A 115343-nucleotide genomic window follows, 5' to 3' on the forward strand; every position below is an offset into this window, starting at 1 on the left:
GCTCCCAGCTACGTAACGGCTCTTCTGAATCATCTATGAACATCGTTATCTGGAGAGGGCTATCATCCAAAGGCATTACAGCGAGGGAAATCTGAGACTCCTCGTGAAAAGAACGGGTTTTGCTGTCGATGTCCTGATTGACAGACAGCTCGATTTTATCCGGAGTACCCGATAATTGTGCCTGAAAACGCACCTCTCCCTCGTCGATCCATGCCCACGCCTCCTCTACGAATATCTCCCGTTCATTTGCCCAGCCCTGTTCCACTGTATTTCCCAAGCATAAAGCGAATAGGAGAAGTGCACATAGCAAGCGCCGCGTGATTAATCCCACAAAAATCCCCCTCATCCTTTTTCTAGCTTTACAGTAGAAAAAGACAGAGAGGGGGTGCAAATATTTTTACTGTGTCGTATGGTTGCGGATTCCTTGTCGTTCCCATGCATTTGCAATGATACGGAAAGGTAGTTGATAATCTTTTAGCTCATGCCCTTGCCCAGAAGCTTTATTTTGATAGGAGAAGCCCTTGTTCACGTCAAAACGAAAGGAAACAGAGTAATAGACAGCGTAGCTCGCATCCTTTTGGAAGCCATACTGTTTATCCCCCATCAAAGGCGCATCTACTCCCACTTCACGAGTTCCTAGCTTGGAAGCGGAATAAGAAGGTCCTCTCCAGAGCTGGGGAGTCGCTTGTTGCAAGGCTAACAACGACTGTAACGACGTTTGGCGTAAGCCAGTTTCTGAAATCCACGCCCGAGCAGATGTCACGACAGGAAACTGGTTGCTCACGGGATGGCGGTGTCGATCCTGCAGCTCCACTTGTGTCAAGATTCGCTCCCCCGCATAGTAATCGTTTGGCTGGCTGTTTGGATACCGGTCCCTGGCATGATACGCTGCCCATTCGGCTGTATGGCGAATCGAGCCTGTTGCATTCGGCTCAAATACTTCAAAGGAACGCTCTCCCCCTTTTACCGTTATGGTATAGCGTCCTGTCATTGTTTTGGATATGTTCTGTGGTTCACAAACCTCTTCATCTTCGTCGTTCATCGCGCAGCTCTCGTAGGACAATTCAAAATCGACCTGATAATCCATTACGATGACAAAGCCGTTGATTTCTGCTTTGTACTTTTGCGATTGGAGTACTTGGCGCCAAGTCGTCTGCGTGGGGACAGTGGTTCCTGTATACACGACCTCTGTACCTGTAGATGCACTGCTTACCTGCCATTGCATCGGCGCACCGGGGCCTGTCAGCTTCAGATCAAGCTGCGATGGTGTATACACCGCCATGCTCTTTGCATCTGAAATCCACCCGGGATTCGCAGTGACGGTTACGTTTTTGATATTGTCCCCGCTGACTGAACTCTCCAATTGTGCTTTAAATTGTGTAATTTTCTGATTGATCTCCTGCTCTGTTTTTTGGAAGCCTTCATTTATTTTCGTCTGATCAATGACCACGCGAATCGTAGCAGGCTCACGTTCCCACACGCCATCTGCATGTAGCGGCAGTTTTTGTAGCTGTCGACCATCACTGTCATAAATCTCTAATCCAATTTCACCGCCATCAAAATCGTCTCCACCACCAGGCGGCTCGAGAACTCCCCCACCAACTATCTTCACGGGCCAAACCGCACGATTGTCCGTCCAGATCGTCTCATTTTCCGGCATGGATTTCGCAGGGTTGATATGGGCGATGAAATCCTCCGATTTTTGCGGATACTTCGTCGGAACCGTGATCTTACGAACCTCACCCGGCTTGAATTCCTTCACATCCAAGCTGGTTTCCTTCTCTGAGCTAGCCCACCGAACAGCCAATTTCGTATCATGCGTTAATTTCCCGGCATTCTTCACGTTGAATGTAATTGTCGCATCGGTTCCTGCGGCTTGAGGGCTCTTCGGATCAATTTGAAAGCTCGATTTCACAATAAGCAAATTCTCTCCATCCGGCTTTGGAGTGCCTTTGCCAATTTGCACAAAAAAATGACCGTCGCAGCCATCACTCTGGGTTGAGTAAAATTGCACCTTGTACAGACCTTCTAGAAGAAGATCGTTCCCATCTTCCGGAAAATACACCCAATGTCCATTTGTGGAGGTGTTTGATCCATCCAGTTCTTTTCCATTCCGCTTTCTTTCCCAGTTTCCTGTGGCCGGATCGAACCACCTCATCGAAAAGTGACTATCCTCGGACAAAAACATGTGAAAACGATACCCGTCTGGAATTTCATCTGCTGCTAATTCAATTGTTTCTCCACGTTTAATTTCTTTGCTCCACTTTTGGTTTTTCAGATTAATTTCTACAGACACCAAAATATCCTGGCATTTTTGGTCAGATTCAATGGTGAATCGTACCTCACCCGTGCAGCCCGTCTCGGACTCGAACAGCAGTACAATTTCATCACCAACATCCACAGTGACTGGCAACATCAGCCTGAATTGATCTCCCGCTGCAAGCTTGTCGGTTAACGCTGTTTTTCCTTCGGGGGTCTTCAAATACCAGGTACCAGATACCTTCGAGGAAAACCATAGATTGGTATCGTAGTGGTTTCCGAGATCAGTAAAGTATTTGAAATATACCGGGTCTGTCAGTGTATATCCTGAACTGGGTGATCCATTCATCAGTTCGCCTTCTGGAGAAAATGGTAGCGGCGGCTCGCTATGTACCAGGAATTTAACCTTTTTTTGGTCCGCTATTGTACAAGAGGCATCTTTTACTACGATCGTGACTTCCCAATTGCAGTCAGGCCGATCCTTCCACTGTGTCCCATCGAAGTTAAGCTTAAGTTTGTACGTTTTTCCTCGCTCAAACTGAACATCATACGGGTCATGAATATTCCCGTACGGAAGTTTTAAGCTGGGGGAATGATAGGATCGCCATCTGCCATTGTCACTTTCCTCGACTGGTAAGGTATAGATTTTTCCGTTTGGAAGTGTTACATCCCACTTGAGCGATGCTTCCTCGCTATCTCCGTATTTGGTTGTGTATTTGGCTCGGAACGTTAGCGTGTCAAACGGCATAATCTCAATCGTTTCACCGTTTCTCACTGCTGATGCAGACAGTGTAACGATGGGGCATGAGCCTTCGCCGTCTGGCGACTTGACTCTCAAATATTTCTCCCAGCATTCGGTTCCATCATCACTGACGTAGATGACTTTTACCCGTCCAGAGCTACCGATGCTTCCTGTCCCGACTTTCCTGTTGCCATTCGCCCCAGGCTTCATATCATAACCATTCATGGTGAACTTCCCCGATTTATTGGCATAGAGAGTGATTTCGGCATTTTTTTCGACAGCAATATCTGAGCCGCCGCTTGCAACAGCATTGTGGTCTTTAATATCCTTATCGCCAACGACTTGAATGTTCAGTTTGGTTTTTGTTGATCCGATCGAACAGGCTGGACCTGGATCAGGCTTTTCAGGATCGGGTTTTTCCGGTAGGGTTACATCACCTACTGTGAATTGTGCTGTGTAAGGTGTCGAAACGCTTATGCTGCTTGATCCTTGGCGACTTCTTTGATGCAGGTCAGTGATTGTCAGCGACACCTCATACACGCCTGGCTCGGAAGGCTTATATTCGGTATTTTTATGGGTCCACTTGTAGCCTGGGGGACTGCTTGTCTCGTTTACCGTGGGAACGGCGGTACTGGGATCGTTGAATTGTCGATTAGACAAGAGGCTTTTGTATCCACGTCCCGTTGTCTTGTTGATCACGTTTAAAGACCATACAAAAATGCCGCGGTCATAGTAAGAAAAGTCCGTGGCATTTGCATGAATCTCAACTGTTTCGTTGAGGTTGTATTTGGTTTTGTCGGTGGTTATGTTGCCGCTGGGTTGTGGGGTTGTTCGGAAGTGGCCTACTGAGATGTATCCGCCTTTGCCGTCTGGGACGAGGTTGTCTCCTTTGGTGTAGCCTGCGCCGCCTGAGGCGGAGGCTAGTTCTGCGAGGTTGTAGGCTTGGTAGGGTACGAAATTTGGTACTGAGTCACTGGAGACTTCCTTACTATAAACGTTAGTCGTTCCCCCAAGAATGTAGTTTGGATTTCCTCCAAACCGTTTTATCCAGTATGACGCTTCGTTTTCGTCAACAAAGTACCACCCTCTATCCGCCTTTCGGTTTACATCAGCAAAGCCCAATACTCTATTATTATCAGAAACTCTGTCTACTTCAATTTGAGAAACTGTTGCTCCGAGTTGTCCATTTATTCCTTCGATTAAAAGAAGATAAAAACTCCCTTTGGGTGCAAGCTCTTTATTTGAATCAACAGTAGCAACTTTAATGTTGTGATAATTGGGAGAACCATAGGTCGAGTTTGGATTAACAATAAATAAACCACATAAAAGGAAAAGAGAAAGCACAGAAAAAAATATTCTATGCTTAAGTAAGTGGATATGCATTTACTTCGTACCCTTCGTTTTATAGAATTTTCGGGAGTTATTAGTTTGTTCTAAAGAAGGTAGTTTGGTATACAAGTAGATACCTGCATCAGTTGAGTCATTGTTATTTATAACATTAAAAGAAAAAGATCTTGTGTTGTTTAATGGAATGTTAAAAGATTGATTGTTTGTGAAACCTTCCAATCCATTTTGCTTTGTAAAAAATTGTACTACTATCATAAAATCACTATCACCCTTAGGTACCTTCCCACTAATCTTCCCATTCACAACCTTCAAGCTCTTATGAAACTCATCCGCATACTTCGCCCCTTGCTCAAGCTGCCACTTATCCTTCCACAAATAACGCAAAATCTCCGCAGCTTCCCCTCGCGTCACAGGCAAATCTTCACGAAATTTAGGCTGACCACTAGGTGCTGGCTTCATCCATCCCCACGTGATTAGCGCCCCGGTATTGGTTAAATTCGGATTCTTTTCACCCCGAATTGGCTTCCATGCAGCATACACCAGCGCTGCCGTTTCTTCCTTCGTCAACAATCTATTTGGCTCTACCTTCACCCCCGCCAAAATCCCCGCCTTCTGCGCCTTCTCATAGCTCATCTTCGCCCAGTGCCCTGCTGGGAGCTGCGGTACGGGTGCTCCCTCCTTCAATCCGCGGATGGCTACTAAACTCGCGATAAACTGCCCCTGCGTGATTTGACTATTCGGATAAAAGTTCCCCTTGCTATCCAGCCATAAGTATTTCTTCTGTACACCAAAATCAATGGCTGCCTTTGCTGTATGTGAAGCGTAGTCCTTCGCTTGCGCAGCAGCTTTTACCGTATGACTGTCAGCAACTCCAATAAACCCTGCCATTGCTAGTACAGATGCTAGTAGGTATGACATCATTGCACGTTTGTTCATGGAATGACCCCCTCTTTATCGGATATTTTACCTATATTATCCATTTTTAGAAAGAGTCTGATTTAGGCTCCTTTGCAAAAAGCTTCGCAACGTATTCTCGGGTACGGCTCCTTCCAGCTTTTCGACCACCTTCCCTTTTTCGACGACAAAAACAGTGGGGGTTGCCTCTGCACCGAGTCGCGACGCTTCATCTAGCTCTTTCTGCTTATGGATATCCAGTCGTTGAATCATTTCCGGTGGATACGCCTTCACAACTCTCTCGAATGTCGGGCCGAACTCCGTACAATATCCGCAGCTATCACTATAGACGTACACCACTCTTACTTCATGGGCACTGGCTGTACCCCACACACTGATCCCGACGGCAAGCATAACAACACCGAGCGCGATCCACAGCCACCATTGCTTGCTTCTACTCACGTCCATCTCCCTTTCGCTCATCAAAATGTTTCATCCCTATACACTTGTCAAAGAACGATGCCCGTATTATGCAGCTCCGACCTGAGACAAAAAAAGCCAGCCCCATTGGACTGGCTGACATGTATAAAAAAAAGACGTACCACAACTCTTGCAAGTTCGTACGCCGTGCTTGTCCTCGTATGATGTTCCCTATTGCATATGTGCAGTGCCGCCGTCTTCCTTCATCAGCACACGCAGTTCTTCAACAAACGCCTGCCCTTTTTGAATCTCTTCTTCGGTGTAGCGTTGCTTGCTCTTAAACGTAAAGATTTTGCCCTTCATTTCCTCATAAGGCAGGTGGTTGAAATACAGAATCGTAGAAACCAGCTCGAGAAAACGGGAATTCTCCTCGTTCATACGCAAAATCGCACGTTCTCCACTACCGAAATCAACCTCATGAAACTTGAGAAAATCACGACCGGTTTCGTTCAAAGAGTAACGATACATATGAATGGCACCTTTACTCTCCATTTGCTCATCCAGAAGCCCCATGTTGCACAGCTCATCTACTCTGAGCGTCAGTTCCTCCGAATATGGACCGTACATGTGAAACTCGTAGCGCTCATCGAAATCCATCTCCAGATGTTTTCCTATGTACACCATCTTTTGCAATTTTTTTCGCCCGCTCACTTCGCCGACTATCTCAATCAGGCGTATGATCTTGGCGTGACGATTAAGCATCCTCCATCACTCCCAGACGTTCTCGAATCTTACGGGAGAGATCCCCCGGCAAAGCCATGACTTTATCCAACGGAAAGTACAGCTTGTAATCAAAGCGCCGCTTTCCACTAATGGCCTGTACAATTTCTGACTTCTGTGACAGCTCGACCAGTTCGCCTGAAGGCATTTGGAGCATAATCGGAATGCGCTCCTCTTCTTCTCCGGCACGGTAAAAATCATACGGAAGATCGGAGGTCGTGTCTACCTCCAAATAATACATCGGGTCAATTCCGGCAGATTGAAATAGTTCTTTCAGCTCAGACAGCAAGCGGAAATCCCTCGGATTATATTCGACGTATTTAAAGAGATTCCTGTCCAAAAAACGGGCGCACAAATCTTTCAACACGGGGTCATGCTCTCTGCGCCAGAGCTGCATATAGAAAAGAATAATGGACTCATCAAGCGCCAAATAGTCAGCGAGCTCTACCTTTTCCTGCAAGAAAGGCAGCAGCATGACAGGCTCCTGCATGAACGGATAGCCTTGGGAGAACAAGAGCTTTGCCCGTTGAAAAATTTTGCACAAGATGACTTCGGCACTTCGTGTCACGGGATGGAAATAGACCTGCCAGTACATTTGATAGCGAGACATGATGTAGTCTTCGACAGCATGCATCCCACTGAATTTAAAGACAATGCCATCCTCCTGCGGCCGCATGACACGCAAGATTCGTTCAATCTCGAAATTGCCATAATTGACGCCCGTATAGTAGGCATCACGCAGCAAGTAATCCATCCGATCGGCATCGAGCTGGCTGGAAATAAGGCTTACGATCAGTTTATTGTCATATGTCTTATTAATCACTTCTGCCAATTTCTTCGGGAAGCTATCATCAAACCGACGAAGAATTCGGTTGATTTGCGTATCTCCAAGCAAAATGGCGCGCGTCCAATCCTCGTGGTGATACTTGAACACCTTTTCAAACGAATGAGAAAACGGACCGTGGCCCACATCGTGGAGCAAAGCCGCACATAGGCACAGCAGCTTTTCCTCATACGTCAACTGAATTCGGCCTTCGAACGTCTCCAAAATTCTGCGCATCAGTTCATATACACCAAGCGAGTGGTTAAAGCGGCTATGCTCTCCACCATGAAAGGTAAAAAAACTGGTGCCCAGTTGCCTGACTCGGCGCAAACGCTGGAATTCTGCCGAGTTGATCAAATCCCAGATGAATTTGTCACGCACGTGGACGTAGCGGTGGACAGGGTCTTTGAATACCTTTTCTTCATGAAGAAGCTGTGGCTGTTGCATCCTGGACACTCCCTTCCTGTACTGCGTTCTCTCTATTACTGACAGTGAATGATGATTCTATCATATCATACGTCTGCTACCGTTTCTTGCTCAATCAAACTCTTACAAAAATCTGAAGAATGCCATTTCCATCTAGACCGAGTAAAAGGCATGTAGGATCATATAGAAAAAAATGGTTTGGATGAGAGGTTTTCACAAATGTTGAACAATACATTTCGATACATAACGAAAAACCCACTTTTACTCCTTTTATTGATGATTATGCTCTTTCTGCCCTTACTCGCCTCCTGGGGGCAGTTTCTCTCCTCAGGTTTTTTGCGGGAAACGGTTTCCGTCTCTCTCCTATTCTGGCCGAAAACCGATTGGAAGGTCGCTATCCCGCTTCCTGGCTGGCTCATTTTTGGTGTTATCTCGCTGATTTACGCTTGCGGAATCTTATGGCTTGTACAAAAGAAAAAATTGGGCCAAGCATTTCTGTTCATCCTTGTCGGTCTCTTATTGGCAAAAGCGGCCGGAGCTGCCTTTCAGGTGATTAGCGGATGGTCTACCTCACAGCCAATCGGTACACAGTCACTTGCTGGCAAAGCAAATCTACTTGTGTTTGCCACCTGGCATAATCCTTTGTGGGAGGAGCTTGTCTTTCGTGGCATCCCGTTTCTCTTGCTAATACTCATTTATCGAAGGAACACAGACCTGCCCACTGGTGCGAGGTGGATCTATCTTCTCATTCCTTCGATGATTTTCGCTTACTATCACGTACCCGGGCATGGTCTAGGGACTCTTTTTGAATCGTTTCTCATTGGTGTTTTGTGGGCATGGGCAGCACTTCGCTGGGGACTGCTAGCTCCGATCATTCTGCACATTTATGCAGATGCGATGATCATCCCTTCTCTCCCCAAAATGAAAAACATGCCTCTAGAGGAGATTCCCTGGCTGGTCAACCACAGCATGCTGCTACAGTCGATCTGGGCTTTATGTGTACTCGTTTTTCTCATACTGGCTCTTGCTCTTTTGATAATCGGCTGGCGAAAAGCAAGAAAAGCTTATTAAAACAAACAGCGGCAAACTCCCGAACGAAATGAATCGGAGAGTTTGCCGCTGTTGCATGTCATTACAATGTCTCTGCCTCAGCCCCATACAAATCCGGGCGCTTCGCGGCTTTTTTCGCCAGCTTTTTGATCTTGTGCTGCGTCAGAACCGTATAGAAGGACGGTACGACGATCAAGGTCAAAAGTGTCGAGAACGCCAAGCCGGAAATAATGGTGACCGCTAGCGGTTTGAACAAAACGTCACCCGAAATAGCTAACGGCATCATACCTGCAATCGCTGTAAGCGAGGTCAAAAGAATAGGCCGTAGCCGTGCCTCACACGCAGAAATAACCGCCTGCTTCAGCTCCATGCCTGTATGACGTGCCTCCTCGATGAACTCGATCAAAACAATCCCGTTACGCACCACGATGCCCGCCAACGCAATAATCCCCATCATTGTCATAAAGCCAAGTGGCGTCTGGGTCACGAACAAGCCGATCAAGCTCCCCGATACAGCGAGGTAAATCGTACTGGTAACCAGTACAGGAATGGTCAAGGAATAGAATTGCATCGCGATCAAAATCAGGATCAAGAAAACCACAAGAATCGAAAGTTTGCCCATGTCGATAAAAATATCAGTCTGCTCGGAAGTCTCGCCGCCAATCTCATAGCGGTATCCTTCAGGCAAGGACATACTATCGAGCATCGGCTTGATCTCTGCCATTACGTCTGTAGCCGTTCTACCTTTCAGATCACTGGTAACCGTCACGCTCCGCGACAAATCGCGATGCGGGATCGTCTGTGTACTGAAAGTCGGTTTTACTTCCGCAAGCTGTGACAACGGAATCAGCTCTCCACGCGCATTGGCGATGCTGAGTCGCTGGAACAGCAATGCAGGGTCTTCCTCACCTTTTTGCAAGAACAGCTTCATATCTATCAGGTCTGAGCCCGTATCAAACTCGCTTACGGTAATGCCTTCGCTCACCAGACGCAATGTCGTGGACAAGTCCGTGTAGTTGACGAGCTTTTGCTCCATTAGCTCTTTATTGACGACAAATTCCAAGGTGTAGCGTTCTACCCCGAAATCGTCTTGTACATTGTACGTTCCCTCTAATCCGGCAACCTTTTCTTTTGCTTGTGCAGAAAGAGAGCGCAGCGTCTCAATATCCTCTCCATAAAAACGGATCACGACTGGTTTTCCAACCGGAGGACCTGCCTCCAGCTGCTTCGTCAAGATACTGGCTTCCGGATACAGCTTTTTGAATTCCTCTGTCCACGGCTCCAGCATGTTCTCGAGATGGGTCTCTTTTTCATTATAACGAACCACTAGCTGTCCGACGGTAATGCCGCTTCCGGCAGCTGTATCTCCGCCGAACATTTTCGGTGCACTGCCTCCCGCGTACGCAGATACTGTCTCGATGCCAGGCTGCTTCAACACCCAGTCTGCCGTCCCACGTACCACTCGGTCTGTTTCCTCCAGACTGTTGCCTACGGGGAGACGGATATCGATGAGAAACTGCGGGCGATCATCGTTCGGGAACAATTCCACTGGAGTGAGCGGTATCAATCCATATGCTGCCGTTCCAATCAATACGCCAATCATTCCTGCCAAAAGCGGTCGCTTCAAAATTTTCGGCATGAACTTGCTCGCATACCACTTGGTCAGCTGCAACAATTGTTTCCCCAACAGTCCAGCGGGCTTACGATACCCTTCTACGCCAGCCTTTCTACGTTGCTCATACCATTGGCGAAAGATCGGGATGATCGTCAGCGACATGACCATCGACGCCAGCATCGTCATCGAAATAATGACGGGAACCGGACGAATGAACTGCCCGACGTTGCCGCTCAAAAACATCAAGGGCGCAAACGACGCAATCGTAGCCAGCGTAGCAGTCGTGATCGATATCGATACTTCCTTGGCACCATGAACCGCCGCAGCCATCGGTTTTTCACCCAGGACAGACAGTCTCCGCTCAATATTGTCATTGACTACCACAGCGTCATCGACCAATATCCCCAGCACAATAATCAAGGAAACGATCGAGATCATATTGAGTGAAATACCCAGAGATGGCAGGAACATAAGCCCCACAGCCAAGGAAATCGGAATCGCCATCGCTACTACCAATGAAGTGATCAGGTTCAATCCGAGTGCACACACCACCAAAACAGCGACGATGGCAATCATCATTTCTCGGGTCAGGTCGCTAAAAAGCTCATCGACGCGTTCATTTTGACTGTAAATCGAGTGTCTCTCGGCCCCTGCCGGAAGTGTTTTATCCAAGGTAACCATCATCTCGTCAACGCGCTTCTGCAAGGACGGCACATCACTTCCTGTCTCTGCATTGACGCTGATCGTGATCGAAGGCTTCCCATTGAAATACGAAGTCGTTTTCACCGTCTCCGTCGTCATTTTGACCGATCCGATGTCCTTCAGATAGATCGGGAAGCCCTCTTTTGAACGAGAGATAATGACTTTATTCAGTTCTTCGACATCTGTATTTTCCGCCAGCTTAAGCTGGTAGGTCCGTTTTTCTGTGGTCAGGTCGCCAAGCGGGATTTTTTCATTTTCCTTTTTGACAGCCATCATCACCTGACTCCATGTGATCCCGTACTGGCTCAGCTTTTGCGTATCAACCTCGATGTGGACCTCCTGCTCCGGTAGACCCTCCACCAGTACATCCGCTACGTTCGGAATGGTGCGCAGCTGTTCTTTCCACGATTTCAGCATGGTACGCATGCTGTACAATTCCTCACGCGTGTTAGCGGTGACCGCAAACGATTGGACAAACGTACGATTCAAATCATCATTGATGATCGGTTGTTTCGCATCGGCTGGTAGATCAGCCTCTGCGTCCTTTACCTTCTTCCGCAATTCATCCCATTTTTGCTTCGGGTCTACGTCACTCTTTGCTTCCACCATGATAAAAGAGACTCCGAGGGAAGATGAGGATGATATATAGTTAAGTCCCTGTAATTCATTGATTTTTTCTTCCAGCTTTTTCGTAACAGCCTGCTCGACCTTTTCCGGCGAAGCTCCCGGGTATACCGTCGTGATCGTCGCCATGTTGACGATAATATCCGGCATCTCTTGCTTGGGTAGCTGAAAAAAGCTCAGGGAGCCTACAAGTGCAATCATGCTGAAAAACAGAAGCGTGATTTTGCGCTTTTGTACGATGTACTTGATCACGGTTGTGTACCTCCTGCCGCCTCGATTGGATCACCGTCAAACAAACGGTCCACCCCTTTGACGATCAGTTGGTCTCCTTCTTTTAATCCGTTCTTGATCTCGAGCTTGTCACTGACAATCTGCCCGATGGCTACGCTTGTTTTGACAGCCTTGCCGCCTGCATTGACGAAGACATGCGCGTCATCTTTTCCTCTGCTGATGACTGCTTCCACTGGTACGTAGACACCTTCCTGCCCCGTTACCGTTTTGGTCGCTTTCACCACCTGACCAGCAAACCAGTCACGAGCTTGGTTGGCGATTTGGACCTCTACACCAATCGTTCCGGTATTTTGGTTCGTGGCAGGAAATATTTTTGTCACTTTGCCATCCCGTTTTTGTCCATACAGGTCTAAGGAGATCGACTCGCCTACTTTCCATGCCGAAATCTCACGGTCAGGAACGGGCAATACGACTTTTAATGTGTCGATGTTGCCGACTTGAAAGACGGGGGTGCCTGAACCAACCAAATTGCCAGCAGACGAGAGCTTGGCGATGATCGTCCCGTTTATCGGCGAACGGAGCTGTGTTTTGGCAAGTGTATTGGCTGCCACTTCTTTGGCAATGACGGACTGATTATAAACAGCCTGGCTCAACTGTTTGTCTTCCACACGAGCGCCTTGGGTAACTAGCGAATAGGACTGCTGTGCGTTTTGCAAATCCTTTTGCGCAATCGTCAGTCCATTTTGTGCACTTTCATACTCGCTTTTGGAGATGGCGTTTTGTTGGTAGAGCTTTTCAATCCGGTTGAAATCATCCTGCATTTTTTGCAAAGCGACTGTTGCCTTCTCCACCAGCAATCGCGCCTGCGTCACTTCTTGCTCTCTCGCCCCATTCGTTACCTTGCTAAGATTTGCCGCACTCTGCTGCATAGCAGCGTTTGAAGAAGCGACTTGGAGCGAGTAATCCTGGGCGTTCACACGGGCGAGCACATCTCCCGCTTTGACTGTGTCTCCTTCTTTACGGTTCATCTCCACGATACGACCGCCTACTTCAAAAGAGACGAGTGCTTCCTCCAAAGGAGCCAGCGTACCAGACAACTCTGTAACGGTAACAGCCTGCTCCTTCTTCACTTGTGCAACGACGACATGCTTCACTTCCTTCTGGGGTGCCGAAGCAGGTTGTTGCTCGCTGCAAGCCGTCGTTGCCAATAGTCCGATCATCATTACAGATACAAGCCATCTTCTCTTCATGACTTCCTCCGCCCCTATGTAGCTATGCTGTTTATTTGAATCCCTTGATGCCTTGTAGCAAGATTTCAGAAGCATTTTCAAAAAGCTCTTCTTCTACCATTTCGAGATCGAGATTGACCCGATACTTCGCCATAAAGGCATAGAAGAAAGTGGAGACGAACATAAGAGCTGCCGTGAACGGATCTACCTTTGGCAAATGCCCTTGCTCCTGAAACGCTAGGAGCTTGTTGGACAATACCTCGACTGCGGTCATCGGCAGGCTGCTGAACATCTGCACGACTTCCGGGTGGTTATCCGCTTCAATCATGCAGATCATGAAAATTTCTTTGCGCTCGACCAATAAGCCGTAATACGTGCGTGCGTAGCTGACTAGCATTTGCTTGAGATCAGAAAACTCGCCTTGCAGCCCTTGCTCCAGCTGCTCCCGGACATCCATGATTTCTTTTAGGAGTTCTGTCAAGATGCCTACCTTGTTCTTGAAATGACGAAATACCGTCACCTCATTAACTCCTGCAAGCTCAGAGATCTTGCGTGTAGTCGCTCCCTTGTATCCCTTCTGTGCCATTAGCTGACGTGCGGCTGATAAAATTCGCTCACGGGTTTCCTGTTCCTCTTCGCCTCTCCCCCCCAGCTTCTGTTCTATATCTGGGTGATCCATAAAGCACCTCCGTGCCAAGCAAGCAATTACTTGCATTTTCATTTTTTTCCAAACTCATTATATAAAGGAACTGCATGCATGTAAATACTTGCATACAGTTCCAAATGTTAATTTTTCCTTGTCAGCCTTACCGTTGTGTCTTCGTCTTAATCTGCGAGCTTGGGTCTTGCTTGCATTCTGTGCTGTATTCGACCAGATCGATTTCGCAGTCCGGCCCAATCTCGATCTTGTTGCCGCGAACGACCTTGGCCTTTGTGTTTTCCAGATAGATTTCGTCTCCTTCGATCGTCTCTACAGACAAGGTATTGTTGAGAAAATGCTTCAACAGCTTGCCCAAGGTGCTATTCCCTGTTCGGCGCACCTCGATGTGCTCTCCACCCATTTCTTTTGCCTCACAGCCGCCATGCAAAAGCACCTCGATTCGCCCTGCATTCAGCAGTCCTCCGATACTAAACGCACCGTTTGCCCGGAACACTTCCGCTTCGCAATCCCCTGCGGTTTTCAATGACCCGAGAACCTTTACGTCCTCGCCTGCCATATTGCCCTGTACCTTGACGTTGCCACCTACTTTTAGACTCGTAAAATTCAAATCGTCCGCAACATCAAGCTGACCATATACGGATAACGTATCCATTTTCACTTTGCCTTTAATCGACGCGTTGCCCTCCACTCTTGCCGAAGAGCCAATGAGATCTCCCGTGATACTGACATGTCCTGCACAATGAAGCGACTCGCACTCTACGTCGCCATTGATCTTGCCGTAACCTTGCACATCTACTTTGTTGTATACGCCACCCGTAGCATTCACTGCCCCATGAAAGATCAAATCTGTTTTATTATTGTTCTCGTTCTGCATGGTATGGTCTCCCCCTACATAAATTTTGCTTTTAATTCTTCGATGCAATTGGCGAAAATGAGCCGCGTCACTACCTTTACACCGTTGTCAAAATACATTTCGGTAGAGCCAGATACCAACACGAACGTGGAAATCCCCATCTTGCGCATAAAAATCAGCTCACAAGGCTTCCCATCGAACTTAGGATAGTGGCTAGCCAGTACCTGCAGCAATCCGCCGCCTTCTTCTACAGTTAAGTCTCCTGCTGCCAAAAGTTTTTCCAACACATAGGCGTATAGTGCCTGCTGGAAGGTAAAGGTCCTTAGGCTTCCGAGAAAAACGTTAAACACTTCTAAAGAGGTAACAGAAACAATGTTTCGTGCCAATAGTTCATCTGCGGACAATGACGTTTCACTCATATTTGGTGAAAACATGTCCGCCAATTCATCCAGCGACAAGTCGTCTTTCATGTTCAGGATCTTGTCGATTCGAGCTAAAATCTGTTCGCGCGGGAAAAAGGTTTCTTGCCCTGTAAAAGTCGCTCGGCGAATGAACCACTCCTCTGGAATCAAGTTCTTTCGTTTCCAACGGTATAACTGTCCGTACGAAATGCCTGTCAGCTCCAGCAGGTCCTTCTTCGAGATTACATTTGTGTCCAAGTGAAGCACCTCCAAAAACAATGTAACATAACACTGTTACGTTATTCAACTACAGACTGTTTGACACTCGAGGGACTGTCACAAAATCCCTTTAGCTGGATCAAATAAGTGATTTGAATGCAGAAAGGAAGCATGACATATGAAAAAACAAACACTAGCCGTGACAAGTATGATTGCCTTGCTGTTATCCGTTGCATCTCCATTTACAAACACACAAGCGCCAGCATATGCAGCTGGTCAGGCGCCAGCAGTAGAGCCAGAAATGAAAACCCTTGCTCAGTTAAACAAAAATGTCGTAGAAGCGGCGAAACAAGCGATGCAAAAACAGGCTGGCGGCGTGCCGATCGAACTGGACGAGATGATGGGAGAAACGACAGATTGCTGGGTGATTTCGGCCAAAAACAACAGAGGTGAGGTGCTCGTTACCAAGCAGGAGGGCAAGATTGTATCCGTATCCGTGAAATTAAAATGGAGCGAAGTGGCTGCTGATTTGCAAAATACAGCTACGAGCACGTTAAAAGAAATGGATCATCAGCATGCCTTTACGATTGATTGGGTAGAACGGATCAATTGGGAAAAAGAAAACATTTGGCAGTTCAAAGGGCAAAATGCCTCGGTCAGCATTGACGCTGCCACCGGGAAGGTCAACGCTGCGACATTGAATTATACAAACGAGAAAATGAACCCCAAAGTGGTCGATACAGCGCAAAGGGCGCTGAAGCCTCTTTCCAACGGTAAAGCATCGGCGCTGCTTCCTGACGTAACACTGATGAAAGAATCAAAAGAACGCTTGGATCAAGTATGGAATTTCATGGATATGGAACGAAAATACAGAATCGTCATAGGGGCGAAAACAGGGAAAGTAGTGGCAGCGACCATGTTCAGTGAGTTCAGAGATGGGAACTATACCGCGGACGAAGATATTCCCAAGGTGTTTGCCAAACCATTCTTTACAAAAGAAGCGGCGATTGCTGCTGCCAACCCGATGATGAAAAAGGTTTTTAACCTCGATCTGACCGGATACAATGTTTCGTCCAAATATAACGTATATACGTTTACGAAAAAGGGGAAACCGACTGTTACAGCAGCGATCAACCATAAAGGAATCTTCTATGATTTCGCCGTTACGCCGGAAAACGGCTTGATCAACTAGGGATGCTCTTAGATATTGGGGCACAATCCACCTTTACCAAATACACCAATGAAACCACCTATTGAAAGGTGGTTTCATCGTGTTGGCCGTTCTTATGTAAATTCTGCTTGCATCAAGCGTTTCAGATCAGTTGGTATTGGTGCCTCGACTACAATCTCTTTTTCGAGAAGCGGATGCAAAAAAGACAACTTGGAAGCATGCAGAGCCTGTCGGCGTAACAAACCTCTCGCTCCTCCGTACATCGTATCGCCAGCAAGCGGGTGTCCAATATGGGCAAAGTGAACGCGAATCTGATGGGTACGCCCCGTCTCCAGCCAAACCCGTGCGAGCGTCATTCCCTCAGAGGTCTGTTGTACCTCGTAATGTGTGATGGCAGGATCGCCACTCTCCACAACACGGCGCTTCGTAGGATGACGCGCATCTCGGCCAATTGGCGCATCAATCGTTCCAGCTCCCTCTGACAGCACGCCACTGGCAACCGCAAGATACTCGCGATGAATACCTCCTTCGCGTAGTAGCCTGTCAGCCAATTGATGACCATAGCTACTTTTAGCTACAAGAATAGCTCCTGATGTATCTTTATCCAGCCGATGCACAGGATGTACACTCGTCTGCTCACCCCTTGCCGCCAGTACGGCAGCGAGTGCATGTACCAGTGTGTCGGTCTCCTGTTTAATCGGGTGCACCATCATGCCTGCCGGTTTGTTTGCAATCAAGAGATGATCGTCCTCGTACAAAATATCGATGGACGGCATTGGTGTAATCGGTCCCTCGGGCTTCGTATCATGTTGGGGCTGCCCAGGTGCTTGTGCTTGCGATTGCTCTTGCCTCTCGATGACACGAACCGCGATTGTATCTCCTGCTTTTACTTGTCTTTGCAGGAAGGGCTGCTTGCGATTGAGTAAAATCCCCTTACTTCTCGTCAGCCGCTGCATCATACGACCCGACACGTTGAGCTTTTGCCGGACGATTTGTTCTACGTTCATTCCCGTGTCTTGTTCACTGACGATGTATTCGATCCAATCTTTGCGGCTCACGTCTAATCCCTCTGTTCCATGCTTTTTTCTTATTGTAGCAAAAGGATGCCAGAGATGCTCGTCTGTAGTCGTCCCCTTACATTTGGCGGTGGGGGAAGCCCTGCCACATGTCTTCCAGTCGCCTGTATCCTCTCTTCGTTCGGGCGGTCTCCTTCCAGACATGTGACAGTGCTTACGGACAGCTTGTGTTTGCTTCGTTCTTTTAGAGCGCTTTGTTTGATATTCAGGGGGAGTTTTATATGGTGAAACTAAAACTCCGTAGGAAGAAGCGCATTTCCAGTCCAAGCGCCTCTGGAGCCCAACCCAGCTCCGGAATAAATGGCGGGGGTTTTCAGCTTCACTTATGAAACCCTTCCTCGAAACTTCTACGTTTGAAGCGCTCCCGCCATTTATTCCGGAGCGGGCAGTCAATCCCCTTTGCGGGGCGTAGGCCGAAGCGTAGACTGGAAATGCGCTTCTTCCCTCATCGACAGCTACGTTAAAATGTGAAAAAACCACCATGCTAAGCATGATGGCCCTGTTAACTTACCCTTTTAAGTTTTCCGGATTGAGTCCTTGCAGCTCTGGCAAAACGAACAAACCGTCTTTGCGAATCAGCACATCATCAAACCATATTTCTCCGCCGCCATACTCGGGACGTTGGATGTTTACCATATCCCAGTGGATTTGGCTGCGGTTGCCGTTATCTGCGTTGTCGTATGCACGTCCTGGTGTGAAGTGGAAGCTGCCGGCAATTTTTTCATCGAACAAGATATCATTCATTGGGTGCAGGATGTACGGATGCACACCAATTGCGAATTCCCCGATGTAGCGCGCTCCTTCGTCCGTATCGAAAATTTCGTTGAGTCTCTCGGTGTTGTTAGAAGTCGCCTCGACGATTTTTCCGTCTACAAACTTCAGGCACACATTTTCAAATTTCGTGCCCATGTAGCTTGTTGCTGCGTTGTACGTAATGGTTCCATTCACGGAGTTACGCACTGGGGCTGTAAAAATCTCGCCGTCTGGAATGTTGCGAAGCCCGGAGCAAATGATACTAGGGATGTCCTTGATTGAGAATTGAAGATCTGTTCCAGGTCCAACAAGACGCACTTTGTCCGTGCGATCCATCAGTTGCTGCAAAGGCAAAAAGGCTTCGTGCATCTTTTTATAGTCAACGGAACATACGTCAAAATAAAAATCTTCAAAAGCAACGGTAGACATGTTGGCATTTTGCGCCAAAGCCGTGGTCGGGTAGTTGAGCAGTGTCCAACGTACATTGTTGGTCAGGTAGTCATTCAATTCTTGCATCACACTTTGGTGTGCACGACGACGCTCTACCGGGACATCGGCCATCTCACTGTCGTTGGACGGACCATTGATGACGATATATGTATCCAAATCTTTGTACATTGGCTCTTCCCATCTCGCCAAATGAGTCGCACGCTCTGCACTTGCACCGAGCATCAGCTCACGTTGGATAGACGGGTCAATAATCCGTACGAACGGATAAGCTCCCAAGTCATACGCCTGCTTAACCAATTCTTTTGCCAAAGCGTGACCCTCGCCACGAACTTCAATCAACAAGCTTTCTTTTTCCTTCAGGCGTACAGAATGGCTCAGCAAATTTGTAGCCAGCTTAACGATGCGTGCATCCAGCATGCGATATCCCCCACATTCCTAACATGATTGGTTATTGTTAAAAAATATTTTACCGAATGAAGGTACCTTTTTCAATTCTCGATGTTCTTGGTACTATTCAAAAAAACCAAAAAATTATCTTGCATAAATTCGACTCTTTCGAGTATTCTAATCAACAAGAGTTTACCTATGTAAAAATTTTGAAAGACGGGAGTGCTGAGTTCATGGTGTTTTCTGTAGTTATCTTCGCTTAGGTGGGGCCTCTCTAAGGGGCACTGCCTCTTACAACCCTATCAAAAGCTAGAAGCTGCAGGATGCCTGAACCGCTTCCGTCTTTTTCCCGATATAAATTGCGGGCCATGTTCTTGGGTGAACAGTCGGTTTACTGTACCTAAAATTAAAGGTATATAACCGTCTCTCTTTTGTACCCCATTGAACTGGTTATTTCCCGCCACCCTTGTATCGTTTGATAAAGCGCAAGCGGAAGAGCATTGTCTCTACCCCGTTTGCGCTTTTTTACGTGGAATTTTTCCAAGAAGAGAATCGAAGTCAAAGCACCTGCAGAAATAGAATGGAGGAATTCGTGTCATGATATGGCGTTCGTGGGATCTTAACTTGAAGGTACGTCTCTTTGGTGAATTGATTACGCACACCTTCTTTTGGATGTACTTTCCGTTTATGGCGATTTATTTTAGCGATACGTTTGGGAAGGATGTAGCGGGTCTTCTGTTGATGGTACCACCGCTGCTCGGGATGCTGTCCAACCTGTTTGGCGGATATTTGGCTGACCGGGTAGGTCGCAGGTTCACGATGCTGCTCTCGCTCTGTACATCGACCGTGATGTTCGCCCTGTTTGCTTTCTCCCCGTCTCCTTGGGTCGACTATATTGCCTTCATCGGGATCGGGATCGCTGGGGCTCTCTACTGGCCTGCCAGCTCCGCCATGGTGGCTGATTTGACCACAGAAGAAGATCGAAGAATTGTCTTTGCTACCTTTTACACAGCGATGAACATCGGGGTGGTTGCGGGTCCCGTATTGGGTTCTGTCTTTTTTGTTCATTACCGCCCGCAGCTGTTAATGTTCTGTACCATCGTTGAGTTGCTTTTTGCGATTGCCGTCTTTTTCCTGATCAAAGAAACGCTGCCTGAACACGTCCGTCAGGAGAAGGCAAAGGAGCGTTTTTCCCTGATTCAGCAATTCAAGAGTTACGCCATTATTTTCCGAGATAAAGCATTTGCCCTGTACATTGGCGCAGGGATTTTGATCGCCATTGGATTCATGCAGTTGGACATTTACATGGCGTTGTATGTCAAAGAGCATGTTGTGCAGCAGCCATTATTTTCGTGGGGCAATTGGACTTATTCTGTCGGCGGAACCAGCGCATTCGGCTGGCTCATGGCTTTAAATGGTTTTTTGGTGGTTCTGTTTACCCTGCCGGTCACACGCTGGTTTGAAAACTGGAGCGATCGCAACAGCCTCGTCATCTCCTCCATCTTATTCGGTCTCGGCCTGTTCTTGATGGCCTTTACGACGAATATTTGGCTCCTGTTCGGCTGTATGGCGATTTTGACATTCGGCGAGCTGATGCGCACACCAGTCGCCCAGAGCTTCATCAGTAAATACTCGCCGGAGGATGCACGCGGTCAGTACATGGGAGCTTCTTCGCTCCAGTTCTCCATTGGTCGCTTCTTCGCTCCCCTGACGATCGGACTATCCCAATGGCTCGCTCCTGTTGGTGTATTCGGTGTCATCCTAGGCTTTACCTTAGTCAGTGCCTATCTGTATATCATTTTATTCCGGATGATTGGTGCCAAAGAAGTTAGCAAGAGTAGCTAGAGTAGAGCATGTCCGTTCTACCAAATCTCCTCCTCTCATATAAATGAGTCATAGATAGCTTGACCAGGAGGGGATCGTCATGAACCAGCCGAATGCCTTTGCTACATTTAGAGAACATCGAGGAATCGTCTACCGAACTTCTACCTATCTTCAATGGGGAGCGAATTCAGAGGGGCATCGTTCTCTTGGGAGCTGTCTCTTACTGAACCCTGGTAGTGCCAAGCTTTTTCGTGAAAGACCTGCTCCCGGTCATAGCGTCATAGGTCAAACCACACTCGATCCCACCATGCGACAATTGATCCGGCTGGTGGAGGCGATCTACGGAAAGCGGGCATTGGCAGGCAGATTCCATATGTACAATCTGTTTTCCGTACAAAATGCTGCTGCCGTGAGTGCCATTTCTCATTTCGAGCAGCTCATTCACGAGAAAGAAACGACGCTTGCGGCTCAGCTCGTATCTACACAGGAACTGCAAAAGCATCCGTGGCTCCTGCTGGGGTGGGGGCTTTCACATCACCATTCCTGGCAGCATTTTTCTTCGCTCAAGAAACTGTGGAAACAACGGATCGCAGCAGCAGGGATACCGACTTTTGGCAAGCCCTGCCCCAAGGGAATCGATTACTACCATCCGAGTCCGCTTCTACATGCGACGAAAGAAATGATCCTGGAGGAACTGGTGGAGATCTATAGGAAAACGATTGGGCGAAAGTCTGCCCATCCGCTTTAGATAAAAAAAGAGTCTGTCTCCCCACAAAGCGGGAAACAGACTCTTTTCCATTCACTACGGCATCTCGCTGCCCTCGAAAAATTCCGTTCTGTCAAAACGACCGCGCATCCATTTGTACGTATCTTCATAGATGGCGCGCTTGACAGGGTCCGTGCTCTTGACAGACTCTAGCAATGTCTTGGAGCCGAAGTAGTAAGCGTGTACGTTGTTTTTATCCATCCCCAGCTTGTGGGTGGCCACTAACTGATTGTAGTAGGTCTGATAGAACTTCGGATCATTGTACATCTTCCAGTCGCCTTCGATCTCGATGTCCATGTCGTACTTGTTGACAACGTCCAGTACCCCTTGAATACGGTCAATTCCTACCGGCTTGTCGCTATAATAGCTTGGCTGCAGGAATGCCTTATCGAAATAAAGAGATTTCCACTCGGACACTCCCGGTGCACCGAAATACGGAATCCAATAATATCGCAACGCCTCGTCATGCACCATGCTACCCATGTCACGAATCAGCTGGCGTTCTTTCGGTGCACCATCCTCCACCAGCTCATGGAACCAATAGATTCCTTCCAGCTTCAGATACGCGTATCCTTCCTTGTTCCAGCGCTTCATGAGCTCCTGGAAGTACCATTCCAGTGCAGCTTTGCGGTTCTGATACGCTTGCTCTTCCCCAATTCCCGCAGGGCTGAAGGAAAGGGATGGTTTCTTTTCATCCAGCTGGCCAAAATTGGTCTGACTGGCATTCGGATATGGCAGAGCCAACACGACATTTTCCTGCGTCGGTGTTGAATACAGCGTTCCGCGCAGGCGATTGTATTCCCGCATAGCTTGGTTAAGAGCATCCAACTGCTTATTCGAGCCGAACAAATCATTCATATACGTTGTCCAGCTTTCCTTCGTAGCAGGAATAGTCTGATACGGCAGGAACAAAATCGTGTCAAACATCTGGTCACGCATATAACCATCTACGGTGCGGTAACCAACCATCGGGAGGAAATCCTCTTTGGTCCATGTCCCGAGTTCGCCATGCTCTCCGGTATAAGCGAGTAGCATATTTTCCACACGACGTCCTGCTTGTTTGGCATCTTCCAGCTTTGCCGGGTTTGGTGGCGGCAACAAGACAGCGCCATTGTTCCACTCGCTATCCGTTTTTGCCCATACCTCCAGCTGGCGAGCGAACGTAAATACTTTCACCGGGAAAGATACCCGGACATAACGGGTGTTGACGTCCGGCAAGGTCACGCTCAATGTGCGTGTAACCAGCTTGTCCTCTTTGGCGGAAACATCGTGAACGGCTCTTCCCGCATACGACCACACTTTTCCGTCGCGAGATACCTCGACTTCCATGTATTCTGGCATCGTGATGCCCGAGGTCTTCTGTTGCTTAAACGTCAGCGCAACTCTCTCCAATGGCTTCGCCTCGTCGAGCTCAACGGTCACCTTACGTCCAAACTGACGGTGGTATCCCGTCCAGTCTTCTGTAGGCGTAACAAGTCCGCCTACTGGACCCGGATATTGCTTCTCCAGCTCTTGGAAATATGAATCTGGCGCTCCAAAAGTAGTAACCGATGTATAACTGCCTGGTGCGATATTGACCAGTTCGTCCTTCTCTGCTGGCTCTTTCGCCTCTTCTTCTGGATCAGCAGGCTTCGTTGCATCCGTTTCTGTTGCTCCGGTGTCTGCGTCTGGCTTTTCTCCCTCTACTACCGTCTTGCTTTCATCGACTTTCGTTGCCGAGTCATTGGAAGAAGTCACCGGCGCAGTCTTTGGCGTGTCCTCTACCTTTTCGACAGCTGGCTTACCAGCGTCCTTGATCTCAACGGGAATCGTCGTCGTTTTGTAGCCGACTGTCACCGTGAGATTTCCTTTGCCTGCTGTAGGACCAGCAACAAAGGTTCCGTCAGCCGAAACGGCTCCCAGCTCGGGACGATCAAAAGCGAAAATAGGTGTAAAAGGCAGATCATCTCCGCCGATGCTGCTTACCTTCAAGCGTTGGCTCGTGCCAGCAGCCAAACTCAGCCGCTCTACATCTACCTTGTATTTCACCTGTTCTGCTTGCTGGTAGCGTGCATCCAAGACGCGCTCAGCGATCACAGCAGCCTCTGCACGCGTGACAGTACCTGTCGGATTAAACTTGCCGCCTGCACCTTGCATCCAGCGCTGATTCGTCACTTCTTCCACGGCCGTTTTGGCATAATTGGCGAATTCTTCTTCATCGCTGTATGCAACAGGAGTCTGACCTGCCACTTTGGTTACAGCGCCTTCTTTCATCAAGCGAGACAGCATGACAGCCAGCTCTTGTCGTGTAAGCGGGTCTAGAGCACCCATCGTGTGCTCACTTCTACCGTTCATCACACCCAACTCAGAGAGTCCATATACGTATGGTGCATAAGGACTTTCCAGTGGTACATCTTCAAAAGCGGCATCGTCGATTTCTGTTGGTTGAAGACCGATTACTTTTGTCAAAAGCACCGCAATATCCTGTCTAGAAATCGTGTTTTGCGGGTTGAAGCGGTTTTCTCCCTGACCACTGATCATATGAAGGGCTGCAAGTCTGGTTACGGCTTTACTGGCGTAGCTGTTGCCCAAATCCGTAAACTCCGTTTGCGCTTCTTCTTGTTTTTTGAACTGATCTTCCAGCTTCTTGGTCTGTTCTGCTGGTTTCTCGCTCTCCACCGCCGGTTTCTCTGGCTCTGTCGCAGCATGAGTCAACGGCGTGCTTTGGACCAGTAATGTCGTCGCTGCCAATAGCGCAGCAAGCATTCTGCTCCCGAATCTACTCTTGCTCATTGCATTTTCTCCTCCAATTATGCCCCTTCTTTAGAGGTAGTTCAAAAAGTCATCTTTGAACAATACTCTTATGTCTACTCGGTCGGGGTAACCATTGGCCCGCGCGGCGGTCTAGGTCCGAAAAACTGATAGTAATCTACCTTGATATTTCCGTTGTAGAGCTTGCGCTTTTTGCTTGCTGTACGACCAAAATGCTCCTCAAACTGTTCATCGGACGTAATAACATAGAAAGACCACGTATCCATGGCAGCAAAGGTTTCCCCCATTTCGCCATACATCTTGGCAACCTGCTTCCATTCTCCCAAGCGCTCCCCATAAGGTGGGTTGCAAATTAAGTAGCCGTACTTGCGCTTGGTTCGCACATCCCGCACATCCATGCGCTGAAAATGAATCAGGTCATCTACACCGGCCTCAGTGGCGTTGTGGCGGGCAATTTTCAAGATCTCGTCATCCATATCTGTCCCGATAATCTCCAGCTTTTGATCATAACGAGCCAAATCATGGGTCTCTGCACGAGCTTCACGCCAAGCTGTTTTCGGAATGATAGGCCACGTCTCGGAAACGAATTCCCGGTTCATCCCCGGAGCGATGTTTTGTCCGATCAGCGCCGCCTCAATCGGAAGTGTACCCGAACCACAGAATGGGTCCATGAATACCCGATCAGGCTTCCAGCGAGACAGCATAATCATCGCCGCAGCCATGGTTTCCTTCAGTGGCGCTTGTCCGATCAATTCCCGGTAGCCGCGCTTGTGCAGGCCCGGTCCTGACGTATCAATCGTCAGCGTCGCCACATCCTTGAGAAGTGCCACCTCGATCTTGTACAGCGGCCCTTGCTCATCGAACCACTCGCGCTTGTAGGTCTTTTTCAGACTTTCTACCACTGCTTTTTTCACGATCGCTTGGCAATCCGGCACACTGAACAAGGTAGATTTGACCGATTTCCCTTCCACTGGAAACGTCCCATCCTCTGTGATCCAATCGGCCCACGGCAGTGCTTTTGTCTGTTCAAACAGCTCGTCAAACGTAGTCGCTTTGAACTCCCCTATCTTAAGACGCACGCGGTCGGCAGTTCGTAACCACAAATTTGTGCGGGGAATCGCAGAAATATCTGCGGTGAACGTTACCTTGCCGTTTTCCACCTGTACCGGACCGTATCCGAGTGCCTTTACCTCTTCTGCTACTACTGATTCCAAACCAAAAGTCGCCGTAGCGATCAATTCTACTTTTTGCATATGTAATCTCCTGTCCGTCCGATATCCTTCGGGCAAATGCCCTGTCCTACTACCTTACATATTATATTACCCCATTTACGAATAGCGTTGGTAAACTTGTCTAAATTCAAAAGACCCATCACCGAAAAACAGTGACGGGGTACGGCATGTGGATCATCCATATGGGACATCCTACGAAAAACTTTGCGTACGGGAGGGAGTCAGGGTGCCAGAATTACCTGAGATGGAGACCTATCGCCGACTGCTACAGGAAAAAATCGGTGGCGGAACAATTACTGCCACACATGTTCAGCGGGAAAAAACGATTAATCTACCACCTGCGGAATTTGCTCGTCTTTTGCAAGGCAATCGCCTGACACTTGTCGACCGACGTGGCAAGCATCTTCTCTTCCATCTGGAAAGTGGACATGTCCTGCTGCTTCATCTGATGCTCGGCGGCTTTCTATACCTGGGCTCTGCGGAAGACAAACTGAAGAGAACCGCCCAAGTGACTCTTGCCTTTGACGAGCGCATTTTATATTTTCACGGCCTCCGCTTAGGCTACCTACACTTGCTCACCAACGTTCAGATCGACGAGAGACTGGCTCCACTCGGTCCGGAGCCATTGGACCCGCTGTTTACCTTTCCCCGATTTACGGAGCTACTCGCTGACAAGCGCAGCGTCCTCAAAACAGCATTAGTCAATCAGCATTGGCTGGCGGGCATCGGCAACTGCTATGCGGACGAAATCTGCTTTCATGCCGCCATCCTGCCTACCCGGACGATCCCAACGCTTTCTTTCGAGGAACAAAAACGACTGTATCATTCCATGCAAACCGTGCTTACAGAAGCCATTCGATTCGGCGGTTACATGCAACCGCTCTTTTCCGGTGATTCCCTGACAGGTGGCTTCGATGAGCGCTGTCAGGTGTACGATCGAGGCGGAGAGCCTTGCCCGCGCTGTGGACAGCCTATCGAAAAGAGCGAGCTCTCCTCCCGCAAAGTATTCGCCTGCACGAACTGCCAGCATTGACAGGAGCGTATTCACTCCCTAGACGACAGGAGTCTTTGCGGCTTCCATCTGCTTGATCATAAACACCTGTTCCGTCTCGGAAGGACTGAATCCCGCCGCTTGCAGGATTTCGACAAGCAAGGTATCAGCCGCGCGCAAATTAAACGTAGAACGGCGGCAATCGTGTGCAAGCGGCCCATACACGTGCGCGAGTGCGGTTTTCAAAATGTCTTGGGCATCAGGATGCTCTGGCTGTGCAACACATTGACGCAGCACGATCCCACTCACTTTGCCTTCTTCGTTTATCGAGCACTTGTACATCGCATAGCCGACCGCCTGACCCTCTCTGTCTTCTATAAGCACGGCCTGCGCATCTCGCAAGTTCAGCCAGTAATTTTGCCATGGGACATCGGTCACGTAAAACGGCAGCATGGCGACTTCCGGAGCCAAAATGCGCCGAACCCGATAATCAGCCTGTACATTTGTCTGAAAGGCATTCTCTGCCAGCGGCCCACTCTGCTGCAAAAACAACAGACGATCCACAACGTCATAGCCTTTTTGCTCATACAAGGCAATCGCTTTGGTATTTTGGCTCAATGCCTCCAAGGTAGCTACTTCCACCCCAGCTTCCCGGTACAAATCCAATGTCGCCTCAATCAGTTGCTTCCCTACTCCTTGTCGACGATATTCCGTGGCGACACCCGTTCCACCATTCCACGCGACTTTTCGCCCTGCAATGGTTCTCATCCCGCTGGCCACTACGCCAATCGGCTCTGTGCCGTCAAAAGCAACCACAGACAGGGACAGCACATATCCCTCGCCCCCCAGTCGTTGGACAAGCATTTCTTCTGTCATCGTAAACTCGATAAAATAGCCTTCAAATCCTCTGTTCCACGCTTTGGTCACTTCTGCAAAGGTACAGTCGCTCATCCGTTTGATGGTAATCATGGTATCACCTTCCTGATATTTGATAAAATAATTTTAATCGATAAAATCAAAAAATTCAATCATCTCGGAACACCTTTCTCCAGCTTTGTCACCCACACGCCTGACATGGTAAAATTAAATAATCACTTACTCGGGAGGTTCCTATGCGCAAACAGCTTACGGTCGGTTCGCTCATTCCTGGACGATCTGACGTACAGATGTCGAGTCCAGCCCCCGTTCCCGTGCAGACGCATACATCATTGAAAAAAACAGAAATGAGTCTGGCTCACCCCCAATCAGAGCAGAAGCTCGTACAGGTGAAGCAACGCTCACAAACGATGCCAGTCCGGTACACTCCCTCTCAGACACTATTACAAGCTGCCCTCACGCAAGATCACCCCATCGCTTACAAATGCCAACAAGGGCATTGCGGCAAGTGCAGTGTACAGATCGTAGCTGGTGCATCATTACTTGACACCCCAACCGGACAGGAAAAAGCAAAGCTGGGAGAAAAACTCGCTACAGGCTATCGCCTCGCTTGTCAGAGCACATTTCGCTCTTCGATTCCTACATAGAGGGTATTTCTAATAGAAAAAGGTGGCCGTAGCATGAATCCTACACGCATCCTACTATTCGCTGGGGGCAATCTGGGCAACTGGGCGATCCAAGAGATTCGCGAAAATGATTGGCTCGTCGGCGTTGACAGAGGTGCCTTGTTCCTCATTCGCAACGGTCTTGTGCCAAGATTGTCGATTGGTGACTTTGATTCTGTCAGCACCGAGGAAATGGCAGAAATTGAACGCCACAGTATGCACGTCTCCTCCTGCGATCCCGTCATGAAAGATTTGACTGATACAGAGATGGCGCTTACTTGGGCAATCGAGCAACAGCCCGAGGAGATTGTGCTGCTTGGTGTGCTCGGCTCTCGTTTTGACCATATGCTGGCAAACGTACACTTGCTGAACAAAGCGTTGCAGACGGGCACCAACTGCCTCATCCTCGATGAAACCAATGAAATCCGTCTGATTGACCGCCATAGTACGATCGAGCAGAATCATTTTGATCATATCTCTCTGCTGCCTTTTACACCGGAAGTCACAGGGATCACCTTAACTGGATTCCTCTATCCGTTGAAGGACGCGACCCTGCGGATTGGCGACACGCTTGGCATCAGCAATCTGCTAACGGAACAGACTGGAACGATCACGATTCAAACGGGCAAGCTGCTCGTTGTCAAAAGCAAAGACTAATCGTTAGAAAAAGAAAGGATCTCCCTGCATGATGCAAAACAATGGAGATCCTTTTCCTTTTCCCTGCACAAATGCAGGCTACTCTTCCTCTACCTGCATCGGCAACTGCCAATCAATCTCTTGAAGCTCGCGCGAACGCAAAAACTCATTGGTCCGCGAAAAAGGACGACTGCCAAAAAAGCCGCGATTCGCCGAAAATGGGCTCGGATGCGGGGAGGCGATGACGAAATGCTTGTTTCGGTCAATGAATGCCGCTTTCTCCTGCGCATGCTTTCCCCACAGGATGAAAACAAGGGGAGTCTCCCGGTCGTTCAACAAATGAATAATTCGATCCGTAAACGTCTCCCACCCAATGTCCTTGTGCGAATTCGGAGTGCCGCGACGAACCGTCAGAACGGTGTTCAGCATCATGACGCCTTGCTTCGCCCAATGGTTCAGGTAACCATGCTGGGGAATTTCAAAACCGACATCGCTTTTCAATTCTTTGTAAATGTTGACCAGAGACGGAGGCGGCTTGATTCCCGGCTTGACCGAAAAGCTCAATCCATGTGCTTGTCCCGGTCCGTGATACGGGTCCTGCCCCAAAATCACAACCTTTGCATTCTGATAGTCAGTCAGGTGCAGCGCTGTGAATATATGAAACATATCTGGGTAAATTGTCTGTGTCTGATACTCTTCCTTCAACGTCTGACGAAGCTTTACATAATAGGGCTTTTCGAATTCATCGGCCAATACGGGGGCCCAGTCATTTTGCAATATGGTAGTCATGTACCTCACCTTGTCCGCTGTTTTTTTCTACCTTACCACAAACCTCCCCATCACTGAACCACTGATTCGAGAACTAGGACCATTCTGACTTGGTCCTATCTTTCCCATGTTTCCTAGTCTTTGTTTCCTAGTACCCTCGTTTGATAGCTTTTCTCCTATGATCTTTGACATAATGATTGCTGGGAAGATTTAGAGAAAAGAGAAAGGGAGAGGGTTTCACATCATGAAATGGGACATAAAGTCATTTTTGGGGGGCATTGTTGTAGGTTCGGTGCTCTTTTCCGGAATTGCCATTGCAGCACCCGCTTTTCCAGACGCGGAAGAAGGAATGAAAACACCGTTCACCTACTACTTTGACGGGATGCCGAAATCACCAAACAGCGACGTACAAGGCATCATGTACAAAAACTCCGTCTATGTACCAATCCGCTTCGTAGCAGAGAACCTGAACAAACCGGTCATTTACGATGCGAGAACCAAATCGATTTTCATCGGTAAAATTCCAACAGCAAAAATGTACTCCAAAATGGAAGCGATCGAGCTGGTGAAAAAGAAATTCGCTGGCAAACTCTCGCCGACACATGTAGTCGAGTACGCTCATGACGACGAAAAAGGTCACTATGTCATCCAAGTGTACCAAACGGTCGTGAACAACTTCCAATCTGGCGACAGCTACACCAGTACGTATGGCTGGTTCGTAGTGAACCCGAATACCGGGGAAATTAAGTCGTTATTATAATTTCTTCTGCACTTATTTATTCGTACGAAAAAGACAGCGGACTAGGGACCCGCTAGCACCGGAGGATATCCTTCCGGTGCCTTTTTTATTTCCTGGAAAAATTTAGATTGATTACCACTTGTCCCATGTGATACGATCTCCCTATCGAAACTTAACAGACATTTTTATTTACTATTTATTTTATATAAGGAGTGAACTTGTTTATGTCTACCTTACCGAACTGGGCGAGTTTATACCTTCAACGTTTACAGCTAGATCACAAGTCCCCTAACCTCTCTTATCTCAGTGAGCTCTGTCGCGCGCATCTGCAGACCTTCCCTTATGAAAATGTAAGCAAGCTGCTCTTCTTCCGTGACGGAAAACATGTGGCACCGACCCCTGAGGAATATGTGCACAATGCGATCCACCATCATTTTGGCGGCACATGCTATACCACCAATCACAGCTTTCTCGCGCTACTTCGCTCCCTTGGCTTCTTCGGTCACCTCATCTTGCCAGGCGGTGGGCATACTGCCATCCTGATCGACGGTCCGAACACAGGAGAGACACCCGTCTATGTGGATACGGGGGCTACCGCTCCTATCTTTGAGCCGATTCATTTTCTGGAAGACGGGAACCATTCCAGGCCTTTTGGCACTGTTTCGATGGAATTGACCAAAAGTCCCGATCATCCTGAACACTATCGCTTTACGCGGTATGAAAACGGAAAAGTGGCAATTCCTCCGTGGGATTTTCATCCGAATGAACGAAAAGAACTGTCCGACTTGTCGGAGGTCATCCGCTCCTCTTTTTTACCAGACGCCTTATTTTTGAATCGACTTCACATTCATCGTTTTCAGCTAGAGCAAGATCGCTTCGTGGTCCTCAAAAACAACACTCTCCACATCGGTTATTCAGATGGCACAGACCAGATAACACCACTCCACACGATCTCTGATATAGAAGCCGCCGTAGCCGATGAAATGCAATTGCCACTTCTCCCTGTTCGCGAGGCGGTAGAAATCTTGCTCGAACGTGGTATTGATATTTTCTCTGCCCCCAAGAAAAAAGAAGTCCCACTTGAAAACGAAGCTCTCGATCGTCCTACCATTTGCTAATATCTGGTTGACAATGATAATATTTCTCAATAATATGGAAAAGTAGGGAAATGGTATATAAGGAGTGTCGCACTTCATGATGATGGAGATAAAAACATACGTCGTCCAGGAAGGTCATTCTGACAAAATCGTACAAGGCTTTAGCGAGCCTGGTGCTGTTGAGAAGGCTCCTGGTTTTGTAGATTTGAGCGTGCTAGTACAGAAGCCACGAAAAGGTGAAGAAGAAGTGGTCGTCATAATCCGCTGGGAATCAAAAGAAGCGTGGAAGCAGTGGGAGCTGAGTGATGTTCATCTGGCAGGTCACCGCGAAGCGCGCGAAGAAAAGACCCCTGAGTGGTACATTAGCGGCAATACCGGCCATTACGAGTTGAAAGCGAAAAAAGAACCGCAGCCTTCGTAAATACAAACAAACCAGCCCAGACCTCGGAAAAACTCCGATCAATCCAGGCTGGTTTTTTATTTTCCTCTATCCTTTTTCCAAACCGTATTTCTCCATCTTCCGGTACAAGGTCGACAAGCTGATTTGCAGCTCATTGGCAATCGCGGCTTTGTCCTGTCCAAACTTGCCTGCATTCAAATATCGGTGGAGAATGGAGCGTTCATATTCTGCCACCAGCTTTTCCAATCCCAAATCGCTGCCTACTGTCGTCGGTTCATCCTCGAACAGCAAATACTCAGGAAGCTCCTCGTTGCCGATGACTTGCCCCTCCGCCATGTTGACCATATACTCGACGGCATTTTCCAGCTGACGAATATTCCCCGGCCACTCGTATGCCTGTAGTCGTTGGACGAGCTGGGCTTCGAGCTCCAGTCTACCTTTTTGCAGCAACGTCCCGTATCGATACAGAAAATGCTGCAAGTAAAGCGCAATATCCTCCGTGCGTTCACGCAACGGCTTTAACCGCAAGGGGATGACATTTAGTCGATAATATAAATCCTCGCGAAACGTTCCTTCCCTGACCATGCTCTCCAAATCTCTGTGTGTAGCAGCAATAACACGTACATCCACGCCTAGCGTCTTCACGCCGCCTACCCGATCTACTGTTTTCTCCTGAAGGACGCGCAGCAGCTTGGGCTGGAGGAACAACGGAATATCGCCTACTTCATCCAGAAAAATCGTTCCCTTGTGGGCCAATTCAAATTTTCCCGGCTTCCCTTCGCGTCTCGAGCCTGTGAATGCGCCACCTTCGTACCCGAACAACTCGCTTTCTAACAAGGTCTCAGGAATCGCCGCGCAATTGACTGCGATAAATGGCTGTCTGCTGCGCGCACTCTCGCAGTGAATGGCTTTTGCTAACAGCTCCTTGCCCGTTCCGCTCTCTCCCCGGATCAAAACAGTGGAAATGCTGTGCGTCACTTTTTTCGCTTTGGCAATCACATCGCGCAAGCCTGTTTCTGCCCCAATCAGCTGGGCGAAATACACCGGATGAACCGAGGCCTGCGGCATTTCCTCTTGAATGTTACAGCTCTTCTCCCGTTGCGCATCCAGCTCTAGCAGCTTGTGCTCAATCAAGGAACTCGTATGCTGCAAAAACGGCATCCATTTTTCCGAGTGGTGCAGCATTTTTTCTTTTTGTTCAGGGGAAAAACCAATAATTCCGATGACCCCTACCGTCTTCTCCCGTTTGTGCACCGGAAATCCAATCGTCGCCAGCTCTCGGCATTGCTGCAAAAACTTGCAATTGCCACACTCCGATTCGTTCTTTTTCATGTCAAAAATCATTCCCGGCTGTCCGGTTTGCAGGATCATTCGAAAAAACGATCCCTCCGGCGCAGGCAATCCAATCAACTCCTGATAGTAGCCGGTCCCGCTCACACGTATCCCTTGTTCATCCAGGATGGTGACATCGAGTCCCAGTACCTTGGAAATATTGTCGGCGTACGATTGAATGAATTCCTCGATCCGGGAAAACTCTGTCATGCCCAATCCTCCAGTTTCACGTTCCTTTATCCCCTAGACACTGCCGCCATTGGCAGACTAGCTAGCGCCTGCTCCAAATCCGCGATGATATCCTCCACATCCTCCAAGCCAGTCGATAAACGAATCAGACCGTCCGTAATGTTGAACTTGATTCGCTCAGAGGCAGGAATCGAGGAATGCGTCATCGAGGCAGGATGCTGTACCAGTGTCTCGGGATCTCCTAAACTAAACGATATCATAGCCAAGTGCAGAGCGTTAATGAAAGATTTGGCTGCTTCGTAGCCGCCTTTTACTTCAAAGGAAACGATCCCGCCCATTCCGGCCATTTGCCGTTTAGCCAGCTCATGCTGTGGATGAGAAGGCAGACCAGGGTAGTAGACGTGCGAGATTGCAGGGTGCTGCGCCAAAAACTCCGCCACTGCCTGCGCGTTTTGCCCATGCTGTCTGACACGCAAGCCGAGTGTTTTCAGCCCACGCAAGATCAAGAAAGCATCCCAAGCATTCAAATTTTGTCCCAAGTCTCCCATGACGTTTTTTCGCATGAATTGGATTTGCTCCTGCTTCCCGACGATGAAGCCCGCGATGACATCCCCATGTCCGTTCAAATATTTGGTGGCGCTATGCACGACGACATCCGCCCCTAGCTCAAGCGGTCGCTGCAAGTATGGCGTTAAGAAGGTATTGTCGACGATGACCACAATGCCATGCGCGTGCGCCAAACGTGACAACGCCGAGATATCTAAAACAGTCAGGCACGGGTTCGAGGGTGTTTCGAGGTACAGGACTTTTGTGTTTGGCAAAAAAGCGCTCTCGACTGCCTGCAAATTGGTGCAATCGACGAAGTCCGTCGCAATGCCATAACGCGGGGCCATGGTCGTAAGAAACTTGTAGCTACCCCCGTACACATCTCGGGTACACACGACATGATCACCCTGCTTCAAAAAGGCGAGCAAAGCTCCCGAAATGGCTGCCATCCCACTGCTTACGCCCAAGGCAGCTTCGCCATTTTCCAATGCGGCGATTTTTTGTTCCAAAGTGGTGATGGTAGGGTTGCCATATCTTCCGTAGTACGTTCCTTCCCGCTCCCCAGCCACGCACGCCGCTGCGGAGTCTGCATCTGGAAACGCGTAGGCCACGGCAGGTACCACCGCGGATACGACTGCTCCTGTTTTTTGGCAAGGCGTTTGTGCTGTATGAATAATGGAGGTGTCCATCTTCCACTTGTTTGTCGTCATTTCTCGTCTCTCCCTTTTGCTTGTGCTGTTACCAAAGGGTATAGCAAGGAGCGTGCCAAGGTGAGAAACCGCATCATTCCAGCGCTCTTCCCTTTCTGCGCTCGCAGACATTCGCAATCATGCAAATGATTTTTTTCGAATTCACGAGAAAAAGCCGTTAGTTGCCCCAACGACTTTTTCGCATAGTTGCAATTACGTTTTGCATTACTAGAAAAACAGCTTATACGAGCATGCCGCCCGCGCTTTTCCTGTATTTCAAAATGCCTTCTGCCGCTCGATAGGAGAGAGCACCCATCGTTCCTGTCGGATTGTAGCCGCTATTGTGCGCAAAGGCAGAAGCCCCGACGACAAATACGTTTTCCGCATCCCACATCTGCAAGTAGTTGTTAACGGCTGAGGTTTCTGGAGAGGCTCCCATGATGACGCCACCTGTATTGTGCGTCGATTGGTATGGTGTGATATCGTAGGGTCCGAGCTTGCGGTTGATTTCGAGCTTCTCGTTCGCACCCATTTCTTTCACAATTTCTGCGCACTTATCCGCACAAAAAGCCGCCAGCTCCCTGTCCTGATCCACGAAATCATACGTAATGCGCATCAACGGATCACCAAATGCGTCCTTGTACGTCGGGTCCAGATCAAGGAAGTGCTGTCGAAATGGCATGGAAGCTCCTTGGGCGCCTACGGATATGAACCGATTCGTGTATTTGATCGATGCAGCCTTGAAATCCTTGCCCCAGCTAGGCGTTCCCGGTGGCACCTTGTTCGTGCCGATTGGTCGAAAGCCAGTTTGTGTGACAGCGATATTCGCCCCATGGATAAATTTCAAATCGGAGTGATCGAAGTTATCACCGTTGTAGTCATCCAAACACATTCCTAACGAGCCTGCGCCTGCATAATTGTTAAACTCCTTGTCGTCGAAGAAGCCGACTGCGCCTCCTCTCATGACCTGGTAGGCATAATTTTTTCCGATTACGCCTTTTCCTGTTGCTGGATCATACGGTTTCCCCAGCTTGGACATGAGCAAGATTCGCGCGTTGTTGAATACATAACTCGTCATCACCACAATATCGGCGGGCTGTTCGAATTCCTCCCCTGTCGTGACATCCGTATACAAGACGCCTGTCGCCTTGTTCCCTGTATGTAAAATTCTGCGGACATGGGAATGCGTGCGAATTTCAAACTTCCCTGTCTTTTTCGCTACCGGGATCACCGTCACCACTGGATCGGCTTTTGCTCCGTACTCGCAACCAAACCTTTCACAGAAGCCGCAGTACTGACAAGCTGCCCGAGCCACCCCGTCTGGATTGGTATACGCTTGCGAGAGATTTGCAGATGGTAGGATGTATGGATGCAGGCTTTTCTTCTTCGCCGCATCTGCAAACATTTTCATACTCGGTGTCGTACGCATCGGAGGTATCGGATAAGGACTGGAGCGTTTTCCCCCCAACGGATTCTCCTCGCCTGCGATTCCCGCCATCTTTTCAAACTTATCGAAGTACGGCTCCAATTGATCGTAGGTAATGCCCCAATCCTGGATCGTCATTCCCTCAGGAATTTTCTTTGCCCCATACCGTTCAATCGTCTTGGAGCGAATTTCGAAATCATACGGCAGGAAACGGAAGGTCTGTCCGTTCCAGTGGATACCAGCTCCCCCGAGTCCTGTCCCGATCAAAAAGGAACCGTATGACCGCATGGGAAGCGCGCGAACGTTCATTTTACTGCGGAACGTAATCGTTTCCTTGGACAAATCTTGCATCATCTCGTAACGAAGAGCGTAACGCAATTCATCGTGTACCATGAAGTAGTCTTCGGTTTTCCGCTCCTTGCCTCGCTCTAGTCCCACTACTTTCAAACCTTGCTTGGTTAGCTCGGAAGCAATAATGCCTCCTCCCCAGCCCACCCCCACGATTACGACGTCAACCTTGGGCAGCTTTTTGGCCATATGTACAGTCCCCCTTAATGTTGTTGATGATCCCGCAGACTTAAGGGAGCCATCTTCACAAACTCAGGCTTATCGATCAGCTGTGTATACGCCATCTGATTACCTGGGAAATTCTTCATTTTCCAGCCGTCCATATTTTTATTACCTCCGTACAGAGGGTCTGCATAAACGCCTTCGATCGTACTGGCCCGCAGCATATTGAAAAAAGTGCTCGCCGAAATGGTCGTCAAATTTACTTCATCGGTTTCAAAAGCCTTTAAAACCGCGTCCTGCTGCTCCGCCGGGAGTTCATAAAACCGTTTTCCATGGGTACTGTTACTGTAGTTGTTCATCTCTTGAAGGCCAATATCGAATATTTCCCTACGTTTCAACCTGCCTTGATAGCCCTGTGTGATCTCACCTGGAAAAAAGGGCGCTTGCATGTATTCACGAGCATTAAAGCCCCAATCACCCGCTAGCTGGTGGTCAATGAAATAAGCGGCACCGAGTGCCTTCGCGCCCGGACCTAGCTCATCCTCAGGATAAATGCGCTCACAAGCGGCATCCGCCACCTTAAATTGCTCAGGCGTAAAAAACATGAGTGCCTGATTGTAATCGGCAGCAGGGGGCGGTGCTGCTGGCTGCGCCGGAGGTTCTGGTTTGCGGAGCAAGCTCCCTGCCACGCCACCCACGACCAAGCTTCCGAGCACCAGGCCGGAGTTTTTCAAGAAGTTCCTTCGGGATACTGGCTGCTCCTTCACGTTGTTTGAATCTGCCAAATCTACCACCTCCAGTGATTTCCTTCCTTTGGTTTGTGCATTTTTTCCACAAGATACTCGTGATCACCGGAATTTTTTCCAACATACTCCACTCATAACTTCATGCAGCGAACAAAGGATAAGTTTATCTAGGCAGGAAGACTTGGAGGGATCGTGATGAAGCACTTCCATACATGGGTAGGAACCGCAGGGTTAGGGGCTGTACTTCTAATGACAGCTTGTATGAATCAGGCTGCTCCGCCTACGAAGCCGCATCCACCAGCACGTACACAGTCCATTGCGCAAACTCCAAAAGGCGCAACTGTTATTCCAAGCGTGGATCGTGATAAGAAATTCACGACAAACGCGCACGGCCATACGTATAGCGGAATGGGCAATGCTCTCTACAGCTCCATGGGCAGCTCACACTTGCACACGGGCGGTCCTTCTACAAAGCTGGAAGCCCAACTGAAGGCAGCAGGCGTTCACGGCGTTCAGGCATTGATCGTGAACGATGCCATCTACTTGGCCCCTTCTACTGCCAATACACAATCGATCAATCAAATGGACCCGATGCAGTCCCATCTCATTAGCAATTACTCGGGAAGCTCCAGTCGAGGGCATGATGCTGCCCATACAAAATCAGGGAGCGGAACCGCAGGTACATTGGGTACGAGTGATCATCAGAACACATTCGCACAAGCACGCACCCAAATCGAGCGTATCTATGGAACGGATACACCCGTGAAGGTCGTGAACTCGAAAAAAGGCATCCAAGCGCTAGAAACAGTGAAAAAGCAAATGAAGGAGCACCAAAATAATCAAACCATGGCCGAACAGCTGAGCGTGCTCATACGCGAAGCAAAGCGGTAAACAAAGAAAAAGGGACAAGCATCCTCGCTTGCCCCTTCCTTATTTCGATAAAAAATCTTGGATTTCGTTCACGGTCTCTTGCGGATGCGTTACCATCAGCAAATGTTGAGCTTCCTGTATCCTTTTCACCTTGGCCTGCTTCACAATCCCCTGATAATGGGCGACTGCCTGATGATGAAACTGCTGCTCTTCTTTTGACAATAAGCTGTCGTCAGCCAGCAGTAATAGTACTGGGCATGTCAGCTGTTGGAACAATTCCGGTTGGCTATGGACGCTGTACTCTTTGAAATAAGCGGAGAAAGCTTCCCTCGGCAAACGGTATCCGTAGCTGTCGTCTTCCCTTTTCAAAAGCTCGTCTCGCATCCAGCCCTCTGGCATCACTCTCGTACCATACCGCTCTGCGAACTGCCTTTCCGCTTCCTCTACAGAAGAAAAACGCGTGGTTGCCAGCCGCTCTACAACCTTCTCCCTATTGAATCCAGGCACTTCTCCCAAGGAATAATACCCTCCATCCAGCAATACGAGCGACGCTACACGCTTAGGCTCGCGAATCGCAAGCATCTGGGCAGGCACAGCAGAAAAGGACGCTGCGACAATCGTCACTTGTTCAAGCTGTTCTGCATCCAAAAGTTGAATCAAATCCGTTACAATCCGCTCAAACGAAAAGGAACCATGGCTCACAGAATTCCCGTGACCACGGATATCTACCGCAATCACCCGACATCGCTCTGCCAATCGTGGCAGGATGGGCGCAAATAGCAGCTTAGTGTTGCGAATGCCATGCAAAAGCAGCAAGGCAGGTGCATCTGACTTTCCTGTTACGCCGTACTCCAGCGTGCCCTCTTCTACCTGCAAACGATTGACCTGCGAAAACAATGCTTCGTCCATTTTGCCTACCTCCTCACTAAATACGCCCCGGAATCAGCACGCCAATATGATCTGGATGCAGCCTGGCGATGTAAAACAGTGCCGAGACGATACATACACCGGCCACTAGTGTGAGTACTTCTGCTTTTTTCCAGCGTTTGCTACGGTAAAACCGATGCTGACTGTTACGCATGCGAAAGCCTTTCGCATCCAATGCATTGGCAATCAATTGTACACGCTTGAGTGAGTTGAAGATGAGCGGTACGAGCAAGTAGCTGTACTTCCTGATGCGTTCCGGAACATTTCCTTCGCTCGTCGACATCCCTCGTACCATCTGCGCTTCCCGAATGATCGCCAAATCATTTTTGACGAGGGGGATAAAGCGAAAAATGAGCGAGAGCAAATAACTGATCGAAAACGGAACGCCAATCCCGCGAAGTCCCATCGCTATCTCTCTGGGCGAAGTCGAAAACACATAATACATGGACAATAACGCGACATTTGCCAGTCGAAGTCCCATTCCCAATGCCCATAAGACACCGACATCCGTGATTTGCACGGGATAATGGATCAACGGAATGGTGCTGCTCCAGTACGGAGTGCCTACATTGGTAAACGGTAGCCACGTAATCACTGCAAAGCACGAACCGATTCCACCAACCAATATGTACGCCTTAATCATAGAGCGCTCCCAGCCCAGCTTGGCAATCAGTGCGATGTTTATCGCCAACAGAACAATTAGCGCACGCGGGTCCTGGAATAAAAAAGGGAGCAAGCCCAGCAGCACGAATACAAGCAGCGTGTAGCTCGGATGGGCATTCTTCATCTTAGATCCCCTCTCCCAGCACCTGTTTTTTCATCGCTGTCAGCGTGAGGGGAATCGGGTCGTCGATCCCCGCAGCCTTCCCAAAACGATAAATGGCAGGCGCTTCTACTTGGGCAGCAGCTAATACTTGTGGTTGCGAAAATACGTGCACTGGGTCCCCGTCGCATAGCAGCTTTCCTTTATGCATAACGATCACTCGCTGGGCGTACTCCGCTACCAGACGCATATCATGCGTGATGACGATGATCGTATGTCCTTCCGCGTGTAAATGCCGCACCAGCTCCATCATTTCTTGCATGCCTCGGTAATCGAGACCGGTCGTAGGTTCGTCCAGCACGATGACTTGCGGCTTCATCGCCAAGATCGAAGCCACCGCAATCTTTTGCCTCGTGCCTTTGCTCGAAAAATAGGGTTCTTCGTCACCCTTGTCGGATAACCCCACTGCTGCCAACGCCTCCGCGACAGCTTGCTCTATTTTTTCAGGCAGCCAGCCCATGTTTTTGGGCCCAAATGCTACCTCTGCCTTTATGGTCGAATGAAAGATTTGATGATCAGGATTTTGATAGCAATAGGCCACGATTCTCGATAGTTGGGCAACGCTCATCGTCTTGGTATCGAGACCATTCACTTTGACGGTACCCTGCGTTGGCTTGTATAGACCATTACAATGCTTGGCCAATGTCGTTTTACCGGAACCATTTCCCCCGATGATGGCGACGAATTCTCCCTGTTTCAGTTGGAGCGAAACGCCATGCAGCACCGGCTTTTCCTTTTCATAGCCATACCAGACCTCATCGAACTCAATAACGACACTCACAGGCTTCCCTCCCGAACGAGCCGTGCTTCTTTGTAGTAGAGTGCCAGCTCCTCAACAGTCAGAGGCACACCAGCAGAGGACGCCGACAAGACGCCTTCCTGGCATAGCATGTGATAGAGTCGGATGACATCCGGGACCAATATGCCATACTCGTCCAACACGTCCACTTGGTCAAAAAATTGGCGAGTTGGCTGGTCCAGAACGATTTTCCCCTCGGCAATCAGAATCATTCGGTCGCAAAAGGCTGCGAGCTCTTCTGTCGCATGGGACGATACCACAATCGTCATTTCTTTTTCCCGCTTCAAACGTGAAAGAAGCGAGAAGACCTCCCGCGCTCCCACTGGGTCCAGCTCAGAAGTAGGCTCATCCAAAATGAGTACCTGTGGGCTGTGGGAAAGAGCGGATGCAATTGCCACCCGCTGCTTTTCTCCCCCCGATAGCTCAAGAGGCGAACGATTAGCAAAGCCGTTCAATCCGATCAGATCGAGTACCTCTGCCATTCTTTTTTCGATTCGCTCGTCCGACCACCCGGCATTCTCAAGCGAAAAGGCAAGCTCCTCTTCGACGGTCAGCCCGATGAACTGCGACTCCGGGTCCTGAAAGACGATGCCTTGCTCGCCATTGGACTCGACACTCCCCACGAAATGTCCACCGTAGTTAGCTGGAATCAGACCCGACATCGTCAGTAGCAACGTCGTTTTCCCTGCGGCAGCAGGCCCGACTACGCCGACTACTTCCCCTGGATAAAGCGCCAGATGAATGTCCGCTAGCGCAGGCTGTGCTCCCTCTTCATAATGCCAATAAACTCCGTTTACTCGCAGCAATGGTTCTGTTTTCACCTTGCGATCCTGCTTTCATTCCCGAGATAGTTAAAATCCTGCAAGGGGCGACCCCGGTATAGTCCAGAGCGCTTCACGAATGGGTACAACAGCTTTAAGAGGATCGGTCCCAGAACTGCCGTTGATATGGCTTGGTTCAAGAACACCGTCGGGATGAATACAGCAACTACCTCTTTCGGAGTCAATCCCAGTGCAAAATTAACGAGAATCCCGCATGCTACTACTGCCGAGCTGATGATGACTACAAACACGATGTATTGAAAAACGCTTCGTTTTGTTTTCAGGGCAGGATGACTCACAGCAAGTAGCCCGATAAAGCCACCCATAAAATTAGAAAAGAAACCGACCGCGATCGCATGAGGCGGTGCGCTTCCGGTTAACAAATCACTGACCATATTTCCAAAGGCAAGACCAATGCATCCCGGCAAGCCGAATAACATGCCAAAAACGGGCTGAAGGGCATTGGCCGGACGGATCGGTACGGAAGGAATGAGCTTGATATTGGCAAGCATAATAATGGCAACAGCGTAGAGCGCGGCAGTGACGACAATCAGGACGTAATCTACCGTCGTCCACTTCCGCCGGAACAGATTCGAGAGCATCAGAATAACTCCTCCTTGTGTCAAGTGTTAATGTTTGGAATATTCCTGTAGCCAGTTTACTCTCTCTTTTCTGGATCGTCTAGAAGAGGGTGGGTAAAACCATTGGTTCTAGCGGTAGGGTGGGGAGGAAACAGGAGAAAACGCTCAGCTTCTAGGGCCACCAGCTGGGGGATTGACTGCCCGCCTCCATGCAAAAAGCGAAACCGCGTCCAAAGTGGCCGGTTCAGGATGTGTTTCAGAGGTGGACGCTTAAGGGCGTGTTTCGCTTTTTGCATTCCGTCTCGGTCGGTGTCCCTAAGATCTTCGCTTATTTCTCCTGTTTCCTCTGCGAGCTGTTTGCTTTCCCCCTGCTTTCTTAGGGAGAATCGAAATGAATAAAAAAGAGAGAGCCACGTGCGGCGGTGTCTTCCATACACCCTCGTGATATACTAGTAGTCAAACTAATCAAATATTCAAGATAACTAAATAAAGGAGTTATCATGGGACAATATGTAGTCAGAGAAAGCACGAAAGATGACGCTGAATTTATTGAGCAAAGAATCGTTGAATACAATGAATCGAATGTTCCTTTTGAACTGACCGTTCCTTTTTCAAAAATCAATAAACACGTTCGTGATGAAGATGGCACTATCATTGCGGGAATAAATTGTGTGTACTATTCTTGGAGATGTTTGTACATTGATGCTTTGTGGGTCAGAGATGATTTGAGAAAGACCGGATTGGGAAGCAAACTTCTTCTTGAAATTGAAAACACAGCTAGGGAGTATGGCATTCATTTGATTCATTTAGATACTTTTGATTTTCAAGCAAAGGACTTTTATGTAAAACACGGGTACGAAATACATGGTGTACTCGAGGATTGCCCTCTTTCCCATCAAAGATTTTACCTACAGAAGAGAATTGATTAGCAGTCTAATCTTCCGCAAAAAAGTAGCCCTACATCCAATAATCGGTGTAGGGCTCTTTGTCTTCCACATGTTACTCCTCAAACTTCACCATTTCCAAATTGGTTTTTTTGACCTTCACCAGGTACAACAAATAGATCAAGCCTACAAAGCTCCATAGCAAGCCCAGCATCATGGACGTTGTTTCGAGGTTGACCCACAGAAAGGCGATGAACGTTGTCCCGATGAGTGGAGACAACACGAAGCCCCACCAATCCTTGCTATGCTTGTTCTTTTGTTTACGGAAATAGTACGCCATTACGCTGATGTTCACAAAGCTAAAAGCGATTAGTGCGCCGAAGTTAATAAAGGAAGTTGCTGTTAACAAATCCATGTACAAAGCGAACAGCATCAACGCTCCGACCAGTAAGACGTTAAGCAAAGGCGTTCTCAGCTTCGGATGTACATAACCGAACCAGCGTCGCGGCAAAAATCCATCTCGTCCCATTGCGTACAACAAGCGTGTCACGCTCGTGACTGATACCAGTCCGGATGCCAGTGTCGAAGACAACGCTGCCGCCAAAAACACCAATTGAAAGATCGTCCCACCGATAAACAGAGCAATCTCCGCAGAGGCCGCTTCTGGATCAGACAATACCGAAACATCAGGAAATAATGATTGCATGAAATAAGAGGCCGTAATAAATAACGCTCCTCCTGCGAGTGCTACGAGCATAATCCCGCGAGGAATCGTCTTTTTCGCATCGACGGTTTCCTCCGTGAGCGTGGTTACTGCATCAAAGCCAAGGAAGGAAAAGCAAAGAATCGACGCACCGGAAAGCAGTGCAATGACAGACATATCCGGTGACAAAAATGGACGCAGGTTGAATACGTGGCCAAGCCCGTCACCTTGCATAAGACCACGGATTGCCAATCCCGCAAATAATACGACGACCACGACTTGAAACAGCACTAGAATCGAGTTAACGGATGCGGTTACCGTTACGCGAAATACGTTTAACCCCGTCACCAATACAATGAAACCAATAATCCACCATGCTGTCGACACGTCAGGAAACACGGATGATAAGTATACTCCCGTCAACAAGGCGTTAATCATCGGTAAAAATAAATAATCTAGCAAAGATGCCCAGCCTACCAAAAATCCTGCATAGGGATGAATCGTTTGTTGCGTATACGTGTACGCGGTCCCTGCTGAAGGGAATAGCCGTACCATCTTTCCGTAGCTTGCCGCCGTAAACAGGATCGCAAGAAGTGTGACTGCATAAGCAGCAGGAACGTGTCCCCCCGTTTCTCCAGATACAATGCCAAAGGTGTCAAAAACGGCCATCGGGGCCATGTAGCCCAGTCCAATTACGACAATATGTCGCAACTTCAAACTACGTGTTAGTTCTGCTCTCCCGTTCACTACCTGTCCCCCTTTATGTAACAGAATAATTATACACGTTGATTTATAATCACGAAAGAAAAAAGCACTGCTGCACACGGGTTCTCCATGCACAGCAGCGCTTGATTTATATACGTATTTCCTATGCTTTTGGCAGTTCAAAGGAACTCTTCAACGATACAATCCGGTTGAATACGAGCTTATCATCTGTCGTATGCTTCGGATCGACATTGAAATAGCCATGACGGAAAAATTGATACTTGTCTTGTGGCTTGGTTTCTTTCATATTTGGCTCCACATAGCCTTGCAGCACTTCCAACGAATTCGGGTTAACGTTGTCGAGGAATGTGCCCTCTGCGTCTTCATCATCCATAATCAATGGCTCGTACAAACGGAATTCAGCAGGAAGCGCATTGGTCGCATCCACCCAGTGAATCGTCCCTTTTACCTTGCGACCTGTAAAACCGCTGCCGCTCTTCGTCTCAGGGTCATACGTGCAATGGATCTCGATCACGTTGCCATCTGCATCCTTCACGACGTCATTGCATTTAATGAAGTACGCGTGCTTCAGACGCACTTCATTTCCCGGGAACAGGCGGAAATACTTGCTCGGCGGGTTTTCCATGAAGTCGTCTTGCTCAATGTAGATTTCGCGGGAGAACGGAATTTGACGATTGCCCATCTCTGGGTTCTCTGGATTAATCTCCGCTTCGAGCATCTCGACTTGTCCTTCCGGATAGTTCGTGATGACGACCTTCAACGGATTCAAAACAGCCATCGTACGTGGTGCCTTCAGCTTCAGGTCCTCACGGATGAAATACTCCAGCATTTTCTCGTCAACCGTGCTGTTAGCGCGCGCTACCCCTACTTCACGAGCGAATGTACGAATCGCTTCCGGTGTATAGCCGCGACGACGGAAGCCTGCGATGGTTGGCATGCGCGGGTCATCCCAGCCGTCTACTACATTCTCATCAACAAGCTGTTTCAGCTTGCGTTTACTCATAACGGTGTTGGTCAGATTCAAGCGGGCAAATTCGTACTGGCGTGGTACACTCTCCATTTCGCACTCGCGGACTACCCAGTCGTACAACGGACGATGATCTTCGAATTCCAGTGAACACAGGGAGTGTGTCACGCCCTCGATGGCATCCTCCAACGGATGAGCGAAGTCGTACATCGGATAGATGCACCATTTGTCGCCCGTATTGTGATGCGTTGCATGGGAGATTCGATACAGAACCGGATCACGCATGTTGAAGTTCTGAGAAGCCATATCGATTTTCGCACGCAACACCTTTTCTCCGTCCTTGAATTCCCCTTGGCGCATCCGTGCAAACAGATCCAGGTTTTCCTCCACAGATCGGTTGCGGAACGGACTATCTGTGCCTGGCTCTGTCCATGTTCCACGCATTTTACGCATTTCTTCGGGAGACAGATCGTCTACGTAAGCCAGACCTTTTTTAATCAACAGCACCGCACGGTTGTACATCTCTTCAAAGTAATCAGATGCAAAAAACAGCCCATCCCATTCGAAGCCAAGCCATTGAACGTCCCTTTTGATGGCCTCTACGTATTCGATGTCTTCCTTCACCGGGTTGGTGTCGTCAAAACGCAGGTTGGCCTTGCCGGAAAATTCACGTGCCAACTCAAAGTTGAGGCAAATCGCTTTTGCATGTCCAATATGAAGATACCCGTTCGGTTCTGGGGGAAAGCGGGTAATAATTTCTTTTACTTTGCCCTCTTGCAAGTCATCAATCATGATATTGCGGATAAAATTGGATGCCGCTACCTTGTTTTCCAATGAAATCAACCTTTCACTTCACCTTTACATTCCATAATACTGATTCTCTACCCAGAGTTCAACAAAATCGGGTCGTGGACCGACCCGCTCACGTCTTCCATTGCTGCCTCGTTTGCCATTGTGGCCTGCAATACAGATGAATGACAGAATCAATGGCTAAGCGCTGCTCCGTGATCCCTCGAATCGTTTCGAGATGCTTCGGGGAAATCAGATGCAACAAAGGCTGTTCAACATGATTGAAACGTTGGAATGCTTCCGCTGCAATCCGATCCCACTGTGGGTAATACCGAAGCAAGTCATCGGGCATTACACGGGAGCGATCCGTGTCAGACTCGGGCAAACACTCAAAAGGTTCATCCAGATTTAACGTTCCATAATCATCGGTCAGCTCTTCGCCCGGAAAAATATCCCGTGCAGCCAATTCCATATCATACATGGTCGGCACACAATTCGCATGAAAGCTGTGGTTCACGTACCTTGCCTTATCCCAACAAAGAATGTACTTTCCGAACTGGTTCTTGAATGAATATTTTTGCACGTCCTGTTTTCGTAATGAGTCAAGTTTTTCCACAAATGCAGGGTCCAATACCTGGTCCAAATTATCCTGTGCCCATACAATCGTTCCTTTTGGGATAAACCTTGTCGCAAACACACCGTACCCGATCTCATCGTTGATATAGCGCAATTCTGTATCGGGATGCATCATGGTCTTTGTTTCACTCCTTGGCTTATGTGCCTTTTTATCATCATAAGCAATTCAGCCCCATGAGGTGTGTGAATGTCTGCGAAAAACACCCCTCCCCATAGCTTTCCTGACTATTTTTCTGGATTAAAAAATTTTTTCTTATTTACCACAAATGGTAAATAGTCTATATTATTGGCAAACGGTGTTTTAGGAACATTTTCCCACAACGATCGCATCAGTAAATGTGTCAATTTTATGCTTCATCCATTGATATCGAAACGGCAAACCCGGGGAAATCCGGCGACGCAAAGCTACAGGGGCTACCTCCGCAACAGCGGACACGCTTGCCAGCTACCGAAGTATTGATGTAGGACGAGACCAATGATCCTATATCATTGGTCTTTTTTTGCGCACATAATGTCTATTTTTGTCTATTTTTGTATGTTTGTGTATTTTTGACTTTTGAAGGAGGTGAGGCAACAGCGGATAGCCGGTTTAATGAATTCATTATTCTATTCATCATGAAGGAGGTTTCATAGGAATGTCATTCTGGAAGAAACTCTCAACCGTCGCGCTGACTGCTGTCATCGGGGTATCAACATTCTCTGGGGCACAAGCTGCTAACCGTCCAACAACGATGTCACCGAACGCAATGGTGACGACTCCTCACTATCTGGCTACGGCTGCGGCCCTGAAGACATTGGAAAACGGTGGAAACGCTGTAGATGCTGCTATTACAGCCGCTTCCACATTAGCTGTCGTCTATCCTCATTACACAACCATTGGTGGAGATAACTTCTGGCTCATCTACAATGCCAAAACAAAAGAGCTGAAGGCACTGAACGGCAGTGGTCGCGCAGGCGAAAAGGCAACCATCGACTATTACAAAAACAAAGGCTACGAAAAAATCCCGTCCCGCGGTTATGAATCGGCAAACACTGTCCCTGGTGTCGTCTCCGGCTGGTGGGAGGCTTACAACTACGCCCATAAAAGCATGGGCAACAGTAAGGTTCAATGGAACAAACTGCTGGAGCCTGCCATTGGATACGCCGAGAACGGATATCCAGTCTCCCCCAACCAAGTATATTGGACGAAATACGCGACAGATCCAACTGACAATAACTTGAAGAATCTTCAACGTTTTGATGGATTCCGTAAAACATTCCTGAAGCCCAACGGTGATCCCTATGCAGCAGGCGAAATTCTCAAACAAAAGGATCTTGCCAATACTTTGCGAATCATTGCGAAAAAAGGCGCTGACGGTTTTTATAAAGGAGAAGTAGCTAAAAAAATCGTAGCAGACATGCAAGCCAACGGCGGATTGCTCACGTTGAAAGATTTTGAGAAGCACACCTCCACTTGGGCAGATCCGATTTCGGTAGACTACCGCGGATATAAAGCGTACAACGTTCCGCCTAACTCCCAAGGCATGGCATCGCTCTCTATTCTTAATGTTTTGAATAACTTTGACCTCAAGAGCATGGGTGAAGGAACACCCGATTACTATCACACGATTGTGGAAGCTACCAAACAGTCTTTTGCTGACCGTGACAAATGGCTGACTGACCCTGCCTTTGTGGATATCCCTGTGGATGAGCTGTTGTCCAAGCAGCACGGGAAAGATTTAGCTGCGCGCATTGATATGAAGCAAGCTGCCAAATCCGTAGAACCGCTTGATCCAAAAGGCGATACAACCTGGTTCGGGATCGTCGACAAAGATGGAAATGCCGTGTCCATCATTCAGAGTCACTATTTTGACTGGGGTTCCGGCATCGTAGCGAAAGATACGGGCATCCTTTTGCAAAACCGCGGAAGCTATTTCTCTTTGGACTCCAAACACATCAATCACTTGGAACCAGGAAAACGTACCTTCCACACCATTAATCCAGCTATGCTCTTTAAAGGGGACAAGCCTTATCTTCTCTACGGAACACAAGGGGGAGAAGGACAGCCGCAAACGCAAGCCGCTCTTGTCACGCGTATCGTCGACTTTGGTTTCAGCGTACAAGACGCAATCGAAGCACCAAGATGGCTACATGGACGCAACTGGGGATCTGATTCCAACAATCTCAAGGTGGAAAGCCGCATCCCTCAAGACGTCCTGGACGAGTTAATAAAACGTGGGCATCCAGTCGAAAAGCTGGAAGCAGCCTATACCGATACGATGGGACAGTCCGGCGCAATCCTGATTGACCCGCAAACCAATGTAAAATTTGGCGGTGCTGACCCTCGCGGTGAAGGCGCAGCAATGGGATATTGATATTTTGTCAGACTGCTGAGTTAAACTCAGCAGTCTACCTGTATTATATTTCCTTGTGGCAGACCGCTTTTCACAAAGAAAGAAATATCTCAATCACGGATTAGGAGCGGAAAAATCCTATGTTTTTGTTCAACAAACTCAGGAACAAAATGATCCTTTGGTTTCTCGTCGTGGCCGTCATTCCACTTACTGCCGTTTCGATGTTTATCACGAGCAGCTTTTCATCCATTCTGATTGATAAACAAAAATCATCCTATGTTGACCTTACTTCCAGTACAGCCATAGCTATGGATCAATATCTGGACCGGCGTATGACAGAAATTCAGATTTTAGCCCGTACCTCGGATATTCAATCCGATGATGCAGCGGCAAAAAATGAATTCATCCGCAAGTTTACCGAGGAAATGAAACTGTATGACGGAAATACCTTTATCGCAAGTGATGGAAAAGTAACGGCTGATACGTTCCCCAAAAGCGTTGGAATCAATCTTGGCGAGCGCCAATTCTTCAAAGACGGTATGCAGGACAAGCCCAGCTTCTCCGATGTTCTAGTTGCGAAGACAACCGGCAATCGCTCTATCATCGTCGCTTCCCCTGTAAAAGCGAAAAATAATGAGAAGCTTGGTGTCTTGACCGGGCTCGTCAATGTAGATGACTTCACAGCTACATTCCTCAAGAATTTGAAAGTAGGCAACGATGGCTATCCGATTCTCGTTGATAACAAGGACCAGATTCAGTACCATCCTACCCAGGATCTGATCGGAAAACCGCTTGAGGAATCCGCTCTGCCGCAACCATTAATGGAAATCCTGAAATCAGGAAAAACAGAAAAGGGCTCATACAGCTACTCGGACAATGGTAAGGAATACGTTGTCACCTATTCCCCCATTCCCAAGACCAACTTTGGTTTGTATCTGCATATCCCTGTCGAATCCATAACGTCTGCGGTTTCATCCGTTACCAACATGGTTACGATCATTGTCATCATTGTTGTTGCTGTCGTGATCGCAATCGCGTACGCTGTTTCCCGGCAAATCTCCCGCCCTATTGCGGCAGTTGCCTCCGTGGCTAACCGCATTTCCGAGGGTGAACTGACTGTACAACCCTTGCAGATCCAAACCAAGGATGAGGTTGGACAGCTATCCCAATCCGTAAACACAATGGTGCTCAACCTGCGAACGATTATTCAACAAGTAAATGATACAGCTTCAGATCTTGCTTCTTCAGCAGAGGAATTGTCTGTCAACTCCGACCATACGAGCAAGGCTACCGAGCAAATCGCCATAACGATTCAGGAAGTAGCTTACGGTGCGGAAAAGCAAGTGAAGAGTGTAGAGGAAAGTGTCACCGCAATTCAAGGTGTATCGACAGGGGCCCAGCGGGTTGCCACGAATGCACAGCAAGCTGCCGAATCAGCTTTGGGCGCTTCCCAAATTGCAGTGGAAGGCAATCAGGCCCTTCAGGTCGTTATCAGCCAGATGCAATCGATCGAGAACACTGTTGGCAACATTGCCGATATCGTCAAACGATTAGGAAACAGCTCGCAGGAAATCGGACAAATTGTACAAGTCATCACCGGTATCGCTGAACAAACAAATCTGTTAGCACTTAACGCAGCTATTGAAGCGGCGAGAGCTGGTGAACAGGGGCGCGGATTCGCCGTTGTTGCAGACGAAGTGCGCAAATTGGCTGAGCAGTCCGCGCAATCCGCGCAACAGATCACACTGTTGATTACGACGATTCAGCTCGAATCAAACCAGGCTGTCCTTTCGATGGAACAGGGCACCAAAGAGGTCGCCACTGGACTTACAGTCGTTAACAATGCAGGCAAGTCCTTCGAACAGATCCAAGATGCTGTCACGCAGGTAGCAAGCCAAATTCAAGAAGTAAAAGCTTATTCTGAGCAAATGTCTTTTGGTACCAAACAGGTGGTAGAATTGGTCAGTGTCATTGAAGAAGTAGCGGAGAATTCTGCTGATGGAACACAAAGCGTGTCAGCCGCCACAGAAGAACAGCTGGCAGCTATGGAAGAAGTCAGTTCATCAGCTACTTCTCTGGCAAGAATAGCCGAAGAACTGCAATCTCATGTAAGCAAATTCAAGATATAGTCCAAACAACGAAAACAAGAAAAGCCGCCTTGCATGTGCACGGCGGCTCTTTCCTGCTTTCGCTTACACAAACTCCCACATCCGGTCAGGATGGTTCGTGCAAATTTGAACCTGAGGATGCCACGAAATGACTTCGCGGATATGCTTCGGATCATCCAGCGTCCACGCGATGACTTGGAAGCCTTTTTCAATCGCGGCTGCAGTTAGCTCACGCGTCAGAAACGGATATCCCATGGAGAGGATCGTGGCACCTGCTGCCTCCATCTGTTCCAGCATGAGTACAGGTCGGCCATATACAATCAGGCCTGTCTGCACTTCTTGGTCGAGCGTGCGAACGTGACGGATCAAATCGTGGTCAAAGGAAGTCAGGTACACCTCTTGCTTCATTCCATGCTTTTCTACAAGCGCGAGCACCTTTTCAGCGATACCCGGGTACATGTCACTTGTTGCTTTCAACTCGATATTTAGCGCGCAGCGACCTTTTACTGCGACTAGTACTTCCTCGAGTGTAGGGATTTTTTCGCCTGAAAACTTGTCGCCAAACCAGCTCCCTGCATCCAGCTCACGCAGCTCTGCCAAGGTATGATCCATGACCAGACCGTGGCCATTGGTCGTGCGTTCCAACGTAAAGTCGTGAATCAGCACCGGAACACCATCACGCGTCAACTGTACATCAATTTCCATTGCTTTGATAGCTGGCTCTGCCAAAGCCAGTCGAATCGCTGTCATTGTATTCTCCGGGGCTTTGCCTGACCACCCGCGATGTGCCATACAAATGTTCATTTCGCCAGCTCCTCTATCATTTCGTTTCTGTTATTTTTTCAAAAGCTTGCTGCCTTTTTCCGTCGCCGCCTGCATCGCTTCATCTACTGTCGCTTGGCCAAGCATCGCACGCTGCAGTTCTTTTTGAATCACATCCTGCAATTCTTTGTAGCCTGGAGCCATTGGACGAGGATAGCCGTATTGCAGTTGATCTACCGCGACCTTGAAGTTTGGTTCTTTTTCATAGAAAGCCTTCATTTCAGCCGAATCGATTGCTTCTGTCGTGACAGGCATATAACCGGAAGCGATTGACCAAGGAACTGTTTGCTCGGTATCGGTCATCCACTTCATGAATTCCCACGCTGCTTTTTTCTCCGCATCGGTCGACTTCGCCAGCATCACGAGATTCGCACCGCCCGTTGGCGTACCAAGCGTTTTATTGGCTGGCAGGAAAGCTGCACCCATGTCAAATTTGGCATTTTTCTTCAATTCCGTCAAGGAGCCTGTCGAGGTAAAAATCATGCCCACTTTTTGATTCAGGAAGTCTTGCTCCGCTACATCCCACGCATTGTAGTTCTCTCCTGGAGGGTTTTTCATGATGCCTTCCTTCACCATTTTGGACCAGAGCTCAAGCGGTGCTTTTCCTGCTTCGTTGTTGATCGTCAGCTCCTTGCCGTTCTCGCTCAGGATGTTGCCCCCGCCTTGGAAAACAAGCGCTTCGTAGAACCAGATATCCACGGGCGTCGAGAAGCCGTACCGAGTAATTTTGTCTCCTTCTTTCTTGCTCAGCTTTTGAGAAAAGCTGACGAGCTCATCCCATGTTTTCGGACCGTTTGTATCAAGTCCTGCTTCTTTTAACATATCGCGGTTGATGTACAGCAGTGGAGTGGAGCGGTTAAATGGCACTGCGTACAGTTTGTCATTCCAATAAGAGTTTTTCATGAGACCTGGAATGTACTTCTTTTCATCCCCTTGCGAATAGGGCGTCAAATCTTCCAAAACCTTTGCGTCTGCAAATGCTGCGATCGAAGCGATCTCGACCATCGTCACATCCGGATTGTTGCCCGCTGCTACAGATGCCAGTACTTTGGAATGGTTTTCTTGATACGCACCTTGGTAGGCTGGTTTGACGATAATATCTTTATGTGTTTCATTGAATTTTTTGACCATATCCTCGATGGTTTTCCCACGAACGCCACCCAACGCATACCAGAAATCAATTTGGACTGGGCCACTGGATGCTGTAGACGCTGCTGGCTGAGAAGTGCTGCCTGTACTAGCAGACTGTTCTTTTCCAGATGATCCGCATCCAGCCAACACTCCTGATAAACCAATAGTCAATGCACATAGAATCGTTCCCGTCTTTTTCATGGAAAACATGATTTGATTTCCTCCCTAAGAGCTATCTTTTTTATTTGGATTGGTAGATAAACGCTTTGATAATATGCCGTTGTGCCACGAAGAAAATCACGAGAATCGGTAGAATGAGGATCATGTTGCCAGCCATCATGACGTTCCACAAGGTTCCGCCGTCGGACATGTGTAAGCTGGATATTCCGATCGGCAAGGTGCGTACCTCGTCGCTGTTGGTCATAATCAGCGGCCAGAAATAGTCGTTCCAGTGGTAAATAAAGCTGAATAGTCCAAAAGTGACCAGCACAGGTTTCGCCATCGGCACCATGATCGTCCACATGATCTTCCATTCAGACGCGTTATCCAGACGTGCTGCCTCGATCACTTCATCGGGCACCTGCATGAATGCTTGCCTGAGCAGGAAGATTCCGAAAGCACTGGCTGCGTACGGCAAGATGAGCGACCACAGCGTATTAACGAGTCCCCAACCGCTCAATTGCACGTAGATCGGCAAAAAGATGACTTGTCCAGGAATCATCAAGACAATCAAGACAAGACCAAACAACAGATTGCGACCCGGAAACTTGTAGCGGGCAAAAGCGTAAGCCGCAGGCACCGCTGTCAAAAATTGCAGGATCAAAATCCCTACCGCAACCAGAATGCTGTTCCACGTATACATAAGGAACGGACCTGATTCCCACGCTTGGGCGAAATTGCTCCACTCCCACGTCTCAGGCAAAAGCGTCGGGGGAAATTGCAGGACCTCTGGCATCGTTTTGAAAGCCGTCGATGCCATCCACAGAAACGGGAACACAAACAGGAAAGCCACGATCAAAAGTCCAATCCATTCCACGGTCTTGCGTGAAGCCAAAACCACTCGATACATGCTGCTCCTCCTTTCTCACGAGTTCATCAGCGATAATGTACGCGCTTGGACATCACTAGGAAATGCAAAGCTGTTAAAATCCCTACCAGTATCAGCAAAATGACAGAGGCAGCCGAAGCAATCCCACCATTGTAGAAGTCCATTCCCTGCTCGTAAATGTAGTAGACAAGCATGTTCGTACTATTGATGGGACCACCCTGCGTCATAATGGCAATCGTGTCAAATGCTTGAAAGGATGAGATCGTATTGATAATGAGCAAAAAGAAAATCGTCGGCGACAGCATCGGTATGGTAATCCGTCTCAGCGTCCGCCACCATGGCGATTGATCGAGCGCTGCTGCCTCGTATATATCGCCCGGTATGCTTTGCAAACCTGCGATGAAAATGAGCGTGTTATAGCCGACACCTTTCCAAATGCTGACGATAATCAGTGACAGCAAGGAGCTTTTCGGGTCAGTCAGCCACGTATACGCAGGCAATCCGACCGCTTCCAGTCCTGCGTTCAATAGACCAAACTGTGGGTCCATCAGCCACATCCACAGCATCGAGACGGATACCAGGGAAATGATGTGAGGACTGAAGACAGTCGCCTGAATAATGCCGTACACCTTTGCCTTTTTGTTCAGCCATAGCGCGAGCAGGAAGGATAGCGTCAGGCCGATCCCCACTGTCGCAATGGTAAAGACCGCGGTATTTCCCAATACTTGATGAAAATCTCCGTCTACCATCAAGTCCTGATAGTTTTGCAAGCCTACCCATTCCATTTGCTCCAAATTGATCAAGGACCAGTCCTGAAAGCTCAAATAAATGATCGAGCCAATCGGGTAAAAGAAGAACAGGACAAAGCAAATCAATGCGGGTGCCAGATACAAGTACGGACGCAGTCGGGATGCGAGCTCAGACCAGGCAAATGCCGACGGACGCACTTCTGTTTTCGACTGGCTTACACCCGGCAACTCCTGTACAGTTGCCGCTTTTCGCATCAGCTATCCCCTCCTGCACGTGTCGATACAGGCTCTCGTCCACTCATGCGCCCCACTCGTTTTCCGCTCCCTTTTTCGAACACATATATGTACTCCCACGGTACAGTGACCGTGACCGAGGAGCCGACCTGCATCGCTACCTCCGAGTCCGCTTTGACGATGACCCTGCCTTTTTCCGTCTCTACATGAAGGAGCGTATCTGAGCCGAGAATTTCTCTGGATACGACCTGACCTCGTGCGTTCCACATCTCTTCGCTCGTGATGGCAGAGACAGCAGTAGGCAACAACACTGCTTTTTCCGGGCGGAATCCCCATACGTGCTCACTCTTGCCCTCCGCAGAAACAATGTTCATCGGCGGAGAGCCGATAAATTGGGCGACAAACAGATTTTCCGGCTCCTGATACAAATTCATCGGGGCCGCTACTTGCATAATGTGTCCGTCATTCATGACAACGATCTGATCGCCCATGGTCATCGCTTCTACCTGATCATGTGTCACGTAGATGAAAGTGCTACCGAGCTGCTTGTGCAGGCTCGTCAATTCCACACGCATCTGATTCCGCAGCTTCGCATCGAGATTGGAGAGCGGTTCGTCCATCAGGAAGACCTTTGGCTTTTTCACCATGGCCCGCGCGAGTGCAACACGTTGCCGTTGACCACCGGAGAGCTGAGAAGGCTTGCGCTTGAGGTAATCGGTTAGCCCGACGATTTCCGCGATCTCCTCTACCAGCACCTGGCATTCCTTTTTCGATATTCCGCGGTTTCTCAACCCATAAGCGATATTGTCATACACGTTCATTGTTGGGTAGAGAGCGTAATTTTGAAAAACCATCGCAATATCACGCTTGCCAGGTGGCAATTGGTTCACCGTTTGATCACCGATCATGATTTTGCCGTCCGTCACTGTTTCCAAGCCAGCGATCATCCTGAGTGTGGTTGATTTCCCACAGCCGGACGGACCTACCAGAACCGTAAAGGAGCCGTCTGGAATGACCAAATCCAATCCTTTGACCACGCTTTGATTCTGAAAGGCTTTCGTTACCTGCTCCAACACCACACGTGCCATTTGTTTTTATTTCCCTCCTTGTGCCTTTGCGGCCAGCATTTCCGTAACAAATGCCTCGAAATTAGCGTAGCGGTAATCCGGAAAAGCGTAGAGCCAGTTCTCTTGTCCGTACCACTCCAAAACGACAGACTGCACACCCGCTCCTACCGCAGCCAGTACATCATAGCGACTGTCACCGATCATCATGGCTTGCTCGGGACGTTTGTCCAGTGCCACCAGTGCTTTTTGTACAGGCTCAGCCGACGGCTTGCCTCGTGATACATCATCGACCGTGACGATTGCCTCAAACAGATGCTCAATCCCCGCCATCTCCAGACCAGCCAATGTAAACTCCCGTTGCTTGTTCGTGACGATCGCCATCGTGAAGCCCGCCGCCTTCAGCTTTTCCAACCCTTCGCGAACAAACGGAAACAGTTTGACGTGTTCTTCATGATGCTCCCGTACATAGGCGAAGTATCTCTGCAGCACTTCCTTTTTGTCAGGTACGCCTGCTGCTGTAGCAACTGCCGCCAAAAAATCATCAAACGATTCGCCAAAACGCGCGAGCAGCTCTTCCCTGCTAAAATGTCCCGGTGCGTACTGCTCAGCCGTAAAAGCAACGGCATCCACGACCGCATCCCGACTGTCTAGCAAAGTCCCGTCCAAATCAAATAACAACGCTTGAATCAAGGTTCACACACTCCTTCCACAGCAGGGGACTTCCGACTGAAACAGCTGTCGCCCCATGCTTTAATACTTCCTCCATCTGTTCCCGCTTGCGAATCAGCCCGCCAGAAATGATTGGGGTATCGATAACACTTCGAAATTCTTCGATAAACTCCGGCAGCAAAGCAGGCATCAGCTCAACGGCGTCAGGCTGTGTATCTTGCAGGGAGGTTAGGCCTGATTTAATCGAGTCGCTATCGACCAAAAACAATCGCTGAATCGTCAGCAGGCCTTGCTTTTTCGCCAGCTTGACCAGTGTGTTGCGCGTAGTGACGATCCCGTCTGGCTTGACGTAATGCGCCAGAAATGCGATTCCTTCCCGGTCATGACTGATTCCGCCGATCCGCTCCAAATGAAGAAATACAGGGATATTTTTCGACTTAAAATAATCCACGTAGCCTTTGATCACACCAATGTTACCAATCGAGAGTACCGCAGCACTCAAATTTGCCTCTGCCGCTTTTTCCAGGTGCTTCGCTTCTTTTACGGAAGCGATCAGCTTGTACTTTGCCAGTCTTGCATGAAATTGTTCCTGGTTCACTCGCTTAAGCCTCCTTATGCCCAAGACAAAAAACCCTGCGACATGACAATGCCAAAGAACTCTCGATGAAAGTGCTTGGAAAGGCTGTCGGGGGTTTCTCCATGGCTCCAACCGAAGGGATTGTTCACTTGTTACTTTGAATGGTACTGTACGAGCGTTAAGGAATCTTGAAGCAAATGTTAATAAACGGAAAAGTTCCTGTAAGGATGGAATTGACGGAACGGAAGAGCGGATGTATGATCCATCTATATTCAAATAATCAAATATTCGAAAATACGAAAAGAAGGGTTGCAATCATGAAGTGGGCACCAAGATTCGAAGGCTACGATCTCGTTTCCTTTCGAAAAGACTGTGTATCAGGCTTAATCGTCGGCATTATCGCGATACCATTGGGGATGGCATTTGCTATCGCCTCCGGAGTAAAGCCTGAGTACGGGATTTACACGACCATTATCGCCGGAATATTGATTTCTCTCTTTGGCGGTTCCCGCTATCAAATCGGGGGACCTACGGGCGCTTTTATCCCGATATTATTTGCAATCGTCATGCAATACGGTTATGCAGACTTGCTCCTCGCTGGATTCATGGCAGGAATTCTCCTTGTTCTCATGGGGGCTCTACGGCTGGGAGGGCTGATCAAATTCATTCCGCGACCCGTCATCATCGGATTCACTTCGGGGATTGCTGTTATCATCTTCTCTGGTCAAATTGCCAACTTTCTCGGCCTGGAACAACTGCAAAGACACGAGGATTTTTTGTCCAACATGGGGGAAATCGTCCTTCATCTAAACACGATTCATGTATACAGCGTAGCCATCGCTATTTTGAGTCTCGCCCTTATTTTGGTGACTCCCCGATTCTTCCGTAGCATACCGGCCTCTCTCGTCGGACTCGTAGTCTCCAGTGTCGTTTCCGTCCTCTTTTTGGAAGGAAAGGTAGCGACAATTGGCTCTACCTTTGGAGAGATACCGAGTACATTACCCGGCTTTCATTTTCCTGAAATCACATGGGAACGTGTCCAAAAGTTACTGAGTCCTGCCTTGATCATTGCTATACTAGGAGCGATAGAGTCTTTATTGTCTGCTGTCGTCGCCGATGGGATGACACGCAGTCGCCACAACAGCAACCGGGAATTAATCGGCCAAGGAATTGCCAACATCGTGACTCCGTTATTTGGGGGAATTCCGGCTACTGGCGCGATTGCGAGAACAGCCACCAACATTCGAACCGGGGCAACCTCCCCCATGTCTGGCATCATTCATGGTCTGGTCGTTTTGCTCATCCTGGTGCTGTTCGCCCCTTACGCCTCGCACATTCCGTTGGCGAGTATGGCGCCGATCTTGATGCTGGTTGCCTGGAATATGAGTGAGCGCAAGGAATTTGCCCACATGCTAAAAGCGAAGACGAGCGATTCTCTTGTGCTGGTGCTCACCTTCCTTTTGACCGTTTTCACCAATTTAACCGTCGCTATTGAAGTGGGGTTGGTGCTGTCTATCCTGTTATTTGTCAAACGAACACGCGATAGCTTGCGGGTAGCTCAGGTACTGCCTGATCCCTCGTCCAAGCACGACAAAGTCATGCCGCATATGGTTACCGATGGGCACGATTGCCCGCAAATCAGCATCTACACGATTGAGGGTCCTCTGTTTTTCGGGGATGCCGACTTGTTTGAAAGCTCCCTCACGCAAACCCTTCAACGACAACCAAAGGTATTGCTGCTGCGGATGGGAAAAGTCCCCCTGATGGACATGACCGGGGAAGCGAAATTGTCGCGGATTGTGAAACAATGTATGGACCAAGGGACAACAGTCCTTATTTCCGGAATCCAATCTGGCCCCAAGAAAATCTTGCAGCGTACGGGGCTATATGGCCTCGTAGGCGAAGCTCACTTTTTTGCTCATACTGGAGACGCGATCACGTATGCCCTCAGTTTACTGGATACTGGGAAGTGCCTCGGATGCAAGCATTTTGCCTTCCGCGAATGCACGCGTCTATCCGCTCCTACTGAAACTTCCACATGATGTTACGATCGGAGGAACCTATCATTGAATTTGGAACTACAACAATTTAAAGCGAATTTTTTCAAGGCATTGGGTCATCCCCTGCGGATTCGGATTCTGGAGCTGCTGGCGGAAGGAGATAAGAATGTAAACGAGCTTCAGACACTCATCGGGAGTGAAGGCTCCGCTGTTTCCCAACAGCTCGCCATTTTGCGGAACAACAATATCGTGTACGGAACGAAGGACGGAAACAAAGTCACCTACTCGCTGCGTGATCCGATGATCATCGAGCTATTGAGTGTGGCCAGACAAATTTTTAACAATCACCTGATTGATACGATCTCTATGCTGGATCGTTTTAACGAGGAATCATCGCTTGAGTCAACATAGGGGAGGAGAAGAAAAAGCATAGTTCTCTTCGACTCTGACACGCCCGCAAGGGGGATTCACTGGCCTTCTACACTGCAAAAAGGGGACCGTCGAGCCAAAGCCACCCTACGGGCGGAAGCTTCTCAAGGAAGAAGTGTTCGACAAGCGTGGTCCCCTTTTTGCAGTTCCGACTGGGTTGGCGTTGTCAAGGTCTACGAGCCCTGTGCTTTTTCTTCTCGCCAGCTTTGTTGGTTCATCGATGTCTTTTAAAACTTAACCGCTATTACAAAAAAGCCCAGGACCTTTAAAACGTCCTGGGCCTTCCTATGTTTACTGGGAAACGGCAATGACTGCATCCAATGCGATCAACGCTTCTGCTTCAATGGCTTTTGCCATCACATCGGTGTGCGGGTTATAGGATTCGATCAGGTCTGCATCTGCATACCCGTCAATCGCCAAAATAGAGCCTGCCTTCATACCACGGAGAGCCGCAATCACGAAGAGGGCGGTGTTTTCCATCTCGACTGCCAAAACGCCAGCTTTTTGGTACAGCTTGTGCGGGAACTCCAATACCCCACTGTAAAAGACATCGAGTGTCAGCGTGATTCCTTCGAATACCTTCAAGTCTGATGCGTTTGCTCCTGCTGCTTGTACAAGCGCGTCCACGACATGGCGATTGGCAACAGCCGGGAATCCCACAGGAACCAACTGACTGGTCAAGCCATCTTGGCGAACCGCTGCGGAGCTGATGACGAGGCTGCCTGTCTCGATTTCTTTTTGATATGACCCGGCAGTTCCTACACGAATGATGACCTGAACGCCGCCCTTCGCCAGCTCCTCGAAGCATACGGCCGCTCCCGGTGCACCTACCCCATGGCTCACTACCGCTACCTTAACGCCTTTCCACGTACCCGCATAGCTGTGATATTCACGGTTTTCCCCGATTTGACGCTGATCGTCGAGTTTCGAAGCAATCAAGGCTGCACGTTTTGGATCTCCGCACACGATGACGCGCTTTGGCAGTTGTTCTGGATCTACCTTTAGATTCGTCAACATCTCAATCGAACTCCTTTTTCTCCCACTCATCCTCTGGGATCGGCAATGCTTCACCGGAGAACCGCTCTTCACGAAACGGGTCTGCGATCAAGTGAAAACCATTTTGCTCCCAAAAGCCGGGCTTGTTTTCGGTCATAAATTCAATCCCTCTGATCCACTTCACACTTTTCCAGAAATACAGATGAGGAACAACCAGGCGAAGCGGCCAACCGTGCTTGTCCGTCAGTCGCTCTCCATCAAAGGAGTGAGCCAGCAGCACATCATCACGCTCCAGATCCGCGAGCGGCACATTGGCGGTATAGTCGTGATCACCGTGCAGCATGACGAAGTTCGCTCGCGGAGTCACGCCAATTGCTTGCAAAAAATCACGAAAACGCACGCCTGTAAATGCATTGTCAAAACGGGACCAGCGTGTCACGCAGTGAATGTCGCTCGTCACTGTCACCTGTGGCATCGCCATGATCTCTTCGTAGGAGAGCGTCACTTCCCGGTCTACCTCACCGAAAACACGCAGTGTCCATTCGTTCATGTCATACACCGGCACGTCTCCCTCATGCAAAATGGGAAACCGCTCTGTCAGGATTTGTCCTGGCGGAAGTCGTCTGGCGAGTCCCGGTCCCACTGGGGCGGGTACTTTCATTTTTTTGATCCGATCTGCCTTGTTCATATCGCATTTCCCCTTGTCTTCGCTGTCTATATGACCTGTGTTTAACGGGTGCTCTGCTGATTGTCGCTGCCGATCTGACTCTTGTTTTTCAAGAAGAACATCGCCACAATCGTCAGCACGTATGGCAGCATGGCAGTGAACTGGGTCGGAAGCGAAAAGCCCTGCAACCGAATACTAAGGGCATCCATCAACCCGAACAAAAAGCTCGAAGCCAAAATACCGAGTGGATGCGACTGCCCCATCATCATCGCTACCAATGCGATAAAGCCCCGGCCAGCCGTCATTCCTTCTGTAAACATCGTGACTTGCCCCAGTGAAAGCTGTGCCCCTGCAATCCCGCACAATGCGCCACTCATCACAATCGCCAGCATCTGAAGTCCCGTCACTTTCAGACCGAGACTGCGTGCCGCAACGGGATTCAGACCAACTGCGAGGACGCGGAAGCCCGTAACCGTCCGATAAAAGAACACATACAACAGAATGGCAGCCAAAAACGCAAAATACACGAGCGGCGAATGACCAGAGACAATGCCTCCGATGACTGGAATATCGTGAATAAAAGGAATCTCGACGGTTGGCAAGCCAACCATATCCTTATCGTAAAACGCCCCTTTGACACCGAAGATCGCCCGCAGTGCAAATGTCGTCAACCCCAGCGCGAGAAAGTTAATCGCCACACCGACGACGATTTCATTCGCCCTAAGCTTGATCGTCATGTACGCGAATAAGAGAGAAAAGACAATGCTGACCAGCGCTGCAATCAAAACGGCCAGAAAGAGATTCCCGGTAAAATGATTGCCGACGATCGCGGAAAAGGCACCGACCAGTACCAATCCCTCCAAGCCAACATTAAAAATTCCGACACGTGCGCAGAGCGCTCCACCCAAAGCTGCCAACAAGATCGGCGTGACCATCCGAATGGTAGAACTGAGGAGGGACCAATCAAAGAGCTCCATGCGATTCCCCTCCTTTTGCCTTCCGCTTTTTCCACCAGTCGTAGCTGAACTTGGCGGAGATGAACAATATCAATACGGCTTGTATAACACTTGCCAGCTCCAGCGGCACATCCGTATTGCGCTCTACACCCATGGCTCCTGTCTGAAAAGCAGCAAGCAGGATCGAAGTCACAATGATGCCAAGCGGATGCGAGTTCGCAAGCAGAGCGGCCATCAGCCCCGTCCAGGCGAATCCTGGTACGGTCAGGGCACCGTCAACAAAACGATAGTGCGCCCCCATTACCTCTACGGTTCCCGCCAAGCCAGCCAGTCCACCACTGGCAAACATCCCGGTCAGCATCACCCGAATGCGATTAATTCCTCCGTATTGAGCAAACAGCGAGTTTTGACCCAGCATCTTCACTTCATAGCCAAAAGGCGTAAAACGAAGTACCCAGAACAACAGCAGCGCTGCAACGATCGCAAACAAAAACCCTGCATGCACGCTCATCCCGGCAAACAGCTTCGGAAGCCAAGCGCTTTTCTCCAGCATGACGGTCTGTGCCAGTGCCGCAGAACCCGAGCGATCCCGGAATGGCTCTGTCACGAGATAGCTCGCAAACAATACCGCGATATAGTTGAAAAGCAACGTAGAGATGAGCAACGGAATACGAAAGCGGGCTTCCATAAAGCCTGGCAACAACGCCCAGAACCCACCGACTGCCATCCCTGCGAAAATACCCGCCACAATTTTGATCATTCCCGGTGCTGGCAAGTAGATCGCAACTAACGCAGCACTGACGGCACCCAGCACCATTTGCCCTTCCGCCCCAAGATTGAATACTCCTGCCCGAAATGCGAGGGAAAGACCCAAGGCAATCAGCATGATAGGCGTGGCTCTCGCTAATGTAGACGTAAAGAAATAAAAACTACCAAAGGCCCCTTTCCACATTTCCTGGTAGGTGCCCAAGATCGATTCGCCAACTGCAGCAATGACCAGCGCCCCGGTCAACAAACCGATGACGACAGCCAAGAACGGCTGAACCAATGACTTAGATAGCTCTTTGATTGCTGCCATGAATGCTTCCCCCCGCCATGATCACGCTGATTTTTTCTTCGGTTGCCTCCAGGCGTGAAAGCTCTCCAGCGATTCGCCCTTTATACATGACCAAAACCCTGTCAGACAAGGCGAGAATTTCGGACAACTCGGAGGAGACGAGCAAGATCCCGTCTCCCTGATTGCGCTTTTCAATCAGCGCCTGATGGATGTACTCCATGGCACCGATATCCACCCCTCGCGTAGGCTCAGCCGCAATCAAAAACGGGGTTTCATGTCCCAGCTCCCTTGCTACGATCAGCTTTTGCAAATTTCCACCTGACAGATTCCCTGCCAGCTCCTGCAATTGTCGAGAGCCAGTTTTGATGGCAAACTGCTCAACCCAGCCTTTTACGACTTGGCGGAATTTCTCCCGCAAAACGACGCCTCGGCGGTTGTAAGCAGGCTTTCGCTGATAGCCCATCAACGCATTTTCCTCGACACTTGAGAGTTTGGCCGTTCCCCACAGGTAACGATCCTCCGGAATATGAGCCAAACCGGCATCCCGAATGGTGACTACTGATTTATTCGTCACATCTTTGCCGCCTAACCGCACCGTACCCTCCTGTGCCGCACGCAAACCACTGATCGCTTGCAGCAGCTCGGATTGACCATTCCCGGAAACACCTGCAATTCCTACGATTTCGCCGTGATGCACGGTAAAGCTGACTTGATCGAGCAATGTCTGCTTTTCTCGAACCGTGAGATTCTCCACCTGCAACAAGGGGCCTTTATCCAGAGGAACTCGCTCAGCTAGCTCCTGTAATTCACGTCCAACCATCAATCTTGCCAAATCATCCGCATTTGTCTCATTCCGCAAAACCGTTCCCGTCACTTTGCCTCCGCGCAGTACCGTAATACGATCGGCTACCTCCATGACTTCCTGCAACTTATGTGTAATCAAAATGACGCTCTTGCCACTCTCTGCCAGGTTTCGAATCGTTTGCAGCAGGTCGCGTACCTCCAGCGGAGTAAGTACAGCGGTAGGCTCGTCCAGCACGATAATATCCGCTCCTTGATACAGGACCTTAAGAATTTCGACCCGTTGCTGTTCCCCAATCGAGCAATTCGCTACCTTGGTCTGCGGATGAATCGGAATGCGATACTGCTCACTAAGCGCACGCACCTTGTCCTCCGCGTCATTTCTTTTGAAAAAACCCGCTTGTTTCGGCTCGTAGCCGATCACGATATTTTCAGTCACACTAAATTCTCCGAAGAGCATAAAGTGCTGGTGAACCATCCCGATTCCATTTCGAATCGCGTCCTCTGGTCCGCGAAAAACAACTGGCTTTCCGTTTAACACGATCTCTCCCGACGTCGGCTGCTCCATCCCGTACAGCATCCGCATCAGTGTCGTTTTGCCCGCTCCATTTTCCCCGACAATCGCGTGGACTTCTCCTGCTGCCAGTGAGAACGACACCTTGTCGTTGGCGGTAAAATCTCCGTACTTCTTGGTCATGGCCCTCATTTCCAAGCGATCGGTCATTCCCACTCCCTCATTTCTGTACGTCCTTTTATGAAAATGGAAGACCGACTACACAGCCGTAGTCGGTCACATCCATCACTGTGCACAAGCTTTAAATAATTGTTCAAAAAGTTAGCTTTTCAGCACCGAACTACCTTATTAGAACTTGTCTGGTACTTGGCGGGTGCCTGCTACTATCTCATCACTGATCGCTTTCACTTTATCCACGACTTCTTGTCCAATAAAAGCGTTCAGAGGCGTTTTGCTTTCGTGCGTGACATAGGTTACGCCAACACCTTTTTCTTTCAAGCCGTACGCAACAACACCTGGTTTGAACGTTCCTTCTACAAAGTTCTTCACGGTTTCATAAGCTGCCGCGTCGGTCCCTTTCAATTGGGACAGAACGATATGCTCTGGATCGATCGTCGTACGGTCAACGTCCTGACCTGCTGTGAAGAAGCCTTTTTCCTTCGCCGCTTCGAAAACGCCGAGGTCGCCTACAGCTGCTGCACCGTTAATGAAGTCAGCGCCTTTGGAAGCTTGGAGCAAAGCCAATTCCTTCGCTTTTGCCGGGTCAGTGAAGCTTCCTACATAGTTGACCATCAGTTCTGCCTTTGGATTCGTCGCTTTCAAGCCCTCTTCGAAGCCGACTGTCCATTTTTTCAACTGTGGAATATCGAGAGCGACAACCATACCTACTTTGTTCGTTTTCGTTGCCAGACCTGCTGCTGCTCCCACCAGGTAAGCCGCTTCCTGCTCGCGGAAGGTAACACTGCGAACGTTTGGCAAATCCACTACGGTATCAATAATCGCAAAATTACGGTCAGGATTTTCGGTTGCTACTTTTTTCAATGCATCCTCTGATGTAAAGGAAGAAGTGATGATCAAATCATAATTTTCTGCAACAGCCACGCGCAGATTCTCTTCAATCGCTCCATGGTCCGTAGATTCAATCGTTTTCACTTCTGCGCCCAGCTCTTGTGCGGCTTTCTTTGCACCCTCATCCATTTGTTGAAAGAACGGGTTCACACCAATTTTCTCGGGCAAAATCAAGGCAATTCGCTTTTTGTCCGCGCCCTCTTGTCCTGCTGCTTGTCCTCCTGGCTGATCTGCCGGTACGCTTGTGCCAGTCGAGCACCCTGTTGCCAATACTGCGAATGTCGTTAAAGCCAGCAATAACTTCTTCATGATGTATCTCTCCCTATCCGAACTTTACGTTTTTCTTTATCCTATTAGGTAATGTACGGCTTTTTACCCATTTTTTCAATACTATTTACGAATATTCTCTTATAAAATTAATTTATCGTTCGTTTATTTACCCCTCCCCTTTTACAAATACAACAAAAAAAACTCTTCCCGGAGGAAGAGTTTGCGTACGTAGCCGTTCTCTTCCTCATCTGTCAAAACCATGGTACAGGTTTTGCAGGAATTGGCACCTTTCTGTTCATGCATAGACATGATCAGTGGTTGCCGGGCATCATCGGGCCAGTCCCTCCGCCGCTCTTGATAAGGTAGCTGAATATATTTAGTTACAATGGAATTCATTCTAGCAGAACGGTTCGAAAATGCAATTCTTTTTTCTCAATTCCAAACACTTCTAAAAGTGAATAAAAGTTTAAAAAGTCGTCTTTTCAGCATCGAGAAACAACCTATTTCACGTGAAAGGTTTGCTGGAGACGATGAGACAACGTATTCAGCTCGCCCAGCTCTTCCGTAATCTCACGTACTTTTTGATGCTGGTTTTCTGCTGTCGCAAACAGCTCTTCTAAGTTGGCTACCGATTCCTCGGTTACGGCTGTAATGGTCGACATCTCGATGGCAACTTCTCCGGAACGCACTTTTACCCGGTCCATGCTGGAGCTTACTTGATCAGCTGCTTGCAGGAAGGCCATCATCCCGGCACGCACTGCTTCGATGGAGGCCACTGTTTTCACGGCCAGTTCTTGGCCTTTTGCAACAGACGTTTCCCCATTGCTCATATGCTGCACCGCATTCTCACTTTCCTGGTGGAGTGATTTCAGAATGTCGGTAATTTCCTGCGTAGCTGTCGCGCTTTGTTCTGCCAGCTTGCGTACCTCGTCCGCTACAACAGCAAATCCCCGTCCATGTTCGCCTGCACGCGCCGATTCAATCGCCGCATTCAGCGCCAAGAGATTCGTTTGTGTCGCGATCTGATTAATAGCGCCAACAATTTCCTCTACACGGTTCGCCTGCCGATTGAGCTGGTGAATCGTGGAGGCTGCTACATTGACTGCCTGCACGATTTGCTCCATCTGCGAGGACAGCTCGTTCATCATCTGAACGCTTTCTATCAGACGACGGTTGTTTTGTTGCGATTCCGTTTTCATTGCGTTGGTCTGTGTTGTGACTGCCTCGATTTCCTGGTCGATGGATTGAACCTCTTCTTCGATTTTCACCGTAGAATTCGCCTGCGATTCCATACCTGTAGCGACTTCCTTAAAGGCCACCATCATTTCATCTGTATTGCGCTTCGTACCTTCCGCATGCTCATGCACATGATCGCTTGTACGATCCAGCTGTTCCGTCATTTGCTGGATGTTCAAAAGCATTTCTCCCAGACGGCGCTCCTTCTCTTCCGCTTCCTGCCTTGCGTCATCAGCTTTTCGCAAGGAGGCTTGTCCGGCGAGACATAGATACGTGACGGCTCCCATCATCATGAGAATCGTGACAATACGCATAAGCAAATTGAGCTCCGAAAAATCACCTTCGAAAATCTCGTAGGTTCCCGTATAAAATCCAACAATCGTAACGATGATTTGGGCAATTCCCGCTGTAACTACCAGCTTCCAGTCCAAATAGGCTGCCAAAAAGCCCATGACGATAAAGGCGAGGAAGGTAACCTCCTGGTAATCGGTAAAGTGATCGAAGGAAATAGCATAAAACATAAGTCCGATTGCTACCAGATAACGAATGACATGACTATCTCTGCGAATGAAATAATACGGCGAAACAATTAAAGTGACCAGCAATCCCAAGGACGTCACTTTCCAGAAGTTCACATCCACTTGGTAGGCAATGAGTCCCGCCATCCACAAATGATTCCATAGGATGAAAATCATAAAGCCTTCTTTGTCAGTCAAGGTATTGCGAATCAATTGAATCATAATTGCCCCCCTTTTCCTTTTTACTTATGTATCGGATTCTTTCCCCATTATATAGCCAAACCTTTGCCAAATTTGTGAAAAAAGTGAGAACAGCCAAAAACAATTTCGAATAGGCTATTACACAACTCACACGTACAGGAGGCAAACGGAGAAAAGTGGAACTCAATCAATTGCCAGCTACCGTGCTGACACGGACAATTAGCCGTCCGAACACCACCATTTACTACCCGCAATTGGCAGGCCTAGCCAACCAGCAAGCGGAAAAAGATATCAACCGGGCGATTTATCAAACGGTTCAAGGCTTAATTCACGAGCAGCAACGGGTCCAGGTACCGGGAAATACAGAAATGCAAGGAAGCTACGAAATCAAGACAAACGAACGCGGCATTTTCAGTGTCGTGTTGAGCAACTACGCCTACACACCGCAAATGGCTCACGGCATGACCTTTCTCGGGTCAATCACCGCAGATATCCAAACAGGCAAGCTGTATACGCTGCGTGAATTATTCAAGCCAGGAAGCGATTACGTCAAGGTGATTTCTGAAAACATCAAGCGTCAAATCAAAGAAAGAAGCATCCCCACACTCAATGGCTTTACTTCGATTAAGCCCGATCAAGATTATTACCTAGCCGACAAAGCACTGGTCATCTACTTCCAGTTGTACGAAATTACGCCTTACTACGTCGGTTTCCCCATGTTCCCCATTTCGGTTTATGAACTGGAGCCGCTCATCAATGAAAAAGGACCGTTGAGTATCTTGTCCGCAGATTAATGTATCACCATATTTTTCAGCCAGGTGAGTGTCTTCTTCCATGACACTCGCCTGATTCTATTTGTGTCAGAAAATCCATTATTTCGCCATCGAATAAACGTTTACTTATATGTACGAAACTGCTAGTATGTTATTGTACATATTTACTTAAGCAATAAAGTGTACGATATATCGAACCAGCTTTCCTGGAGGTATATATTCATGCAATATTATGGTCATCGAATTAGCCAAACCGCAAGAATATTCAGTAAATCGTTAAATGGGACTATGTCTCCCATGGGATTATACAGTTCGCAATGGGGGATTATCCTTTGCTTGCATTACCGTGAATCGCTCACCCAGGTTCAATTGAGTAACTACCTGAATGTGGAAGCGCCAACGATTACCCGGACACTCACCCGATTGGAAGAGATGGGCTGGATTATTCGCTCAGAGGGTGATGACAAGCGTGAGCGCTATGTGTCCTTGTCTCCGCAAGCAGTCGAACGGTTCCCGGAATGGCTGGAAGCTGCCAAAGAGCAAGAGGAACTGGCACTCCGCGGCCTTGACGAAGCAGAACTCGCTATCTTTAACCGCGTACTGAAGAAAATGAACGATAATTTGCAGCCATTGTAGCAAGTAAAAAATGACTTCTCCCAAAAGCAGTTTGGTGAAGTCATTTTTTGTTAGCCATTTTTCCTTGTGCTATGGATGATGGTGTTGAGCTCTTGTTCCAATTGAATCAGTTCAAGCTGTATCTGTTGCTTTTGCAATTGTTTTTTCTGTTGCAGTACTTGTTTTTTCAAATCATTTGATTCTTTGTCATTTGCCTCTTTCGCTGTAGAAGTATCCTGGTCTGGTTCCACCTGTCCAGTCGAGCCTATAGCAGCTAGGAAGGCACCCAAAACTGCGATCCACCCGCCTACTGCTACCAGCTCATTCGCCAGATTTTTTTCGATCATTCTTCTTCCCTCCGTTTTTGGATGGTTCCTCCTGTAAATTCTTCTTTATATCTTGTATACTGTCTCGTAATTGAGCAATTTGCTGTTCAATTCGTTTGAATTGCATATCTTCATCATTGTCATTGCCATTCTTATTCTTCCCATTGATTTGCTTGTTCAATTGAATGAGCGGCTGCATCAACTTCTCCTTGTCGCAGGCAGGCTTTTGACTTAATCTGGTTGTTTTATCGATGGCGAGTATGACAAAGCCAATCGAAATGATCCAAAGTGCTATTACAGCGGTATCGTCATTCTCATCACAAAAAAACATAGATACCTCCATGCCAACAAAAGGTCGTGGTTTGATTATTGGCCCTTCTATACAATACGCTTCTGCCTAGTTCCTCGTGACATCGGGACCATCACTTTCCTGATGTTGTTCTGTCATGCAAAAAGGCTCCCCACCAAGCACACTCGTGCCCAGCAAGAAGCCTATTTGTTCTGATCGTATTCGTTATTGCATGCGTTTCGCGATATTGCGAGCCATCCAGACCCCAGCAGCTCCGGCCTGTGCCAGACCACGTGTAATTCCGGCACCATCCCCGCCACAGAACAATCCCTTGATTTCTGTTTCGAATTCCTCCGTCAGTTTCGGACGTGCCGAGTAGAATTTTGCTTCCACTCCGTAGAACAATGTGTGCTCGGAGGCAATTCCCGGTGTTACCTTGTCCAGAGCTTCCACCATCTCGATCAAACTTTTCATCGTGTTGTAAGGCAACACGAGTCCCAAATCACCCGGTACCGCTTCCTTCAGAGTAGGCTCCAGGAAGCCTTCCTTAATACGCGACTCTGTGGAACGGCGACCGCGCAAAATATCGCCGTACTTTTGCACGATGACCCCACCGTTTGACAGATCATTCGCTCGCTTGCAAATTTCTCTCGCGTACTCATTCGGCTTATCAAACGGCTCTGTAAACGTATGCGATACCAAGAGCGCAAAGTTCGTATTCATCGAGCCCAGCGCTGGGTCTTTGTAAGAGTGCCCGTTTGCTGCCATCACTCCACTATGGTTTTCCACGACTACGTGACCGGATGGATTGCTGCAAAACGTCCGTACACGCGTTCCGACAGATGTATTGAAAATGAATTTTCCTTCGTACAAGTGTTCATTGATTTCGCGCATGACGACATCGGACGTCTCCACACGTACGCCTACGTCGACTTGATTGTTGTACATTTTCAGGCGACGCTTTTTCAGGATATCCGTCAACCAAGCGGAGCCATCACGTCCTGGTCCGATTACCACGTAATCAGCTTCATACTCTTGGCCGTTTTTCAAGACGACACCTTTTACCTGATGTCCGTCTGCTTCTTTCACCGTAATGATGTCCTCGACCTCCGTCTTGAACATCATGTCGACATGCTTTTTCAAATGCTCGAAGATCGACTGGAGAATCTCCAGGTTTTGCTCCGTTCCCAAGTGACGTACCTGTGCTCGCAACAGCTTGAGTCCTGCTGCATAGCCGCGCTGCTCGATGCTCTTGATCGTCTCTGTGGTCGGGTCCGTAATCGAGTGGGTAGCCCCATGCTCCAAATTGATTTCATCTACGTATTTGATCAGCCCAAGTACAGTGGAAGGGCTGAGATAGTCTGTCATCCAACCGCCAAATTCGGTGGTGATGTTAAATTTTCCATCGCTATAGGCGCCTGCTCCACCAAAACCACTGGTAATCGAACAGGCCGGCAAACAGCCTGCGAATTCTTTTTTTCCTGCTGGCGGCGGGCAGAGCTTGATCTTTTCCTCCAAGATCGGACAGCGTCTGCTATAGATGTCATGCCCTTTATCAATCAACAGCACCTTGGCATTCGGTGCTTTTCGCATTACCTCGTAGCATGTAAAAATCCCTGCTGGTCCTGCTCCTACAACGATCACATCATACTTGTTCATTTCGTTCCCTCCCCAAAAAAATGCAAAAAATTCCCGGCCGACGAATAGGGTATACCAAACCTGCCCTATTCGTAGCCGGGAATTTACGGTTCCCTGTAGAGACCCTCAAACCATATTTCTGAGGATATACGAATACAAATCACTATTTCATTCGTCAAGCCTGTGTTGTTCTTCACAACAATATGTATAGTAGCTTATAAGGTGAATCAAGTCAACCGAAAACAGCCTATTTATTCGTCTTTTAAAGTTATTTTTATCGTAAACATGCCTTTACAATCCGCTAACACACCAAAATCCGAACGTTTAAAAACGAACATTCGTTATTTCTATACATGACGCTCATCTGATCAGGAAGGAATCAATCACAAACGAATAGAATAGAAAGAATTTTAAGAAATATTTTTTGATCATTATTTTTCCAAAAAAGGATGAGGCCAGTACATGCGGGATTATCGCTATTATCAGTCTGCCTTTGCCGGTGTTCCCAAGCCGTTCGCTTTCGTCGACCTAGATCTGCTGGAGGAAAATGCGGAGCAAATCAGTTTGCAAAGCAATGGAAAACCCGTTCGAATCGCGAGCAAGTCGATCCGAAGCGTTGCCATTCTCAAACATATATTGCAGTTGGACGATTGCTTTCGTGGTCTCATGTGCTATTCCGCTCCTGAGGTGCTTCACCTGTGCGAGGCAGGCTTCGATGACCTGCTACTTGGCTATCCCCTCTGGGAAAAAAGCTGGCTTTTGTCCATCGCCTCTGAGATTAAAAATGGACGCTCCATTACTTTGATGATCGACTCTCTCCCTCATGTCGAACAGCTCGAACAAATCGCCCGGGAAACAGGAACCAAACTGCCGGTCTGTCTCGATATCGACATGTCGTCTGATGTGTTGGGGCTGCATTTCGGCGTCTGGCGCTCTCCTCTTCGCTCTCTCGAGGCGTCCCTCTCCCTTGCCAAGCGCGTTGCTTCCTCCGATCATCTCTACCTAGATGGTGTCATGGGGTACGAAGCTCAAATTGCTGGCGTAGGTGATCGATACCCTCGTCAATTCCTGAAAAACAGCATCATTCGTCTCCTCAAGCAATATTCCGTGAAAGAAGTGGCTGCTCGACGTGCCACACTGGTGCATGCCATTCGCGAGCTAGGCATTTCTCTGCGCTTCGTAAACGGTGGAGGAACGGGCAGCTTGCACTTGACCGGGAAAGAAGACGCTGTTACAGAGGTGACAGCAGGCTCCGGATTTTTTTCGCCTGGGCTCTTTGACTACTTTCAAGATTTTCGGTTTCATCCTGCTGCCGGATTTGCTCTGGAGATTATCCGCAAGCCCACAGAGCATATCTACACATGTGCCGGCGGAGGCTACATCGCCTCTGGTTCTGCTGGGCGTGACAGACTCCCCAAGCCTTACTTGCCAACGGGAGCAAAGCTGTTCCCCAACGAAGGAGCAGGTGAAGTACAGACACCGATCCACTATCAAGGCATGGAAACGCTGGAGTTGGGAGACCCGATCTTTTTCCGCCATGCTAAAGCAGGAGAGCTCTGCGAACGTTTTACCCGGCTGTATTGCATCTCTGGCGGGAAAATCATCGAGGAAGTGACCACCTATCGGGGGGATGGATTATGCTCACTGTAAAGAAGCACGCGAATCACTGGACCAATTGGACAGGAAATGTACAAAGCCAGCCAAAGCAAATCGCGATGCCAGAGTCCGTAGATGAGGTCGTACAGCATGTCCTTGCTTGCCAAAAGGCAGGTACACGGATTCGAGTCGTCGGCTCCGGCCATTCCTTCACGCGGCTCGTCCAGACAGAAGATTGCTTGCTATCCCTGGATCATCTCCAAGGAATCGTCAGTGTAGATCCTGCCTCTGATACCGTTGAAGTCTGGGCAGGCACCAAGCTCAAGACACTCGGACACCTCCTGCATCAAGCGGGCTACTCCCAAGAAAACCTCGGAGACATTAACGCCCAGTCCATTGCAGGGGCCGTCAGCACCGGAACGCATGGCACAGGCATTTATTTTGGCAGCATCTCCACGCAAGTCGTCGGGCTGACAGTCGTGACCGCCTCCGGCGAAGTCTTGGAAGTATCTGAGCAATCCCGGCCGGAGCTGTTCAAAGCCATGCAAGTCTCTCTTGGTCTCTTGGGCATCATCGTACGCGTCAAGCTGCGTGTCCTCCCAGCCTATCGCCTGCGCTACCAAAGCCGTCGCATGCAACTAGAGGAGTGCCTGTCCTCTCTGGAGACGTTTAAAACCGAGCATCGGCATTTCGAATTTTTTATCTTCCCGTATTCGGATACCGTTCAGGTAAAATTCATGAACGAGACCAACGATCCCCCCAGCGGCAATCAACGATGGAGCTATTTGAAAAAAATGGTGGTGGAAAATGGGCTGTTTTGGCTCTTGTCCGAGAGCTGCCGATTGCGCCCTTCTCTCACCAAAAGCGTCAGCAGGCTGTCCGCCCAAAGCGTTCCCTCTGTCCACGAGAGCGGCTACAGCCATCAGCTTTTCGCCACTCCTCGCCTTGTTCGTTTTTACGAAATGGAATACTGCCTACCCGCTGAGCATATGGGCGATGCCATACTGGAGCTGCGTCAGGCGATTGAGCAGGAGGGCTTTGCCGTTCATTTTCCGCTGGAATGTCGGTACGTCAAAAAGGACGACATCTGGCTCAGTCCCGCTTACGAAAGGGATAGTGCCTTCATTGCCGTCCACATGTACAAGGGCATGCCGTACGAAGCATACTTTACCCGGATGGAGGAGATTTTCGCCCGATATGGCGGACGTCCACACTGGGGAAAAATGCACAGCATGACCGCCGAACAGCTCCATCAGGTCTATCCGCGCTTGCCCGATTTCCTCGCCATTCGCTCTGAGCTCGACCCTGATGGCTTGTTCGTGAACCCGTATCTAGCCGAGCTGTTCGACATCTCCTGAAGACCATCCTTACGCCACAAAAATGCCCCGACCCTATCATCATGGCAGGGGCATTTTTCTATTGAGTAGGAAGACTTAGCCTTGCGTTGGGAGATCCGGTTGATGCGCCTTTTTGCGTCCATAGCGCACATAATAGAAGGTATAGAACAGCACGAGTGCACCAATTCCGTAGAAGAGTCCAATTCGCTGTGTCGGGTCAAACGCCGGGAAGATCAGAATGAATGTGCATAGCGCCAGACACAGGAGCGGCATCACCGGGTAAAACGGTGCGACGAACTGTAAATCTTCTATTTTTCCACCCTCACGCAAGTATTGACGGCGGAAATTGAACTGAGAGAGAGCAATTCCCATCCATGTGAAGGTAACCGCAATACCTGATACAGACATGAGCAGCACGTATACCGTATCCGCTGCAACTACGCTGGTTAACAGAGACAGAAGCGAGAACGCCAGTGTCGCCAAGAGTGCGTTCAAGGGCACTTTACGCTTGGTCAACTTCCCAAAAACAGGATGCGCCATATTGCTATGGGAAAGGGACCACAACAAGCGAGTGGCTGCGTACAAGCATGAGTTACCGACAGACAACAAAGCCGTCAAGATAACGAAGTTCATGATATCCGCTGCAAAAGGAATCCCCACTGCATCAAATACCGTCACAAACGGGCTCTCCAAGAGTCCCAGCTCACTCGATGGAAAGAGTGCGGACAAGATCGTGACTGACGCCACATAGAACACGAGAATGCGAAACACAACGTTGCGAATCGCCCGCGGAATGGTCTTCTGCGGGTCTTCTGCCTCCCCGGCTGCAATTCCGATCAGTTCAGAGCCTTGATAAGAGAATACGACGTTCATCATCGTCACAAAGACGATCGCAATGCCAAACGGGAATAGTCCTCCATCTGCCGAGAAGTTGGAGAGAAACGGAGCTGGCCTACCTTCCATACTGACAATACCGAATATAGCACCTAGTCCGACAATAATAAAAATAAGAACGGCTAATACTTTAATTCCGGCAAACCAGTACTCGGTTTCTGCAAACCCTTTTGTCGTGAGCGCATTGAAGGTAAAGAGCAAAACGATAAAGAGCGCGCACCAAATCCAGATCGGTGTATCCGGGAACCACCGTTGCATAACCATGCCCGCGGCAGTAAACTCTACCCCGGCCGTTGTAGCTGACCCTAGCCAATACATCCATCCCAGTGTAAACCCACTCGCCGGACCAATATACTTGCTGGCGTAGGCTTGGAAAGAGCCTGTTACTGGCATTTTTACAGAAAGCTCACCCAGGCACGTCATGACCAGATACAGTAAAATCCCGCCGATGATATAGGCGACAAGCGCTCCGCCAGGTCCAGCCTGATTGATCGTGAAACCAGCATTGAGGAAGAGCCCTGTCCCGATCACGCCACCTAACGACAGCATAAACATGTGGCGACTTTTCATGGAGCGTTCTAGCTGTGTGTCTCTTTCATTCCCAGTGTTCATATGATTCCTCTCTTTCACCAGCTTATTAAGAGGTCTATCAGGGGTCTATAAAAGAGGAGAGAACTGCCTGCGCTAGAAACGCAGGGACAGGCAGCTCAATCCTCCGTCTTGTTTACGGAATTCAGACATATCCAGCTCAATCACGTTGTAGCCAGCGTCAGTGATTTGCTTTTTCGTGCTCTCAAAGCCTTTTGGAATGATGACGTAGTCGTTGATATGGATGCAGTTCGCAGAGTACTCAACTTCTTTTTCCACGATCAGATGCTTGTATTGGCTAAACACTTCAGAATCGATGAACTCCCCAGCCAGAACCAGCAAGTCATTGCCGAGGTAGGCAATACCTGTTTTCAGGTGGAAAAACTCTTTCAGTGGAACAATCGTGACCTCATATCCGTATTTGGAGAGAATCTCGCGGAACTGGATCGCTCCTTCTTCATTCGTGCGTGTCGACAGACCGACATAAAAATGGTTGTCTACTTGCATAACGTCTCCTCCATCGAGGAAGCCAGGGGCCTGAATATATTCAATCGTGTCATAGAAACGAGGAAGCACCAATTTCATATCCTCAATTTCACCATTGCGGCTTTCTGCACCGGGATTGGTGATGACGGCGCACTTTTCCGTGAGGACAGCTGAATCTTCCACAAACGTAGAATCCGGGAAACGCTCGTCCGCTTCCAGAACGGTTACATCCAGACCTGTCTGTTTCAGCGCTTCTACATAAGCGGCATGCTGTTTAAGAGCAAGTTCAAAATCAGGTGTACCCAAATCAGAAGTCGTCAAACCATTTACATAGCTATTTCCCGGTTTTCTTACAATCGCACGTGAAAATTTCATGATGATAGATCTCCCTTCTGTTTTCGAATCTTGCTTTTGTCTAACAGTGGGCGACGGAGAAACGAGCATGTAAACGCTTCCGCTTCTGCTACTTTTGCTTGTTCATCGCCACCATGTTGCATTCATTCTCCTCTGAGCAATCACTCAGAAATATTCCGCATTGTGGAATCGCTTCTGCAATACAAAATTACACTCTTAATGTAAAATAGTTTCAAATTTTTTGTCAACGAATTTTTATCTGGTCTAAATTATATTGATTCGGCTGAAAAATTCTGATAGATTGAGGTCATATTAAGCTGGCGTGACAGTCGAAAAGCAGTCACTATGCAACAAAAAGCCAGGAGGTAACGTACGTTGGTACAATCGATTGACCGGGCGATGAGCATCATCTCCGTCCTGGTATCAGATCCAAACAAGCAGCATTGGTCCATCTCGGAAATTGCTGAACAAACGAACCTGCCACTAAGTACCGTACACCGTTTAATAAGCAGCCTCATCAAGCATGGACTCATCCTCCAGGTTCCTGAGAGCAAGCAGTATAAGGTCGGCTATACGTGGATGGAAATCGGGCTGCGCATCCTGGACAAGATGGACATGCGCGCTGTCGCCCGAACTGTCATGGAGCGATTGGCAGCAGATGTACGAGAAACCGTCTATCTGAACATTCCACAGGGCTCTCATGCCATCGTACTCGAACGAGTGGAAGGTCCCATGTCTGTCAGAAGCATGGATAATCTGGGCGAGCGTATTCCGCTACATATCGGTGCGGCAAACAAAACGATTCTCGCCAGCATGAATCCGACCGAAGCAGAGCAAATCGTGACCGATTTAATCCCGGATGCAGAAAAACGTCGCGAGCTGTTAGAACGACTGCCAGAAATCAGACAAAACGGCTATGCAGTCAGCTACGGTGAGAAAACCGAGGGTACCGCATCCATTGCCGCTCCTATCTTCGGTGTTAACCAAAAGGTCGTGGGCGCTTTGAGTATCGGTGTTCCGAGCTATCGGATCAACGAACAGCTCTTGTCCTCACTCATTGAACAAACCCAACAAAGTGCCCAAGAAATTTCCCACAAGATCGGTGCCTTACCTTAATTTTTTTGCCCACTAACCGGAAACAGTTTTCACTATACGGAAAACGGAGGCGTTTTTTATGCAAAAATGGCAAACAAAAGAGCAGCTCGTTGATCTCTTGTGCAATTTGGTAAGCATTCCAAGCATTACAGGATCAGCTGCCGAGAAGGACTTGCCTAGCTACGTCGTCGATCAACTGCGTACCCTGCCTTATTATCAAGCCAATCCCGATCATGTGCGTGCGAATCCGACCGGGGACGGGCGCCATTTTGTCACTGCTCTGGTTAAAAAAGAAGGTGTACGGGACACCGTCATTCTCGTCAGCCATTTTGATGTGGTCGATGTCGAGGATTACGGTGCTTGGATGAAGCATGCTTTTGATCCGAAGAACCTCACTCCTCTCTTCCTACAAAACCAAGCGGATATGCCAGCAGACGTTCAACAGGATATTCGTACCGGCAACTGGCTGTTTGGCCGTGGCACCATGGATATGAAGTGTGGACTGACGCTGCACATGTCGATGATTGAGCAAGCGATTGCGGGAGAGTTCGACGGCAACATTTTGCTTCTGACCGTCCCTGACGAAGAGGTGAATTCTGTCGGGATGCGTGCAGCAGTCCCAGCACTGTTGAAAATCGCCGAAGAGTTCGACCTGAGCTACACGACCGTGCTCAACTCCGAGCCGATGTTTACGCGCTATCCAGGGGATACGAATACGTACTTGTACACAGGCTCCATTGGAAAAGTGCTACCAGGCTTCCTCTGCTACGGCAAAGAAACACATGTCGGCGAGCCTTTTGCTGGGTTAAACGGCAATTACATGGCCTCTCAAATTACATGTGAGCTGGAGCTGAACACATCCTTCTGCGAGGTCGTCGAGGGAGAAGCATCTCCTCCGCCGACGAACCTGATTCAAAAGGATCTGAAAAAAGAGTACTCTGTGCAAATTCCGCATCGTGCTGTGACACTGTTCAACCTGTTCCTGCTGGAAAAGCAAATGGAGGATGTCGTAGAGCCGCTGCTGGAATCCGCAAGAAATGTCGCAGAGCGCATGAAGCAAAACTACCTCAAGCACGCGAGCCAGTTTGCCAACTTTGCGCCTTTTAGCCCGCGCGATCTGTCCATTTCCGTCATGACGTACGAAGAACTGTATGCCTATGCGAAGAAAACGTACGGGGAAGAAAAGCTGCGCCAGCTGGAAGCAGATGTCATCGCCAACCGCGGCGACAAGGACGATCGCGACACCACGATCGAGCTGGTGGATCAATTAGCGATTCTGTGCAAAGAACTGTCGCCGATGATGATCTTGTTCTTCGCTCCGCCGTTTTACCCGGCAGTCAGCTCGCGCAATCATCCTCTGATCCAGCAAACGATGGAAGAGATGAAAGCATACGCCAGAGATCAGCACCAGGTCAATTTGGTCAAACAAAACTACTTTGGCGGTATCTCTGACTTAAGCTACGTCGGACTCCAATATCCGGCGGCATCCATGAAGCCATTGGTAGCGAACATGCCTTTATGGGATAACGGCTACTCCATTCCGCTTCAAGAGCTCGAAGCTTTTGATGTACCTGTCATGAACCTCGGTCCAGTCGGACGTGACGCCCATCAGTGGACAGAACGTCTGGACATCGACTATGCATTCGATACGTTAAAAGACATGCTTCCTCGTTGTATCCAGTCTCTCTTGCATAATGGGAAAGCATTGAAAGAATAGCAAATAGGAAAAGGTTCCTGTACCGATAGATTACTGTCGCACAGGAGCCTTTTTCCTTATAATGAAGAAAAACCATTTCAAGGGAGGGTTACGCATGGAATTTCAAGCGAAAGAAAATGGCTTTGTCACACAACTGTCCTACGGTGAGCTGCACGTATCTGGTGATGAACAGTATGGCTTTCGCCCCTACCAGCTCTTGGTCTCTTCCATCGCTGTTTGCAGTGGCGGTGTTTTGCGAAAAGTATTGGACAAAATGAGAATGCCGTGCACGGACATGAAAGTAACAGCAGATGTGCAGCGAAATGAGGCAGAGGCAAATCGGGTTGAAAAAATTCACCTCCACTTCATCATTACGGGTGAAAATATGAAAGAAGAAAAAGTGCAAAAAGCCATTGAAGCCGCGAGCAAAAACTGCCCGATGGTCCAATCTGTCAAGGGAAGCATCGTCGTAACCGAGTCCTTCGAATTGGTATCATGATAGGAAATGCAGTGCTAATGCCCACTCCCTTGTTTCTACTTCAAGACATACAGCAGGTCACCTTGTCACCGACAGAAGCATGGGCGTTTTCCGGCGGATCTACCCATGCCGTGCTCATCGTGACAAAAGGATCGGGCCGGATGCTGAACGAGTTGGATCAAGCCACTCTATTAGATGGAAGTGTGCTGGTTCTTTCTCGAGAATCTGCGAGGCAAGTACGCGCTGATACAGATGATCCACTCCGTTTCCTCGTATTTTATTTTGATGCCCTGCAACAGTCAGATCAGGTCACCAACGCGTACAGCCCGAGCCTTTCCTGGCATCTGGACCGCAGCTCATGTTTATTTCACCAGGTCGATCACGGCACGGAGCTTGCCCTCACGCTGTTTGCCCATCGACAAACCAATGATCCGTTGGAAGCTTTTCAAAATCAAATTCGCTTTCAGCAATTGCTGCACCTGATTTGGAGCCATGCAGAACGACAGGCTACCATAGAAACATCAAACGTTGTCGATCAGACTCTTTCTTACATTCATACAAATTATGCGGAGCCAATTACCTTAGACGATTTGGCGAATCGAGCTGGCCTTACCCCTCGGTATTACTCCGAAGTCTTCAAGAAAAAGGTCGGAAAAAGCCCGATCGAATATTTGACGAGCTGCCGGATGGAGCATGCGAAGACGCTACTTCGCGAATCGAATAAACGATTGCGCGAAGTAGCACGCCTGGTCGGTTATGCCGATGAGTTTTACTTCAGCAGACGCTTCAAACAGCAGATAGGCGTGTCGCCAACTGTCTTTGTCCGCATGAATCAGAAGCAAATGGCGCCCGTCACCTTCCACTATGCCGAGTATTTATTGGCACTGGGAATCAGACCAGTTGGCGCTCCCGAAGAGCAGGTCACTTATTTACGCGAGCAATTGCGGATGAAAGAGGCAGATGAGATTGTCAGCCTGCCCGAGAACACGCCAGACTTGATCGAACCATTGCAACCGACGTTTATTTTGACCGAATCGACAGGAGATTGCGCTACTTTCTCCAAGATTGCACCTACTCTTGCACTTCCGTGGCTTGCGCATGATGTATTTGGTCATTTGAACATACTGGCCGATGTGCTTGGCATGAAAGATCAGGCACACATGTGGCTCAGGCAGCATGAACAGAAGGTTTTGAAGGCGAAGCGATGCATCGACGCTCATATCCAAAAGGAAGAAACTTTCTTGATCCTCAATGTGCGCCCACAGAGCCTATTTGCATACGGTGCCAGAAATATCGGGCATGTACTATACAAATCCTTGAAGCTGACGCCACCCAGAATCATTCAAGAAGAGTTGACACGCAACCCCAATTTTTGGGCGACTACAATCAACGAGGATCAATTAAGCCAGTACGCAGCAGATTGGCTGTTCGTTCATATTTTTGATGATGATCTCTCACGGGCACACTTCAAAGAGTTAATGAAACAGGATGTATGGCAACGAATTCCTGCTGTACAAAAAGGGCAAGTGGTCATTCTCAATCCGATTTGGTTTTCGTATGATCCCCTCTCCCTCGACATCCAGCTGGAAGAGATCGTCCAAATTTTGACCCATTCTAACACCACCACATTGTCCAAAGAAATACGGAACATTCTCCATGGATGAAAAGAGTACATTCAGGGTAAGATGAACTTTGTTAATGAGAATCATTTTCATTCACGGAGGATTTACGATGAAACGATTACGCATACAAGCTTGGCTGCCCGGATTCATGATGCTTTCCTTGCTCTTGCTCACGGCATGCGGTCAGACAGCCAGCACCAATCCATCGGCACCTGCACAAGAGAACAAAGATAGCGAAACACGCGTATTGAAGCACGCGAAAGGCGAATCCACCATTCCCTTAAAGCCAAAACGTGTCGTAGCCCTGCAATATGTGGGCTCTATGCTTGCTCTAGGTGTGAAGCCAATCGGAGCATTGAAGGGACATATGGAAGGTGCGGACATGGCTCCGTTGGTCAGTGGCATCGAAGTCGTGGGAGATTATGATGCTTACAATCTGGAGAAAATCCTTGAATTGCAGCCTGACTTGATCCTGACAGGCTCCGATGACGAACAACAAGTATATGAGAAGCTGACAAAAATCGCCCCCGTTGTTGCAATCGATTTTGATCAATACGATGTCTTTGGTCATGTACAGAAGGTAGCAGAAGCACTAGGCATGGAGAAAGAAGGCAAGGCTTGGGAAGAAAAGTACAAAGCAAAGGTGGAAGAAGCTCGCAAGCTCGTACAAGCCAAGGTCGGAAAAAACGAGACAGTGGCAGCTATGAACGTCCGTGCGAAAACAATCAAAATGTACGGCGCTCGTAATATGGGGCATGTTTTGTACAACGATCTACAGTTGACGCCACCTGCACTCATCAAGACCGAGATTGAAAAAGACCCGCTGTTCTGGTCAAATGACCTGTCGATGGAGCTTTTGCCAGAATATACGGCCGACCATATTTTCCTGATGCTGTTCCCAGGGGAAGATGCCACCCAATATCTAAAAGAAATCGAGCAAAGCAGTCTGTGGAAAAATTTGCCTGCCGTCAAAAATAACCATGTTTATGTTGTCGACGTGGACAGATGGCTAGGATACGACGCCATTCTGATTGAAAAGCAGCTGGATGAAGCTGTGCAGTATTTGACCGGAACGAAAAAATAACCATGCAAAAACAGCCCGGAAGCTCAGCTTCGCGGGCTGTTTTTTATCAATTGCTAACAGGCTGTTGCTGTGGAACCTTCCCTCTGTTCTTTTTTCCCTCTGGAATGAGCAGATTCAAAAGCACGGTTGCCAATGCCCCTACTGTAATGCCTGACGATAAAATGTAGTTCACGAAATCTGGTACTCCTGCGAGTGCATCTTTTGGCAGGACCGTTACCGCCATCGTCAGCAGGATCGGCAGACCCATGACCATCATCGTGCGATCATCAATCGTAATGTTTTGAATGACTTTGATCCCATTCGCCACAATCGCTACACACACGATCCCAAAAATCCCGTTGATGACTGGCTCCGGTATACAAGTAATCGCCGCCGACAGCTTCGGCACCAGCCCAAGGGCAATCAAGATCAATCCTCCGGCCATAATCGCCATCCGGCTCCCTACTCCTGTCACCGCAATCAACCCTGCATTGGAGGAATAGCCAGTCGTAGGTGTACCTCCGAACAATGCCCCGACAAAGCACCCCAAGCCTTCACCGACAGCACCGCGATTCAGTCTCTCCTCCGTCAATTCACTGTTCGTTACCGTAGAGACGACGAACCAAGTCCCTGTTGTTTCAATCATGATAATCATATAAACAAAAAGCATCGTCAAAACAGCACTGAGATTAAATACAGGAGCCCCATACGGAAACAGCTTCGGCATGGACAGCCACGGTGCTTGTCCAACCGGACTAAAATCTACCGTTCCAAAAAAAGCAGCGGTTACCGTTCCGACGAAAATCGCAATCAGGACAGATACCAGTCTAAAAAACGCCCCCGCAACCTTTGCTCTTGTGCCCAGCAGCATACAGATGACAAGCACACCAGCTGAAACGGCGGCAATCAAAATGTTGGTCCAAATATTTCCCGGGGAGTGATAAATGTTTCCCATCCCTGTTGGCATCAAAGCAATGCCTACGATGATGATCACCGTCCCGCCGACTAGCGGTGGAATAAACTTGCGAACCGCTTTGGCAAACCACTTCAATGGATACCCCATCAGGGCCACAAACAGCGCTCCGGGAATCATGCTGCCAATCATCGCACCCATCCCCAGCTTACTGCCGATCGCAGCCAGCGCACCGATGGGTACATAGGAAGGGCCTTGCACGACAGGCAAACGCAATCCAAATCCAGTCTGGATCAACGTCCCGATACCCGTCGCAAGAAAACACATTTGAATAAAGAAAGAAGTGCTTGAAGCGTCCATGGTCAGCAGCCCAGCAATAATAATAGGAGCAATGTACAAGTCCATAGCTAACACATGCTGCAAACCAAGTAAAAACGCCTTGCCCACACTGATTTTGTCATCGACGCCCACAACAAGCTGATTGCTTTCTCGATGTTGTTCCACTTTCAAAAGGCCTCCCTAGTGGTAGTTTAGCTAATTACGAACGATATAAGTGGGATTATACCGGATAAATCCGTTTTTAGGCAACTATTCACGTAATAAATAGGTAGTATCGCTTTATAATGTTCGTGTTTTCTGTTGACTTCCCTTCTACTCTCCCGCTACAATGAGTGAATAACGGAAGTATCGACAAAGGGAGTGTCTCATCAATGATCGTGCAAGATACCGTGCTGCGTAATGAGTGGATCGTCGCCTGTCGTTCGGTGGATGTGCAAGACCGCCCGATTCAGGTCACCATTATGGGCGAGCGGGTCGTCCTCTTCCGCAACGAAGAAGGAATCCATGCGTTTAAAGACCTCTGTATTCACAGAGGCGCTGCCCTGTCTCTGGGCTGTGTCCGAGATGGAAAGCTGGTCTGTCCGTATCATGGATGGGAATATGAAGCATCCGGCGCCTGTGTAAAAATCCCTCAGTTGCCTGCCGAGCAAGCGATACCCGGCAAAGCGCGTGCTATTTTATACGGCTGTACAGAGCGATATGGATTAGTGTGGGTGAATCTCGCCAACCAATCTCCTGAGTTTTTTGCCCTGCCGGAATTTGAGGATCATCGTTTTCGAAATGTCATCTGGGGGCCACAGACAGTGATGGCCAAGCCTCCACGCGTCGTAGAGAACTTTTTGGATGTAGGCCACCTGGCTGTCGTTCATGAGGGTTATTTGGGTGTCGAAACGCACATGGAAATCGGGGATTACCGCGTTCACCGCGACGAGAACGGTGTTATTCGCACAGATGAGATCAAGATTTTTCAGCCTGACCCGGACGGTACTGGTCAAGCGAAGCACGTCTATTACACGTACGAAATCCTCCGTCCGCTCACGGTAAAATTCACGAAACGCGATGCGGAAAACGGCAATCTGATGTCTATTTTGCTTACTGTGATGCCGCTGGATGAAGCGCGAAGCGTAGCTTATGGCGTACTTTCTTTTAATTATGAGACGAACCTTTCCGATGAGGAAATCATTAGCTTCCAAAACCTCATCTTTGCTCAAGATAAACCGATCGTGGAAAATCAAAAGCCTGAGGACCTGCCACTTGATTTACAAGTAGAGCTATCCTTAAAATGCGACCGTGCGAGCATCGCTTACCGTCAGTACTTGACGGAGATGGGTGTCACGTTCGGTACGGCATAAGCTTCTTAACGAAAATAAAAGGACCTGCCAACTCCGTGATTGCTCACGTAGGTTAACAGGTCCTCTTGTACTTTCTCGTACAGCTTTTATAAAAGCGGAGACAACAGCCGCGTCAACGATTCCAGCAAGCGTAAACGCAGTGGTCGGTTTACATACTCTCCCAGTGTCATCTCCCGGCAATCAGCCAGATCGGAGACAAACAATTCCTCCAGCTCCTCTGCCATCTTCGAATCGTACATAAACGCATTCGTCTCGAAATTCAGCTTGAAGCTACGAATATCAACATTGGCTGTTCCCACAGATGACAACTGGGTATCAACCACGATTGTTTTGGCGTGCATGAAACCTTTTTCGTAGAGATAACAGCGAACACCGCTCTTTAACAAATCACCGAGATAAGAGTGAGTCGCCCAGAATACCAACAGATGATCTGGCTTTCCCGGGACCATCACCCGCACATCTACCCCGGACATTGCCGCCATCTTCAGTGCGGTCAGCATACCTTCATCGGGAACGAAATACGGCGTCTGCAAGTAAATCTTTTTCCGTGCCTTGTAAATCATCTTCAAAAATGCATGCTTAATTTGCTCTTTTTCCGAGTTTGGCCCGCTCGATACGATCTGAACGCCAATCGTGCCCTCGGACTCATGAATCTCCGGAAAATACGCCAGTGACTCATGCATTCTTTTCGGAGCGGACAAATTCCAGTCCAGGAAAAAGCGTGCTTGCAGCATGTACACCGCTCTTCCCTCTATCAGCAAATGGGTGTCACGCCAATACCCCAGCTTCTTATCCTTACCCAGGTATTCATCCCCAATGTTGAAGCCTCCGATATAGCCAATTTTCCCATCAATAATCGTCAGTTTGCGATGATTCCTGAAGTTAACCCGAAAATTAAGGAACGGAATCTTCGCCGGGAAAAAGGAGGCGACTTGTCCCCCCGCCTCTACCAATGGGCGCAGGAACCGGGAGGAGACACCAGAGGAACCTACCGCATCATAAAGCAATCGAACCTCGACGCCCTCCTTAGCCTTCTTCGTCAACAGTTGAATGAGCTGTTTCCCTAAATCATCGTCATTCAAAATATAGTAGAGCAAATGTATATGCTCGCGTGCTTCCTCCATCTGTTTGAACATGAGGTTGAACAGACTATGGCCTTCCTTAAAAACCTGAATGGTATTATCCTGCGTATAGTACGCTCCATCACTTACCACGTTCATGAAAATCATGTCGCGGTGTCTCTCCATCTCAGGATCGTTCACCTGTAGTTCACCATGGGCAAGCAACTGCTTTTGTCTATCGACCGCAGCTCGAAAATGGGAAAATTCCCCTTCCTTGAGCCGATACAGCTTTTTCTTGCTTAGCTTATGTCCAAAAATCAGGTAAACGATAAACCCGATGCCCGGCAAAAACAGCAGAACCATCAACCAGGCCCAGGTTGCCGCGATGTTTCGCCTCTCCATGAAAATAAGAACGGCAGCCAAAATCAGGTTACCTATTGTTATAATCGCAAATATTTTTTCAAACATTGCCATCACACCACATCCACCTCTAGGATTTCTCCCATATTACAACATTTACTATTGGGATTCATCCTTCCTATCCATCTAGTTTGTCCTATGTTGTCAATAGTTTTCCGCTCTTCATGATACATTTATCGTCCAAATACACATCCGGCTCTTTGACAACCAGATCAATATGTACCCCTGCAACAAGTGTCCCGCCAAACGTGTTGTTGCTACCAAAGGCTACATGAATCGTTCCGTACACCTTCTCGTCCTCTAACACAACTCCCGTGATACGCGCCTTATCATTCGTTCCGATTCCGAATTCACCCAGCATCCGCCCGTCTTGGTCCCCAAGCATTTGCAGGAGGCGTTCACCCGCCGTTCCTTCTGCCTCTGTGATCCGACCATTTTGGACCGTCAGTAGCAGGGGCGAATCAATTTTTCCGATACCAGCGATGGAGCCATCGACGAGGATTTGTCCCTCTGCTGTCCCTTCCAATGGGGCGATATACGCTTCTCCGGAAGGAAGATTGCCCGATTCTCCAGGATTGACGTACATGCCCGTACTCGGCACCCCATTGCGATCTGCGATGGAAAACGTCAGTGACTTGCCCGCTTTTTCGATCCGCACGGTACTTGCCCGCGTCAGCATTTCGGTCACGCGCTCGGTGAGTGCCTTTACTTGTGTATAGTCAGCGGAAATCGCTCCCGCAAGGAACATGTCTTCCGTAATAGCTGGCATGGTAGCCAGTCTTGTACCATTTGCTGCTGCTTCTTTTCGTGCTTTTGTATGAGTCAAAGAGTGCTGGGTCACACATACCACCACATCTGCGCTCTTCATCGCCGCTGCAACAGCCGCAGGAGGTTCTTGACCGGACTTTTCCCGCTCCTTCATGACCATCAGCATCGCTTCTGCCCCGAGCTGTTTACCCGCTTCCCAGAGCGCCTCACCGATGTCCCGCTTCCGCTCGTCGGCCACCACCAAAAATGTCTCATTCGCCTGTAATGCCAAGCAATTCATCAAAATGCCTTTGCTGGATTCTATCAATGTCACGCCGCATCATCCTTCTCATCTATCTATGGTTAGATTATATCCACTTTTTTCTTGCAAACTCTTCTGTCTTCGCTAGATTAGATCGTTAGTCCTGCCCTTATCAAGTTTATCGGAATCTTCTTGCTTTTGCTGTAAGATTTAGTATGATTAGAATACAAATGAAAACGCTTAAGACAATGAGGTCTTCTACCCGCGCTTTGCAAAAGGCGTGGGGAAGACCTTTTTCTTTTGAAAGAAATGATAACGTTTTCATTTGGGGATCGAGAAAAAGAAAAAGGGGATGACAACAATGTCACACAGAAAAGTACAACCCAAAACGTGGTGGCTGACCATGCTGATGATCGTCGCTCTACTCGCGATGCAAATGCCAGCTTTGGCCAAGGACACCAACGTGCAGATGCTCGACAAGGGGAAATGGGCACCTGCGACTTATCAAGCCGTCCATGAATTGATTGAGAAAAACGGCGTCAAGAGCGCTACCTACAATGCCAAGAAAAAGCCGTATGTCGTTTTTGACTGGGACAATACGAGTATCATGCATGACACCGAAGAAGCTCTGTTTGTCTATCAGATCAACCATTTGGCTTACAAGCTCACACCAGAAGAATTCGGGAAGGTCATCCGCACGAATGTACCAGAAGGACCGTTTTCCGATTCGTATAAAAATGTTGACGGCAAGCCTGTCACACTCGATGCCATCGCGACTGATCTCGTAGCCGACTACACGTACTTATATCAAAATTATCAAGGTCTTAAAGGAACAAAGTCGCTGGAAGAAGTGACAGCAACAGAGCAGTTCGCAGATTTCAAAGCTAAGCTGTTTTTCTTGTATGAAGCAATCAACGATACACACAGCAACTCGATTGGCTATCCGTGGGTGCTCTACCTCTTCACGAACATGACCGTTGAAGAAGTACAACAGTTGGCGGAAGCATCCAATGATCTCAGCCTCGGTATGTCGATTCAAAAAGTAACCTGGACGAGCCCGAAATCGTTGGCAGGCAAAGCAGGCGTGGTGAAAGCCTCTCATACAACAGGCCTGCGCCTCACTTCCGAAGTCGCAAACCTGATGAACACGCTGCGTGCCAATGGCATCGATGTGTATGTCGTGAGTGCCTCCTTGGAAGATGTCGTTCGTGTCTTTGCCACTCTCCCGAAATATGGCTACAATCTCCCAGCGGAGAACATCATCGGCATGCGTCTGAAAACAGAAAACGGACGGATTACGAATGTGTACCAGCCTGACTACCCGATCACGGTAGCCCACGGCAAGACGGAAGTGATCCAGGATGTATTGGTGAAAAAGTATGGTCATGGCCCTATCTTCATCGCAGGCGATAGCAACGGTGATTTCGAGATGATGACTGAACTCGACAGCGTGCAGCTCGTGCTCGTCGTGAACCGCGTCAAGGGCGGCAAAATTGGGCAGCAAATTACCAAAGGTGCCGAACAGATGGGTAAAGCAAAACCTACGGTAGTCCTACAAGGACGTGACGAGAACACAGGCATGTGGATTCCGAATGAAGCGACGATCCGACTTGGGCAGAAAGAGCCGCAGTTGGTCGCGAAATAACGTAGAAAAAACCGCCCTTGTACCGGGGCGGTTTTCTTCTTTATTGATTGGTAACTGGAATTCTCCACTCTAGCGGATATTTTTTCTGAACAGCATCCAGTCGTAGGGTGAGCTTCTCCGGGAGCTTGGTTATTTCTCCTCCTTCCCAATCTCTGCTGTCCTCCAGCCGAATTTTGTACGTTGCTCGCTCGCGTCCTGACTGATCAACGGGTCCCTTGGATTGATGACCCATTTTAGCCCGGTAGGTTGTCCCCTGCCCATCTTGAAGTACCCACCAAGGCAAATAAATTCTCGTAATATCTTTGGATTGTACCTCGATCTCCATTTCCATTTGCTGTTTTCCCGAATCATCATCTTTTGCCAGCTTGATGCTTTTCAACGTAAAGATATCTTCTCCCACTTGTTGGATCACTGGCTTCTTGTTCAATTCATCCGGATGGAAGGTGACACTCATATCGTACGGGATTGCCTTATGGAGGCTATTTATGACGAGTGTCGCTGCTTTGCCTTTTGGCAACGGATCGTCGTCATTGATCCAACGGAAATGCCCATAGCGATCCATGGAATAAGAATTATATATGATTCTTTCCTTCCCCTTGCTGCCATCTGCTCCCTCGTAGTAATATCCAAGCCTATATTGCTGATACGGAAGAAATGGAGCATAATCGGGGTTCGTCGTCTTTCCGGTTAGCTTTTTCGCTTCTTGTTCCAATTGTTTTTTGGCTACCTCTGTCCATTGTGTTTCCAGCTCTATTCGGGTGGCCGTTGGCGTGTTGACGATCTGGTGCAAGGTCATCTTCAATCCATGCTTCGTCACTTGCGTTTGATTGACAGGCAATACAGTGGTTGCGGCCGTTGTTTTTGCCATCGTGATCGGAACTTGCAGCTTCCAGTTTCCTTTTCTGTCACCGATTTCATCAAAATGGATCGACAACATCTTCGGAAGGGGCTCTTGTTCTTTTTCCCCGAGGATAAACCGGACGAATCCCACATTTTCTTCAAAGGTAGTTCCCCACTTGTCAGTCATGACCTCCCCTTTGGCATCCAGCAATTCAACGGCATTGGATTCTGCGTTTGTCGCTGACAGATATGTAGGGAGCAACGGCTTGCCATCCGACTGCTTAATCATTAACGCAACCATTACCTGCACCGGATCAGCAATGATTTCCTTTACCTCCAAGGTAATCCCCTGATCCGTAACAGAAAGATTCGATGTTTCGGAGAAGCCTTGTCTCGCCGCCTGTTGCACTCCTTCATCGAATCCGTCTTGAGCAAAGATCGATTTGACATAGGCCGCAAATGTTGGGGACACTTGCATGCTTCCGAGCAGCCCGAGTAAAACCGCAGAAGCGATGCCGATGGAAGCCCATCTTTTGCTACGGTAAAATGGACGCCTTCTCACTTGCAGTCCGTCATTTTTGCTTGGCATTTGAAAACTTGGTATCTCGACAGCTCCCGCTACGTTCCTAAGCGTCTCTTGGATTTGCCGTTCCTCGTTAGTCATGCGTCATTGCCCCTTCCCGCAAAAAATCAGATGGAATGCAACTCTTGTCCAATTGCTGTGCAATCAGCTTCCTGGCCTTGTGCATCCGCGATTTGACCGTTCCCTCGAAGGAACCCGTAATTTTGGCGATCTCCGACACGCTGAAGCCCTCGTAATAGTAAAGAATAATGACCGCGCGATGCTCCGCCTTCATGCTGCGAATCGCCTGCCATATTTGCCGCTGCTCCTCCCGCTGGATCACGTTGTCCAACGGTGTTGTCGCTTCGTCCGGGATCATCTCTTCGTATTCCACCACGGGCTTCTGCTTGCGTACCAGATTCAGAGCCCGAAACGTAATGATCCGGTATAGCCAATTGCGAAAGGCCATTCCCCGTTTTTTATCGAGTCGGTCTATGTGCTGATACGCTTCGATGAGCCCTTCCTGAACGGCGTCCTGCGCCAGATGCTTGTCATGAATGATCAAATACGCTGTCCGGTATGCCATCGCCAGATAAGGCTTGACCAATTGCTCAAAGGCTTCTGGCTCGTCCTCTTGGCATTTGGCAATCAACTCCCACTCATCCACAGCGTTCCCTCCCTTCGTTTTTGCTCTACTGTATATTCACGAGAACGCGGAGTTTGGTTCACGTTACATAGGCGAAAAAACACTGAACATGGAAAAACCCGTCCCCTGAACAGAAACGGGTGAATATTATGCGTAAGCAGCTAAAATAAGAAATACAAAATGATAGTGACTACATACAATTGCCATACTTTTATTTTGAACTTGATACAAAACTTTTCCAATACGACAGATAACCATTCGCAACCTTTTAGTAATAGCATAAAAACTCCCATACCGACAACTAAGGCGAAATCTAGTGGGCTGAGTATACTCTCGATATAGTTATACACTTTAGTGATTAGCAGGAAAAGCACAAAGACGAGAAAGGAATAGTATGTCACTGAGAAAACCTCCACTATGTCATTACAACGAAAATAGGGAGCACTTAGCTCCCCGTTTCTTTTGTAATTATCCGTTATCTCCTTTTTCTGTCTACTTCGTAATGATCTTGCTGTTGAGAAAGACTTTGGGGAGCTAATTAGGAGAGGATGCAATGAGTTGTTCAACTTCGTTTCTAAGCTCAGAGATATTTTCTCCTGAATAATTTTCTTGCAGGAAAAAAAGATTATTATGTTTATTACCATGTTCTATTACTTCCAATGAAACTTGGGATACAAGGGTTTCCTCGTCATTAATCTTTATTTTTCCTTGAACTGACCCTACTATGTTATAGACGTCATCTTTATCTTCTGTTAAGAAAACAAAATATTTATTTCCTTCTTTCATAGGAATACTTCCTTCAATCCCTACCGATGTCATTCTGGGTTCACCATTATCATCATTCACTAATTTAGATCCTGGCTTTCCTGCGAAATATTTGGCCGCCTCTCTTTCATCGAATTCCCCTCCAGTTTCCAGTACAGATACTGTATCATCTATCTCTACATCACCTTTATAGACTTTCGTTACTCTTAATTCAGAGACTGTATATACATCTAGTCTTTCATAATTAGGGTTATTTTCTTGAGAAATAACTTCAGCTTCGGCTATGATATCTGCATTTTCAGCTAGACCCTCCACGTCAGTGAATGTCTCGGTAAACATGGCTTCACCAGAAACGATTCTATAATCTGAATCACTGGAATAAAGAAAACTCTGTTTTTTCAAGTCACCTATATAGTAAACAGCAAATCCTGCAATTGCTATAAAACCAATAGTAGCTAATGCTATTTTTTTTGTGGATTTTAAATTCTTAATGCTAATCATTAGTATTCTCCTTCCTACAAAATGATAGACAAATTCCTTCGCTTGATAGGCATGGGGTCTGCTCACGATGCAAAAAAATAAGATATGAACCGAACCTTTTTCCGCTAAAGAGACAATATGGTGTGTAAGCTGCTTATTCAGAGAGCAAATAGAACGATCTTATTCTCATTATTTACAACAAAAAAGGAGCGAAGTAACTATGAAAAAACGATTAATTGGTGGAATGGTTGCCACTGCGATTTTGATTCCAGCTGCAGCATTTGCGGCTTCTGCCGTGATTGACATGCCTGCAAGAACACCAATGACTACTGAACAAGTCAAGATGGATGAGGTTGGCAAATCAACGCTTGAGAAGCTGTATCTCGCATATCCTGAAACAAAATCGTTTGAGATTATCGATGCAAGCAACGTTCAAGGTGATGTATCCAAAGGGAAAAATGTAATCAACGTGAAGCAAACAAGTATCGTACTACAAGAAAAAGGAGGAACCGGCAAAAAGATTACCCTTCATACAAACGGTAGTACGGGTGAGATTGAACACGTGATTCAAGAGAATTGGGAGCCTAAGGAGAAGTCACTCATTACGTTAACCGATCAGGAAATCAAGACGAAGGTAAATGATCTTATTGATAAAATGTATGGCAACGTCGAACAATACAAGGTTGCTATCGAGCAAATGGAGAATCCAAACCAAAAAACATGGATGTTGAATTACACCAATGAGATGTTCAAAGAACCAGTCTACCAGGTTTTTGTTCAGGACAATACCATTAGTGTTACGAAGATCGTAGGTATTCCTACAGGTCCTGATACACTTTCAAACATTAAAGTAGAAGGCCTATTCTCTTTAAATGGTAAGCCTGATTATAGTGCTGATAACTTTTTAAACGATGAAAAACTGTTTGCTTTACTAAAAATAAGCCCGACAGAATTAAAACAAGAATTAGCAAAAGGTAAAACTGTTGTGGAGATTGCAGCATCTAAAAATGTCTCGAAACAACAAGTAATTGATGTGATTGCAGAAACACAGTCTAGAGCACAACTTCAAGGTGATGAAGTACCGATCACCGAGCAATCACTGAAAGAAATGATGAAAGCAGCTGAACCAAAAATATTGCCAATCATCGAACACAAAACGGAAACGAAATGGTAGAAAAACCGAGCCAACTGGGTTACACAAGTAAAAGAGAAGAGGCGGGAGAACCGTCTCTTTTTTTTATGGACTAATTTTTCAGAATTCAGGCCAAAATAAGCCAGATAGTCTGGCTTATTGGACTCGAAGGGTAACATACTTTACTGGACTTTCTTTTGAATCAAACGTAAATCTTAGTAGATTTCCATTATTTTCATATTCCAATATAAACGTATGATCACCTGTGTCATCCATAAACTCTCTAGAGGGTTCCCCTAATTTATTTTTGATTTCCTCAGGTTTTCCAGTCATTCCAACAGTCTTTGGTTCGGCATTCATTAGGACGACTTTACTCGTATCCTTTACTTCATCAATTGAATTAGCATAGTCTTCGAATTGTAAATCAAAACCATCATAATATACTGTGAATCCATACTCAGAATTTCCACTCTCGATGGGGGTTCCGATTTTATCTAGAACCTCTTTCTTTGTTGCTCCAATGCCTATTAAGACACCTTCTAATTGTCCATTTTTTACATTCTCCAAAGTGTCCGATTGAGCAGAATTAACAGGAATATCTTCAGTTTTTTCAGAAACATTGGAGCAGCCAAATAAAGTTATTGAGCTAAGAACTACAATAAGTAAAGTATTACGACATATTTTAGGCAGATCAACCACACTCCTCATAAATAGATTGGTCAGTAGTAGGAGTAGATCGTAGGCTAGTGATTTATTGGTAATTATATAACCGCACTTTAATATGGATGCTACAAGAAAAACGAAAATGTGGGTTTACAAGGTAAGGAGTTCTAGACACAAAAAATAGCCGGTTATACTGCTAGTGTTAACCGGCTATCTGGAAGCAAATTCGAGATTATTCTTCCTTTTCGTAATCCCATGTTCCATTGTTTGCATTAATCTTAAATTAAAAGTAACAACAAAATACTTTAATTACATTTTTTGGTTGTATTGTTTAAATTCAACTAATGTATTAGGCATATTTAATGGCCACATTCTTCCCTCAATGAAAATATAGCTAAAAACATACTTACCATTTTGTTCGATTTGATCATATGCCTCGTTAGCACTAAGTGTATTACTCTTTACAGGAGAGGAGCTTAACAAGCTTACCTCATCTCCAATTCTAATTGTCTTCTCATTGCTACAAAATTCAGTTTCGTTATTTAAACAAATATGCTTGATACTAAGAAAATATTTGTCATTTTCTACCCATTTGTTTGTTACTACAACCCACCCATACGTTTTGCTATGTGCCTGAAAATTCATATATAACCCAATCATACTAAGCAAAAACAGGAGCATAATACCTAGTACTACTTTTTTTTCATGATACATCCGCCCCTTACTGAAAATACAATAAAAAGGGAAGGAAGCCCTCCCTTCTCATTGTATTAATTATTCGGTCGATCATCACCAATTTCAATACTTTCATTCCATTTCCACTTATCACACAAGTGGTCACTAAATATAATTCCTGCTGGACCAGTTTTTTAAAATACACTACATGACCTTCCTATCAATTCATCATCCAGTTTCGACTTAAATATGTCTAGAGTCGGCGAATACCTAGATAATAGTTAATGGAAGGGTCTTGGGAGGCCTTGAGGTGTGAGAAGGACTTACTTTTCCATTTTCAATCTGTTTTGAGCAATGACAATATATTTATCCAATTGTTCGCTTACAGCCAAAACCTTATCATGTGAGAGACCGTACTTCCCCGCCAATTCCATCATTTCCCGTCGTAGCTGTTCGATTCTATTATCCAACTCTAAATGGCAACCGATTTCCTTTACCATGCCCCGGATCGTACACTTACTTTTAGGGGCTGATGTTGCTCCTCTTTTGGCGGAGTTTCCTGGGTACAATGAAACGTCCCTATCTAAAATATTTGCGATAGCAGTAATATCCAACGCCCCCTCTCTTTTACAATTTATTACATATAATTACTATACATGGATGTGCAGAAATTCACCGATTAAGAAAAATTGAATAGAAAAAAACATCCCATCAGAGGGATGTTTTTTCGGTTACGATCTATTTAACTGACTATTCCTTGAATGTCAATTCTCTAGGAATCTGTTCCATGCTCATACATAATTATACTAATGTTATTGGGCTTCTCTATGGATGGAGATCCAGTAAATATAGCGAAAACCATAACCACTGATAAAATAATTCTTTTCATATGTTAAACCTCCCTTAATTTATATATGCCCACCAAAATTTAGCATATAATGAGAGTTTGCGGATTTCCATCAAATTATTTTGGGAGATTTACCCTCTTTCTGCCCGTTACAATGGTCTGATATTGCTCCACTTGTGATGCAGACGCATACTGTCTATACTCTTCGAATAATGAGACGCATTTAAGAACATCCTCATGCCTACTCACGGAATCTGCCAGAGAAAGACAAGTTAACGTTTCTTCAATTCCTTTCTCTATCCGCCCTTTGCCGAATTCATAAATGGCTATCTGGTAACGAAACCGAAGCTGTCTGTCCAATCCAATAGCTTCTTTAAATTGACCAAAACTGTCAATGTGCGAAAAAAAGCGTTCTAATATCTCATCCACACAAAATTGGTACGTATTAGCTGATTTCATAATAGAAATTAAACCAGCAAGTATTTCATTTGTCGGAAGACTTTCAAGATAGCCAGCATACTCCTCAATGATGCTTGTATTGCCAGCTAGTACCTCTAATGTGTATAAGTTAGCCTTTGCCCAAACCCGGAATTTTTCTACCTCTTGGTGCCCGACTTCATCCAGTAGTTCAAACCATCCTAAATCAGCGTAAGCATGTACATATGGTTTCGCCTGTACATACAGCCCTTGCATTTCCAATGCTGCACCTTTGAATAAGTGTCCTATTGCATAATAATAGACCAAGTGACGTTCTGTCTCCAAGGGTTCTCTTGTTTTGTTTCTTTTCAACCTGTCCAACTCATGTATGTAAATCGTTTCTGCTAGAAACCGTAATTCATCTGCATACTGCTCTGATTTCTTCCATTTCTGTAAAGCGAAACAAACCCGCGTTAATTGAAATAAGGCGTCCAACTGGTAGTTTTCAGGAAGCCTATTCCGATAGGGGGAAAACCGAATAACTGCCTCCCCATTTTCTTCAGAATTGGTCCCGAGTGAAGCTCGAAATAATCGATACTGACTCCTTACGAATTGCTCAGAATGTCCATCCTTCTCGCTATCCACGACAGCCTGATAAAAAGGTATGGATTCTTTTTGTTTCCCGCTTTCATATAGCTGTTCCGCCACTAAAAAGAGGGTCGAAATATTTTTAGGGTTGTCCAACAATTTAGGAACAACCTCATCTATACAATCCTGCCGCCCAAACTCTGCACATCGAATCAAATATGGTATCAACCGAGGGCGCGATATTCTCCCCTCTGATATACATTCTTCCGTATACAATTCGTACAACCAACCTGGTTCGCGACCAAACACCGCAGCGAGCGCGTCTAATTGACCAATGGTCATAGCCCGCGGTGGATTTCCGTTCAGAATCTCGCTTAAACTCCCATGGTTGATGCCCGTTAATTCACCTAATTTACTCAAGGTATAGCCGCACTCTCTACGGTGTCTTTCAATCTCTGACCGCAGCGACCAGTGCAATGTCCCTTGCAGCCCCCCCATAAAGAATCATCCCCTAATTTTTTCCTTAATTTTACAATAAAATATATTTTTTTGGAAGATTCGGCTTTACATTTCTTCATATTTCATTAAATTAGTTCGTCACTTTTCGCACAATTCCTCCAATGTCTTACAGGTGTTTGCACTTCGTGACAATTACACCCTATTGAATCAGCTTTCATGCGAATACAGCCCCGTAGGAAGAAGCGGATTTCCAGTCCTAGCGCCTCTGGAGCCCTACCCAGCTCCGAAATAAATAGCGGGGGTTTTCTTTCAGCTTCAACCTCTGAAAAAACATCCTCGAAGCTCTACTTTTGAAGCGCTCCCGCTATTTATTTCGGAGCGAACAGAACCCGCCCTCAGCAGGACGTAGGCCGAAGCGTAGACTGGAAATCCGCTTCTTCCCCACCACTACAGCTACTATAACCACATTGTAAAAAAAGCTCCGCCAAGACATCTGGCGAAGCTTTCATTTTAAACCCGTGCTTATGGCATAGCTACTTTCATAACTGCGCGAACGGAATCTGCGGATTTATCCAATGCTGCTTTCTCAGCAGCAGTCAGATCCAGCTCGATGACTTGCTCGATACCGTTTCCACCCAAGAGAGTTGGTACACCCAGGTAGATATCGTTGTAGCCATACTCACCTTGGAGCAGAGCGATGGAAGGCAGGATGCGCTTTTTGTCTTTCAAGATCGCTTCTGCCATTTCTACCAGAGCTGCCGCAGGTGCATAGTAAGCGGAACCGTTACCCAAGAGAGCTACGATTTCGCCGCCACCTTTACGTGTACGCTCTACGATAGCATCCAGACGATCTTGTGGGATCAATTTTTCGAGTGGGATGCCACCTGCGTAGGAGTAACGCAAGAGTGGTACCATGTCGTCGCCGTGACCGCCCAATACGAAGCCTGTTACGTCATTAACAGATACATTCAGTTCCATTGCTACGAATGTACGGAAGCGAGCTGTATCCAGTACGCCGGATTGACCGATTACGCGGTGTTTCGGGAAGCCGGATGTTTTGTAGAATGTATACGTCATCGCATCTACCGGGTTGGACAGGATAAGTACGATGGAGTTTGGTGCATATGTTTTCACTTGCTCAGCAACAGAGCGCATGATAGCTGCATTCGTTGCTACCAAGTCGTCGCGGGACATACCTGGCTTACGAGCAATACCTGCTGTGATGATTACGATATCGGAGCCTTCGATGTCTTTGTAGTCAGAAGTACCTGTAATGTTAGCATCGAAGCCGAGAACTGGGGAAGCTTCCATCATGTCGAGTGCTTTACCCTTCGTTGGGTTTTCCAGTTGAGGGATATCGACCAAAACGATGTCAGCCAGCTCTTTTTGCGCCATGATGAACGCAGTTGTCGCTCCTGTAAAACCACTACCGATGACGGCTACTTTTTTTCTACGAAATGTCATGCTGAATCCTCCTCGTCATGTTACAAGACTAGTTTCACACCACTTGCTTTTTGCTCCAGCATTTTGGAGAGAATGGTCCCGATGTGGGCCCCCGCCTCAACCGGAGAAGTACCTTGACGATGAATATTCGAGATCACTGTACGCTCTGATTCTACCATACCTTTGCGTGGACGGTAGCACATGTACGCACTCATGGAATGCGCCGTAACCAATCCTGGACGCTCTCCGATCAGGAGCACCAATACTTCTGGCTCCAAAATCTCGCCGACGTGATCCATGCTGGCTACGCGTCCGCCTTGGATAAAGAACGGTGTGCCGCAGGTCAGTCCATAGCTTTTCAGAGAGTCCATCAGGGATGGAAGCACGTCTTTCAGGTTCGCATCCACCGCAGCGGCACTCAAGCCGTCCGAAACGACGATTTGTACCTGCGGTTTCTTTTGGCAGCGCTCTTGCAGCAAGCGCACGCCTTCCTCCGTGAGGACGCGCCCCATATCCGGACGCTTTAGATAGTTTTCGGTGTTGTCATACTGCGTTTCCACTGTGAACAAGGAGTACTGATCGAGCACCGCTTGACTGACTTCACCGTATACAGCATCTACAGCCGCAGCATGGTCGCGACGCAATTCGAGCATCGTTTTAGTCAAAGGTCTCACACCTGTACGCCAAACTCCGATGCGCGCTGGCGTGCTGGACAGCAGTTCATCCAAGCCTTCCTTGTACTTCGGATTCGGTACGTGTGATGTTCTCTCAGGCTCTGCTGATGGAGCAAGTTGCTCATTCACCGCTGGAGCTTGCGTCGGAGCCGTCGCCGCACTCGTTACTGGCTCTGCCTTTGGTTCCGATCTCAATTGGATCAAGCCCGTCTCTGCTTTTGGTGACGGAGCTTGTTCTGTGGCCTCACCCAGCTTCTTTTGCAGCTCTGCTACTACTTTATCTACCAAGAAATCTAATTGTTGTTCCATCCGTCTTTCACCTCCTGATCTTACATGAAGATTGTCGGATCGCCTGCTTTTGCAGTCAGCCTACCGTTTTCCATGATGCCCATTTTCTCCAGCCATTTTTCAAAATCTGGTGCCGGGCGCAGTCCCATCACTTCACGGAACGCGGCAATATCATGGAAGCTCGTCGATTGATAGTTGAGCATGACATCGTCAGCCATAGCTACCCCGATGACGAAGTTAACTCCTGCCGACGAGAGCAAGATACCGAGATTGTCCATATCGTTCTGATCGACCTTCATGTGGTTCGTGTAGCATACGTCACAGCCCATTGGCAAACCGTGCATTTTGCCCATGTAATGGTCTTCCAAGCCTGCGCGGATTACTTGACGGCTGTCGTACAAATACTCAGGTCCGATAAATCCAACTACCGTATTCACGATAAATGGATTGTATTTGCGAGCCAAACCGTAGCAGCGCGCTTCCATCGTTACCTGGTCCATGCCGTGATGCGCCTCGGAAGACAGCTCAGAGCCTTGGCCTGTCTCGAAGTACCAGAAGTTCGGTCCATAGGAAGTACCTTCTTTGCGCATCAGCTCGTCTGCCTCATCCAACAGCGCTACATCAATACCAAATGCATTGTTTCCTTTTTCACTACCCGCCAAACTTTGGAAAATCAAGTCTGCTGGTGCCCCATTACGGATGGCACGCATTTGAGTAGATACGTGAGCCAATACGCAGTTTTGGGTCGGGATATCGAACTTGGTCATCACGTCTTTGGTCATGTTCAAAATGTCTTTGACGCTGTCCGCTGTATCGATAACCGGGTTGATCCCGATAACCGCATCGCCGATTCCGTAGCTCAATCCTTCGTACAGAGACGCCTTGATGCCTTGTACGTTATCGGATGGATGGTTCGGCTGTACACGAGAAGCCAATACGCCCTTTTGACCGATTACGGTGTTGGCATGCGTCACAACTTTAATCTTGGACGCAGCCGTAATCAAGTCCAGGTTGCTCATGAGCTTGGCAGTCGCTGCAATCATCTCACTGGACAAGCCGCGGCTGATGCGCTTGAGTTCATTATCGCCTGCTTGATGGCTCAAAATGTACTCGCGGAGTTCTGCTACACTCCAGTTTTTGATTTCGCTGTAAATTTTTTCGTTGATACCTTCTTCGATCACACGGGATACTTCGTCTTCTTCTGCCGGAACCATCGGATTGTTGCGGATATCCGCCAGCGTCAGATCAGCCAAAACTTGCTTGGCAGCTACACGTTCCCGGGAATCAGCAGCGGCGAGACCAGCCAGCTGGTCGCCTGATTTATCTTCATTAGCCTTCGCGAAAACTTCTTTCAAATCGCGAAATTGATAGGTCTGTCCAAGCACAGTCGTTTTCGTGTTCATCACGTCCACCCCTTCTTACGTTACGGCCTTTCATCAAACGCGAGTGTTTTGACGACAACGGGAATGATCGTTCCCGAGATCGGCTCACCGAGATCGATGTAATCGCCGTATTCCACACGCACCTGATCGATGCAAATGATTTCCGGTGCCCCTTTACAACGCAGCGCCAAGGCCTGCCCGAGCGCTTTCGCCATATCTGTTTCACAGATCACGACCATGGTTTGACTCTCGGGGAAACTTGCCCGGTATTGCTCCGACAGCTCCTGGGAAAGCGTCTGTAGCAGAGCGTACGAGCAATACCCGATGCCGGAGATCGCGAGTGCGAAAGGAATCCCTGTCGTTTTTTCAAACAGGCGCTCACCCAGTTGGTAGATCGAAGCCACTTCCTGTCGCAGTCGTGCGGCATCTGCCAATTGTTCCTCGGTAAGCTCTAGCTTGAGAATCGGAATATTTTTAATCGGCAACAGCTCCGGCTTGATATGCACGGTTGAACCGCTAATCTCCGTACTCTGCATCCCCGCGCCAATTACCGTTGCCCGTACTGTCTGATCCGGGTCTAGCCACTGTACCGGATACGTTCCTTTTTCGCGCTCCTGCTGGAGTACATATCCGAGCAGCGGGCCAAAATCGCCATATCGGCTTGCATCCGAAATATTTTGGACGGGAGGTCCGCTCATGAGCAGGCCTACACCACCTGAGACGGTCAATTCAGCAACAGGGATGGAATCGCGCAAATGCGGCCCCAAGACGAGCAAGCCTGATACTTGTCGCTCTTTCCCCGTCAAATAATCGAGCATGCTGCGTCCCAACTGTTCAGCAACCTCTGTGAGCTGCGCGAATCCGATTTCCTGTCCGACTTGAATACGCAATCCTTTTGCCGACAGCCATTGTTGAATGTTCGGCGACACGTATTGAACGACGCCCTGCGGACTGAGACGGATCAGTCTTCCTCCGACGTGGAACGTAACCGTCGCAATCGCTCGACCACGTTGGAAGTAGGCTGCATTCGCTGTTCCTCCGCCAATATCGACATTGACGATCACACCTTGTATGGCTTGCGAGCGTTTTTCTGCGCCAGCGCCCTTGCCCGCCAACACGCCTTCGAGGTCAGCACCTGCTGTCGCTACCACGAAATCCCCGGAGCGTTCAGCCAGCAGATGAACGATATGCTGTGCGTTCTTTTTGCTGGCTGTTTCTCCGGTGATGATGACCGCCCCGGACTTGATTTGAGACAAGCTGATTTGTGCCTTGTTGTACTCGGCTGCAAGAATCGATCCGATTCCGTCAGCGTCGATTTCATCAAATCCGATGAGCGGTGTGGAATGTACTTCACTCGCATACAGCAATTGTCGCTCCACGATCTGATAACGCGGCAGCGAAAACGTGCTGGACATGCGACCCAATCGCAATCGGCTAACGATCATTTTGGTTGTGCTTGTTCCCACATCGATCCCGACGCTTTGGATCCATTGTTCGTCCATATGAACCTCCTTGAACCATTGGCGTGTCAGACGGGCTTACGAAAAAACGCTTGAACAGCCGGTTCCTTGCTCCCGGTCTGATTCAAGCGCCTTTGCTCTCTTCGTATCTACTTGTCACTGCTTTTTATGATAACGTCAGTACTAGCCTTGTGTGGAAATGGCCTGCTCGCCCGACAAAATCTCTTCTGCCAGCTTCACAAGCGGCATGCGCCGTTGCATGCTTACTTGCTGCATCCATTTGTAAGCCGCATCCTCTTCCAAGGATAGGGCACTCATCAGCTTTCCTTTTGCTTTTTCCACTGCTTTGCGATCCTCGATCTTTTGCTTCAGATCATTGATATCCTTCTTCAGTGAAACGACTTTTTCCTTTTGACTGAGTGCGATTTCTACTGCGGGAATCAAGTCATCCTCCGACACCGGCTTCACCAAGTAAGCCGTCACACCCGCTTTTCTGGCATCCTGGACGAGTTCCTTTTGGCTATAAGCCGTCAAGAGAAGAATGGAACTGTCTGAAAAGGAACGAATGATACTGCTTGCCTTGATTCCATTCAAGACAGGCATTTTCACATCCATGATGATCAGATCGGGCTTGTGACGATGGGCCTGTTCGACTGCCTCTTCTCCGTTTTTCGCCTCGGCAACCACTAAATACCCTTCATTTTCGAGCATCTCGCGCAAATCCATGCGAATAATCGGCTCGTCATCAACCACCATAATCTTCGGCTGTGTCATCTTCATCCTCCTTTTGGATCGGATAGAGGATGGTTACCTCTGTTCCGTTCCCAGTGTTGCGGAAATGCATCGTGCCTTCGAGGTCTTCCCTGACCAGCGTATCGACAATTTTCAGGCCGAGATGGCCCTTTTTGTGGATTTGCTCCATGTCCTCGATGCCTACTCCGTCATCTGTCACAGACAGACTAACGAAGTCTTCCTTGGCAACCAGTGCAATAGAGATTTTCCCTTCATGCAGGTCATGAAAACCATGAATCATGCAATTTTGAATCAGCTCGGTGACGATCAAGGCAAACGATGTTGCTTTGTTGGACGGCAGATATACCGATTCGCCCGTCACCACGACGTGTATAGCTTGCTCAGAACGTCTCATCGAAGAGACGATTATTTTCGATATTTTGGTTAAAATCTCTTTGAAGTCAATCTGCTCCAGACCATCCTGTGCCAAGTATTCGTGAATAATGGCGATGCTGTTGATGCGATTGATGCTTTCCCTGTATACCTTTTCAATCTCGTTGGACTGCGAACGCCGCATTTGCAGGCGCAGTAGGCTAGAGATGGTTTGCAAATTGTTTTTGACCCGATGGTGAATCTCTTTGATCACCGCGGATTTGATCATTAACTGCTTTTCTTTTTCCCGAATGTCCGATATGTCTCGCAGGAGAATGAATCCCCCAATGATGTCTTGTTTGCGGACGGACGAAACCGCTTTCATCATGATAAAGTGTTTGCCTTTTGACAGCTCCTCCTGAATATAACCCCCGTTGCGTACAAAATTCTCCGGGGAAACTCTCCAGGAAAAAATACGTTCAATGCTCTCGCCCTTTTCCGGCCGTTCAAAGCCAATCAAGGAGAGCAGCTTGTGGGCACGGCCATTGGCGTACGTGATAACCCCACTCTGATCAAACAAAATCATGCCCTCGTGCAAAAGCGACGAAATGGGCAGATCAGGCACAGCGAACTGGATGAGCGTCTCACTTAACTGCTCCGTTGTTTCCTTGAGCATTTCGACGTTTTTTTCCTGTTCCACCTGTTTGGATATATCTTGTTCAGTTATCAAGGTCCCGATTGTTTTTCCAGCCGCATTCGTGATGGGTACGACACTTTGTCGCATCACGACTTGCTCCTGTGAAACCCCACGTGAACCGATGACGGGCTTGCCTGTCGTCAGACAATACATAACGGCCGGCTCATTAATCGCCGTCGCCAAATGCCCTACGACAGATCCACTGTACATAGAGCGTGCCGTACTCGGTGCAGCTTGTGCGACTACCATCGCAGCGCTCCGATCTACCGTCGGACAATCAATAAACATGTCCGCTTGAGACAGATCAGCAAAAATCTGAAGCTTGGAAGCCAGATCCTCCACAATCCGAATGTCGTCATCACTCAACGTCGTGGACGCTTTGCACACTTCTCGTATTGATTGCATGTGAACCTCTTTTCACCTGCTAGGAGTTGATATGACCTCATTTTCTCACAGACGCGCTACGGCGGAAAGGGGTGTAATACTGGTTAATCAAGCTTACTCATTGACAATTTCTTGCAAATGCGCTCGCAATTCTGATACTCCCTCACTTGTGAGCGAGGAGGTCCGGAAAATCTTCGCATTGCCGAGCGATTGACGCAGGAATTGTTCTGCTCTCTCCACATTTGCATCAGGATGATCCGTTTTGGTAATGACCCCGATGCACGATTGCGGAAACCCTTGTGAGAAGCCAGGAGGGAAATAATTGCGCTCCCGCGTAGCATCCTGCACCATCACAATGATCTTCGCCTCAAGAGAGGTAGCCATAAGTGTGCGGTAAAACATCGGGTTTTCGCTGTACTCACCCGGAGTGTCAATTGCCCAGTCCCGATATTCGAGCGCTTGTGTCTTTCTGGCAGGCTGTTCGTCATTGAACAGCGCCCGCACCAGAGAAGACTTTCCTGCTTCGATTGCACCGATAATCATTACACGGCCGGTCATGATTTCGTCACCAATGCCGGTGTAAACCGCAGTTTTTCGCTCAGTACCTGATTGACCGCTTCGACTGCCATTTCAACAGCGGATACATCTCCTACGACAATCAGTGAACCTGTAAAACGATCGAGAAACCCAAGCTCGACGCCAGCAGCCTTCGTCGCAATATCCGCGGCAATAATGGCTGTTTCGGTAGGCGTCAAAGTCAAGATGCCGATCGCACCGGCCTCATTGATACCTAGCTTGGTATAGAGCATTGGGTCAGGGTTTGCGATTACATGAGCCAACGTGACCTGTTTCCCTGGTACGAATTCCTGGATGACTCGTGAACGTTCCTGTTCCATTCCTATTCCTCTCTTCCTGCGGCACCCGGCACCTCAAACGAATCCACAATGCCTACGATGATCGCATCGATCGGCACACTGGTGCCGGAGAAAAGAATTCGGGCAGGCGTCCCACGAGAGACGATAACCTGCTCCCCGATTCCCGCACCGATCCTGTCCGCTGCGATAACGGTTTGTCCGCCTTCTTCGCCACGCCAATCAATCGGCTGAACCACCATGAGCTTGAGATTTTCCATGCCTGCTTCTTTTTGCGTGGCCCAGACGCTGCCGATCACTTTTCCCAAAAACATGCGATCACCCTTTTCCTAAATAGCTGACCGTAATGCCGCGTTCTCTCATGCTGTCATAAGCAAGCGGAGAAACAATTGCACCTTTTTTCACGATCAAAGTCGTATCGCGAAGCTCAGGCTGAGATCTGATCCAATCCGCTGTCAACAGCTTCCCGGAAAAGACAGCTTCTTGCTCATCCAAAGGAGTCAATGTCGGTTGTTCTGTCTTAGTAGTAATCTCCACTTTTTGCAACTGAGACTTCAGCTTAGAAACCACGCGATCAGCCAGACGGCGTTGTTCTGCAAACTCCACACCCAGTTCTTTCATGCTCTCAACGTGACGGTTGAACAGCTTTTCATAAGCAGGTGTCAGTGTCAATGTTTGCAGGGTACGACGGTCTGCGCGCTTGATTCCTGGCACATCGGAACCAGCGATGACGAATTTACCCGTCACCAATGCGGAAAAGACGATTTCCGCTTTGATTGTTCCTTTTAGACCGGAAGCAATTCTCGCTGCATTATCCAAATCGATTTCAGGAATCACGATACCGACATAATCTTTCGGCACTTCCAACGGGGCAGGAGCGTACTCATCTGCTGTAAGGATTCTGCCTGCTCCCCCACATTCGATCTTGTGCATGCCAAGCCAAGAGGAGGTTTCTCCATCCAGGAAGAGAATGTCATGGCAGATCCCGTGGTTTTTCAGTTGGATAAAATGATCCTGATAAGCCTCATGAGCCTGGCTGTCACAAAAGACGTACAGGACACGAGGCGATTCGCTTTTCTTTTCTGTATTCATCGATTGCAAAATTTCTTTCGTAATCGACGCCACCATTTCTCTGATGTCCATCAAGCTCTACCTCCGTTAGCCGGAGTAAAATTGCCCGTTCTTGCCGATCACTTTTACCCGGTCTCCCGTTTTCAAATTAGCGGCATTACCTTCATCCGTATCAACGTGGAAATCAAGTGCGAATTGCGGATGCACACGAACGACTACATCTGGATAGATGATAGGACGATCGCTTTGCGTCGCCAGGATCAGTGTATCGCCATCCTTCACTTGATATTGCTCGGCATCTGCAGGAGACATATGAACGTGGCTCTTCGCTACGATTACGCCTTTGTCCATCACGACTGTCCCTTTTGCCGTAACGAGTACCATACCTGGTGTTCCTTCAATATCTCCAGACATACGCACAGGTGCTTGAACACCTACTGCAAAGCCATCTGTCCGGGAAATTTCCACTTGTGTCGCGCCACGAGCTGGTCCCAAAACGCGAACCCCGTGGATGCTGCCTTTTGGTCCCACGATGGTGACTGTTTCTTGGCAAGCAAACTGGCCCGGTTGCGACAAATCACGCATTGGCGTCAATTGATGTCCGGCTCCGAAAAGCTTCTCGACATCTGCTTGCGACAAATGAATGTGACGGTTAGATACGCCCAAAGGAATTTCTCGCACTGCCTCGGCAGCTTGATTGGTGGAAGGCTGCTGGTTCTGATCAACTTGTTTCACTTGAATCCCTCTTCCTTTCAAGAAATCTGCCGCTGCTGGTGTTATTTTATCCCCTTTCTCAACGAGAAAGGGGTTTGGAATACCTGACTTATGCATTGCTCTCAAGGATGCTTCTGTAATCACTGCCATAGGGAATTATTATCCTTCGAGTTTAGGCAGGATCAGTTCAATGTCTCCATGAGGGCGTGGAATTACGTGAATAGATACGAGCTCTCCTACTTTTTCAGCAGCAGCGGCGCCTGCGTCAGTGGAAGCTTTTACTGCACCTACGTCACCACGTACCATAACAGTCACGAGACCGCCACCTACGTGTACTTTACCAATCAGTTTTACGTTAGCTGCTTTTACCATTGCGTCAGCAGCTTCTACTGCTCCTACCAAACCTTTTGTTTCTACCATTCCCAATGCGGACATTTCTCCAGCCATTTTCATTTCCTCCTTAATTATATCTCCAAAATTTTAGTGTTTTACGACTCTAAGTCGTCATTTCTGTTAACACCGATTTGATGATGTTTTTGATCTCATCGCGGCTCAAACCGACATTCATGGAAGAGACAGCCTGTAGGACAGCTTCTTCCGCTTGTGTCGCAGGAGCTGCTGATACTGACGTTGATTGCGGCATTTCTTTGATGCCAAATGCAACACGCTTGATGTTAAACATGTGCTTCGCACCGATGTTATCGGAAGTGATGTTGCCCCCTAAAGAACCGCATCCAAGCGTGAACGCTGGTTGTACGCCAGTCGTTGCACCAATTCCTCCGAAGGTCGTACCCGTATTTACCGGAATTCTGGATGCTGGCATTGCTTGACCATACGCTGCGATGACATTGTCATCCTGGGCATGAATACCCGCTGTATGTCCAAGACCACCATGTTCCAACAATTCGCGGCAACGAGCAAACGCTTCGCTGTCGCCTTGAACCGTGTAAAGGGCAAGGATCGGTGCCAGTTTTTCAACGGACATCGGATACGCTTTGCCTACATTGTTCTCCTCCGCAACCAGGACACGCGTATCAGCAGGGATGGTAATACCCGCCATTTGAGCGATCACATGTGGAGAGCGGCCAACGATCTTCGCGTTCAGCGAGCCGTTTATCGTGACGATGGCAGCTACCTTTTCCTTCTCTTGCTCGTTCAGGAAGTAGGCGCCTTCACGCTTCAAGGCTGCAATCAATTGGTGTTTGGTGGATTCCTCCACTACCAATGCTTGCTCAGAAGCGCAGATTGTACCATAGTCAAACGTCTTGCTCTGCACGATGCGTCTGGCAGCAGCAGCAAAGTCAGCAGTGTGGTGGATGTAAACCGGTACGTTACCAGGTCCAACACCGTATGCCGGCTTACCGGAGCTGTATGCTGCGCGTACCATCGGCGTTCCGCCAGTCGCGAGAATCAGATTGGTCAGCTTGTGCTTCATCAGCTCATTTGTCCCAGGAAGCGTAGGCTTCGTAACGCAATGGATCAACCCTTCTGGTGCTCCAGCCGCTACTGCCGCCTGTGCCATCAGTCGCGCTGCTTCCAGCGTGCATTTGGCTGCCGACGGATGCGGGCTGAATACAATCGCATTTCTCGCCTTGAGGGAGACCATCGATTTATAAATAACCGTGGACGTCGGATTCGTGGAAGGTACAACCCCTGCTACGATACCAAATGGCTGCGCCACTTCCCACACCTTGTTCTCTTCGTCCTTACGGATGATGCCAACCGTTTTTACATCTTTTACAGATGCGTACACATCTTGTGCAGCAAACAGGTTTTTCATCCGCTTGTCAGCGACGTTACCAAAGCCTGTTTCCTCCACAGCCATTGCTGCCAGTCGATCAGCATTTTCTACGCCCACTTTGGACATAGCTTCGATGATCCGGTCAACTTGCTCTTGGCTGTAGGTAGCGAATTTGGCCTGTGCTTCCTTCGCTTGTGCGAGGTAGGTACGCACTTCCTGTATGGAATACAGATCAGCGTCGAGTGTCATTAGGCTTTGTCACCTCCGCCTTGTTTCTCTTCCAACAGACGAATGAGATCTTCTTTCTTCGCCATGTTGATTTCGTTCGTTGTCAGCGGGAAGTCCGCATACGAACGCGCCATTTTGCGCAGGTCATTGATGGACTGATCTTGCAATCCTGACACTGGCGCTTTAGCCGGCTCTGCCTTACCCTCTTCTTTTACTTCCGGTTTCAGCAGGTTTTTAATCATTTTTGGAATATTTTCGTCAGGACGTGGAATCACGTGCGAGTGCAGCAATCTTCCGACACGTCTCGCAGCGTCAGCGCCAGCATCTACTGCCGCCATAACCGAAGATACATCCCCGATTACGTATACAGTGACGATTCCTGCGTCCGCTCCTTCATAAGAGACGACTTTAACGTCTGCCGCCTTAGCAGCAGCGTCTGCGGCAGCGATGAGAGCAGGCAAGCCCAGCGTCTCAATCATGCCGAGTGAATATGTTGTAGCGCGCATTTACATTACCTCCCCTTCAAGAGAGAAAATCCCTATTATCGTTTGACAGGCTGTTGGGCGACACTTCTTACGGCCTCGGCAAAAGCATCGGCGGCTGCCGTGCATGCCGACTGGCTGCCAGTGAGTAGCGCTCCCCCAAAGTTCGTTTCTGTCGGTGGACCAAAAAATTGAACCATTTGTACATCTGCAGCCTTGAGGGCGGCATCAATACCATACATGGCCTCCAGCGGCGGAGCGATCAAGTAAGCAAGCGGCTCACCTTCGCGGATTCCGGCGGTTTGAGACAAGTAGCTGCCCGTCCGCGACACAACATGGGCGTAATACGCATGCGTCCCTTCATCATTCAAAGAGTAAAAGCATGCTCCGCTTTCCATAAATGCAACGGCTGCATCCAGTCCGCTCTGCACCTCCGATGGCGTCGCGCCTCCGATCATCCCGATGAACTCGCCGGACAACGGTCCAGACGCATGGCCTGAGCCTGCATAAAACGACTTGGCATACACAACTTCTACCGCTGCCTTTTTGGTCGCTTCATCAATGGCCGTATACCCCACATCGTCAATCGTAGAGGTCAATAGCCCCAGACTTCGGATATGAGAAGGCAGGTTCAGCTTCTCCGCAAATTGTGGATCGACATTGGGAATCAGTCGGATCGCAAGCGGCGTCGCTCGAATTGGTTTTTCCATGCGTGTCACTCCTTTCAAGACAACATCCCTGATCAAAAGTAAAAAAAGGTGCCTAAACACGAAAAAATAAGCCGTGTTCAAGGGCACCTTTGCCTTTTGATTATTCACTTGTGGGTAGAAGATTACACGCTATTTACGTGGTCTTTTACCTGTCTCTAATGTAGAACAAGGCACAGAAAAATGCAAGCGTTTTCGGCATTCCGTCACTTTTCCATATTCCGGTCATATTACGGACACACACCCACGTTAAATTTGTGTTGTAGCCGAGACGGGCAAGCCCGCAAGCAAGGCTCACCACAATCTAAAGACCCCCAAGGAGGAATTTTACAATGAAAAAGAAAATGGCAATGACAGTTATGGCTTTGGCAGTATCCGCAATGGCAGGTTCCGCGTTTGCGGCAAATGAACCAGCGAAGACGACTGGTTCTTCTGCTCCACTGAAAATGGTGACCAAAGATGGTACAGATGCTCTTCAAAAACCGATTTTTAACCTGGAGCAAATGGCAAAGGAAAAGGGCATCACTGTGGAAGAGTTGATCAAGCAGCTTGAAAAAGAAGGCAAACTGACGAAAGGAGCAGCTACTATCACGAAAGACGGCGATCTGACAACTAGCTTCTCCTTCATGAAATTCGATGCCAACAGCGATAACATTAAGACGTTCAACCTAGATGAAATGGCGAAAGAAAAAGGGATCTCTGTAGAAGAGTTGATCAAGCAGCTTGAAAAAGAAGGCAAACTGACGAAAGCAACAGCTACCAGCAACCCAGACGGCACCATTCCGGGCTTCGCAGTCATTTCTCTCGATCCTGAAAACAAGGACGGCGGAGCATTCATCGCTCTGGACTCTACTATGAATCTGGAAGAAATGGCGAAAGAAAAAGGCATCTCCGTAGAAGAGTTGATCGAGCAGCTTAAAGAAGAAGGCAAACTGGCAACGAATGTTTCCATGACAACAACTATCAATCTGGAAGAAGTAGCAAAAGAAAAAGGCATCTCTGTGGAAGAGTTGATCAAGCAGCTTGAAAAAGAAGGCGCGATCTCCACTGGTGAAGCAGCTTCCTTTACTCAACCTGCAATCAGTTTGGAGCAAATGGCAAAAGAGAAAGGAATCACCGTTGACGAATTGATCAAACAGCTCGAAAAAGAAGGCAAGATCACAAAAGGTACAACAGTCTCAGTAGCTGCCATCAAAAAATAAGCGTTGCCTTTCAAGCACACACAAAAACCTCTGACAGGAAACTGCCAGAGGTTTAGTTATGCCCTTCGCCATTTAACGGACACATAACTCCATTATGCTAAACAACTGAACAAGAACATTTTTTACAAATGATGTCAATCAAAACGATGTCTATCATTGCTATGATAAGTACAAATTGACTTGAGATAGATAGGAGGTGTTTCTTCGTGAAACGAATTCTACTCATCGAGGATGAAATGCCGATTGCCCGACTTGTCCAGGTCTACCTGGAACGGGCGGGCTATGAGGTAAAATGGAATGAGGGTGATCACGAGGCAATCCCGACTTTTTTCTCCTGGAAACCAGATCTTGTCCTGCTTGACCTGATGCTGCCCGATCATGACGGCTTGAATATACTCGATCAGATTCGCCAATACGGCAGTTGCCCTGTCATTATCATCACGGCGCGCGGTACCGTGCCAGACAAGCTCCAAGGGCTGGCACAAGGTGCAGATGATTACATCGCCAAGCCATTTGATCCAGAAGAAGTGCTCGCCCGTGTACAAGCTGTGCTCCGCCGTTCCTCTTATATCGCCGAAGCAGATACGATCAGACTCGGGACACTTTCCATAGATGTTACTGCCCAAAATGCCTTGATCGGGAAAACACCCCTTGCCTTGATGCCACGGGATTGGCAGCTGCTCGTTTTCCTGGCGCGACATCCGAACCAATGCTTCAGCCGAGATCAGTTGCTGGATCAGGTGTGGGGAATGGATTTTGAAGGGGGCGATCGCTCTGTGGATACCGCAGTGAAGCGCTTGCGCAAAAGCTTGCTGCCGTGGCCGACTTCCGAAGGGGAAATCAGCACAATCAGAGGAATGGGGTATAGCCTGCGTGTTTACTAAACGAACTACTTCTACTAGAACTGCTGTGCCGCTCTTGCGTTACTGGACGTGGCGCTATGCCTTGATTTTATCGGTCATTCTTTTTGGCATTGGCTTTTTTGGCATCTATTGGATTAACAAAGCAGCTACAGAACAACAGTTTCAGGTATTGGAAGCAAGAACAGAGTTGCTCGCTGATTCGTATACCAAGGTGTTGCTTGCCAAGGACACCTCGACTTCTCCTGTAAAGATAGAGGATTTGGCACAAACAACTGTTGGTATCTCCAATCAGGCTGTCACTGCTGTGACTGGCCCTGCGTCTCCGGCTATTCCTTACACCGCAACACCCGCAGCCAATACCGCCATGATCGCATTTCGAGTCATGCCGACTGTCCCAATCGATCACGTGGTACAGATTTACGATGATGCGGGCAAGACGTTCAAGAAGGAAATGGTGAGTCAGACGACGACCGCTACCATTGCGCAGTTACCTACCCCTGCCCAACCGGTGGACAAAACTAAAGAAATACGGGAGGTTGTTGCCACAAAGGGAGCTACCTGGCTGCGTGTGGGTGTCCCTTACTATGAACACAATACAGTCGCAGGCACCTATTACGTCAGTACCCCCCTTAACAATGATTTGGTTCACACTTATATCACGATCATGGTTTCTATCGGAATCATCACTTTGTGCGGTTGGGCCATCGTCTATGTACTTTCTCGCTCGTTAACACAGCCCCTGCGGCAGTTGGCAATAGCGGCAGAACAAATATCCAGCGGGAATTATTCGCCTTCCTTGCCCAATTCCTCCAAAATCAAAGAAGCAGAAATCAGTCAGCTGGTTCATTCCTTTGACGAAATGGCGAAAAGACTTGGACAACTAGAGCGGATGCGCACCGACCTTTTGGCTGGTGTTTCCCATGAGCTGCGTACCCCTGTCACCTCGATTCGCGGAATGATTCAAGCGGTGAAAGACGGCGTCGTAAAAGGTGCAGATGCGGATGAATTCATGCAAATCAGCATGGACGAAGCCAAGCGACTCCAGACAATGGTCAATGACCTCCTCGATTTCTCCTCCATGGAAGCAGGTGAAGTTTTCGTCGAGAAGCAGTCCATTCAGATCGACAGTACGTTGGATCAGATAGTCGCACAGGTGCAAACCTTGCCCTCATTTGCCAACGTATCTGTGACAGTTAACCCGACTGGACAAGAAATCGTATGGATCGGCGATGAATCACATGTCAAACAAATTTTGCTCAATTTATTGGGGAACAGCGCTGCCGCAAACGCAACGCAAATCAAGATCGACGTTCACAACCAAAGCAGCTTCCTCTTCATCGATGTAACTGACAATGGAAAAGGAATTCCTGAGTCAGAGGTTCCTTTCATTTTCGAACGGTACTATCGTGGGGATAGCAAACGCAAAAAGAAGCAAGGCCTGGGGCTGGGCTTGACGATCTCCCGCCTATTGGCAAAGGCACACGGTGGAAATGTCGAATTGGTCCAGACTTCTCCAGAAGGAACAACCTTTCGTCTTACACTCGCCCATCCAGACTCGTCCGCTTGAAATGAAAAAGAGGAAGCAGCACGTACCGCTCGTGCCGCTTCCTCTTTTACGTATGGGCACCCTCCGGCACATGCGTGCGGATAAGATCCATGAAAATGTCCAATGCTTTGGTATGAAACTCGTCGGATTTCGTGACGAGCGAAAAATCACGGGTAACCGGTGTCCCCGTCACCTTCAATGTACAGAGCGTGCCGAGCTTACGTTCTTTGCGTATGGCCCAATAAGACAGTAAGCTGATTCCCAGGCCAGCCTCCACTGATTCCTTGATTACCTGTGTACTGCCGAACTCCATTCGCTTTTGCGGTGTGAATTGCAGCTGGCGAAACATTTTTTCAGCCGCTTCCCTCGTGCCTGACCCTTCTTCCCGCACAATCCACGTTTCCTTCATTAGTTCGTCAATGCTGACCTCTGTCTGCCCGGCCAATCGATGCTCTGGCGAAGCAATCAAATACATACGATCATCAGCAAACGGCTCCACGCACATTTTTTCGTCCACATACTCCCCCTCAACAATCCCGACGTCGAGTT

Annotated in this window: 105 protein-coding genes and 3 riboswitches (2 of these 108 cut by a window edge); of the genes, 31 read left to right on the top strand and 74 right to left on the bottom strand. The window is 48.3% G+C overall.

The features are described from left to right. The 6 genes from HPY27_RS13625 to HPY27_RS13650 form a co-directional block, all read right to left on the bottom strand. Positions 1–331: the 5' end (the start) of a lipase/acyltransferase domain-containing protein gene (locus HPY27_RS13625; protein WP_174225234.1), read on the bottom strand. It extends 2432 nt beyond the left edge of the window; the window shows 331 of its 2763 coding nt (coding positions 1–331); the start codon lies at positions 329–331; the stop codon falls past the left edge of the window. Positions 332–397: 66 nt separating this feature from the next. Further along, positions 398–4123 (bottom strand): ABC transporter permease, encoded by a 3726-nt coding sequence (locus HPY27_RS13630; protein ID WP_254612896.1) that lies wholly within the window; start codon positions 4121–4123, stop codon positions 398–400. Between the two features lie 261 nt (positions 4124–4384). After that, positions 4385–5284, bottom strand: a complete 900-nt coding sequence (locus HPY27_RS13635; protein WP_174225236.1) for an S-layer homology domain-containing protein — start codon at positions 5282–5284, stop codon at positions 4385–4387. Positions 5285–5320: 36 nt separating this feature from the next. Next, positions 5321–5710: a thioredoxin family protein gene (locus HPY27_RS13640; protein WP_174225321.1), complete on the bottom strand. Its 390-nt coding sequence runs from the start codon at positions 5708–5710 to the stop codon at positions 5321–5323. Between the two features lie 183 nt (positions 5711–5893). Continuing rightward, the gene (locus HPY27_RS13645; protein ID WP_173623306.1) at positions 5894–6424 is read right to left on the bottom strand and encodes a YwgA family protein; all 531 of its coding nucleotides are present in this window, start codon (positions 6422–6424) and stop codon (positions 5894–5896) included. Further along, positions 6417–7712: an HD domain-containing protein gene (locus HPY27_RS13650; RefSeq protein WP_173623305.1), complete on the bottom strand. Its 1296-nt coding sequence runs from the start codon at positions 7710–7712 to the stop codon at positions 6417–6419. Before HPY27_RS13650 ends, HPY27_RS13645 begins: the two co-directional genes overlap by 8 nt. Positions 7713–7910: 198 nt before the next feature. Between HPY27_RS13650 and HPY27_RS13655 the strand changes: the two genes are divergently transcribed. Continuing rightward, positions 7911–8762 carry a CPBP family intramembrane glutamic endopeptidase gene (locus HPY27_RS13655; RefSeq protein WP_174225237.1) on the top strand — a complete coding sequence of 284 codons (852 nt, stop codon included), beginning with the start codon at positions 7911–7913 and terminating at the stop codon, positions 8760–8762. Positions 8763–8823: 61 nt separating this feature from the next. On the opposite strand, the gene HPY27_RS13660 is transcribed toward HPY27_RS13655, so the two are convergent. The 5 genes from HPY27_RS13660 to HPY27_RS13680 all read right to left on the bottom strand — a co-directional run bounded on the left by HPY27_RS13660 (position 8824) and on the right by HPY27_RS13680 (position 15315). Then, a complete protein-coding gene (locus tag HPY27_RS13660) occupies positions 8824–11934 on the bottom strand; it encodes an efflux RND transporter permease subunit (RefSeq protein WP_174225238.1) in 3111 nt (1036 codons plus the stop codon). Then, positions 11931–13163, bottom strand: coding sequence for an efflux RND transporter periplasmic adaptor subunit (locus tag HPY27_RS13665; RefSeq protein WP_174225239.1), 1233 nt, complete (start codon positions 13161–13163; stop codon positions 11931–11933). Before HPY27_RS13665 ends, HPY27_RS13660 begins: the two co-directional genes overlap by 4 nt. A 31-nt stretch (positions 13164–13194) precedes the next feature. Next, positions 13195–13821, bottom strand: a complete 627-nt coding sequence (locus HPY27_RS13670) for a TetR/AcrR family transcriptional regulator (RefSeq protein ID WP_017252425.1) — start codon at positions 13819–13821, stop codon at positions 13195–13197. A gap of 127 nt (positions 13822–13948) precedes the next feature. After that, a complete protein-coding gene (locus HPY27_RS13675; protein ID WP_017252426.1) occupies positions 13949–14677 on the bottom strand; it encodes a polymer-forming cytoskeletal protein in 729 nt (242 codons plus the stop codon). A 14-nt stretch (positions 14678–14691) separates the two neighbouring features. Continuing rightward, a complete protein-coding gene (locus HPY27_RS13680; protein ID WP_026043397.1) occupies positions 14692–15315 on the bottom strand; it encodes a YhbD family protein in 624 nt (207 codons plus the stop codon). A gap of 139 nt (positions 15316–15454) precedes the next feature. Between HPY27_RS13680 and HPY27_RS13685 the strand changes: the two genes are divergently transcribed. Further along, positions 15455–16468: a hypothetical protein gene (locus HPY27_RS13685; protein ID WP_174225240.1), complete on the top strand. Its 1014-nt coding sequence runs from the start codon at positions 15455–15457 to the stop codon at positions 16466–16468. 92 nt (positions 16469–16560) lie between these two features. Here HPY27_RS13685 and HPY27_RS13690 read toward each other — a convergent pair whose 3' ends face one another. Then, positions 16561–17505, bottom strand: a complete 945-nt coding sequence (locus tag HPY27_RS13690; RefSeq protein WP_017252429.1) for an RluA family pseudouridine synthase — start codon at positions 17503–17505, stop codon at positions 16561–16563. 525 nt (positions 17506–18030) lie between these two features. Then, a complete protein-coding gene (locus tag HPY27_RS13695) occupies positions 18031–19143 on the bottom strand; it encodes an aminopeptidase (RefSeq protein WP_106834756.1) in 1113 nt (370 codons plus the stop codon). A 567-nt stretch (positions 19144–19710) separates the two neighbouring features. On the opposite strand from HPY27_RS13695, the gene HPY27_RS13700 reads away from it, so the two are divergent. Both HPY27_RS13700 and HPY27_RS13705 read left to right on the top strand, forming a co-directional pair. After that, positions 19711–20958 (top strand): MDR family MFS transporter, encoded by a 1248-nt coding sequence (locus HPY27_RS13700; RefSeq protein ID WP_174225241.1) that lies wholly within the window; start codon positions 19711–19713, stop codon positions 20956–20958. 79 nt (positions 20959–21037) lie between these two features. Next, positions 21038–21685, top strand: a complete 648-nt coding sequence (locus HPY27_RS13705) for a hypothetical protein (RefSeq protein WP_174225242.1) — start codon at positions 21038–21040, stop codon at positions 21683–21685. A gap of 54 nt (positions 21686–21739) precedes the next feature. On the opposite strand, the gene HPY27_RS13710 is transcribed toward HPY27_RS13705, so the two are convergent. After that, on the bottom strand, positions 21740–24274 hold the full coding sequence (locus tag HPY27_RS13710) for a DUF4855 domain-containing protein (RefSeq protein WP_371814329.1): 2535 nt from the start codon (positions 24272–24274) through the stop codon (positions 21740–21742). Between the two features lie 275 nt (positions 24275–24549). Then, positions 24550–25707 carry a THUMP domain-containing class I SAM-dependent RNA methyltransferase gene (locus HPY27_RS13715; protein ID WP_069851114.1) on the bottom strand — a complete coding sequence of 386 codons (1158 nt, stop codon included), beginning with the start codon at positions 25705–25707 and terminating at the stop codon, positions 24550–24552. A gap of 205 nt (positions 25708–25912) precedes the next feature. On the opposite strand from HPY27_RS13715, the gene HPY27_RS13720 reads away from it, so the two are divergent. Continuing rightward, positions 25913–26719, top strand: coding sequence for an Fpg/Nei family DNA glycosylase (locus HPY27_RS13720; protein ID WP_017252437.1), 807 nt, complete (start codon positions 25913–25915; stop codon positions 26717–26719). An 18-nt stretch (positions 26720–26737) separates the two neighbouring features. On the opposite strand, the gene HPY27_RS13725 is transcribed toward HPY27_RS13720, so the two are convergent. Further along, positions 26738–27646 (bottom strand): GNAT family N-acetyltransferase, encoded by a 909-nt coding sequence (locus tag HPY27_RS13725; RefSeq protein WP_106834751.1) that lies wholly within the window; start codon positions 27644–27646, stop codon positions 26738–26740. 143 nt (positions 27647–27789) lie between these two features. Between HPY27_RS13725 and HPY27_RS13730 the strand changes: the two genes are divergently transcribed. Next, on the top strand, positions 27790–28200 hold the full coding sequence (locus HPY27_RS13730; protein ID WP_173623296.1) for a 2Fe-2S iron-sulfur cluster binding domain-containing protein: 411 nt from the start codon (positions 27790–27792) through the stop codon (positions 28198–28200). Positions 28201–28233: 33 nt separating this feature from the next. Beyond that, a complete protein-coding gene (locus HPY27_RS13735) occupies positions 28234–28875 on the top strand; it encodes a thiamine diphosphokinase (RefSeq protein WP_017252440.1) in 642 nt (213 codons plus the stop codon). Between the two features lie 78 nt (positions 28876–28953). On the opposite strand, the gene HPY27_RS13740 is transcribed toward HPY27_RS13735, so the two are convergent. Further along, on the bottom strand, positions 28954–29643 hold the full coding sequence (locus HPY27_RS13740) for a uracil-DNA glycosylase (protein WP_069851122.1): 690 nt from the start codon (positions 29641–29643) through the stop codon (positions 28954–28956). Between the two features lie 223 nt (positions 29644–29866). On the opposite strand from HPY27_RS13740, the gene HPY27_RS13745 reads away from it, so the two are divergent. From HPY27_RS13745 to HPY27_RS13755, 3 genes are all read left to right on the top strand, one after another. Continuing rightward, entirely contained in the window at positions 29867–30382 is a 516-nt protein-coding gene (locus HPY27_RS13745) for a stalk domain-containing protein (protein ID WP_017252442.1), read from the top strand. A 203-nt stretch (positions 30383–30585) separates the two neighbouring features. Then, the gene (locus HPY27_RS13750) at positions 30586–31479 is read left to right on the top strand and encodes an arylamine N-acetyltransferase (RefSeq protein ID WP_017252443.1); all 894 of its coding nucleotides are present in this window, start codon (positions 30586–30588) and stop codon (positions 31477–31479) included. Positions 31480–31555: 76 nt separating this feature from the next. Next, positions 31556–31879, top strand: a complete 324-nt coding sequence (locus HPY27_RS13755; protein ID WP_017252444.1) for an antibiotic biosynthesis monooxygenase family protein — start codon at positions 31556–31558, stop codon at positions 31877–31879. Positions 31880–31945: 66 nt separating this feature from the next. Here the strand turns inward: HPY27_RS13755 and HPY27_RS13760 are convergent, their stop codons facing one another. The 4 genes from HPY27_RS13760 to HPY27_RS13775 form a co-directional block, all read right to left on the bottom strand. Then, positions 31946–33400 carry a sigma-54 interaction domain-containing protein gene (locus tag HPY27_RS13760; protein WP_174225244.1) on the bottom strand — a complete coding sequence of 485 codons (1455 nt, stop codon included), beginning with the start codon at positions 33398–33400 and terminating at the stop codon, positions 31946–31948. A 26-nt stretch (positions 33401–33426) separates the two neighbouring features. Continuing rightward, positions 33427–34635, bottom strand: a complete 1209-nt coding sequence (locus tag HPY27_RS13765; RefSeq protein ID WP_017252446.1) for a trans-sulfuration enzyme family protein — start codon at positions 34633–34635, stop codon at positions 33427–33429. Positions 34636–34855: 220 nt separating this feature from the next. Further along, positions 34856–36577 carry a GMC family oxidoreductase gene (locus HPY27_RS13770; RefSeq protein ID WP_174225245.1) on the bottom strand — a complete coding sequence of 574 codons (1722 nt, stop codon included), beginning with the start codon at positions 36575–36577 and terminating at the stop codon, positions 34856–34858. A gap of 14 nt (positions 36578–36591) precedes the next feature. Further along, complete coding sequence (locus HPY27_RS13775; protein ID WP_217437973.1) at positions 36592–37335, bottom strand: gluconate 2-dehydrogenase subunit 3 family protein; 744 nt, start codon at positions 37333–37335, stop codon at positions 36592–36594. Positions 37336–37491: 156 nt separating this feature from the next. Between HPY27_RS13775 and HPY27_RS13780 the strand changes: the two genes are divergently transcribed. Next, on the top strand, positions 37492–38187 hold the full coding sequence (locus HPY27_RS13780; protein WP_174225247.1) for a hypothetical protein: 696 nt from the start codon (positions 37492–37494) through the stop codon (positions 38185–38187). 39 nt (positions 38188–38226) lie between these two features. On the opposite strand, the gene HPY27_RS13785 is transcribed toward HPY27_RS13780, so the two are convergent. Genes HPY27_RS13785 through HPY27_RS13805 form a run of 5 tightly spaced genes read right to left on the bottom strand, consistent with a single transcriptional unit; the run spans position 38227 to position 42138 of the window. Continuing rightward, positions 38227–39075: an alpha/beta fold hydrolase gene (locus tag HPY27_RS13785; RefSeq protein ID WP_174225248.1), complete on the bottom strand. Its 849-nt coding sequence runs from the start codon at positions 39073–39075 to the stop codon at positions 38227–38229. 16 nt (positions 39076–39091) lie between these two features. Then, positions 39092–39880, bottom strand: a complete 789-nt coding sequence (locus HPY27_RS13790) for an energy-coupling factor transporter transmembrane component T (protein WP_174225249.1) — start codon at positions 39878–39880, stop codon at positions 39092–39094. A gap of 1 nt (position 39881) precedes the next feature. Beyond that, positions 39882–40697, bottom strand: a complete 816-nt coding sequence (locus tag HPY27_RS13795) for an energy-coupling factor ABC transporter ATP-binding protein (RefSeq protein ID WP_174225250.1) — start codon at positions 40695–40697, stop codon at positions 39882–39884. Next, on the bottom strand, positions 40694–41536 hold the full coding sequence (locus HPY27_RS13800; RefSeq protein ID WP_174225251.1) for an energy-coupling factor ABC transporter ATP-binding protein: 843 nt from the start codon (positions 41534–41536) through the stop codon (positions 40694–40696). The genes HPY27_RS13795 and HPY27_RS13800 overlap by 4 nt, the downstream gene beginning before the upstream one ends. Further along, positions 41533–42138 carry a QueT transporter family protein gene (locus HPY27_RS13805; protein WP_017252454.1) on the bottom strand — a complete coding sequence of 202 codons (606 nt, stop codon included), beginning with the start codon at positions 42136–42138 and terminating at the stop codon, positions 41533–41535. The genes HPY27_RS13800 and HPY27_RS13805 overlap by 4 nt, the downstream gene beginning before the upstream one ends. Before the next feature lie 479 nt (positions 42139–42617). Between HPY27_RS13805 and HPY27_RS13810 the strand changes: the two genes are divergently transcribed. After that, positions 42618–43046 carry a GNAT family N-acetyltransferase gene (locus HPY27_RS13810; RefSeq protein WP_174225252.1) on the top strand — a complete coding sequence of 143 codons (429 nt, stop codon included), beginning with the start codon at positions 42618–42620 and terminating at the stop codon, positions 43044–43046. A 70-nt stretch (positions 43047–43116) separates the two neighbouring features. Here the strand turns inward: HPY27_RS13810 and HPY27_RS13815 are convergent, their stop codons facing one another. From HPY27_RS13815 to HPY27_RS13825, 3 genes are all read right to left on the bottom strand, one after another. After that, entirely contained in the window at positions 43117–44451 is a 1335-nt protein-coding gene (locus HPY27_RS13815) for an APC family permease (protein WP_069851145.1), read from the bottom strand. Positions 44452–44572: 121 nt separating this feature from the next. Then, positions 44573–46240 (bottom strand): glutamine--tRNA ligase/YqeY domain fusion protein, encoded by a 1668-nt coding sequence (locus tag HPY27_RS13820; RefSeq protein WP_017252458.1) that lies wholly within the window; start codon positions 46238–46240, stop codon positions 44573–44575. A gap of 79 nt (positions 46241–46319) precedes the next feature. Continuing rightward, on the bottom strand, positions 46320–46937 hold the full coding sequence (locus tag HPY27_RS13825) for an SET domain-containing protein (RefSeq protein ID WP_017252459.1): 618 nt from the start codon (positions 46935–46937) through the stop codon (positions 46320–46322). Positions 46938–47186: 249 nt separating this feature from the next. Then, positions 47187–47275, top strand: a riboswitch (cyclic di-GMP riboswitch). Between the two features lie 182 nt (positions 47276–47457). Between HPY27_RS13825 and ggt the strand changes: the two genes are divergently transcribed. Together ggt and HPY27_RS13835 are read left to right on the top strand one after the other, a co-directional pair. Beyond that, a complete protein-coding gene (gene ggt, locus HPY27_RS13830; RefSeq protein WP_173623288.1) occupies positions 47458–49176 on the top strand; it encodes a gamma-glutamyltransferase in 1719 nt (572 codons plus the stop codon). Between the two features lie 119 nt (positions 49177–49295). Continuing rightward, positions 49296–51284, top strand: a complete 1989-nt coding sequence (locus HPY27_RS13835; RefSeq protein ID WP_174225253.1) for a methyl-accepting chemotaxis protein — start codon at positions 49296–49298, stop codon at positions 51282–51284. Positions 51285–51347: 63 nt separating this feature from the next. On the opposite strand, the gene HPY27_RS13840 is transcribed toward HPY27_RS13835, so the two are convergent. Genes HPY27_RS13840 through HPY27_RS13870 form a run of 7 tightly spaced genes read right to left on the bottom strand, consistent with a single transcriptional unit; the run spans position 51348 to position 57581 of the window. Next, positions 51348–52067, bottom strand: a complete 720-nt coding sequence (locus HPY27_RS13840; RefSeq protein ID WP_017252462.1) for a glycerophosphodiester phosphodiesterase — start codon at positions 52065–52067, stop codon at positions 51348–51350. Between the two features lie 30 nt (positions 52068–52097). Next, the gene (locus HPY27_RS13845; RefSeq protein ID WP_017252463.1) at positions 52098–53426 is read right to left on the bottom strand and encodes an ABC transporter substrate-binding protein; all 1329 of its coding nucleotides are present in this window, start codon (positions 53424–53426) and stop codon (positions 52098–52100) included. A 31-nt stretch (positions 53427–53457) separates the two neighbouring features. Then, positions 53458–54285, bottom strand: a complete 828-nt coding sequence (locus HPY27_RS13850) for a carbohydrate ABC transporter permease (RefSeq protein ID WP_017252464.1) — start codon at positions 54283–54285, stop codon at positions 53458–53460. A gap of 26 nt (positions 54286–54311) precedes the next feature. Further along, positions 54312–55268 (bottom strand): carbohydrate ABC transporter permease, encoded by a 957-nt coding sequence (locus HPY27_RS13855; protein ID WP_017252465.1) that lies wholly within the window; start codon positions 55266–55268, stop codon positions 54312–54314. Continuing rightward, positions 55268–56335 (bottom strand): ABC transporter ATP-binding protein, encoded by a 1068-nt coding sequence (locus tag HPY27_RS13860; protein WP_173623286.1) that lies wholly within the window; start codon positions 56333–56335, stop codon positions 55268–55270. The genes HPY27_RS13855 and HPY27_RS13860 overlap by 1 nt, the downstream gene beginning before the upstream one ends. A 6-nt stretch (positions 56336–56341) precedes the next feature. Further along, positions 56342–57004: an HAD family hydrolase gene (locus tag HPY27_RS13865; protein ID WP_173623285.1), complete on the bottom strand. Its 663-nt coding sequence runs from the start codon at positions 57002–57004 to the stop codon at positions 56342–56344. After that, positions 56982–57581, bottom strand: a complete 600-nt coding sequence (locus HPY27_RS13870) for a glycerol-3-phosphate responsive antiterminator (protein ID WP_017252468.1) — start codon at positions 57579–57581, stop codon at positions 56982–56984. Before HPY27_RS13870 ends, HPY27_RS13865 begins: the two co-directional genes overlap by 23 nt. 296 nt (positions 57582–57877) lie before the next feature. On the opposite strand from HPY27_RS13870, the gene HPY27_RS13875 reads away from it, so the two are divergent. Together HPY27_RS13875 and HPY27_RS13880 are read left to right on the top strand one after the other, a co-directional pair. Then, positions 57878–59602: a SulP family inorganic anion transporter gene (locus HPY27_RS13875; protein ID WP_174225254.1), complete on the top strand. Its 1725-nt coding sequence runs from the start codon at positions 57878–57880 to the stop codon at positions 59600–59602. A gap of 24 nt (positions 59603–59626) precedes the next feature. After that, positions 59627–59971, top strand: a complete 345-nt coding sequence (locus HPY27_RS13880; protein WP_069851171.1) for an ArsR/SmtB family transcription factor — start codon at positions 59627–59629, stop codon at positions 59969–59971. Positions 59972–60280: 309 nt separating this feature from the next. Here the strand turns inward: HPY27_RS13880 and HPY27_RS13885 are convergent, their stop codons facing one another. From HPY27_RS13885 to HPY27_RS13915, 7 genes are all read right to left on the bottom strand, one after another. Next, positions 60281–61006 (bottom strand): nucleoside phosphorylase, encoded by a 726-nt coding sequence (locus HPY27_RS13885; protein WP_017252471.1) that lies wholly within the window; start codon positions 61004–61006, stop codon positions 60281–60283. 1 nt (position 61007) lies between these two features. Then, positions 61008–61673, bottom strand: coding sequence for a sulfite oxidase-like oxidoreductase (locus tag HPY27_RS13890; protein ID WP_173623282.1), 666 nt, complete (start codon positions 61671–61673; stop codon positions 61008–61010). A 41-nt stretch (positions 61674–61714) separates the two neighbouring features. Continuing rightward, positions 61715–62629: an ABC transporter permease gene (locus HPY27_RS13895; protein ID WP_017252473.1), complete on the bottom strand. Its 915-nt coding sequence runs from the start codon at positions 62627–62629 to the stop codon at positions 61715–61717. Beyond that, on the bottom strand, positions 62616–63686 hold the full coding sequence (locus HPY27_RS13900) for an ABC transporter permease (RefSeq protein ID WP_017252474.1): 1071 nt from the start codon (positions 63684–63686) through the stop codon (positions 62616–62618). Before HPY27_RS13900 ends, HPY27_RS13895 begins: the two co-directional genes overlap by 14 nt. Next, entirely contained in the window at positions 63661–65190 is a 1530-nt protein-coding gene (locus HPY27_RS13905) for an ABC transporter ATP-binding protein (protein WP_174225255.1), read from the bottom strand. The genes HPY27_RS13900 and HPY27_RS13905 overlap by 26 nt, the downstream gene beginning before the upstream one ends. Positions 65191–65328: 138 nt before the next feature. Further along, on the bottom strand, positions 65329–66357 hold the full coding sequence (locus tag HPY27_RS13910) for a BMP family lipoprotein (RefSeq protein ID WP_017252476.1): 1029 nt from the start codon (positions 66355–66357) through the stop codon (positions 65329–65331). A gap of 202 nt (positions 66358–66559) precedes the next feature. Then, a riboswitch (SAM riboswitch) is annotated at positions 66560–66682 on the bottom strand. A gap of 136 nt (positions 66683–66818) precedes the next feature. Further along, positions 66819–68294, bottom strand: a complete 1476-nt coding sequence (locus tag HPY27_RS13915; protein WP_017252477.1) for a methyl-accepting chemotaxis protein — start codon at positions 68292–68294, stop codon at positions 66819–66821. 155 nt (positions 68295–68449) lie between these two features. Between HPY27_RS13915 and HPY27_RS13920 the strand changes: the two genes are divergently transcribed. Both HPY27_RS13920 and HPY27_RS13925 read left to right on the top strand, forming a co-directional pair. Continuing rightward, positions 68450–69067 carry a DUF3298 and DUF4163 domain-containing protein gene (locus tag HPY27_RS13920; RefSeq protein WP_017252478.1) on the top strand — a complete coding sequence of 206 codons (618 nt, stop codon included), beginning with the start codon at positions 68450–68452 and terminating at the stop codon, positions 69065–69067. A gap of 201 nt (positions 69068–69268) precedes the next feature. Then, positions 69269–69682 (top strand): MarR family winged helix-turn-helix transcriptional regulator, encoded by a 414-nt coding sequence (locus HPY27_RS13925; protein ID WP_007720039.1) that lies wholly within the window; start codon positions 69269–69271, stop codon positions 69680–69682. 50 nt (positions 69683–69732) lie between these two features. On the opposite strand, the gene HPY27_RS13930 is transcribed toward HPY27_RS13925, so the two are convergent. The 3 genes from HPY27_RS13930 to HPY27_RS13940 all read right to left on the bottom strand — a co-directional run bounded on the left by HPY27_RS13930 (position 69733) and on the right by HPY27_RS13940 (position 71935). Then, positions 69733–70008, bottom strand: a complete 276-nt coding sequence (locus HPY27_RS13930; protein WP_017252481.1) for a hypothetical protein — start codon at positions 70006–70008, stop codon at positions 69733–69735. Then, positions 69983–70318 carry a hypothetical protein gene (locus tag HPY27_RS13935; RefSeq protein ID WP_017252482.1) on the bottom strand — a complete coding sequence of 112 codons (336 nt, stop codon included), beginning with the start codon at positions 70316–70318 and terminating at the stop codon, positions 69983–69985. The genes HPY27_RS13930 and HPY27_RS13935 overlap by 26 nt, the downstream gene beginning before the upstream one ends. A gap of 183 nt (positions 70319–70501) precedes the next feature. Further along, positions 70502–71935 (bottom strand): NAD(P)/FAD-dependent oxidoreductase, encoded by a 1434-nt coding sequence (locus HPY27_RS13940; RefSeq protein WP_017252483.1) that lies wholly within the window; start codon positions 71933–71935, stop codon positions 70502–70504. 52 nt (positions 71936–71987) lie between these two features. Then, positions 71988–72087: riboswitch (purine riboswitch) on the bottom strand. Between the two features lie 289 nt (positions 72088–72376). Here HPY27_RS13940 and HPY27_RS13945 point away from each other — a divergent pair. Both HPY27_RS13945 and HPY27_RS13950 read left to right on the top strand, forming a co-directional pair. After that, the gene (locus HPY27_RS13945; protein ID WP_017252484.1) at positions 72377–73564 is read left to right on the top strand and encodes an amino acid deaminase/aldolase; all 1188 of its coding nucleotides are present in this window, start codon (positions 72377–72379) and stop codon (positions 73562–73564) included. Continuing rightward, positions 73552–74868, top strand: a complete 1317-nt coding sequence (locus tag HPY27_RS13950) for a D-arabinono-1,4-lactone oxidase (protein ID WP_174225256.1) — start codon at positions 73552–73554, stop codon at positions 74866–74868. The genes HPY27_RS13945 and HPY27_RS13950 overlap by 13 nt, the downstream gene beginning before the upstream one ends. Before the next feature lie 75 nt (positions 74869–74943). Here HPY27_RS13950 and HPY27_RS13955 read toward each other — a convergent pair whose 3' ends face one another. Then, positions 74944–76353 carry an amino acid permease gene (locus tag HPY27_RS13955; protein WP_174225257.1) on the bottom strand — a complete coding sequence of 470 codons (1410 nt, stop codon included), beginning with the start codon at positions 76351–76353 and terminating at the stop codon, positions 74944–74946. Positions 76354–76425: 72 nt separating this feature from the next. Then, a complete protein-coding gene (locus tag HPY27_RS13960) occupies positions 76426–77190 on the bottom strand; it encodes a dimethylarginine dimethylaminohydrolase family protein (protein ID WP_106834715.1) in 765 nt (254 codons plus the stop codon). Positions 77191–77544: 354 nt separating this feature from the next. Here HPY27_RS13960 and HPY27_RS13965 point away from each other — a divergent pair, with 354 nt between their 5' ends. The 5 genes from HPY27_RS13965 (at position 77545) to HPY27_RS13985 (ending at position 83144) form a co-directional block, all read left to right on the top strand. Then, a complete protein-coding gene (locus HPY27_RS13965; RefSeq protein WP_069851198.1) occupies positions 77545–78285 on the top strand; it encodes an IclR family transcriptional regulator in 741 nt (246 codons plus the stop codon). Positions 78286–78343: 58 nt separating this feature from the next. Further along, complete coding sequence (locus HPY27_RS13970) at positions 78344–79981, top strand: M20/M25/M40 family metallo-hydrolase (protein WP_174225258.1); 1638 nt, start codon at positions 78344–78346, stop codon at positions 79979–79981. Between the two features lie 94 nt (positions 79982–80075). After that, the gene (locus HPY27_RS13975; RefSeq protein ID WP_007720051.1) at positions 80076–80459 is read left to right on the top strand and encodes an OsmC family protein; all 384 of its coding nucleotides are present in this window, start codon (positions 80076–80078) and stop codon (positions 80457–80459) included. A gap of 17 nt (positions 80460–80476) precedes the next feature. Further along, positions 80477–82102, top strand: a complete 1626-nt coding sequence (locus HPY27_RS13980) for a helix-turn-helix domain-containing protein (protein ID WP_254612897.1) — start codon at positions 80477–80479, stop codon at positions 82100–82102. 67 nt (positions 82103–82169) lie between these two features. Beyond that, positions 82170–83144 (top strand): ABC transporter substrate-binding protein, encoded by a 975-nt coding sequence (locus HPY27_RS13985; RefSeq protein ID WP_173623275.1) that lies wholly within the window; start codon positions 82170–82172, stop codon positions 83142–83144. Between the two features lie 46 nt (positions 83145–83190). Here HPY27_RS13985 and HPY27_RS13990 read toward each other — a convergent pair whose 3' ends face one another. Beyond that, on the bottom strand, positions 83191–84540 hold the full coding sequence (locus HPY27_RS13990; RefSeq protein ID WP_174225260.1) for a uracil-xanthine permease family protein: 1350 nt from the start codon (positions 84538–84540) through the stop codon (positions 83191–83193). A gap of 206 nt (positions 84541–84746) precedes the next feature. On the opposite strand from HPY27_RS13990, the gene HPY27_RS13995 reads away from it, so the two are divergent. Next, positions 84747–85727, top strand: a complete 981-nt coding sequence (locus tag HPY27_RS13995) for an aromatic ring-hydroxylating oxygenase subunit alpha (protein WP_174225261.1) — start codon at positions 84747–84749, stop codon at positions 85725–85727. Between the two features lie 86 nt (positions 85728–85813). Here the strand turns inward: HPY27_RS13995 and cls are convergent, their stop codons facing one another. Continuing rightward, entirely contained in the window at positions 85814–87262 is a 1449-nt protein-coding gene (gene cls / locus HPY27_RS14000) for a cardiolipin synthase (protein WP_173623272.1), read from the bottom strand. A gap of 82 nt (positions 87263–87344) precedes the next feature. After that, positions 87345–88289: an aminopeptidase gene (locus HPY27_RS14005; protein ID WP_174225262.1), complete on the bottom strand. Its 945-nt coding sequence runs from the start codon at positions 88287–88289 to the stop codon at positions 87345–87347. A 289-nt stretch (positions 88290–88578) separates the two neighbouring features. Here HPY27_RS14005 and HPY27_RS14010 point away from each other — a divergent pair, with 289 nt between their 5' ends. Beyond that, on the top strand, positions 88579–89862 hold the full coding sequence (locus tag HPY27_RS14010; RefSeq protein WP_017252497.1) for a haloacid dehalogenase-like hydrolase: 1284 nt from the start codon (positions 88579–88581) through the stop codon (positions 89860–89862). 40 nt (positions 89863–89902) lie between these two features. On the opposite strand, the gene HPY27_RS14015 is transcribed toward HPY27_RS14010, so the two are convergent. The 3 genes from HPY27_RS14015 to HPY27_RS14025 all read right to left on the bottom strand — a co-directional run bounded on the left by HPY27_RS14015 (position 89903) and on the right by HPY27_RS14025 (position 93176). Next, positions 89903–91366: a DUF4179 domain-containing protein gene (locus tag HPY27_RS14015; RefSeq protein ID WP_174225263.1), complete on the bottom strand. Its 1464-nt coding sequence runs from the start codon at positions 91364–91366 to the stop codon at positions 89903–89905. Further along, complete coding sequence (locus tag HPY27_RS14020; protein ID WP_174225264.1) at positions 91359–91931, bottom strand: RNA polymerase sigma factor; 573 nt, start codon at positions 91929–91931, stop codon at positions 91359–91361. The genes HPY27_RS14015 and HPY27_RS14020 overlap by 8 nt, the downstream gene beginning before the upstream one ends. A 513-nt stretch (positions 91932–92444) precedes the next feature. Next, complete coding sequence (locus HPY27_RS14025) at positions 92445–93176, bottom strand: hypothetical protein (protein WP_174225265.1); 732 nt, start codon at positions 93174–93176, stop codon at positions 92445–92447. A gap of 199 nt (positions 93177–93375) precedes the next feature. Between HPY27_RS14025 and HPY27_RS14030 the strand changes: the two genes are divergently transcribed. After that, on the top strand, positions 93376–94329 hold the full coding sequence (locus tag HPY27_RS14030; protein WP_174225266.1) for a hypothetical protein: 954 nt from the start codon (positions 93376–93378) through the stop codon (positions 94327–94329). Between the two features lie 114 nt (positions 94330–94443). On the opposite strand, the gene HPY27_RS14035 is transcribed toward HPY27_RS14030, so the two are convergent. From HPY27_RS14035 to eutL, 19 genes are all read right to left on the bottom strand, one after another. Further along, the gene (locus HPY27_RS14035) at positions 94444–94995 is read right to left on the bottom strand and encodes a DUF4309 domain-containing protein (protein WP_217437975.1); all 552 of its coding nucleotides are present in this window, start codon (positions 94993–94995) and stop codon (positions 94444–94446) included. Between the two features lie 264 nt (positions 94996–95259). Further along, positions 95260–95664: a hypothetical protein gene (locus HPY27_RS14040; protein ID WP_174225268.1), complete on the bottom strand. Its 405-nt coding sequence runs from the start codon at positions 95662–95664 to the stop codon at positions 95260–95262. Positions 95665–95948: 284 nt separating this feature from the next. Continuing rightward, on the bottom strand, positions 95949–96239 hold the full coding sequence (locus HPY27_RS14045) for an aspartyl-phosphate phosphatase Spo0E family protein (protein WP_017252505.1): 291 nt from the start codon (positions 96237–96239) through the stop codon (positions 95949–95951). A gap of 350 nt (positions 96240–96589) precedes the next feature. Continuing rightward, positions 96590–97975: a helix-turn-helix domain-containing protein gene (locus HPY27_RS14050; protein ID WP_174225269.1), complete on the bottom strand. Its 1386-nt coding sequence runs from the start codon at positions 97973–97975 to the stop codon at positions 96590–96592. A 483-nt stretch (positions 97976–98458) separates the two neighbouring features. Next, positions 98459–99400 (bottom strand): malate dehydrogenase, encoded by a 942-nt coding sequence (gene mdh, locus HPY27_RS14055; RefSeq protein ID WP_017252508.1) that lies wholly within the window; start codon positions 99398–99400, stop codon positions 98459–98461. Positions 99401–99420: 20 nt separating this feature from the next. Continuing rightward, positions 99421–100362: an ethanolamine ammonia-lyase subunit EutC gene (eutC, locus tag HPY27_RS14060; protein ID WP_017252509.1), complete on the bottom strand. Its 942-nt coding sequence runs from the start codon at positions 100360–100362 to the stop codon at positions 99421–99423. Positions 100363–100382: 20 nt separating this feature from the next. Continuing rightward, positions 100383–101744: an ethanolamine ammonia-lyase subunit EutB gene (locus HPY27_RS14065; RefSeq protein ID WP_017252510.1), complete on the bottom strand. Its 1362-nt coding sequence runs from the start codon at positions 101742–101744 to the stop codon at positions 100383–100385. Between the two features lie 20 nt (positions 101745–101764). Continuing rightward, positions 101765–103225, bottom strand: a complete 1461-nt coding sequence (locus HPY27_RS14070) for an ethanolamine ammonia-lyase reactivating factor EutA (RefSeq protein ID WP_017252511.1) — start codon at positions 103223–103225, stop codon at positions 101765–101767. Positions 103226–103366: 141 nt separating this feature from the next. Continuing rightward, positions 103367–103963 carry an ANTAR domain-containing response regulator gene (locus HPY27_RS14075; RefSeq protein WP_017252512.1) on the bottom strand — a complete coding sequence of 199 codons (597 nt, stop codon included), beginning with the start codon at positions 103961–103963 and terminating at the stop codon, positions 103367–103369. Continuing rightward, a complete protein-coding gene (locus HPY27_RS14080) occupies positions 103929–105389 on the bottom strand; it encodes a sensor histidine kinase (protein WP_017252513.1) in 1461 nt (486 codons plus the stop codon). The genes HPY27_RS14075 and HPY27_RS14080 overlap by 35 nt, the downstream gene beginning before the upstream one ends. A gap of 93 nt (positions 105390–105482) precedes the next feature. Further along, a complete protein-coding gene (locus HPY27_RS14085) occupies positions 105483–105926 on the bottom strand; it encodes a EutP/PduV family microcompartment system protein (RefSeq protein WP_017252514.1) in 444 nt (147 codons plus the stop codon). Then, the gene (gene eutS / locus HPY27_RS14090) at positions 105923–106264 is read right to left on the bottom strand and encodes an ethanolamine utilization microcompartment protein EutS (RefSeq protein WP_007720097.1); all 342 of its coding nucleotides are present in this window, start codon (positions 106262–106264) and stop codon (positions 105923–105925) included. Before eutS ends, HPY27_RS14085 begins: the two co-directional genes overlap by 4 nt. Before the next feature lie 2 nt (positions 106265–106266). Then, the gene (locus HPY27_RS14095) at positions 106267–106554 is read right to left on the bottom strand and encodes a EutN/CcmL family microcompartment protein (protein WP_007720099.1); all 288 of its coding nucleotides are present in this window, start codon (positions 106552–106554) and stop codon (positions 106267–106269) included. A 4-nt stretch (positions 106555–106558) separates the two neighbouring features. Then, positions 106559–107383: a hypothetical protein gene (locus tag HPY27_RS14100; protein WP_017252515.1), complete on the bottom strand. Its 825-nt coding sequence runs from the start codon at positions 107381–107383 to the stop codon at positions 106559–106561. 15 nt (positions 107384–107398) lie between these two features. Continuing rightward, positions 107399–108175, bottom strand: a complete 777-nt coding sequence (gene pduL, locus HPY27_RS14105; RefSeq protein ID WP_041749711.1) for a phosphate propanoyltransferase — start codon at positions 108173–108175, stop codon at positions 107399–107401. Between the two features lie 9 nt (positions 108176–108184). Next, the gene (gene eutM / locus HPY27_RS14110) at positions 108185–108472 is read right to left on the bottom strand and encodes an ethanolamine utilization microcompartment protein EutM (RefSeq protein ID WP_007720104.1); all 288 of its coding nucleotides are present in this window, start codon (positions 108470–108472) and stop codon (positions 108185–108187) included. 49 nt (positions 108473–108521) lie between these two features. Next, on the bottom strand, positions 108522–110015 hold the full coding sequence (locus HPY27_RS14115) for an acetaldehyde dehydrogenase (acetylating) (protein ID WP_017252517.1): 1494 nt from the start codon (positions 110013–110015) through the stop codon (positions 108522–108524). Next, entirely contained in the window at positions 110015–110500 is a 486-nt protein-coding gene (locus HPY27_RS30440; RefSeq protein ID WP_017252518.1) for a BMC domain-containing protein, read from the bottom strand. The genes HPY27_RS14115 and HPY27_RS30440 overlap by 1 nt, the downstream gene beginning before the upstream one ends. 35 nt (positions 110501–110535) lie before the next feature. Next, complete coding sequence (gene eutL / locus HPY27_RS14125) at positions 110536–111186, bottom strand: ethanolamine utilization microcompartment protein EutL (RefSeq protein WP_017252519.1); 651 nt, start codon at positions 111184–111186, stop codon at positions 110536–110538. Positions 111187–111515: 329 nt separating this feature from the next. Here eutL and HPY27_RS14130 point away from each other — a divergent pair, with 329 nt between their 5' ends. The 3 genes from HPY27_RS14130 (at position 111516) to HPY27_RS14140 (ending at position 114815) form a co-directional block, all read left to right on the top strand. Next, positions 111516–112385 (top strand): hypothetical protein, encoded by an 870-nt coding sequence (locus HPY27_RS14130; protein WP_174225270.1) that lies wholly within the window; start codon positions 111516–111518, stop codon positions 112383–112385. A 206-nt stretch (positions 112386–112591) separates the two neighbouring features. Next, positions 112592–113269 carry a response regulator transcription factor gene (locus HPY27_RS14135; RefSeq protein ID WP_017252521.1) on the top strand — a complete coding sequence of 226 codons (678 nt, stop codon included), beginning with the start codon at positions 112592–112594 and terminating at the stop codon, positions 113267–113269. After that, on the top strand, positions 113259–114815 hold the full coding sequence (locus HPY27_RS14140; protein WP_017252522.1) for a sensor histidine kinase: 1557 nt from the start codon (positions 113259–113261) through the stop codon (positions 114813–114815). Before HPY27_RS14135 ends, HPY27_RS14140 begins: the two co-directional genes overlap by 11 nt. A gap of 46 nt (positions 114816–114861) precedes the next feature. Here HPY27_RS14140 and HPY27_RS14145 read toward each other — a convergent pair whose 3' ends face one another. After that, positions 114862–115343, bottom strand: partial view of a LysR family transcriptional regulator gene (locus tag HPY27_RS14145; protein WP_017252523.1) — the 3' portion only. 415 nt of this gene lie beyond the right edge of the window; only the last 482 of its 897 coding nucleotides appear in the window; the start codon falls outside the window, past its right edge — the gene reads right to left on this strand; it ends in the stop codon at positions 114862–114864.

The sequence above is a fragment of the Brevibacillus sp. HB1.1 genome, assembly GCF_013332445.1.
Lineage (GTDB): Bacteria > Bacillota > Bacilli > Brevibacillales > Brevibacillaceae > Brevibacillus > Brevibacillus porteri.

Coding starts and splice junctions, on each gene's coding strand:
- pduL (WP_041749711.1), bottom strand. CDS start 108,175: ATGGCAGTGATTACAGAAGCATCCTTGAGAGCAATGCATAAGTCAGGT.
- HPY27_RS13785 (WP_174225248.1), bottom strand. CDS start 39,075: ATGGACGAAGCATTGTTTTCGCAGGTCAATCGTTTGCAGGTAGAAGAG.
- HPY27_RS13650 (WP_173623305.1), bottom strand. CDS start 7,712: ATGCAACAGCCACAGCTTCTTCATGAAGAAAAGGTATTCAAAGACCCT.
- HPY27_RS14030 (WP_174225266.1), top strand. CDS start 93,376: ATGAAAAAACGATTAATTGGTGGAATGGTTGCCACTGCGATTTTGATT.
- HPY27_RS14085 (WP_017252514.1), bottom strand. CDS start 105,926: ATGACCGGCCGTGTAATGATTATCGGTGCAATCGAAGCAGGAAAGTCT.
- HPY27_RS13905 (WP_174225255.1), bottom strand. CDS start 65,190: ATGACCGATCGCTTGGAAATGAGGGCCATGACCAAGAAGTACGGAGAT.
- HPY27_RS13640 (WP_174225321.1), bottom strand. CDS start 5,710: ATGGACGTGAGTAGAAGCAAGCAATGGTGGCTGTGGATCGCGCTCGGT.
- HPY27_RS14025 (WP_174225265.1), bottom strand. CDS start 93,176: ATGATTAGCATTAAGAATTTAAAATCCACAAAAAAAATAGCATTAGCT.
- HPY27_RS13655 (WP_174225237.1), top strand. CDS start 7,911: ATGTTGAACAATACATTTCGATACATAACGAAAAACCCACTTTTACTC.
- HPY27_RS13635 (WP_174225236.1), bottom strand. CDS start 5,284: ATGAACAAACGTGCAATGATGTCATACCTACTAGCATCTGTACTAGCA.
- HPY27_RS13930 (WP_017252481.1), bottom strand. CDS start 70,008: ATGATCGAAAAAAATCTGGCGAATGAGCTGGTAGCAGTAGGCGGGTGG.
- HPY27_RS13740 (WP_069851122.1), bottom strand. CDS start 29,643: ATGACTACCATATTGCAAAATGACTGGGCCCCCGTATTGGCCGATGAA.
- HPY27_RS13835 (WP_174225253.1), top strand. CDS start 49,296: ATGTTTTTGTTCAACAAACTCAGGAACAAAATGATCCTTTGGTTTCTC.
- ggt (WP_173623288.1), top strand. CDS start 47,458: ATGTCATTCTGGAAGAAACTCTCAACCGTCGCGCTGACTGCTGTCATC.
- HPY27_RS13970 (WP_174225258.1), top strand. CDS start 78,344: ATGCAAAAATGGCAAACAAAAGAGCAGCTCGTTGATCTCTTGTGCAAT.
- HPY27_RS13685 (WP_174225240.1), top strand. CDS start 15,455: ATGAAAAAACAAACACTAGCCGTGACAAGTATGATTGCCTTGCTGTTA.
- HPY27_RS13850 (WP_017252464.1), bottom strand. CDS start 54,285: ATGTATCGAGTGGTTTTGGCTTCACGCAAGACCGTGGAATGGATTGGA.
- HPY27_RS13985 (WP_173623275.1), top strand. CDS start 82,170: ATGAAACGATTACGCATACAAGCTTGGCTGCCCGGATTCATGATGCTT.
- HPY27_RS13825 (WP_017252459.1), bottom strand. CDS start 46,937: ATGATGCATCCCGATACAGAATTGCGCTATATCAACGATGAGATCGGG.
- HPY27_RS13665 (WP_174225239.1), bottom strand. CDS start 13,163: ATGAAGAGAAGATGGCTTGTATCTGTAATGATGATCGGACTATTGGCA.
- HPY27_RS13770 (WP_174225245.1), bottom strand. CDS start 36,577: ATGGCCAAAAAGCTGCCCAAGGTTGACGTCGTAATCGTGGGGGTGGGC.
- HPY27_RS14035 (WP_217437975.1), bottom strand. CDS start 94,995: ATGAGGAGTGTGGTTGATCTGCCTAAAATATGTCGTAATACTTTACTT.
- HPY27_RS13840 (WP_017252462.1), bottom strand. CDS start 52,067: ATGAACATTTGTATGGCACATCGCGGGTGGTCAGGCAAAGCCCCGGAG.
- HPY27_RS13760 (WP_174225244.1), bottom strand. CDS start 33,400: ATGACAGAGTTTTCCCGGATCGAGGAATTCATTCAATCGTACGCCGAC.
- HPY27_RS13890 (WP_173623282.1), bottom strand. CDS start 61,673: ATGAACAAGGCAGATCGGATCAAAAAAATGAAAGTACCCGCCCCAGTG.
- HPY27_RS14065 (WP_017252510.1), bottom strand. CDS start 101,744: ATGAACACGAAAACGACTGTGCTTGGACAGACCTATCAATTTCGCGAT.
- HPY27_RS13705 (WP_174225242.1), top strand. CDS start 21,038: ATGAACCAGCCGAATGCCTTTGCTACATTTAGAGAACATCGAGGAATC.
- HPY27_RS13725 (WP_106834751.1), bottom strand. CDS start 27,646: ATGATTACCATCAAACGGATGAGCGACTGTACCTTTGCAGAAGTGACC.
- HPY27_RS14010 (WP_017252497.1), top strand. CDS start 88,579: ATGTCACACAGAAAAGTACAACCCAAAACGTGGTGGCTGACCATGCTG.
- HPY27_RS14130 (WP_174225270.1), top strand. CDS start 111,516: ATGAAAAAGAAAATGGCAATGACAGTTATGGCTTTGGCAGTATCCGCA.
- HPY27_RS13860 (WP_173623286.1), bottom strand. CDS start 56,335: ATGGCACGTGTGGTGTTGGAGCAGGTAACGAAAGCCTTTCAGAATCAA.
- HPY27_RS13745 (WP_017252442.1), top strand. CDS start 29,867: ATGAAATGGGACATAAAGTCATTTTTGGGGGGCATTGTTGTAGGTTCG.
- HPY27_RS13765 (WP_017252446.1), bottom strand. CDS start 34,635: ATGACGACAAACAAGTGGAAGATGGACACCTCCATTATTCATACAGCA.
- HPY27_RS13900 (WP_017252474.1), bottom strand. CDS start 63,686: ATGGCAGCAATCAAAGAGCTATCTAAGTCATTGGTTCAGCCGTTCTTG.
- HPY27_RS13950 (WP_174225256.1), top strand. CDS start 73,552: ATGCTCACTGTAAAGAAGCACGCGAATCACTGGACCAATTGGACAGGA.
- HPY27_RS13735 (WP_017252440.1), top strand. CDS start 28,234: ATGAATCCTACACGCATCCTACTATTCGCTGGGGGCAATCTGGGCAAC.
- HPY27_RS30440 (WP_017252518.1), bottom strand. CDS start 110,500: ATGCGCGCTACAACATATTCACTCGGCATGATTGAGACGCTGGGCTTG.
- HPY27_RS13790 (WP_174225249.1), bottom strand. CDS start 39,880: ATGAAGAATGCCCATCCGAGCTACACGCTGCTTGTATTCGTGCTGCTG.
- HPY27_RS13845 (WP_017252463.1), bottom strand. CDS start 53,426: ATGTTTTCCATGAAAAAGACGGGAACGATTCTATGTGCATTGACTATT.
- eutL (WP_017252519.1), bottom strand. CDS start 111,186: ATGGAAAAACCAATTCGAGCGACGCCGCTTGCGATCCGACTGATTCCC.
- HPY27_RS13895 (WP_017252473.1), bottom strand. CDS start 62,629: ATGGAGCTCTTTGATTGGTCCCTCCTCAGTTCTACCATTCGGATGGTC.
- HPY27_RS14070 (WP_017252511.1), bottom strand. CDS start 103,225: ATGGACGAACAATGGATCCAAAGCGTCGGGATCGATGTGGGAACAAGC.
- HPY27_RS13855 (WP_017252465.1), bottom strand. CDS start 55,268: ATGCGAAAAGCGGCAACTGTACAGGAGTTGCCGGGTGTAAGCCAGTCG.
- eutC (WP_017252509.1), bottom strand. CDS start 100,362: ATGGAACAACAATTAGATTTCTTGGTAGATAAAGTAGTAGCAGAGCTG.
- HPY27_RS13695 (WP_106834756.1), bottom strand. CDS start 19,143: ATGCTGGATGCACGCATCGTTAAGCTGGCTACAAATTTGCTGAGCCAT.
- HPY27_RS13675 (WP_017252426.1), bottom strand. CDS start 14,677: ATGCAGAACGAGAACAATAATAAAACAGATTTGATCTTTCATGGGGCA.
- eutM (WP_007720104.1), bottom strand. CDS start 108,472: ATGGCTGGAGAAATGTCCGCATTGGGAATGGTAGAAACAAAAGGTTTG.
- HPY27_RS13715 (WP_069851114.1), bottom strand. CDS start 25,707: ATGCAAAAAGTAGAATTGATCGCTACGGCGACTTTTGGTTTGGAATCA.
- HPY27_RS13980 (WP_254612897.1), top strand. CDS start 80,477: ATGCCCACTCCCTTGTTTCTACTTCAAGACATACAGCAGGTCACCTTG.
- HPY27_RS14075 (WP_017252512.1), bottom strand. CDS start 103,963: ATGAAGATGACACAGCCGAAGATTATGGTGGTTGATGACGAGCCGATT.
- HPY27_RS13875 (WP_174225254.1), top strand. CDS start 57,878: ATGAAGTGGGCACCAAGATTCGAAGGCTACGATCTCGTTTCCTTTCGA.
- HPY27_RS13960 (WP_106834715.1), bottom strand. CDS start 77,190: ATGAAATTTTCACGTGCGATTGTAAGAAAACCGGGAAATAGCTATGTA.
- HPY27_RS14115 (WP_017252517.1), bottom strand. CDS start 110,015: ATGACACTCGACGCTGATCTGTATTCCATACAGGAAGTGCGTACCTAC.
- HPY27_RS14095 (WP_007720099.1), bottom strand. CDS start 106,554: ATGTTTTTGGGAAAAGTGATCGGCAGCGTCTGGGCCACGCAAAAAGAA.
- HPY27_RS13670 (WP_017252425.1), bottom strand. CDS start 13,821: ATGGATCACCCAGATATAGAACAGAAGCTGGGGGGGAGAGGCGAAGAG.
- HPY27_RS13750 (WP_017252443.1), top strand. CDS start 30,586: ATGTCTACCTTACCGAACTGGGCGAGTTTATACCTTCAACGTTTACAG.
- HPY27_RS13810 (WP_174225252.1), top strand. CDS start 42,618: ATGGGACAATATGTAGTCAGAGAAAGCACGAAAGATGACGCTGAATTT.
- HPY27_RS13780 (WP_174225247.1), top strand. CDS start 37,492: ATGAAGCACTTCCATACATGGGTAGGAACCGCAGGGTTAGGGGCTGTA.
- HPY27_RS13945 (WP_017252484.1), top strand. CDS start 72,377: ATGCGGGATTATCGCTATTATCAGTCTGCCTTTGCCGGTGTTCCCAAG.
- HPY27_RS13910 (WP_017252476.1), bottom strand. CDS start 66,357: ATGAAGAAGTTATTGCTGGCTTTAACGACATTCGCAGTATTGGCAACA.
- HPY27_RS14050 (WP_174225269.1), bottom strand. CDS start 97,975: ATGGGGGGGCTGCAAGGGACATTGCACTGGTCGCTGCGGTCAGAGATT.
- HPY27_RS14040 (WP_174225268.1), bottom strand. CDS start 95,664: ATGTATCATGAAAAAAAAGTAGTACTAGGTATTATGCTCCTGTTTTTG.
- mdh (WP_017252508.1), bottom strand. CDS start 99,400: ATGACATTTCGTAGAAAAAAAGTAGCCGTCATCGGTAGTGGTTTTACA.
- eutS (WP_007720097.1), bottom strand. CDS start 106,264: ATGGAACAGGAACGTTCACGAGTCATCCAGGAATTCGTACCAGGGAAA.
- HPY27_RS13995 (WP_174225261.1), top strand. CDS start 84,747: ATGATCGTGCAAGATACCGTGCTGCGTAATGAGTGGATCGTCGCCTGT.
- HPY27_RS13885 (WP_017252471.1), bottom strand. CDS start 61,006: ATGTTGACGAATCTAAAGGTAGATCCAGAACAACTGCCAAAGCGCGTC.
- HPY27_RS14100 (WP_017252515.1), bottom strand. CDS start 107,383: ATGGACATCAGAGAAATGGTGGCGTCGATTACGAAAGAAATTTTGCAA.
- HPY27_RS13805 (WP_017252454.1), bottom strand. CDS start 42,138: ATGCTCTCGAATCTGTTCCGGCGGAAGTGGACGACGGTAGATTACGTC.
- HPY27_RS13700 (WP_174225241.1), top strand. CDS start 19,711: ATGATATGGCGTTCGTGGGATCTTAACTTGAAGGTACGTCTCTTTGGT.
- HPY27_RS13935 (WP_017252482.1), bottom strand. CDS start 70,318: ATGTTTTTTTGTGATGAGAATGACGATACCGCTGTAATAGCACTTTGG.
- HPY27_RS13940 (WP_017252483.1), bottom strand. CDS start 71,935: ATGAACAAGTATGATGTGATCGTTGTAGGAGCAGGACCAGCAGGGATT.
- HPY27_RS13955 (WP_174225257.1), bottom strand. CDS start 76,353: ATGAACACTGGGAATGAAAGAGACACACAGCTAGAACGCTCCATGAAA.
- HPY27_RS14015 (WP_174225263.1), bottom strand. CDS start 91,366: ATGACTAACGAGGAACGGCAAATCCAAGAGACGCTTAGGAACGTAGCG.
- HPY27_RS13975 (WP_007720051.1), top strand. CDS start 80,076: ATGGAATTTCAAGCGAAAGAAAATGGCTTTGTCACACAACTGTCCTAC.
- cls (WP_173623272.1), bottom strand. CDS start 87,262: ATGGCAATGTTTGAAAAAATATTTGCGATTATAACAATAGGTAACCTG.
- HPY27_RS13645 (WP_173623306.1), bottom strand. CDS start 6,424: ATGCTTAATCGTCACGCCAAGATCATACGCCTGATTGAGATAGTCGGC.
- HPY27_RS13925 (WP_007720039.1), top strand. CDS start 69,269: ATGCAATATTATGGTCATCGAATTAGCCAAACCGCAAGAATATTCAGT.
- HPY27_RS13755 (WP_017252444.1), top strand. CDS start 31,556: ATGATGATGGAGATAAAAACATACGTCGTCCAGGAAGGTCATTCTGAC.
- HPY27_RS13915 (WP_017252477.1), bottom strand. CDS start 68,294: ATGATTCAATTGATTCGCAATACCTTGACTGACAAAGAAGGCTTTATG.
- HPY27_RS14080 (WP_017252513.1), bottom strand. CDS start 105,389: ATGCAATCAATACGAGAAGTGTGCAAAGCGTCCACGACGTTGAGTGAT.
- HPY27_RS13730 (WP_173623296.1), top strand. CDS start 27,790: ATGCGCAAACAGCTTACGGTCGGTTCGCTCATTCCTGGACGATCTGAC.